The sequence below is a fragment of the Rhizobium sp. ZK1 genome, assembly GCF_047782645.1.
GTDB lineage: Bacteria > Pseudomonadota > Alphaproteobacteria > Rhizobiales > Rhizobiaceae > Rhizobium.
Window position 1 is genome coordinate 3692501 of the sequence record NZ_CP180586.1, and the last position, 111733, is coordinate 3804233.

The window sequence follows — 111733 nt, forward strand, 5'->3', positions numbered from 1 at the left end:
CCAAGGGCATCGTGCCAGGCGCCAAGGTGCGACAGGGCCAGGTCATCGGCTGGGTAGGAACGACAGGCGAATCCACAGGCCCGCACCTTCACTACGAACTGATCGTCAACGGCACCAAGGTCGACCCGCTGCGTATCCGGCTGCCCGGTGGCAAGTCGCTGCAGGGTGATGCGCTCGCCAAGTTCGAGGACGAGCGCAAGCGCATCGATACGCTGCTGAACAACCAGCCGGCCTCAGACCAGGTCGCAAGCAAATAATTCTCGCTTACTGCGGAACAAAAACGGCGGCCCGAGAGCCGCCATTTTCAATTCTCGTCCGTGCAGCCTTACGCTGCTTCACTGACCGGCTGTTTCGTCCGGAACAGCAACCGGTCCGAACCACTGGCGATCTTCACCAGTGATCCATCCGGCACCTGACCCGACAGGATCTGCTCGGCAAGCGGATCCTGGACGAATTTCTGGATCACCCGCTTCAGCGGACGGGCACCATAGACCGGATCATAGCCCTTGTTGGCCAGCCAGTTACGGGCATCCTCGTCGAGATCGAGCGTGATCTTGCGTTCGGACAGCAGCGACAACAGCCGCTTCAGCTGGATATCGACGATCGCACCCATTTCCTCACGCTTCAGGCGGTGGAAGAGGATGATCTCATCGATACGGTTCAGGAATTCCGGCCGGAAATGACCGCGAACGACATCCATCACCTGTTCGCGAACCGTCTCGCTGTCCTCGCCCTCGCGCAATTGCGTGAGGTATTCGGCACCAAGGTTCGACGTCATGATGATCATCGTGTTGCGGAAGTCGACCGTCCTGCCCTGGCCGTCGGTCAGGCGACCGTCATCCAGCACCTGCAACAGGATGTTGAAGACATCGGGATGCGCCTTCTCGATCTCGTCGAACAGCACGACCTGATAGGGTCGGCGGCGAACAGCCTCCGTCAGCGCACCACCTTCATCGTAACCGACATAGCCGGGAGGGGCACCGATCATCCGGGCCACGGAGTGCTTCTCCATGTACTCCGACATGTCCATGCGCACCATCGCCGTCTCGTCATCGAAGAGGAAGCGGGCGAGCGCCTTGGTGAGCTCCGTCTTGCCGACACCGGTCGGGCCGAGGAAGATGAACGAGCCGATCGGCCTGTTCGGATCCTGAAGACCGGCACGCGCGCGGCGCACGGCGCGGGAGACGGCCTGAACCGCATCGCCCTGGCCGATCACTGATTTCGCCAGCTCGTCTTCCATCCGGAGCAGCTTTTCGCGCTCTCCTTCCAGCATCTTGTCAACGGGAATGCCGGTCCAGCGGGAGACGACATGAGCGATATTGTCGGGTGTCACGACCTCCTGCACCATCGCATTGCGGCTGTTGTCTTCCTTGCTTTCGGCGTCGGCCAGCTGCTTTTCGAGACCCGGTATCACGCCATAGGCGAGTTCGCCGGCGCGCTGGAATTCACCCTTGCGCTGGGCAATCGCCAGTTCGTTGCGGGCGTCGTCGAGCTGCTTCTTGAGGTCAGCGGCAAGGCCGAGCTTCTGCTTTTCCGCCTGCCAGCGGGCCGTCAGCGCATCAGCCTCTTCCTCGAAAGAAGCGAGCTCACCTTCCAACCGCTTCAGCCGGTCGGCCGATGCCACGTCGGTTTCCTTCTTCAGTGCCTCGCGTTCGATCTTCAGCTGGATAATGCGGCGGTCGAGCTCGTCGAGCTCTTCAGGCTTCGAGTCCACCTGCATGCGCAGGCGGGCAGCGGCCTCATCCATCAGGTCGATTGCCTTATCCGGCAGGAAGCGGTCGGTGATGTAACGGTTCGAAAGCGTTGCAGCGGCAACCAGCGCGGCATCGGCGATGCGCACCTTGTGATGCTGCTCGTACTTTTCCTTCAGACCGCGCAGGATCGAAATCGTATCCTCGACCGTCGGTTCCTCGACCATGACCGGCTGGAAACGGCGGGCAAGGGCTGGATCCTTTTCGACATGTTTGCGATACTCGTCGAGCGTGGTCGCGCCGACGCAGTGCAGCTCGCCACGGGCAAGGGCAGGCTTCAGCAAGTTGGAGGCGTCCATCGCTCCATCCGCCTTGCCGGCACCGACCAGCGTATGCATTTCATCGATGAACAGGATGATCTCGCCATTTTCGGACTGAACTTCGTTCAGCACGGCCTTCAGGCGCTCTTCGAATTCGCCACGGAACTTCGCGCCGGCAATCAAGGCACCCATGTCGAGCGCCATCAGCTTCTTGTCCTTCAGGCTTTCCGGCACGTCGCCATTGACGATGCGCAGCGCCAGACCTTCGACGATCGCCGTCTTGCCCACACCCGGCTCACCGATCAGAACGGGATTGTTCTTGGTGCGGCGGGAGAGAACCTGGATCGTCCGGCGGATTTCGTCGTCGCGACCGATGACCGGATCGAGCTTGCCTTCGCGGGCGTCACTCGTCAGGTCGCGCGCATATTTCTTCAGGCTGTCGAAGCCCTGCTCGGCACTTGCCGTATCGGCCGTGCGACCCTTGCGGATGTCGTTGATGACCTGATTGAGCGCCTGCGCGGTCACACCGGCAGTCTTCAACGACTGATAGGTCGAGGCAGAAGTTTCGATCGCCAGCGCCTGCAACAGACGCTCGACCGTCACGAAACTATCGCCAGCCTTCTTTGCAGCCTCTTCGGCAGTGGAGAACACCTTGGCGAGCGGCTGGGCGAGATAGATGTTGCCGTTACCGCCGGAAATCTTCGGCAGCTTGGCAAGAGCGGCATCATTGGCAAGCCGCGCGGCTTTGGCGTCACCGCCGGCGCGCTCGATCAGCGACGCAGCCATGCCCTGATCGTCGTCGAGCAGGACCTTGAGAACATGTTCTGCGGTGAACTGCTGGTGCCCCTGCGCCAGCGCATAGGTCTGGGCAGTCTGAACGAAACCGCGCACCCGCTCGGAGTATTTTTCGATATTCATACGTTACCTCCATGAATCGCCCTGCCCTTCATAAGGCACAGACCGATGATTGAGATTGAGCTCCCTCAATAGGCAAGCCCTGTTTGTCGCCATTGAGATTTGCAGCAAACCAAACTGTGCAGGATATGGTGGAGAATCCCAGGAGTTTAAAGGGGTGAGACACACGAAAACTGTCGCCCGCGGCTCATCCTTCGCAGCCGCTATTTGCCCATCAACGCAAGGTCCGGCAGCACCCACTTCTTGTCGAAAAATCTTTGGTCGGGCCATAGGCGCGAAACATCAGCTCGAATTTCTGCTTGGGGTCCGTCGGCACCCGATTGGCCTCCTTGCCTCTGGGTGTTCTCGGTCCGAAATAGAGGTCGATGGAGCCGTCTCGCAGTCGGCCGACGGGACTTCACAAGCGAAAAAGGCCACCTTGTGAGGGCGGCCTTTCAAATTACGCATTCGAAGACGTACTTATTCGGAAGCGGCTTCTGCCAAAACCGGCGCTTCAGCGGAAGCACCGTCCTCACCGGCTGCCTCACCCTCAGCACCGCGACGCGGACGGCGCGGGCGACTGCCGGCGTTGCGGCGGCGGGGCTGACGCTCGCGCTGTGGCGCAGCTGAGCCTTCCTCTTCCATCACAACTTCAGCCGGAATGCCTTCGATTTCCGGCTGCGGGCCGGTTCCGTCAATTGCTTCCGCCTGCTGCACGGGCGCTGCCGGAGCGGCCTGCTGCTGTTCGCGCTGCTGCTGGCGAGGCGGCTGAACGATGACGACGTCGTCATTATCTGTCGTATCCAGTTCGTCACCATCGCGGTCGGCATTGTCACGATCATTGTAATCGCTGCGGTCATCGCGCTGGAAGCGTTCCTGCATCTGAGCCTGTGCGGCCGCAATGATGCGGTTGTAGTGTTCGGCGTGCTGCAGATAATTCTCAGCTATGACGCGGTCACCGGAGCTCTGTGCGTCACGGGCGAGCTGCGCATATTTTTCAGCTATGTGCTGAGCAGTACCGCGGATTTTTACATCGGGGCCGGAACTGTCGTAGGTCCGGGTCAGCGGGTTTCCACCCTTGCGGTTGAAATTGTTGTTATTGTTGTTTCCACCGCCGCCATTGTTATTGCCACGCCCTCGACCGCGCTTGTTCTGCTGTCCTGGCCTCATCGATCGTTCACCTGAATTCTTCTGTTTGTGATTGGATACATGGCACCAATCGCCAAGACCGGTTCATCCGGATCAGGGCCTTCGTGCCGCAAGCATAGTGCGCCTTCGCGCCGACCTGCCGCTTGTCTTCAAGTCAGTTTGACTGATTCACGCATTGGGTCGTGTTCAACCTTTGAAACTCTCGTCTAAAAGAGCAGACCCCCGAGGCTGAGCAAGTACCGAACGAATCTCGTTCATTCCTATGCGCCCAACGCGTAAGGGCAACCTATATTGCTTCCTCAGGAAATCCAAGCCTTTTCTTCGCAATAGCAATAATGTCCAGTTCGATGCTGCAATTTGTCGCCGGTCATGCCGGCGAGAACACGAGCACTCTGTCATTCTGACCATAATCTCTCACGGATTTGAGGCACTTGAAGCCTTGCGCTTCAAAGATCGCCGTCACATCGTTTCGCTGATCGTAGCCGATTTCCAGTCCGACGACTCCATTTGGCTGTACGAACCTCGCCGCATCCTTGGCTATGGCTTTGTAAGCGTCAAGCCCATCCGAGCCACCGTCCAGAGCTGCAGCCGGATCAAATTTCGTCACTTCGGGAGCGAGATCGTGAATGATACTGGAAGCAATATAGGGCGGATTTGAGACAATCGCATGAAACGTCCCGTGGATGTTCTCGAACCAGCTCGATCGAATGGTCGTGAATCGATCCTGCAATCCGTTTCTTTCTGCGTTTGATCTTGCCGTCTCAAGTGCATCGGTCGAAATGTCGCTGCCGATGCCTGATGCTTCCGGACATTCACTGAGGAGCGCAAGGCAAATCGCTCCGGTCCCGGTTCCTACATCGAGGATATGGAGATTGCTCTCCGTCTTTGCAAGATCGCGCAGATAAGGAATGATCGTATCGACGAGAATTTCCGTATCTGGCCGCGGCTCGAGCGTGCCGGCGGAAAGCCAAAGCGGCAGGCCGTAGAACTCCCGCTCTCCAAGAATGCGGTGCACCGGTTCGTGCTTCAATCGCCTTTCGATGGCCCGACAGATACTGCCTGCCTGCTCTTCTGACACCGGCTCATGGCCGGCTGTCAGCATCTCGGTCGGCGAAAGCTTCAGTAGTCCCGAAATCAGCAGCCGCGCATCGGTCTGCGGATCGTCGATGCCCGCTTCCGTGAAGCGGCGCCGGGCCTCGGCAAAGATCTCTGAAACCGTCCGCCCGGATACGATCATTGCTGTTCGCCAAGCTGCGCGAGCTGGCTCGCCTGATAGTCGGCAAGCAGTGCATCCACCACTTCGTCGATCTCGCCGACCATCATTCGGTCGAGCTTATAGAGTGTCAGGTTGATGCGGTGGTCGGTCACGCGCCCCTGTGGAAAGTTATAGGTGCGGATGCGCTCGGAGCGGTCGCCCGAGCCGACCTGGCTCTTGCGGTCGGCAGAACGTTCGCTATCGGCCCTCTGCCGCTCGGCATCGTAAAGTCGCGAACGCAGCACCTGCATGGCCTTGGCGCGGTTCTGGTGCTGCGACTTTTCCGAGCTGGTCACGACGATACCCGTCGGCAGGTGAGTGATGCGCACCGCCGAGTCCGTCGTATTGACGTGCTGGCCGCCCGCACCCGAGGAGCGCATCGTATCGATGCGGATATCCTCTGGCCGTATTTCGATATCGATCTCCTCGGCTTCCGGCAAAACGGCAACGGTCGCCGCCGAGGTATGGATACGTCCGCCCGCTTCCGTCTCCGGCACACGCTGCACGCGGTGCACGCCGGATTCGAACTTCAACTTGGCGAAGACGCCCTTGCCGGTGATCGTCGCGATGATTTCCTTGTAGCCTCCAGCTTCCCCATCACTCGCCGACAACACTTCGACCTTCCAGCCATGTGCGGCCGCGTAACGCTCATACATGCGGAAGAGATCGCCGGCGAAAAGGGCCGCCTCATTGCCGCCGGTGCCGGCGCGAATTTCCAGGATCGCACTTTTCTCGTCGGCCGCATCCTTCGGCAGCAGCAGGACCTGGATTTCATTTTCCAGCGCCTCGATCCGTTCTTTCACGTCAGGCAGTTCGAGTTCGGCAAGGTCGCGCATTTCGCGATCGACGGACTTGTCCTCGAACAGGATCTCCAGATCGGCAAGCTCGTCCACAGCCTTTTGATAGGCGCGAATCTTGGTCACCACCGGCTGCAGTTCGGAATATTCGGATGCGAGCTTTACATAGACATCGGCCGAGGGGCCGGCCGACATGCGGGCTTCGATCTCGCCGAAGCGGCGCTCAAGCTCGCGCATCTTTTCAATGGGAAGCTTCGCCACCCCTTGCTCCAGTTCTTCTAATATATGTCTAAAGGGGAATATTGTGGCTCTCGGCGAAGCGGGCAAGCACTTCGCGCATCGGCGTCGTTGCATGCCGGTCGTCCAGCGCCTCATTGACCGCCGCCGCCAGCGCCCCGACATCAAGCCCAAGAAGCATCGCCTTGACCGGTCCGATCGAGGCCGGCGACATAGAGATGGAGCGGAAACCGACGCCGAGCAACGCCATAGCCGAGAGCGGCTTGCCGGCCAGCTCACCGCATAGCGTCACCGGCGTCTTGTTGCGGTCCGCACCGCGCACGATGTCACGCAGGATGCGCAGGAACGGCCGCTCCAGCGGATCGAAGCGCTCGGAAACCCGCGCATTGCCGCGGTCGACCGCCATCGCGAACTGGAAGAGGTCGTTGGATCCGACAGAGACGAAGTCGACCGCATCCATCAGCTCGTCGAGCTGCCAGAGCAGGGCCGGCACTTCCAGCATCGCGCCGAATTGCAGCTTGCGCGGAAGGCCGTGGCCGAAGCGCGACAAATGCTGCACTTCCTTTTGCAGCAGTTCACGCACTTGCCGGAGTTCGGAAACCTCAGTCACCATCGGTACCATCAGCTTCAGCTCAGCGCCGGCAGCGGCCTTCAGCAAAGCGCGCAACTGCGTGCGCAAGAGGCCCGGCCGGTCGAGCGAAAGGCGGATCGCCCGCCAGCCGAGCGCCGGGTTTTCCTCCTCGTGACCGCGGAAATAAGGCACCACCTTGTCGCCGCCGATATCGAGCGTACGGAAAGTTACGACACGACCGCCGGCCTGCTTCAGCACATTGCGGTAGAACATTTCCTGCTCTTCCGCCTTCGGCATGGTGGAAGCGATCATGAACTGCAGCTCGGTGCGGAAAAGCCCGATGCCCTCGGCTCCCGATTCTGCCAGCTGCGGCAGGTCGACCAGCAGACCTGCATTCATCTGAAGCTGTATGCGTTGCCCGTCCCGGGTGACCGGTTCGACGGACCGCAAAGCCCGGAACTGCTCCTGCCGCCTTGCACGGAAGCGAACCTTTTCTTCGTAGGAGCGCTGATGCTCCGGCATCGGCCGGATATGCACATGGCCCTCGTCGCCATCGATGATGACGGCATCGCCGTTTTCCGCCAGCGCCACGACACCCGCTGCCTGGCCGATGACCGGAATGCCCATAGCGCGCGCGACGATCACCACATGGCTCGTCACCGCCCCCTCTTCCAGCACCAGACCGCGAACATTGGCACGCGGGTAGTCGAGGAGCTCTGCCGCACCCATGGCGCGCGCCAGGATGATTGCATCGTTCGGGAAGCCCTCGGCGGTCGTGCGGCCGGTATAGCCGGTCAGCACGCGCAGCAGCCGGTTCGCCAGATCCTCGAAATCATGCATCCGCTCGCGCAGATAAGGGTCCGTCAGGCGCATCATGCGCGCCTTGGTGTCACTCTGGACCTTCTCGACCGCCGCTTCCGCCGTCAGGCCGTTGCGGATCGCCTCTTCCAGCTTGCGCACCCAGCCCTGATCGTGGGCGAACATGCGGTAGGTTTCCAGCACCTCGCGATGTTCACCTTCCATGGAAACGTCACGTCGCGACAGCATGTCGTCGATGGAGATCCTGAGCGAACCCATGGCTTCCGCCAGCCGCCGGATTTCCTTCTCCGCATCCTCGTTCAGCAGATTGGTAACGACGATACGCGGCTCGTGCAGCACGACGTAGCCGAGGCCGATCCCGTCATTATAGGTATCGCCGTCGACCGTGACTGAACGGGTGAGGTCGAGTTCGAGGCCCGGCTTGGCGATCTTCTTGAGTTCGCCGGTGGCGATCATCTCGGCGAGAACCATCGCCGTCGTCTCGAGCGCTTCCAGCTCCTCCTCGCGATAATTGCGGCTCGCCTTGTTCTGCACGACGAGAACGCCGAGCGAGCGGCCCGTGCGCAGGATCGGCACGCCGAGGAAGGAATGATAGATCTCTTCGCCCGTTTCCGGCAGGTAACGGAAGGCTGGGTGCGACTGCGCATCGGAAAGATTGAGCGGCTGGGCCGATGCGGCGATCGTTCCGACGAGGCCCTGTCCCATCTTCAGCTGCGAGAGGTGGACGGCTTCCTTATTGAGACCTTCGGTAGCATAAAGCTCAAGAACGCCGTCGGCGCGCAGCACGTAAACGGAGCAGACCTCCGCCACCATGTTGCTGGCGATCTGGCGCACGATCCGGTCGAGTCGCTCCTGCGGCTCCAGCGGCTCCGCCATCAATTCGCGCAGCCGCTTGAGCAGCACGCGCGGACCGCCGGAAAGGTCTCTCATTGCGTCTCAAGCTCCCCGAAATAAACGCTTAATGCGGCCAGAAGGACCAGCCGCATCTTCAACCTGAAGGGGCAGACCGCCCGCTGGGAATCAATTCTTATCCAGACCGTAGCAGGAATGCAAAGTTCTGACAGCGAGTTCTGCATAAGGACCATCAATCAAGATTGAAATCTTGATCTCTGAGGTTGTAATTGCCTTGATGTTGATGCCTTTTTCGGCAAGTGCCCGGAAGGCAGTCGCTGCAACGCCCGCATGACTGCGCATGCCGATGCCGATGACGGAAACCTTCACCAGCCCCGATTCGCTCTGCGCGACATCATAGCCGATCTTCTCCTTATTATCGGAAAGAACCTTGATGGCTTTCTCGACATCACCAGAGGGAACGGTAAAGGTCATATCCGTCTTCGAACCATCCTCAGAGATGTTCTGGACGATCATGTCGACGTTGATATGGCTTTCAGCGAGCGGACCGAAGATCGCGGCGGAAACGCCCGGCCGGTCAGCAAGACGGCGAAGCGAGATCTGAGCCTCATCCTTGGCGTAGGCGATGCCGGTGACTACTTCCTGTTCCACGATTTCATCCTCGTCACAAATCAGCGTTCCGGGTGGGTTCAAGAGGTCGCCCATGCCCGGAGCATCGGGATCCTCGAAAGACGAACGCACGAAGGTGCGTACCTTGTGCACCATGGCAAGCTCGACGGAGCGCACCTGAAGAACCTTTGCGCCGAGCGACGCCATTTCCAGCATTTCTTCGAAAGCGATCTTCTTGAGGCGCCGTGCCTTGGGTTCGATACGCGGATCAGTCGTATAAACGCCGTCGACATCGGTATAGATATCGCAGCGATCAGCCTTCACAGCAGCCGCAATCGCCACGGCAGACGTATCAGACCCGCCGCGTCCGAGCGTCGAGATGCGGTTGTCAGGGCCGAGACCCTGGAAGCCGGCAACGACGGCGACCTGTCCCTCGCCCATACGCTTGATGATATCGACGCCATCGATTTCCATGATGCGGGCTGCGCCATGTGCATTGTCGGTGCGGATCGGGATCTGCCAGCCCTGCCATGAGCGGGCATTGATGCCCATGCTCTGCAGCGCGATCGCCAAAAGACCTGATGTAACCTGCTCGCCGGAGGCGACAATGGCATCATATTCGCGCGCATCGTAGAAAGGAGAGTTCGCGCCGATCACCTTCGGCGTGTTCTGAACCCAGCCAACCAGCTCGTTGGTCTTGCCGGACATAGCGGAAACGACGACCGCCACTTCATGGCCGGCATCGACTTCGCGTTTTACGTGGCGGGCAACGTTCTTGATGCGGCCCAGATCAGCGACGGAGGTCCCGCCGAATTTCATAACGATGCGTGCCATAAGCCTCTACCACGACCCGAGCGTGATTGCCGGAAAACGGGATTTGCTTCCCCGGCACGCCACGCGCCATTCACAAACCGCCGGGAGTCGCATTGCCGCCCTCCCGGGCATCAGAAAACCCCGGCTGTCAAATGGCCGAAGAGCCCGGAAATACTGGTTTCTGGAACGCCTCTAAAGCCCCGCCAACCAAGGACGAAAGTTGGCGCGTCTCTTAGCGAGTTTGACGGAGGGTGGCAAGGGTGGGGAAAGGGTGAAGTGGAGGCGGCAGGATTTCGTCAGAAGTGATCCCTGCGAGCTGCGGTTAAGCACCCGTTCTCCGTATCCGTCAAACCGGAACATGAAGGCGACTGAACTTAGTGGTCTCAAATGCGTTTAAATCGCATTGGATGCGTCAAGGAAGCTGGTGAACAGAATGAGAAGATTAGCGATAATTGCACTGTCGATAGCGACCGCATTCTCCGGAATGCCCGCCTGGGCAGGGCCAGCCTATACGGCAAACTCGATTCACACGGCAGTGCAGCGGCAGACCACAGGCGGCCAAGCCACCCCCCTTCTTCAGATTGGCTGCAACAACTTCACGAACTGCCCTCGTTATAACCAAGGTTGGGGCAGCAATTACCGCTATTCGAACCGTTATCGCTATGACCGCAGGTGGGACAGGGACCGCCGCTATTATGGCGACCGCCACTACCGCGACCGCTATTATCGCCGCCATGACAATACTGGCGCCATTATCGGTGGCCTGGCCGCCGGCGCGATCATCGGTGGCATCATAGCCTCGCAGCCGCGCGTGAGTGCAGGCAGTTCGCACGCCGAATACTGCTACAGCCGTTATCGCTCGTACCGCGCATATGATAACACATACCAGCCCACGTACGGCCCGCGCCGTCAGTGCCGCTAAATCGGCATCACCTAGGATCCGAAACCCCGCGAAGACGCGGGGTTTTTTACTGCCTTCAGACTTGCTCTTTTTATGGTCCTGCCAAGCCTCCGGTGCGACCTGAGCGCCCTTGACTTATCGCCTCGATCGTCCGACTTCACTGACAGGACATCAAGGAGCGGCAGATGAACGAACCGGCAAAGACTACCATCGACCAGAGCGAAGTCGATCGCTTTTCCGCCATGGCGGCCGAGTGGTGGAGCCCAACGGGCAAGTTTAAGCCGCTGCACAAATTCAATCCTGTTCGCCTGACCTATATCCGCGACAAGGCAGCGGAGAATTTTTCACGCAATCCGAAGACTGCCAAGCCACTTGAAGGCCTGCGTGTGCTCGATATCGGCTGCGGCGGCGGCCTCTTGTCGGAGCCGGTCGCCCGGATGGGCGCTGAAGTCGTCGGCGCCGATCCCTCGGAAAAGAACATCGGCATCGCCTCCACCCACGCCAAGGCATCGGGTGTTGCCGTCGACTATCGCGCCGTCACCGCCGAGCAGCTTGCCGAGGCAGGCGAGACCTTCGATATCGTGCTCAACATGGAAGTGGTGGAGCATGTGGCCGATGTCGAGCTTTTCATGAATACCTGCGCCAGCATGGTCCGACCAGGCGGCCTGATGTTCGTCGCCACGATCAACCGCACGATGAAGGCGGCCGCACTTGCCATTTTCGCTGCCGAAAACGTCCTGCGCTGGCTGCCGCGCGGCACGCATCAATATGAGAAGCTGGTACGCCCGGAAGAACTGGAAAAGCCGCTTGCGGCAAGCGGTCTCGAGATTGTCGACCGCACGGGCGTCTTCTTCAATCCGCTGGCAAACCAGTGGAACCTGTCAAACGATATGGATGTGAATTACATGCTGCTGGCAAAACGTCCAGCCTGATCGCGCCGCATGCAGGCAAAATTATAAAAGACCAGCCGGCCGCATATCAGTTCACGTCTTCGGGCAAGACGGGCAAGGCAGCGATATCAATGCCCTCATCCACCAGCGACTGCGCTTCATCGGGTGTCGCCTGGCCAATAATGCCGCGGGCTTCCGCCTCGCCGTAATGGATCTTGCGTGCCTCCTCGGGAAAGCGGGTTCCGACATCTTCGGAATTCGCCTTGATCGCGGCAACGGCTTCCTTCAGCTTCACAAAGGCTTCGCGGCGGGCCGTATCCATGGCGACGACCTGCATCTCATCCTTCTTGCGTGCGGTCGAAACGGAAGGCGCCATGAGCGACTTGGAGATGGAGCCGGAATTGCAGACAGGACAGGTCAGAAAACCACTCGCGACCTGGCGATCGAAATCGGCACTTTCGGAAAACCAGCCTTCGAACTCGTGGGCATTCTCACAAATAAGGGAATAGCGGATCAAGCTGCTACGCCTCCTGAAACATCCCCCGCAATCTTCTCGATGGAAAACTCCCGGCCGTTCTTAAGGTTCGGAATCTTGTCATGTGCAGCCTTCACAGCGGCCGGATCGATCTCCGTCAGAATGACCGCCTCGCCGAGCGGGCCGGCCGAAGCGAGCACCTTGCCCCAGGGATCGACGATCATCGAATGACCGAATGTCTCACGGCCATCCTCATGCAGGCCGGCCTGTGCTGCGGCGATGATGAAGACGCCGTTTTCGATGGCGCGCGCGCGCAGCAGAATTTCCCAATGTGCCTCGCCGGTCTGCTTCGTGAAAGCGGCCGGAACGGTCATCACTTCTGCGCCGGCAACCGCCTGCGCACGGAAAAGCTGCGGAAAACGCACGTCATAGCAGATGGTGAAACCCATCTCGGCGAAAGGCAGCGACAGCACGCGTGCCTCAGACCCCGGTCGGTAGGCGGCGCTTTCGCGCCAGCTTTCACCATTGTCGAGATCGACATCGAACATGTGGATCTTGTCGTAGCGGTTCCGGATCTTGCCGTCAGGTCCGAAGAGGAAACCGCGATTGGCCATCTTGCCGTCATCGAGTGCAATCGCCGTCGAGCCGACATGCATGTAAATGCCGAGTTCGGCAGCGAGCGCCGAACCGGTCCTGACGATGATGTCATTGCTCTCGTCGCGCAGCACTTCCTTTGCCGCTGCGCGGTTGCGCTGCAGCATGCCGGTCATTTCCGGCGTCTGCACGTAAATCGCACCCTTTGCGGCGGCTTCCCGGACGAGGCGCACCATCGAAGCGGCATTCCGCTCCGGATCGACACCTGAGCACATCTGGATGGCGGCGGCCGTGAAACTCATCGCTTTTCCTCAGGCGGCCAGCAGCGGATCGAGCTTGCCGGCACGATCGAGCGCGTAGAGATCGTCGCACCCCCCGACATGCGTGGCGCCGACGAAAATCTGCGGAAAGGTGGTGCGGCCATTCGACTTGCCGAGCATTTCCTGGCGAAGCTCAGGCGAGAAGGTCGCGTCATGCTCGACATAGTCCACGCCTTTCTCTTCAAGCAGAGATTTGGCGCGTGTACAAAAGCCGCAGAATTGCCGTGTATAGATGGTAACGGGTACCATGAATGGTCTCCAGACGGTGCTGTTTTCTCATTGTCATATAGTTTCTGCAAAGGCCCTTGCAAAGGTCAAAACCGTTATATCGGCAGCACCTGCCTTGCGCAGCACCCGCGTTGCCGCATCGACTGTAGCACCCGTCGTATAGACATCGTCGACGAGGACGATGCGCTTGCCGAAGACATCATTTTCTTTGTCCCTGGCAATCGCAAAGGCGCCTCGAACATTGTCTTCTCGCGCCCGCACACCAAGACCGACCTGCTGGTTGGTGCGCTTGACGCGCAGAAGGGTCGCTGGCAGCAGCGGCTTGTCCGCAAGCCGCGCCAGATGCCGGGCAAGCTCCGCCGCCTGGTTGAACTTGCGCGAGATCATACGCGTGCGATGCAAAGGGATCGGAACGACGGCGTCACAGCACTCGACCATGCCGTCCGAGGCACGCAGCATCCAGCCCGCCATCATCGGCGCGAGATCCGTGCGATCCCGGTATTTGAGGCCGTGCACGAGACTGCGCACGGCAGTGTCATGGACGGCTGCCGAACGCAGACGGTCGAAAGGCGGTGGATTGGCGATCGCCTCGGCGCTCAGGATGCCGGCGCCGAGATCATGTGAAAAGGGAATGCCGAGCACCTCACAATAAGGCCGCTCGATGAAGCGGACGTCGGACCAGCACTTTGGACAGAGCCCACGATGGCCGCCCGTCGAAATACCACAGGCCGCGCAGGCCGGCGGATAGACAAGATCGGCAAGCATGGAGAGAGGCCGCAGAAGCTGCGCCCATATCCGTCCCTTCGCTCTTTCCGTCTCGATCATCCCCATATGAGGGAGACTAGCGTGTCACGAGCCAAAGGAAAATCGCCTTGCCGCCTGTCGGACAGGGGAATATGGACATCGCCATGGATATCATCTTCGACAAGGCGCAGATCGCCGCAAATCGTCACCGCGCGCTCGCAAATAATGATCTGAAGGCAGGTTTCCTGCTCGATATCGCCGCCGAGGAACTGGCAGACCGCCTGGCCGTCGTCGAGCGCACCTTTGAACATGCGGTGGAACTGCATGGCGCAACGGGCGCAGCTGCCCGTGCGGCGATGGCGACCGGCAAGGTAGGCAGCCTCACCCGCGTGGAAAGTGACATCAGCTATGTCACTTCGGGCGAACTCTTTCTCGAAGCGCCGCTCGAAGACGTGCCGCTCGCCCCCCAATCGGCCAATCTGGTAATTGCACCGCTCAACCTGCACCTGACCAACGACACGCCCGGCGTCTTCATCCAGATCCGCCGCGCGTTGAAGCCGGACGGCCTGTTCCTGGCTGCCATTCCGGGCGCCGGTACGCTGCAGGAACTGCGCGAGGTGCTGCTGGCGACTGAGATCGAGATGACCGGCGGCGCAAGTCCGCGCGTCATCCCCTTCGCCGATGTCCGCGATGTCGGCGGTCTGCTTCAGCGCGCGGGCTTTGCCCTGCCCGTCATTGATGCAGAGAATTATATTGTCCGCTATGATTCAATTTTTCCGCTGATGCGTGATCTGAGGGCGATGGGCATGGCCAATCCCCTGGTAGCCCGCAGCCGCAAGCCGCTGACGCGCGCCTTCTTCCTGCGCGCCGCCGAAATGTACGCAGAGCGCTATTCGGACCCCGACGGCCGTATCCGCGCGACATTCTCGTTGATCTACGTGTCGGGCTGGGCACCGCACGAAAGCCAGCAGCAGCCGCTGAGGCCGGGATCGGCCAAGGCACGACTTGCTGACGCTCTCAAAGTGGAAGAGCAGAAGCTCAAGCAGTGAATCCAGTGGACTGCTCAGTTGATCGTCAGGTTATTCTCGACGGTGTTGAATACGCCTAGCAGGCCATTGGTGAACACGCCCAGCCCCCCAATGAGGGCAGCCGCCATCAGCGCTGCGATCAATCCATATTCGATCGCCGTTGCACCACGTCCGTCTGCCAGAAATTTCTTCAGCAAATTCATCAACCCAACCCTTCTGTGCGCAAGACGGCAATGAAATTCACGGCTCCCCGGGACGGGAGCTTCATTTCCTCAGCAGCCGGCGCCGACGCCGTAGCCCTGAACGACACAGACCGACCCAGGCGTATCCTGGAGGACGCTGCGGCGGATCGTATAGCGCTTGCCGTTCTCGCTTTTCGGGCCATTCTCGGTTTTCGGGATGGAGCCGGTGGTGATCGTGTCGAAATCAGCCGGCGCGCTGGCGAGCACGCTCTTCTTGGAAGAATCCGCCAGCATCGGCGTCAGGATGAGGGTGAGCGCCACCACGGCCGTGCCGAAGAGAAGGGCAATATTGAGCGCCCCCGTCCTGCGCGAAGCAGACGAAGAAGCGCGTTCCTTCTCGCGCACAGCTTTCCAGAAATCGTCGTCCATGACGTCAAGCCCTTAAATACACACGCCAGTTGCTTGAGTGAGGCCGATCATTGCCAGAAGGTGCTAAATGATCGATTAATATCCACAGGCGAAATCGACGTTTCGCATTAATAATCAGAAAAGCTAAAGTAAATCCTGCAGCACTGGGATGAGCGGCTCGTCGGCCGGCGGCATCGGGTAATCGCGCAGCGCCTGCGGGCGCACCCATTTGATCGCCTGTCCCTCACGACCGTGTGGAATGCCTTCATAACGGCGGCAGACGTAAAGTGGCATCAGCAGATGGAATGTGTCGTAGCTGTGACTGGCGAAGGTCAGCGGCGCAAGACATGGTACCTTGGTCGTGATGCCGAGCTCTTCGTTCAACTCGCGTACCAGCGTCTCCTCCGGTGTCTCGCCGGATTCCACCTTGCCGCCGGGAAACTCCCACAGGCCGGCAAGCGACTTGCCTTCCGGCCGCTGTGCCAGAAGAATACGCCCGTCCGTGTCGATCAGCGCGCAGGCGGCGACCAGAAGCAGCCTCTTTCCGGCTTCGCTCATTCGCAGCGCTCCTGCCAGTAGCAGTAATGATAGGCATCACGGAAACCAAGGCGCTCATAGAGTGCAATCGCCGGCGCGTTGGAAAGCTTCACCTGCAGCCAGGCAGTCCGGGCGCTGCGCATCCGCGCCCAGCGTAAGGCCGAAGTCAGGATTTCTACGCCGAGACCCCTGCGGCGATGCCCATCGGCAACCGAAAGCGACATGATGCCGGCAAGATCGTTGTCCTGCACGCAGAGAACCGTTGCCAGCGAGCCAAGGATGGCATCCTCGATCATGAAAAGGCCTGATGGCGGCTTGATTGCCGAGATGATCTCGGCAAGCGCCGGCTTCAGCGATACTGGCGCCTGATCGACCGCAAGATTGGCATCGACGAACCGGCCGACATCGTGGGTCGGGAGATGATCGAGCGTATCGGGCAGATCGGCCTGCGAGAGATCGCAGACCATGACCGCCGTCTCATCGAAACGCTCCCATCCCTGCTCCTTGAGCAGGCCGATCAGAACAGGCGAGGCAAGAGGCGTCTCGCGTACGATAGCGGGACGGCCATAGGCCTCGAACTTGCGGCTTGCCTTCTCCAGCCTGATCTCGACATCACGATGGTCGGAAGGATCGAGCGGCACGATGGAGTTCAGGCGGTTGGAAGGATGGCCCGCGGTCAGGCGGACCTGCCAGCTTCCGTCATATTGCACGGATGCAGCCGGCCAGGCACGAAAGCCCACGGCCTCCAGCCGCCGGACCAACGGCAGGTTCTGCTTCGGAAGAGATGCCTGCATCAACGAACGGTCAGCTCCGGTAGTCGCCATTGATCGCAACATATTCCTTGGTGAGGTCGCAGGTCCAGACCGTAGCCTTGCCCGAGCCAAGGCCAATGTCGACTTTGACAGGAATATCCTGCTTCTTCATCACCGCGGAGGCGGCATCTTCGGAGTAGGCAGGATCGCGCTCGCCGTTGACGGCGACGCGCACATCACCGAACCAGATGGCGAGCCGATCGCGGTCGGCCATTTCGCCGGCCTTGCCGACGGCCATGACGATACGGCCCCAATTGGCGTCTTCACCGGCAGCCGCAGTCTTGACCAACGGCGAATTGGCGATGGAGAGAGCGATCGTCTTGGCGGCGGCATCGCTCTCCGCACCGGTCACGGTGATCTCGAGCATCTTCGTGGCGCCCTCGCCGTCGCGGGCGACCTGGATCGCCAGATCCTTGAGGAGTTCGTTGAGGGCTGCGCGGAAAGCGCCGAGCTGCGGATCGTCCGCGCTCACGATGCGCGCCTGTCCGTCAGCTGCCGCTGCACCCGTCGCAAAAAGCATCAGCGTGTCCGAGGTCGAGGTGTCGCTGTCGACGGTCATCGAGTTGAAGCTCGGCTCGACGCCGGCAGACAGCAGCGACTGCAGGGCAGAGGAAGCGATATCGGCATCCGTGACGACGAAAGAAAGCATGGTCGCCATGTCGGGCGCGATCATGCCGGCACCCTTGGCAATGCCGTTGATCGTCACTTTGACGCCGTTGATTTCGGCAGTGCGGGTCGAAACCTTCGGATAGGTGTCGGTGGTCATGATGGCCTTGGCGGCCTCGAACCAGAAGTCACCGGCGGCATCGGCATGCATCTTGTCGAGCACGCCGGAAAATTTGGTGGCGTCGAGCGGTTCGCCGATGACGCCGGTCGACGCGAGAAAGATCTCATTTTCGCTGCAGCCGACGGCTGCAGCGGCCGACTTTGCCGTCAGCTCGGTCGCAGCGCGGCCCTTCATGCCTGTAAAGGCATTGGCATTGCCTGAATTGACGACGACGGCACGCGCCGTGCCATGCGGCAGGTTGGTCCGGCAGAAATCGACCGGTGCGGAGGGGCACTTCGACTTCGTGAAGACGCCGGCAACGGCAGCCGGAGCGTCGAAGACCATCATCAGCACGTCCGTCCGGTTCTTATACTTGATGCCGGCTGAAGCGGTCGCCATGCGCACACCGCGAAGTGCTGGCAGCGAGGCAAAGGTTTTCGGGGCAAGCGGAGAAACGGTAGCGGACATGGGATGTGACCTGCCAATGAGCATTTCCAAGTGAAATAAAACCGGTGCGCCATCCGGAAATGCGACAACAACAATGATAGTGAAGGGTCCGGAAGAACCGGACCCAAATCTAATGATTACTGCTGCGGTGCCGGTGCCGGCGCGGGTTCTGCACCCGGCTCAGGCTGCTTGTTTGCGTCTTCGTAACCCTTGCGGAGCGTTTCGTCCGTGATATCGACCTTGACCGAAGCTTTCGCCTGGTTCAGGAGCGCAAGATACTTGTCGCGCATGACGAGCTGACGAACCTGATCCTTTACCTGTTCGAACGGCGGCGGCGGAGCGTCGCGCTTATCTTCTACCTTGATGACATGGTAGCCGAAATCGGTCTTCACAGGGGTCTTGGAATAGGTGCCCTTCTCAAGCGCGAAGGCTGCGTCCTCGAATTCCTTGACCATGCGGCCGCGGCTGAAATAACCGAGGTCGCCGCCGTCATCCTTGTTCGGATCGGTGGACTTTTCCTTGGCGAGTTCGGCAAAATCCTTACCGGCGTCGAGCTGCTTGATGACGTCCTTGGCCTCATCCTCGGTCTTGACGAGGATGTGGCGGGCGTGAACTTCTTCCTGCTTCGGCAGCGCGGCGACTTCCTTGTCGTAGCGTGCCTTCACCTCGGCATCGGTCACGGTGTCGACGACATGCTTCTTGAAGTAGGCGTTGTGAAGTTCGCGGTCGGTAAGATACTGCATGCGCTTCTTGAAATCATCAGTCTGGTCGAGCTTCTCGGCAGTAGCGTCGGCAGCAAGCAGCTTCACGTCGATGGCGGCAGAGAGGGCGGCGACCTTCTTCTGGTCGTCGGGGAGCTGCGCGAGCTGCGGATCGAGATTGGCCACAGCCAGATCGAGTTCCGACTGGTGGATTTCCAGATTGCCGACCTTGGCGACGACGGCATCATCGGCATAGGCCGGAGCCTGGAAGGCGACGAAGGCCGTAAACGCCAGCGCAGCAAGTTTGTTGGTGCTCAACATCAAATAACCCTTCACAATTATACCCGCCGGCTTCAGCTTTCGTGAATCCAGCCCGAAAACAGCCTTCAACACCGGAATGTGGCCTTTCTATATCAGCCAAATCCGTTGACATCATTTGCCCCCCCTCTTATCTGTCACGCAACCTCGCGTCCAGAACAGTTTCCGGGCGTTTTCAAGCGTGCGCCTGTTTTTCGGCTGGGTAGCGAATAAGAAACGTCGGGGAAGAATATTCAGAAAGGACCAGTCATATGGTCAGCTTTGGCGGTATTGCCCGCAAGTTATTTGGCTCTGCCAACGATCGTCGCGTGCGGTCCTTCCAGCCGAACGTCGCCGCAATCAACTCTATCGAAGAGAAGACCAAGGCGCTGACGGATGAGCAGCTCGCCGCAAAGACGCTGGAGTTCCGCGCACTCCTCGCAGAAGGCAAGACCTTGGACGACATCCTGATCCCGGCCTTCGCGGTCGTGCGCGAGGCCTCCCGCCGCGTCCTTGGCCTGCGACCTTTTGACGTACAGCTCGTCGGTGGCATGATCCTGCATTCCAATGCCATTGCCGAAATGAAGACCGGCGAAGGCAAGACGCTGGTCGCCACCCTGCCGGTCTATCTGAACGCGCTTGCCGGCAAGGGCGTGCATGTCGTCACTGTCAACGACTACCTGGCTCAGCGTGACGCGGCGACCATGGGCCGTCTCTACGGCTTCCTCGGCCTGACCACCGGCGTCATCGTCCACGGCCTTTCCGATGAAGAACGCCGTGACGCTTACAACTGCGACATCACCTACGCGACAAACAACGAACTCGGCTTCGATTATCTGCGCGATAACATGAAGTACGAGACGAACCAGATGGTCCAGCGCGGCCACAATTTCGCGATCGTCGACGAAGTGGACTCGATCCTCGTCGATGAAGCCCGCACGCCGCTGATCATCTCCGGCCCGCTCGATGACCGTTCCGACCTCTACAACACCATCGACACCTTCATTCCGCTGCTGTCGCCGGAGGATTACGAAATCGATGAAAAGCAGCGCTCGGCGAACTTCTCCGAAGTCGGCACCGAGAAGCTGGAAAACCTGCTGAAGCAGGCCGGCCTCCTGAAGGGCGCTTCGCTCTATGACATCGAGAACGTCGCGATCGTCCATCACGTCAACAATGCGCTGAAGGCCCACAAGCTGTTCCAGCGCGACAAGGATTACATCGTCCGCAACGGCGAAATCGTCATCATCGACGAATTCACCGGCCGCATGATGCCGGGCCGTCGTTATTCGGAAGGCCAGCACCAGGCGCTCGAAGCCAAGGAAAAGGTGCAGATCCAGCCGGAAAACCAGACGCTGGCTTCGATCACTTTCCAGAACTATTTCCGCATGTACGACAAGCTTGCCGGCATGACCGGTACTGCTCAGACGGAAGCGGAAGAATTCGGCAACATCTACAATCTCGATGTTCTCGAGGTGCCGACCAACCTGCCGATCAAGCGCATTGATGAAGACGACGAGGTCTACCGGACCGTCGAAGAAAAATACAAGGCGATCATCGCCGAGATCCTGGACGCTCACAAGCGCGGCCAACCGGTGCTCGTCGGCACGACCTCGATCGAGAAATCGGAGTTTCTGGCAGAGCTGATGCGCAAGCAGGGCTTCTCGAACTTCCAGGTTCTGAATGCCCGCTACCACGAGCAGGAAGCCTATATCGTCGCCCAGGCCGGTGTGCCGGGTGCCGTGACGATCGCCACCAACATGGCCGGCCGCGGTACCGACATCCAGCTCGGCGGCAACCTCGACATGCGTATCGAGCATGAGCTTGGTGAGGTCGAACAGGGTCCCGAGCGCGACGCCAAGGTCGAGGCAATCCGCGAAGAGATCAAGCAGCTCAAGGAAAAGGCGCTTGCCGCCGGCGGTCTTTACGTCATCGCCACCGAGCGTCACGAAAGCCGCCGTATCGACAACCAGTTACGCGGCCGTTCCGGCCGTCAGGGCGACCCCGGCCGTTCCAAGTTCTACCTGTCGCTGCAGGACGACCTGATGCGCATCTTCGGCTCCGACCGTATGGATAGCATGCTGCAGAAGTTGGGCCTCAAGGAGGGCGAGGCGATCGTCCATCCCTGGATCAACAAGGCTCTGGAGCGTGCGCAGAAGAAGGTCGAGGCCCGCAACTTCGACATCCGCAAGAACCTTCTGAAGTACGACGACGTCCTGAACGACCAGCGCAAGGTCATCTTCGAGCAGCGCGTCGAGATGATGGAAGCTCCGAATATTTCCGAAACCGTTTCCGACATGCGTCGCGAAGTGGTCGACGACCTGGTCACGACCCATATCCCGGAACGCGCTTACGCCGAACAGTGGGATGCCGCCGGCCTGAAGACGCAGGCCGCCGACATCCTCAATCTCGACCTTCCGATCGAGGACTGGGTGAAGGAAGAAGGCATCGGCGAGGACGACATCCGCGAACGCCTGATGGAAGCCACGAACGCTGCCTTCAATGAGAAGGTCGAGCGTTTCGGTCCTGACATCATGCACTATGTCGAGCGCCAGGTCGTCATGCAGACGCTCGACCATCTGTGGCGAGAGCATATCGTCAATCTCGACCACCTGCGTTCCGTCATCGGTTTCCGTGGATATGCCCAGCGCGATCCGCTGCAGGAATACAAGTCGGAAGCCTTCGAGCTCTTCCAGTCGCTGCTCAACAATCTGCGCCAGGCCGTCACCGCGCAGCTGATGCGCGTCGAGTTGGTGCAGCAGGCTCCGCCGCAGCCAGAGCCGCCCGTCATGCAGGCGCATCATCTGGACCCGACGACCGGCGAGGACGAATTCACGAATACGACCTATCAGGCGCTTGAGGTCACGGTCCCGCCGGAAAACCGCAACCCCGACGATCCCGCGACCTGGGGCAAGGTCGGCCGCAACGAAGCCTGCCCCTGCGGCTCGGGCAAGAAATACAAGCACTGCCACGGTGCTTTCGAACAGGTCTGAGAATGGCGCCTTCGGGCGCCATTTTCTTTTGCCTTTCTCCCATTTTTGGACATCAGCCGCAGGTAGCCCGGTATCCCTGACAATACCGTTTCTTAACCCTGCTCTGGCAAGACTTGTCGGTGCGAATGCCCTGCCCTTAGAGTTTTGCGTGTTAAAATGGCGGTCATAGAAACAGCGGAAAAGATGCTGCCCGCAGGGCTGCGGCCGATCGCCGGCCGTGCGTTGCGCACGCTTGCCGCGGTGCTGACCGGACGGGGCGATAAGGCGACCGCGCAGCGCATGGCGTTGACCGCCTTCTCGATCCGCATCCTCAGCGCCGCACTCGCGTTCCTGTCGCAGATCGTGCTCGCCCGACTGATGGGTGAATATGAATACGGCATCTTCGTTTTCGTCTGGGTGCTGGTCGTCCTCTGCGGCGATCTTTCCTGCCTTGGTTTCCACACCGCGATCGTGCGCTTCCTACCGCAATATCGCGCGGCCGGCGCCTTTGCCGAAATCCGCGGCCTGACGGGCACTGCCCGCATCTTTTCAATGCTCTCGGGCACCACCGTTCTCATCGCCGGCATGCTCGGCCTGCATTTCTTCGGCGACAGGATCGAAAGCTATTACCTTGTGCCGATCCTCCTCGGCCTTATGGCCATGCCGATGATCGCGCTCGGCGATGTCCTCGAAGGTACGTCACGGGCCAACCATTGGCCGGTCATGGCGCTCAGCCCGGTCTATATTGTCAGGCCGGTCCTCATCATCCTCTTCATGCTGGCTGCCATCCTTTTCGGCGCGCCGCACACGGCGGTTACCGCCATGCAGGCAGCACTTGCGGCAACCTTCGTCACCGCTCTCGGCCAATACGCTGCCACGCTCTACCGGATGCGCAAGCATTATGATGCCGGCCCTCGCAAAGTGGATTTTCTGGAATGGCTCGGTGTCGCCTTCCCAATCTTCCTGATCGAAGGCGTGAGCTTTCTGCTGACCAATTCCGATGTCGTGATCGTTGGCATCTTCCTGGAACCGCATGACGTCGCGATCTATTTCGCGGCCGCCAAGACCATGGCGCTGGTGCATTTCATCAATTTCTCGGTGAAGGCTGCCTCCGGCCCCCGCTTCTCCTCCATCATCGCCGAAGGCAACCAGACCGATCTTGCGGTCGCCGCTGTCGATGCAGCCCGCTGGACGTTCTGGCCGGCTCTCGGCGTCGGTCTCGCGGTCTTGGCGGCCGGGCATCTGCTGCTGTCGCTTTTCGGCGGTGCCTTCACGGCTGGTTACATGCTGATGGCGATCCTGCTTGCCGGCATCCTCGCCAAGGCGCTGGTCGGTCCCGCCGAGACGCTTCTGATGATGGCGGGCAAACAGAACCTCTGTGTCGCTCTCTATGCCGGAGCGCTCGCCGCCAATGTCGGCCTCAATATCCTGCTGATCCCACACTACGGCATCGTCGGCACGGCGATCGCCACCGCCTCCGCCATGGCCGTAGAAGCGATCCTGCTGCATGTCTTCGTGCGCCGCGCGCTCGGCTTCACGCTTTTCGCCTTCGCAACCCCTTCCGCCGCAACGCCAGAAATGAGAGCCCGATAGATGGTACGCGTACCACCCATCACCGAGAGCACCGACAGCATCGCGAACCGCATGGTTCACGATCTTGCCGCGCTCAAGTTCGAAGCGCCACAGGCCGAAGCGCGGATCGAAATCGGCCGGCCGGGCCGTGAACTCTGCCTTTACCCCGGCAAGCTCGGCTACGATCTGCAGGAGGAGCTGGACTTCCTCTCCAACCGCGCAATGGAGCCGAACGTCTTCTTCAGCGGCCGTTTCCTGGCACCTGCCATGCCTCGTTTGGAAGACCGGCAGGTCAATTTCGCCATTATCAGAGATCAGAACGAACATCGCAGCCGCATGCGCCTGCTCATGCCCTTCTCGGTCGACAAGCCCGGCTTTGCCGTCGGCCCGTCGATCATCCGCGGCTGGGCAAACAGCTTTGGCCCGCTCGGCACCCCCTTGGTTGATGCCGAGGACGCGGCCGAGACGCTGGACAATCTCTTCGAAGGCCTGATCACGCCGGACCTCGGCCTGCCGGGCACGCTGGTGCTGCCGGACGTACGCCTGAACGGCATCTTCGTGCGCATGGCAAAGGCGGTGGCGCTCAGCCGCAACCTGCCATTGACCATCGCCAATCCGTATCAGCGGCCGATGCTGCAGAGCGATGACGACGCCATGGTCTATCTCGGCCGCACCGTATCCTCCTCTCATTTGCGCGAGATGCGCCGCCAGTGGCGGCTGCTCGAGGAACTCGGCACGGTCGTCCACACCGTTGCCCGCCAGCCGCGCGAGATCCACATGCGCTTCGAGGAATTCCTGGCGCTGGAGGCCGGCGGCTGGAAGGGTAAGCGCCGCAGTGCGCTGGTTACCGACCGCTATCATACCGCCTTCGCCCGCGAGGCCGTCTCCAACCTGGCGGAAGTCGACGCCGTGCGCATCCACACGATCGACCTCAAAGGCAAGGCGATTGCCTCGGTCGTCGTGCTGATGATGGGCGGCGAGGCCTATACCTGGAAGACAGCCTATGACGAAAGCTATTCCCGCTATTCCCCGGGCAAGCTGTTGATGAGCGAACTGACGGAATGGCATCTCGACGACGCCAACGTCGTGCGCTCGGATTCGTGCGCCGTCTCCGATCATCCGATCATGAGCCGCTTCTGGCAGGAGCGCGAGGAGATGGGCACGCTGGTGATCGGCCTGACGCAAAATGGCGACCGCGACATGCGCCAGGTCGCCGCCCAGCTTCACATGTACCGCAGCACCCGCAACATGGCGAAGATGCTGCGCGAGAAGATCATGTCGCTTGCCGGCCGCGGCTAAGTTTCAGCCTCCGCTGCAGCCTTTTCGCGCAACAGTCGACGGATCACCTTGCCCGTTGTCGTCAGCGGCAAAGCATCGACGAATTCGACCTCGCGCGGATATTCGTGCATTGAAAGCCGCGTTTTCACCCAATCTCGTATTTCCGCTGCCAATTCCACGCCGGGACTATAACCAGGTGAAAGCACGACGTAGGCCTTGACGATTTCGGTTCGCAGCGGATCAGGCTTGCCCACGGCAGCGGCAAGCTGCACGGCCGGATGGCCGATGAGACAGTCCTCGATCTCCGCCGGTCCGATGCGATACCCTGACGACGTGATCACATCGTCGTCGCGACCGGCGAAGGTGACATAACCTTCCTTGTCCTGCAGGCCGATATCGCCGGTCAGCAACCAACCTTTGGCATATTTCCTCTCCGTCGCGTCAGGATCGTTCCAGTAGCCGAGGAACATCACCGGGTCGGGACTGGCAATGGCGATCTGCCCCTGCTCGCCGACCGGCAACTCATCACCCTCATCGCTGACAACAGCCACTTTGTGGCCGGGTGAAGCGCGCCCGATCGCTCCGGCCTTCGTCACGCCGAAGGCAGCGCTCGAGGACAGCACGAAATTGCATTCCGTCTGCCCGTAAAATTCGTTGACGATGATGCCGAGCGTGCGCCGCGCCCATTCATAGGTTTCACGTCCCAAGGACTCGCCCGCCGAGCCGATGGTGCGCAGCACGAGATCATATTTCAAGCGCGGTTCCTCGACGGATTTCAGGAGGCGCAGCGCCGTCGGCGGAATGAAGGCGTTGCGCACCTTCATCTCGGCCATGATGCGATAGGCCATGTGGGCATCGAACTTCTGAGCCGGCGAGGAGACGACAGGCACGCCGAGCAGCAGGCTCGGCAACAGCGCATTGAGCAAGCCGCCGGCCCAGGCCCAGTCGGACGGCGTCCAGACCTTGTCTCCGGCCTGCGGGAAACCTTCATGGACGAATTGCATGCCGGGAATATGGCCGGCGAGAACCCGGTGACCGTGCAGCGCGCCCTTCGGCGGCCCAGTCGTCCCCGACGTGAAAATCATCAGCGCCGGCTCATCCGGTCCCGATTGCGCGATGTCGAAGACAGGCGGATAGGCCGAAACCAGATCGGCAAAGCCGAACGTACCAGCCGAGGCTCCCTCGATGCTGACGACATGTTGGATGTCAGGCAGACGATCGCGGATCTGGTTGATGCGTGTAAGCCCGAAGCCGTTGGTGACGACAGCTTTCGCACCCGCAGCCTTCAGCCGGTATTCCAGCGCCTCGACCCCAAAGAGCAGCGCAAGCGGCAACGCGATCGCGCCCATCTTGTAGATCGCCACATGCGAAATGACCGTCTCGAAGGATTGCGGCAGGAGCAGCGCCACACGATCTCGCCTGCCGATGCCAAGTGCTGCGAGCGCGTTGGCGAGGGACGAGGAGTGAGCGGCAAGTTCGCCGTAGGTCAACGACAGATGATAGCCGTCGGCACTGAAATGCTCGAGGCAGACGCGATACGGATCGTACGCGGCCCAGTCGTCGCTGACGGCGCGGCCGATATTGAAATCCTCTGATATCTGCCAGGAGAAATCGCGGTAGAGCGTGTCGTATCGATCGCCGGGCGGCAGTTTCATATGCATGATCCAGTAGAATGCTGCACCAGCTAACACCTCACTGCGCAGATGCGCAAGCGATGTAATCCGCAAGGATGAGACGACATTCCGCCGACTCATCACGTATTATTGCGCTAACTGCAGAACACCTTCTCCGCTGCGCTTGCAGAGACTTCGACGATTTCTGCTCTACATCATGCGTATGCGTCTGGGGCGTCGCTGAAGTTCACTACGGAGCACCTTTCATGGAATATGTAAAACTCGGGAAGACCGGTCTCGAAGTCTCGAAGATCTGCCTCGGCTGCATGACCTATGGCGATCCCAACCGTGGAAACCATGCCTGGAGCCTGCCGGAAGAAGAAAGCCGCGCATTGCTCAAGCAGGCGATCGATCTCGGCATCAATTTCCTCGATACGGCAAACACCTATTCCAACGGCTCCTCCGAGGAGATCGTCGGCCGCGCCATAAAGGATTTCTCCAAGCGCGAGGACATCGTGCTCGCCACCAAAGTGTTCAACCGCATGCGCCCCGGCCCGAATGGCGCCGGCCTGTCGCGCAAGGCGATCTTCAACGAAATCGACAACAGCCTGCGCCGCCTCGGCACAGACTATGTCGACCTCTACCAGATCCACCGCTGGGACTACACGACACCGATCGAGGAAACGCTGGAGGCCCTCCATGATGTCGTAAAGGCCGGTAAGGCACGTTATATCGGCGCCTCCTCCATGTATTCCTGGCAATTTGCCAAGGCGCTCTACACTTCCCGCCTCAACGGCTGGACGGAATTCGTCAGCATGCAGGACCACCTGAACCTGCTCTACCGCGAGGAAGAACGGGAAATGCTGCCCTTCTGCGAGGATCAGAAGATCGCCGTCATTCCCTGGAGTCCGCTTGCCCGCGGTCGTCTGACCCGTGACTGGGACGAGACGACCAACCGCAGCGAGACCGACGAATTCGGCAAGACGCTTTATAAGCAGGCCGAAGATGCCGACCGCAAGATTGTTGAGAAGGTCGCCGAGATCGCCAAGGCCCATGGCATTTCGCGCGCGCAGGTCGCCACAGCCTGGATCCTGCAGAAGAGCGCCGTTACAGCACCGATCATCGGCGCATCCAAGCCGAACCACCTGAGAGATGCCGTCGGTGCGCTGACGGTAAAACTGAGTGCTGAGGATATCGCCGCACTCGAAGCGCCCTACATTCCGCACAATGTCGCCGGCTTCAAATAAGCCGCCGTCCCGCCGCTTGAAGGATGGTTGAGGCACGCAGGCGGCGATCCGATCACACCCGCCAAACAACGGAGATCATAAGACAAGAAGTTTCAAGTCTGATAGATCGCACACGGTTCAAGGTTGCTGCTCCGGGTCGAGCTTGCGGCGCATCGTGACCAGAAACTGTTCAGCAAGTGCCCGGTCCTCGACCGCCCGGGCAAGGATAACGGCTCCCATCATCGAGGAAAGCGTTGTCGTCGCATTGGCGCGGCGCGCCTCCCTGGTTTCGCCAGGCATAATATCCTCCAGCACATCGACCAGCGTGGACAGTCCCTCGCTGAAAGTCGCGCGCACCGCGCCTTCGCTGCGGCTGACTTCCTGGATCAGCGAGGCGAACACGCAGCTTCCGCCGGGATCGTCGACCGTACGCCGGTGGATGTAGTGATCGAGCAGCGCCTGCAGTGGCCGGTCGGGGTGGTCGGCAATCTGCTCGCGCCAGCGCTCTTCCACGCGCTCGATCAGCTTGCGGCTGACCTCCAGCGCAAGGTCGTCCTTCGATTCGAAATGGCCGTAAAACCCGCCATGCGTCAGGCCCGCGGCCTTCATGATGTCGGCAACACCAACGCCGTCGAAACCGTTTTCGCGGAAGAGCACGCTGGCAGCCGTCAGGATCTTCTCGCGGTTTTCTGCAAATTTCTCGCGGCTGACCCGCATTTTTCGTCTCCGGAAATGGTCGCTTGACAATTTATATGATGTCCATCATCAATACGCAACAAATATGATGACCGTCATCTAAAACACTCTTGTATGGTCCCCACGTCACAAACGGAATTTGCCCATGGTCTCTGCAGTCCTTGCATCATCCCTTGCCCGACGAAACATTCACTATGGATGGGTCGTCGTCGCTGCCACGTTCCTGACCATGCTGGTAACCGCCGGCGCGATGGGCGCGCCGGGCGTGCTCATCAAGCCGCTGCAGGATGAATTCGGCTGGGAAACCTCGCAGATCTCGTCTGCCCTTGCCATCCGCCTCATCCTCTTCGGCCTGATGGGTCCGTTTGCGGCAGCCTTCATGAACTATTTCGGCGTCCGCAAGGTCATTGTCTTTGCGCTCGCGCTGATCGGTGCAGGCTTCATCGGCTCGTTGTTCATGACCGAGCTTTGGCATCTGCTGGCGCTCTGGGGCATCGTCGTCGGCTTCGGCACCGGGCTGACGGCCATGGTACTGGCGGCCACGGTTTCCACACGCTGGTTTGTCAAGCATCGCGGCCTCGTCGTCGGTATGCTCTCGGCAAGTTCGGCAACCGGCCAGCTCGTTTTCCTGCCGCTGATGGCAGAATTGACCGAACGCTATGGCTGGCGCGCCACGGTCTTCTTCGTCTGCGCCATGATCATGGTCGCCGCCCTTCTCGTACTGCTCTTCATGCGCGACCGCCCCTCGGACGTGAATCTGCCGTCGGTCGGCGAAACCGAGGTTGCGCCGGCCCCGGCCCGAGGCACGCTCGGCGCAGCACTTGCAACGCCGATAACGGTTCTCAGAGACATTTCGACGACCTCGACCTTCTGGATCCTATTCGCCACCTTTTTCATCTGCGGTCTCAGCACCAACGGCCTTATCCAAACGCATTTCGTCACACTCTGCGGCGATTTCGGTATCATGCCGGTCGCAGCCGCCAGCGTTCTCGCTGTCATGGGCATTTTCGATTTCTTCGGGACGATCGGTTCCGGCTGGCTCTCCGACCGCTTCGACAATCGCTGGCTGCTCTTCTGGTATTACGGCCTGCGCGGTCTCTCGCTGCTTTTCCTCCCCTTCAGCGATTTCAGCTTCTACGGCCTGTCGATCTTCGCCGTCTTCTATGGCCTCGACTGGATCGCCACCGTGCCGCCGACCGTCAAGATCGCTGCCGACCGTTTCGGCCGCGAAAAAGCCGGCCTCGTCTTCGGCTGGGTCTTTGCCGGCCACCAGCTCGGCGCTGCAACCGCCGCCTATGGCGCCGGGCTGTCGCGCACCGCCCTGGAAAGCTACCTGCCCGCTTTCTTCATCGCCGGCGCCTTCTGCCTGCTGGCCTCGGTCCTGGCGATCACGCTGAAGAAATCCGGCCTTACCGGACCGGGCGCAACGGTCGCCCACTAAATACCGAATTCGAAACAGCTAAACTTCGCCCGCCGTCTTGCACGCGCGGGCGAACGCATGTTAGACAGCCGCCTCGTATTTCGCTGCCCCATTGGCGGAATTGGTAGACGCGCTCGACTCAAAATCGAGTTTCGAAAGAAGTGCTGGTTCGACCCCGGCATGGGGCACCAAATATCTCTTAAATGGCTTTATGTTTCGCCCGCACCCCGAAGGGCGAGGGCATAAGCCTTGGTGATCGATGTTGAGCTCCCAGCGAAGTGGAACGCCGAGCCCTCAGTTCAGTCTTTAGTCACAACGGCGCACCGTTTTTGTGACAGTGCCTTCGTCGGTCTGACGGGTGATGCTACGCGTGTAACAGCGGTCACGGTCCCGATCGCGCCAGCGATCCCGTTCACGCACCGCGCCGAACGTAATGCCGCGATCGCTGATGGTAACGCCGGGACGAGCCCGGTCACGGTCATAATGGTCATATCCGTCATAGGAGCGCTCGCGGGTGACGGTCACGCTATCTGCCATTGCGGGCGCTGCAGCCGAGCCCAGGGCAAGGGCAGCGATTGCGCAGTTGATGATGATCTTTCGCATCTCTCTTCTCCTTGTCTTCATGTTAGAGGCAACGACACAGGACCTTAGTGGTTCCGACCAAAAGCCGGCCATTTAGGCCTAATCTATCCAAATCAACTCTTTAACTTTGACGGCGCTTCATCCTAAAGTGCCGGCCGCGGGCATTTTGAGAGGGCGGATGCATCAGGAAGCGGGACTCATTGCGACGGTAGCCATAAGCTTCGTCTTTGCGGCGGTTCTTGGCTATTGCGCCGACAGGCTGCGACTGCCGCCACTGGTCGGCTATCTCTTCGCCGGCATTCTCATGGGACCATTCACACCGGGCTTTGTCGCCGACACGGAGCTTGCGAGCCAGCTCGCCGAAATGGGTGTGATCCTGCTGATGTTCGGCGTCGGCCTGCACTTCTCCGCATCCGATCTTTTGGCCGTGCGCGGCATCGCCGTACCGGGCGCCATCGGCCAGATCCTGCTTGCCACCCTACTCGGCGTCGGCCTCGGCGAACTCTGGGGCTGGAGCCTCGGCGCCGGCATCGTCTTCGGCCTCAGCCTTTCGGTTGCCAGCACGGTCGTGCTCCTAAAAGCGCTGGAGGAGCGCAATCTCGTCAATACCGCCGGCGGGCGCGTGGCTGTCGGCTGGTTGATCGTCGAGGATCTCGCCATGGTACTGGCGCTCGTGCTGTTGCCGGCCCTCGCCGAACTTCTGGGCGGGCATGCGAGCGACGCCGCCTCGCATGGCCTTGACCTGCCGCTTTCTGCCACCATCGCACTCACCTTGCTGAAAGTCGCATCCTTTGCCGCCATGGCGATCTTCCTTGGGCCGCGCATCGTGCCCTGGCTTTTGACGCTGATTGCCCGTACCGGCTCGCGTGAACTCTTCACGCTCACCGTGCTCGCCATCGCGCTCGGCATTGCTTTCGGTTCGGCGGCAATCTTCGGCGTTTCCTTTGCACTCGGCGCCTTCTTCGCCGGCGTGGTCATGAGCGAATCCCATCTCAGCCATCGCGCCGCCGCCGATTCCCTGCCGCTGCAGAATGCCTTCTCGGTGCTGTTTTTCGTTTCCGTCGGCATGCTCTTCGATCCGTCGATCATTGTGCAGCACCCTCTGGCTGTGATCAGTGCTCTGGCACTGATCATCGTCGGCAAGGCAATCATCTCCTTCGGCATTGTAGCCCTGCTGCGCTATCCGATCGGCATGGGCCTGACGGCAGCCGGCGGCCTTGCCCAGATCGGCGAATTCTCCTTCATCCTCGCCGGCCTCGGCGTTTCGCTCGGGCTCCTGCCGCATGAAGGACAGGATCTGATCCTCGCCGCCGCGATTCTCTCCATCACACTGAACCCGATCGTCATCTTCGTAGCGGAGAAGCTGAACCGCAACATCAAGGTGAAGTGGCCACGTCTCTACGAAAGCTACGGGCGAAAGAACCAGGATGCCCTGGCGCGGGAACTGGAAAAGATCCGGGCGCTCGGCGAGGAGCGCGCGCGCCAGCATCATCTGCGGATCCAGCAGCTGGTCGAGACCTTCCCGCTCTTTTCCGAAGCCGGCGAGGATGCGCTTGAGGAGCTGCTCCTGCTGTTCAACCCCAAACTCGCCTCGCCCGGCGAACGCGTCATCCGCCGCGGGGATCGCGGCGACAGCATGTATTTCATCTCCTCCGGCGCGGTCGAAGTACGGCTGGCAAGCGGAGCAGTGCGGCTGGAGCCCGGCGCCTTCTTCGGCGAAATGGCGCTGCTCAGCGGCGGACGCCGCACGGCCGATGTCATCGCCGTGGATTTCTGCCAGTTCGAAGTGCTGGAGCGGCGTGACTTCAACATGTTCATGTCACGCCATCCGCATCTGCGTGCGATCGTCAGCGAAATGGCACAGAAGCGCACCGAAATGAACGTGATGCGCCAGCAGTGGGAAAAATCCATGGATCTGTCGTAAAAAGCGCCGCGGCACGCAGGCCGTAGCGCTCTCAAGCGGGTTTTATCAAGGTAGGATTACTTGTTGTCCGGGCGAGCGTCGCTCATCGGCCGCTGTTCCCGCATATCTCACGATCGGCAGGCAGACCTGATCACGCTGTCGCGATGTCGTCCATCTTCGGCCAGTAGAGATCCGAACGGTAATCAGCAGGGATCGGATCGAGCCTGGAAATCGCCTCGGCGGCAAAATCGATCTGCATGGCAAGATATTTGAGTACGGCCGGCATCGGCACGCCGGCGGCAAATTCCATGACCCGTGAGCGGCTATAGCCGCTGGCACCAAGGCGCCGCACCGCCTCGCGGCGAACATCCTCACGATCCGGCCTCCGGCTCTCGGCTTCACGATCCTGCTGTTCGGCCACGCCGAGCCCGCCCTCTATTACCCTCAATCGCATGGCATGCCACCCAATATTTCGACTCGCATAAGCTTGCCGCAGATTCGCCGGATTGCCATCTCGCGAAATCTTGGGAGACATGCCCACGGCAGATCACAAAAATTTTTCAACGAGAACGCCTCGAAGCCGCAGGCCGAGCATTTACAGCGTCATGATCGCCCCCTAATGCTTTGTGCGTCGCAACAAGGAAGGAAACGGATGCTCCGCAGACTTTACGACTGGACCATGTCTCTGGCCTCGAAAAAATCGGCCGAAGTCTGGCTCGCCGTCATCGCCTTCGTCGAAAGCTCCGTCTTTCTGGTCCCCGCTGACGTGCTCTTCCTGCCGATGGCGCTCGCCAAGCCCGAGCGCTCCTATCGCTACGCGATCGTCGCCACCATCGCCTCGGTACTCGGCGGTATCGCCGGTTGGGCACTCGGCTATTATGCCTATGAAACCGTGGCGAAGCCGGTTCTGGAATTCTACGGAAAGCTCGATCAGTTCGAGCAGATGAAATCCTACGTCACCTACGAGACCATCCTGCTGCTGCTCGTCACCTCGGGTCTGGCGCATTTGCCGCCGATCAAGATCGTGACGATCCTGTCCGGCGTCATCCATGTCAGCCTGCCGCTCTTCATCGTTTCGGCGATCATCGCCCGCGGCGCCCGCTTCCTGTTCCTTGCATGGCTGCTGCGCCGTTACGGTGAGCCGATCCGCCATTTCATCGAGAAGCGTCTCGGCCAAATCGTCGGCATCGGCGCGGCGGTCGTGATCGTGCTATATCTAGCGTACCGATACTTTGCCCACTGAGCCAACTTCGCGGAGTTCCGCCATGAATGCCCCCACCTCGTCGCTTGCCCGCCTGGGCTTCGCTCTCTCGCTGCTGCTTGCCATCGGCATGGCCGTGGTGGTCGGAACGGCCCTCGGCTTTCAGTATATCGGCGGTTACATTCCCTGCGCACTCTGCCTGCTGCAGCGTCAGCCGTATTACTACGGCATTCCGATCGCGATCGTCGGCGCAGTGGCCGCTCTCGTCGGTCTGCCCAACTGGATGACGCGCGCCATCATTCTTGCCGTCGGCATCCTGATGCTCGTCGGCGCGGGCATGGGCGTCTATCACGCCGGCGTGGAATGGCATTTCTGGCCCGGCCCCGCCACCTGCTCGACCACGGCCAGCAGCATGACCACCAATGCCGGCGATCTCCTAAGCGAGCTGAACACGATCAAAGGCCCGTCCTGCACGGATGCAGCACTGCGGGTTCTCGGCCTGTCCTTTGCGGGCTGGAATGTGATCGCGAGCCTGATCCTCGCAGCCTTCGCCTTCTGGAGCGTGAAGAAGACAGCGTAAGACGCTTAAAAGCAGGTCGCGCAAAAGTGCGCAGCGGCTTTGCGACAACGACTGCATAAACCAAGGACTTTGAATCAGGGCTGCAGCTCGGTATCCCAGTAGAGGTAGTCGAGCCAGCTATCATGCAGATAGTTCGGCGGGAAGAGCCGGCCGTTATTGTGCAGGTCCTGCACAGTCGGCTGGTACGGCTTTTGCGCCGGGAACATGCCTGCCTGCTTCGGAAGCTTGCTGCCCTTGCGCAGATTGCAGGGCGAACAGGCCGCCACGACATTCTCCCAGGTCGTCTCGCCACCATGAGCGCGCGGGGTGACGTGGTCGAAAGTCAGATCGTCATGAGCGCCGCAATACTGGCACTCGAACCTGTCGCGCAGGAAAACGTTGAAGCGGGTGAAGGCGGGATTGCGGGATGGCTGAACGTAAGTCTTGAGGCACACCACACTCGGCAGCCGCATCGAAAAGCTCGGTGAGGAAACCTCGTGCTCATATTCCGCGATGATATTCACACGGTCGAGAAATACCGCCTTGATCGCGTCCTGCCAGGACCAGAGCGACAAGGGATAATAACTCAGCGGCCGGTAGTCAGCGTTCAGGACGAGCGCCGGCAGGGCCTGTGGGGAGACTGCAATCGTCAAGGAGCCCTCCTGGATCGATTCGGCATCTGCACCTGTATATTAGGCCGGTTGTTACAGGATTGTGAAGTCCAATAAATTCAGGGAATAAAGGCGAATCGAGGGACGGTGCCGTTAGAGCCTTTCCTGGTTAGATTGCAGCATTCTGCCGGAGCAGGTTTTCGTCAGGGCAAAGGCGATTGGCGACGGGCATACCCCAAGGTACGTCCGAGCCGATCGCCTTTGATCCTGGCGCAAAGATGCCCGGCCCTAGCTGGTTTGCAGGCAAACCAGCGGGTTGGCTGAAACGGGCCGTCTGATCGACCGGCCCGCTTGGCCGTAGATCTGGCTACGACGCGCGCCGGCCGGTCAACCATCCGACTCCGTTTGAGCCAACAGAATGCTGCAATCTAACCAGGAAAGGCTCTAACCGATCGGCAGCACGTCGCGATGCATTTTTGCGGCGTAATAAGCCCAGAAAAGCCGGGCTGCGACGGAGCGCCAGGGCGACCAGATTTCTGCAAGCCCTGCAAGCACTTTGGCCTGCGGGCGCTCCGCGAGACCGAATGCCGCAGCAACCGCTGCCTGGAGAGCCACATCGCCCGCCGGAAACACATCCACATGGCCGCCGCAGAACATCAAATAGACCTCTGCGGTCCATGGCCCGATTCCCTTCTGCGCCGTCAGTTCCGCGAGCGCCTCGGCGGGCGGTTTTTGGACCAGGGCTTGCAGATTGATTCGCCCGGAAGCGACGGCTTGCGCAATCCGGGTCAGCGTGTCGGCCTTGGCACGGGAAAGCCCGAATTCGCGCCAGGCTTCGGGATGAAGCAGTATGTATGTCTCCGCGCTCAGCGATCCGCTCTCGGGCTTCATCCGCCGCCAGATCGCCTCCGCGCTGGCACGCGAGACCATCTGCGAAACGATGATATGGGCGAGGCCGGCAAAACCCGGCTCGCGCAGCCTGAGCGGCACAGGCCCCGCTTCCTTGGCAACCGAAACGAGCCGTGGGTCGAGAACAAGAAGAGCGGCGAGCCCCTCCTCGATATCCTTTTCGTTGCTGATGACCTGCACCTTGCCTCGCGATCGCTTCAAATCCGTGTCAGAAGAAAGCATGATCACGACTCCGCGTCAAAAACCCGTCTTCCGTTTCGCGCCGAGCCCCAATGGGCCTTTGCATCTCGGTCACGCGCTGTCAGCTTTCCTCAACGACGACATGGCAAGAGCGATAGAAGGCCGGCTGCTGCTGCGCATCGAAGACATCGATCTGACGCGCTGTACACCCGAATTCGAAGCCGGCATCTACGCCGATCTCCAATGGCTTGAGATCGAATGGGAGCAGCCGGTGCGCCGCCAGTCGGAACATTTTTCCGAATATCAGGCAGCCCTTCATTCGCTGATCGAACGCGGATTGGTCTACCCTTCCTTCCTGACGCGCGGAGAGGTCAAAACCCGCGTTGCGGCTTACGAGGGGGTAAACCGCCCCTGGCCACGCGATCCCGACGGCACGCCGCATTATCCGGCTGATGACCGCGACCGCAGCGAGGACGAGCGCAGCACAATGCTGGCCTCCGGCTTGAAACATGCTTGGCGTCTGGACATGCACCGGGCAATGAATCTGGTCGGCGAACCGCTGTTCTGGACGGAAACCGGCGACGAAAGAAAAGGTGAAATCCTGGCCGAGCCCGCCGCCTGGGGCGATGTCGTTCTCTCGCGCTCGGATGCGCCCTCCAGCTACCATCTGTCTGTTGTCGTCGATGATGCGCTGCAGGGCGTGACCCATGTCGTGCGCGGGCTCGACCTTTTCCACGCCACCTCGGTGCACAGGCTGCTGCAGAGGTTGCTCGACCTGCCGCAACCGGCCTATCACCATCATCGCCTCGTCGTGGACGCAGATGGCCGGAAGCTTTCCAAAAGCCAGGGCGATACTGGCGTTGCGGAGCTGCGTGCGAAGGGGCTGTCAGTTGCCGGTATTCGCCGCCTTGTCGGACTTTGAATCGGCAGCGCGGTCACGCCCGACCACCGAGAAGGTTCGCGAGAAATTGCGCAGCACCCGGAACTTCATCAGCGCTGCATTGATCTCCGCGCCGACGATGAAGATGACGCCCACCATGTAGAGGAAGATGAGTGCGATCATGACGGACGCCAGACCGGCATAGGTGGCAGTGTAATTGGCGAAGGTCGCCAGATAATAGGCGAAGATCAGCGCGCCGACGAGCCAGGACAGCAAGGTCAGAAACACGCCGGGAATGACATCGAAGACACGGCGCTTGCCGGCGGGCAGCCAGAGATGGACGACGAGCAGGGCGATGGTGAGCATGACGAGCGTGCCATAGATGCGCCAGCCGAAAACGATTTCGAGTGTGTCGACGATGACGGGCAGCCATTGACGGATCGTCGCAGGAAGCCATTCGAGACTGTCGTTATGCAGCAGCCAGTCACGCGCATAATCGAGGCCGACAGGAACCGCCACGAGCAGAATGCTGATGGCCGCGACAATAATGACTGCGACAAGGACATACCCGAGGCTGAAAAGGCGTGTCAGGTACCATGGCCTGGTTTCCTGTACTCGATAAGCACGGTTGAGCGAGATGCGTAGCGCCTCAACGCCGTTCGAAGCAAAATAGGCGGCCGCCAGCACAGAGATCGTGAGAAGCCCTCCGCGCGGGATTGTCAGAACTTCGACGAGTTGATCCGAAAGCGGTTTGGCGATGGCCGCTGGCCAAGTGTCGAAGATGAAATGGATCGCGTAATTCGAAAACTGGTCCGCACCAAGAAAATTGGCAAGCGCCGTCCCGAAGATCAGAAAGGGGAAAACCGCAAGCAGGCTGGAAAGCGCCACATGACTTGCCATGGCAAAGCCGTCATCGTCGATGAGGTGGCAGATGGCATCGTAGACCACGTCATAGAGCGTGCGCAGGGCTTTCGGCATTCGGCTTCCCAATTGTATCCTTCGGGCGAATATGGGAAATGAGTCCCATTTTGTACAGGAATCATTGAATGGCCGACCAGCGCACCATCGTCGTGACCGGATGCTCTTCCGGCATCGGCGCTTATTGCGCGCGCGCCCTGAAGACGGATGGCTGGCGGGTCTTTGCGACCGTGCGCAAGACCGATGACCTGGCAGCGCTGGAAGCCGACGGCGTCGAAGCCTTTCTGATGGACTACACGCAGCCCAACACAATCTCGGCTCTGGTGGACGCCGTGGCTGAACGCAGCAACGGCCGGATCGATGCGCTGTTCAACAACGGTGCCTATGGGCAGCCGGGCGCGGTCGAGGATCTCTCGACGCAGGCGCTACGCGACCAATTCGAAACCAACGTCTTCGGCTGGCACGAACTGGCCAGGCAGGTCATTCCTTTCATGCGCCGGCGCGGCCAGGGCCGTATCGTGCAGTGTTCCTCGATCCTCGGCCTTGTGCCCTATCGCTATCGCGGCGCCTACACAGCCTCGAAATTCGCGATCGAAGGCCTGAGCATCACCCTGCGCATGGAACTCCAGGGAAGCGGCATTCACGTCAGCCTGATCGAACCGGGGCCGATCACCAGCCGCTTCACGGCAAACGCGTTGGCGAAGATCAAAGAGCATATAGACCTGGAAAAATCGCCCCATGCCGTCGAGTACGGCCGGCAGCTTGCCCGCCTCGAAGGCTCAGGTCCGGTCAACCGCCACAAACTTGGCCCCGAGGCGGTCTATGCAGTATTGACGCGTGCATTGAACTCGAAAAATCCGAAGCCACATTATCCCGTAACGACTCCGGCCAAGCAGGGCATATTGCTGAAGAGGCTGCTTCCGGCCGATCTCTTCTACCGCCTGATGCGCTGGACGGACTGAAAAAGAAAAGAGATTGCCATGTCCACGGTCACCTACGTCATCGCGATCATCGTCATGGGCCTCGTTGCCCTGGTGCTGATCCGCGGCCTGTTCAACATGATGAAGGGTGGCGATGCGAACCTTTCCAACAAGCTGATGCAGCTTCGCGTGCTGCTGCAGGCGATTGCCGTCATCCTGATCATGCTGACGCTCTGGCTGACCGGCGGCGGACGCCCGAGCTGATCCGAGAACAGGCAATGGTCAAGCTCAACAAGATCTACACCAGAACCGGCGATGACGGCACGACCGCGCTGGTCTCCGGCCCACGCCGCACCAAGCACGATCTTCGTGTCGAAGCCTACGGCACGATAGACGAAACCAATTCGGCGATCGGCGTCGCGAGATTGCATACGACGGAGCTAGCCGAACTCGACGCCATGCTCGCGCTGATCCAGAATGATCTCTTCGATCTCGGCGCAGATCTGGCCACGCCTGAAACGGGTGAGCCGCCAGCCTACGAGGCGCTGCGTATCGTAGAAAGCCAGGTCACCCGCCTGGAGCAGGATATCGACAAGCTGAACGCCGATCTTGAACCGCTGAAATCCTTCGTTCTTCCGGGCGGCAGCGCCGCGGCTGCCCATCTGCACCTTGCCCGCACGATTGCGCGCCGCGCCGAACGGCTGATGGTGGCACTTGCCCGCAGCGAAGGAGAAACGGTCAGTGCCGCAGCGCTGAAATATGCCAACCGCCTCTCCGATTTCCTGTTCGTTGCCGCCCGTCATGTAAATGATGGCGGGAAGGCGGATGTGCTTTGGGTTCCCGGAAAAAACAGGTAGGTTCGCAGCCATCAGGATCGCCCGGGGGCAGGCTTTCATGTTCATACCGTTGCACGATGCCAATACGCTGAAGCACATCAGGGTTCAGTGGGTCACACTCGGCCTGATGGCGGCAAATATCGCCGCCTGGATCTTCACCACTGTTGAAAGCGAGCAAGTTGCGCAGGCCGCGACCATCGGTCTCGGTTATATCCCGGCCATCGTCTTTGGCCATGCGTCGCTGGCGCCGGGTCTGGAAATAGTGCCGGAAACGGCCACCTACATCACCTACTCCTTCATCCATACGAGCTTCTGGCATCTTGCCGGCAACATGATCTTCCTCTGGGTCTTCGGCGACAATGTCGAGGATGCGATGGGGCATCTGCGCTTCCTCGTCTTCTACCTCGCCTGCGCTGCGGCCGGCGCCCTCTGCCATGGCCTGCTGATGACGACGTCGGAAGCACCGCTCGTCGGCGCATCGGGTGCGATTTCAGGCGTGGTCGCTGCCTATCTCATGCTGCATCCGCGCGTGCGGGTCTGGGTCCTCGTCTTCTTCCGTGTGCCGTTGCCGCTGCCGGCCTTCATTCCGCTCCTGCTCTGGGTCGGCCAGCAGTTCTTCATGCTGCTGATCGATCCCAACGGCAACGTCTCCTGGGGTGCGCATGTCGGCGGCATCATCGCCGGCGCCCTGCTCGTGCTTGTGCTGCGCCGGCCCGGCGTTCCGCTATTCGACCGTCAGATCGTCACGCCACGTGCCGTCCGCGACCAGCCGATCCCTGTCCGCGTCACCGCCTCAGGCATGCCCGTGCCGCCGCGCCTGCCTTGGGGGCGGGACAAGCTTTAATATTGACGTGAACGTAAACGTTAATATATTGCCATTCAAATCGACCGGCCGCGTCACGGAAGCGTTGTATTTGGAGGAAAAACGCGTATCCATGTCGCCATTCGACAATCGGAGCGGCGTCCAAGCGCGCATTTTCCCAGACGTCTCTGTTGAAGGCCCATCTCTGTTCGAAGGAAGGACCCCATGAAAATTCTCGTCCCAGTCAAGCGCGTTGTCGATTACAACGTGAAGATCCGCGTCAAGCCGGATGGATCGGGCGTCGACCTTGCCAACGTCAAGATGTCAATGAACCCGTTCGACGAGATTTCCGTCGAGGAGGCCCTTCGCCTGAAGGAAGCTGGCAAGGCCGAGGAAGTGATCGTCGTCTCGATCGGCCCCGCCAAGGCAGAAGAAACCCTGCGTACTGCGCTCGCCATGGGCGCCGATCGCGCCATCCTCGTCGAGACCGATGACGCCGTCGAGCCGCTCGCAGTAGCAAAGATCCTCAAGGGTGTTGCAGACGCTGAAAAGCCGGGCCTGATCATCGTCGGCAAGCAGGCGATCGACGATGATTCCAACCAGACCGGCCAGATGCTCGCGGCCCTCCTCGGCTCCGCCCAGGCGACTTTTGCATCCAAGGTCGAAATTGATGGCGACAGCGCCACCGTCACCCGCGAAATCGACGGCGGCCTGCAGACGATTAAGGTCAAGCTTCCGGCCGTCGTAACGACCGACCTGCGTTTGAACGAGCCGCGCTACGCAACGCTGCCGAATATCATGAAGGCGAAGAAGAAGCCGCTGGACAAGAAAAGCCCGGCCGATTTCGATGTTTCCACCGCGCCGCGCCTCAAGGTTTTGAAGACGGAAGAGCCCTCCGGCCGCAAGGCAGGCGTGAAGGTGAAGTCGGTCGCCGAGCTTGTCGACAAGCTCAAGAATGAAGCCGGCGTCCTCTAAGGTTCGAGAAAGGAATACGACTATGGCCATTCTTCTTCTGGCTGACCACGACAACAACAGCCTTTCCGACCAGACCGCCAAGGCCCTCGCGGCCGCAACGCAGATTGGTGGCGATGTGCACATTCTCGTCGCCGGCAAAGGCGCGAAGGCAGCGGCCGATGCGGCTGCGAAGCTCTCCGGCGTCTCCAAGGTGCTGCTCGCCGAAAGCGACGAGCTTGCCAATAACCTTGCCGAACCACTTGGCGACCTGATCATCTCGCTGGCCGGCAGCTATGACACGATCGTCGCAGCTGCCACCTCCACCGGCAAGAATGTCATGCCGCGTGTTGCGGCTCTGCTCGATATCGCCCAGGTCTCCGAAATCATCGAAGTGGTTTCGCCCGACACCTTCAAGCGCCCGATCTATGCCGGCAATGCCATCCAGACGGTGCAGGCGACCGACGCCAAGAAGGTCATCACCGTGCGCACTGCCTCTTTCGCCTCTGTTGGCGAGGGCGGCTCGGCTGCCGTCGACGCAATCCCGGCCGTCTCTGACCCGGGCCTTTCGAACTTCGTGTCCGACGCGCTGTCGGCCTCCGAGCGTCCGGAACTGACCTCCGCCAAGATCATCATTTCCGGCGGTCGTGCGCTCGGTTCGGCGGAAAAGTTCAAGGAAGTCATTCTGCCGGTCGCCGACAAGCTCGGTGCAGCCGTCGGCGCCTCGCGCGCCGCAGTCGACGCCGGTTACGCCCCGAACGACTGGCAGGTCGGCCAGACCGGCAAGGTCGTCGCCCCGCAGCTCTACATCGCCTGCGGCATCTCCGGCGCCATCCAGCATCTGGCCGGCATGAAGGACTCGAAAGTCATCGTCGCCATCAACAAGGACGAGGAAGCCCCGATCTTCCAGATTGCCGACTATGGACTTGTGGCCGATCTCTTCGACGTCCTGCCGGAGCTCGAAAAAGCCCTCTGATCGGGCACATTGCCTTCTTTTCGCACTTGCGAATGACTGGAAAATTGTCTTCTATCGGTCTACTACTTTTGCCGGGCGATCTTTCGTCCGGCAATTTCATATAAAAATACCGGCAGCGCAGGGGTGGTGCCGGGCGGGGGTTGGAGATGAGTGCGGTGTTGAAGAATATTGGTATCATCGGTGCGGGTCAGATGGGCTGCGGCATCGCGCATGTTTCGGCCGCCGCAGGATATAAGGTTCACATCTACGATCTCTCTCAGGACCGCATTGAATCCGGCCTTGCCACCATCAACGGCAATTTTGCGCGCCAGGTGACGAATGGAAAGATGACCGATGAAGAGCGCAGTGCAGCGCTTTCGCGCATCACCGGCTCCGCGGATGTCAACGACCTCGCCCCCTCCGATCTCGTCATCGAAGCGGCGACCGAGGATGAAAGCGTCAAGCGCAAGATCTACACGCAGGTCTGTCCGGTGCTGAAGCCGGAAGCGATCCTAGCCACCAACACCTCTTCACTGTCGATCACCCGGCTCGCGGCGGCGACCGATCGCCCCGAGCGCTTCATGGGCATCCATTTCATGAACCCGGTGCCGGTCATGAAGCTGGTGGAACTGGTGCGCGGCATTGCAACGGAAGAGACGACTTTCTCCACCGCCCGGGAATTCGTCGCATCGCTGGAAAAGACCGTCACGGTCGCCGAGGATTTCCCGGCCTTTATCGTCAATCGTATCCTGCTGCCGATGATCAATGAAGCGATCTATACGCTTTACGAGGGCGTCGGCACTGTCGATGCTATCGATACCGCCATGAAGCTCGGGGCCAACCATCCGATGGGTCCGCTGCAGCTTGCCGATTTCATCGGCCTCGATACCTGCCTGTCAATCATGCAGGTGCTGCATGATGGCCTCGCCGACAGCAAGTATCGCCCCTGCCCCCTACTGGTGAAGTATGTCGAGGCTGGCTGGCTCGGCCGCAAGTCCGGCCGCGGCTTCTACGATTATCGTGGCGAAACGCCGGTTCCAACCCGCTGACCGGATCATCGCCTGAAAAGGCGAATGGAACAAACGTGCGAGACATGCTTTCCTTGCTACGAACGGAAGGAAAATGACATGTCGAGCGAATTGCCGATGTTCCTGCTGCAATGCTGCGTCCTGATCGGACTTGCAGGTGTCTTCCTCATTCGCGGCGCCGGCGACTCCTGACCAGCATTCTTACGACCCTACGGCACCCTTGATCAGCGCCTTGGCGTCCTCGCTGTCCCAGGCAGCTGGGCCGTTCATAGCCGAGATCAGGCAACCCTTGTCATCAAGCAGTAGCGTGACCGGAAGACCGAAGGCAAGCCCTTCTTTTTTCAGGCTATTGAAGACGCCGATCGTATTGTCACGGTAGAGCTGTAGGGCATCCACACCTATTTCGCTGAGAAATGCCTTCGGCTTCTCATCGTCGCCAATATCGATATTGATAGGCACGACCTGGAACTTGTCACTGCCCATCTCCTTTTCCAGCGCATTCAGCGCCGGCATCTCCTCGCGGCAGGGCACGCACCATGTAGCCCAGAGATTGAGAAGCACCGTCTTGCCGGCGAAATGATCGAGCGTCATTGTCTTGCCGTCGGGACCGTTGAAGGCGACGGTCTCAAGCTTCTTCGGCTGGTTGGCAGCGACCATCGCGGCGACCTGACCCTTCATGAGCGACGTCAGGTTGGCAGCGCGCTCTTTCGTCAGCGGGCATTCGGCCGAAGCCGTATCACCGATACCATTGCCAATGCCCGTCTCCTTCACGTATACCGCTGCCGCACCGGCAACAACGCCTGCAACGGCGGCGATTGCGATCAGTTTCACGGACGGCAGGCCGAAGGGTTTTTTCGTCGTCATTACATTCTCCAGGACGGGCATCTTCCATGGCCGAGGACAACACGGACACCAAATCCTCCAACCAGATGTGGGGCGGACGTTTCGCCTCCGGCCCCGATGCGATCATGGAGGAGATAAATGCCTCGATCGGTTTCGACAAGAAGCTGTTTGCCCAGGATATCCGCGGATCGATCGCCCACGCCACGATGCTCGCCCATCAGGGCATCATTTCATCAGACGATAAGGACAAGATCGTTCACGGGCTAAACACGATCCTGTCAGAGATCGAAAGCGGCAATTTCGAATTCTCCCGCCAACTCGAAGACATTCACATGAACGTCGAGGCCCGGCTTGCGACCCTCATCGGCCCGGCCGCCGGCCGCCTGCACACGGCCCGCTCGCGCAACGACCAGGTGGCGCTCGATTTCCGTCTCTGGGTGAAGGAAGAACTGCAGAAGACGGAGGCCATGCTGACGAACCTGATCGCAGCCTTCCTCGATCGTGCCGAGGAACATGCAGACAGCGTCATGCCCGGCTTCACCCATCTCCAGACCGCTCAGCCGGTCACCTTCGGCCATCACTGCATGGCCTATGTGGAAATGTTCGGCCGTGATCGTTCACGCGTGCGCCATGCGATTGAACACCTCGATGAAAGTCCGATCGGCGCGGCAGCGCTTGCCGGCACTGGCTATCCGATCGACCGCCACATGACGGCCAAGACTCTCGGCTTCCGCGAGCCGACCCGCAACTCGATCGACACTGTCTCCGATCGTGACTTCGCCATCGAATTCCTCGCGATTGCCGCGATCTGCGCCGTGCATCTCTCGCGCCTCGCCGAAGAGATCGTCATCTGGTCGACGCCGCAATTCGGTTTCGTGCGCCTCTCCGACGCCTTCTCGACCGGTTCCTCCATCATGCCGCAGAAGAAAAACCCGGATGCGGCCGAGCTCGTGCGCGCCAAGACCGGCCGCATCAACGGTTCGCTGATCGCCCTGCTGACGATCATGAAGGGCCTGCCGCTCGCCTATTCCAAGGACATGCAGGAAGACAAGGAACAGGTCTTCGACGCCGCCGAAAGCCTGGAGCTGGCGATTGCCGCCATGGCCGGCATGGTGCGCGACATGACGATCAACACGATCAGAATGAAGGCGGCAGCCGGCTCCGGTTACTCGACGGCGACCGACCTCGCCGACTGGCTGGTGCGCGAGGCAGGCCTTCCGTTCCGCGACGCCCATCATGTCACCGGCCGCGCCGTGGCGCTCGCCGAAAGCAAGAGCTGCGATCTCTCGGAACTTCCGCTCGCCGATTTGCAGGCGATCAATCCCGCCATCACCGACAAGGTCTATGACGTTCTGACGGTCGAAGCTTCGGTCGCCAGCCGCAAGAGCTTCGGCGGCACAGCACCTTCGGAAGTCAGGAAGCAGATCGCCTATTGGCGCGACCGCAACTGACGCATATCCCGGCGGACCGGAAACTGCCTCATCGTTCGGAAATGCGCACAGGACGAAGCTTCAATAATCAGGGTGCACAAGGCAGATAAACTTCGCTATGAAGGTGCCAGCCAGTGCCCGATATGAGGATATCCATGCAGACGAGCTTGCCGCATTTCATCCGCCTTACGGTGGTTCTTGCCGTCATCGGCCTTGCCGTTGCCGGATGCGGCCGCAAGGGCGACCTCGATCCGCCGAGCGCCAATGCAACGAAGGGCGGCGATATCTCCAAGCCGACGAGACAACCAGGCTCCGTCGACAAGCCCTTTATTCTCGATCCCCTTCTCTAAGGTCCTGCTAACGTGAACCATTTCGAGTATCGCGACGGCATTCTCTACGCCGAGAACGTTTCCGTTCCTGAGATCGCCAAGGCGGTCGGCACGCCTTTCTACGTCTATTCAACGGCAACGCTCGAGCGCCATTACCGGGTCTTCACTGAGGCCTTCGGCGATGTCGATTCCATGGTCTGTTATGCGATGAAGGCCAATTCGAACCAGGCCGTGCTGAAAACGCTCGGCCGGCTCGGCGCCGGTATCGACGTCGTGTCCGAAGGCGAATTGCGCCGCGCACTGGCCGCCGGCATTCCCGCCGACCGCATCATGTTCTCCGGCGTCGGCAAGACACCGAACGAGATGGATTACGCACTCGAAGCCGGCATCTACTGCTTCAATGTCGAATCCGAACCGGAACTCGAAGTCCTCAACCAGCGTGCCACGCGTGCCGGCAAGAAAGCCCCTGTTTCCTTCCGCATCAATCCCGATGTCGATGCCCGTACCCATGCCAAGATTTCGACCGGCAAGAAAGAAAACAAGTTCGGCATATCCTGGGAGCGCGCCCGGACGATCTATGCCCGCGCCGCCAGCCTGCCCGGCATCGAAGTGACCGGCATCGACATGCATATCGGCAGCCAGATCACCGAGCTGCGGCCCTTCGACGATGCCTTCAAGCTGCTGCATGATCTGGTCAACACGCTGCGTGCCGATGGTCATGACATCCACCATGTCGATATCGGCGGCGGTCTCGGCATTCCCTACAAGGACGACAACAATCCGCCTCCCCTGCCGGACGCCTATGCCTCTGTTGTCAAGAACCAGCTTCGCGCCCTGAACTGCAAGATCGTTACCGAGCCCGGCCGTCTGATCGTCGGCAATGCCGGCATCCTCGTCACTGAAGTTATCTATGTGAAGGACGGCGGCGAAAAGACCTTCGTGATCGTCGATGGCGCGATGAACGACCTCATCCGCCCAACCCTCTACGAGGCCTATCACGAGATCAAGCCGGTGGTGATTTCGGCTGCCAACGCTCCGCGCATCCGTGCAGATGTCGTCGGCCCCGTCTGCGAAACTGGCGACTACCTCGCGCTCGACCGCGAGATGGCGACCCCGAAACCGGGCGACCTCTTGGCCGTCGGCACGGCTGGCGCCTATGGCGCGGTCCAGGCCGGCACCTATAACAGCCGCCTCCTCGTGCCTGAAGTGCTGGTCAAGGGCGACGAATTCCATGTGATTCGCCCGCGCCGCACCTATCCGGAACTGATCGGTCTCGATTCCGTTCCAGCCTGGCTGGACTAAAAGTCGCAATCACTTTTTGGCGACCGCATACGAAAAACCGGCATTCACAGGCCATCGCCCTCGCCTTCGCCATAAAGAGTGTTATCCTTTTCCTTCGCGAGCGTATTGCCCAGCAATCGCCGGAAGCGCCCTCTGTTTCCTGAACGCCAGATCGCGGAGACCGGATTGATGACAAGCCCCGCAAGGCAGAAGAAGAAAGGCGCATTCGCGCTTCAACCCTCTCTGGCGCGGCTGGTGGCGGCAAAACGTTTCCTGGCCAGGATCGTGCTTTTCGCCGAGCAGGTCCTTCCGCTGCTGATGCCGGCTGTCTGCGTCATCGCGATCTATCTCTCCGTCTCCTGGTTCGGCTTTTTCCGCATTGTGCCGGACTGGCTGCGCATCCTTCTCCTGACTGCTTCTGCTGCTGGTTTCCTCGCTTCGCTGCTGCCGTTGCGTTTTCTTCGCTGGCCACGGGTGAGCGAGGCCGACCGCATGCTGGAAGAGCGCAACGGCCTGCCGCATCAGCCCGTCATGGTGCAGGAGGATGAGCCGGCTTTCGATACACCCTTCTCACGCGCCTTGTGGCGCGAACACCAGACACGCATGGCGCGGAAGATCGCAACGCTGGACGCCGGCCTGCCGCGGCCCGATATCGCCCGGTACGACCGCTTTGCGCTGCGTGCCATTCCGGCGTTACTCGTCGTCACGGCCTTCGGCTACTCGCTGTCGATCAACGGCGGCTCCGTAGCCGACGCATTTCAGCCTGCGCCCGCGCAGGTAACGAGCAACCCGGCCGTGCGTATCGACGCGTGGGTGACCCCGCCCGCCTATACCGGCCGACCGCCGATCTATCTGACAGCAGATGGCAGCGAGCAGGCGCCGATCGGCATTCCGCAGTTTTCCAACCTGACGGTGCGTGTCAGCGGCGGCCAGTCGACCGAGAAGGTCATCTTTAGGAAGGCCAACGGCGAAAGCCAGGAAATCGCCGTTCAGGAAGACACCCGGCCACAGCAGCCGACTGGGCGCGTCAATGCAGAACAGGCTTCAGGTGCAGCCACAGCACCCCAGCAGATGGCGCAGACGCATATCATGAAGCTTGAGGAGAATGGCGCGCTGCAGGCGAACGGCCGCACCTGGAGTTTCGACGTGCTGCCCGACAAGGCGCCGGAAATCGCCTTTGACGGCATGCCACGCCGCGCCGTCAACGGTGCGCTGGAAATCGGCTTCACGGTGAAGGACGATTACGGCGTGCAGGAAGCCCGTGCCGAGATCGTGCCGGTCGAATCCGATCCGGCCGCAACGCTACTCTATCCGCTGCCGGAATTCCGGCTGGACATTCCCCGCCGCAATGCGCGGGACGGCAAAGGCCTGACAAGCAAGAACCTGACCGAACATCCGCTCGCCGGCAAACGCGTGCGTATCACCCTCGTCGCCAAGGATGCCGCCGGGCAGACGGGTCGCAGCCCGCCCTATGAGATGGTCATGCCCTCGCGGCCCTTCAGCGAGCCGCTCGCTGCCGCCGTTGCCGAAGAACGCCAGACCTTTGCCCTCGACACCCGCAAGATGCCGGAAGCGATCGCGTTGAACGAAGCTCTGACGATCCGGCCCGAGGAGACAATCCCGAACACGACCCACTATCTGCTGATCGAATCAGCACTTGCGCGCATGAAGCTCGCCAAGGGTGACGAGCAGCTCAAGGATACGGCCCAGTATCTCTGGGACATCGCGCTGGGCATCGAGGAAGGTGACCTTTCGCTTGCCGAACGGCGGCTGCGCGACGCCCAGCAGAACCTCGCCGATGCACTGAACCGCAATGCGCCTGACGCGGAGATCAAGAAGCTGATGGACGAGCTCCGCAAGGCGATGCAGGACTATATGAATGAGCTCGCCGAGCGTCTGCAGAACATGCCGATGCAGCCCAACCAGAATGCCCAGAATTTCCTGCGCCAGCAGGATCTGCAGCGCATGATGGACCAGATCGAAAACCTGGCCCGGTCAGGCAATCGAGATGCTGCCCAGCAGATGCTCTCCGACCTGCAGCGACTGATGAACAACCTGCAGACGGCCCGCCCGCAGCGCGGCCAGCAGCAAGAAAACAGCCAGCTGACGCAGCAGATGGACAAACTCGGCCAGATCCTGCGCGACCAGCAGAAGCTGATGGAGCAAACTTTTCGCCTCGACCAGCAGCTCCGCGACCGCATGCAGCGTGGCGATCCCAACATGGACGACATGATACCGGGCGAGGAAGACCAGCAGCAGGGCCAACAGGGCCAACAGGAACAGCAGCCCGGCGACCAGATGACGGCGGAGCAACTGCGCGAAGCGTTAAAGCAGCTCCGCGCACAGCAGGATGCGCTCGGTAAACGGTTGCAGGAACTGCAGAAGAGCCTTGGCGATATGGGCATGAAGCCGGGCGAAGGTTTCGGTCAGGCACAGCGCGAGATGGAAGGTGCCGGCCGCGACCTCGGCCAGGGCAATGGCAGCAGCGCCCTGGAAGGGCAGGGCCGGGCTCTCGAAGCCTTGCGCAAGGGCGCTCGTGACATGATGAGCCAGATGATGCAGGCACAACAGGGCCAGCAAGGACAGCAGGGTCCGAACGGTCAGCTCGGCCAGGGCAACCAGAACGGCCGCGATCCGCTTGGCCGCCCACGTCAAACCGATCTTGGGCCGGATATGAACAATGATGTGAAGATACCCGATGAGATCGATGTTCAGCGCGCCCGTGAGATTCTGGACGCTATCCGCGAAAAACTCGGCAACAATCCAACCCAGGCGATCGAGCGACAGTATCTCGAGCGGTTGCTGGATATTCAGTGATGTTGGGAAAATGCGTGGCTATTGGCGTGCCCTAAGGCACGCCCGCGTCACAAAATGTCAGGCCACAAGCGCCCGCGCCACGGCCTTGCGGATGTCCGGCAGGGCGAAGGGTTTCGGCACGACATCGATGATCTTTTCGGCGAGGTCGTCGGCCCGTTCACGCTGTTCGGCATAGCCGGTCATCAGCAGGATTTTCAATGCCGGAAAGGCGTCCTTCGCCTGATGCGCAAGTTCGATGCCGTCCATGACCGGCATACGGATGTCGGAGAGCAGCAAGTCGTAGCTGCCGCCCCTCAGCTTTTCCAGCCCTTCCGCCCCATCGGCGGCTTCATCGGTCTCATGACCGTCAAGGCGTAGTGCCCGGGCTACGAAAGTACGAAGGGAATCCTCGTCTTCCGTGATCAGAATTTTTGCCATCTGTGCATTGCTCCGTCGTCATGCCCCGCGACGGAGATCGCATGCGGTTCCCTAGCGATCGGTAAACACGCCGGGCCGATCTGCGGAATGGTTAACAACCCGTCTTGAAGCAGGACGCCTTAAGCGTCACCGGTAACCACGCCGACGAAGGGCAGTTCGCGGAAGGCGTAGGCGACATCCATGCCGTAGCCGACGACGAAATAGTCGGGGCACTCGAAGCCCACATAATCTGCCTCCAACTCCTCCTTGCGCTTGACCCGCTTGTCGAGCAGTACGGCGATGGTGACGTTGCGTGCCCCGCGCTCGTAGAGCAGTTCCTTAGCAAACCGCAGCGTGCGGCCGGATTCGAGGATGTCGTCGATGAGCAGGACGTCGCGGTCCTTAACGTCGCTGTCGATGTCCTTGACGATACGCACGCCCTGCGAAACCGTACCCGCACCGTAGCTTGAGAGCGTGATGAATTCGACCTCGGGAGCAAGGCCCGTATCGTGCAGGGCACGCAGCAGATCGGCCGCGAAGATGAACGAGCCCTTGAGTACAGCGATGACCAGGAGGTCCTTCGTCGGGCCGGCGGCGATATCCTGCGCCATGGAATGATTGCGCTCGGCGATCTGCTCGGCGGTGAAGAGCGGCTCGATGTTTTTTCCGCGCACGACAGGCATAAAGGCTTGCTCCACAAAAAAGAAGGGTAAGCCGTTAGCACATTAATTCCGGCGAAACACCCCGGAAGGACATGTTTTCCCGCCTGCCAATCCAAAAACGCCTCTCGGCGCTCAAGGCATGAAGGAAAGCCGGACCTCAGGCACCTTGCCCCCGGCATGCTGCACGCGAGCGGAAAAGCCGCGGCTTTGGCCGGCATAGATGGCATCCGTCGGCGGCGTAATGACGATACTCGCCGTCAGCCGCTCGTCGGCGACGAGATCGGCGCGGATCGGCTGCACCGATTGCGTGACGCCGCTGTCATTCTCGATGATGCCGTTGATGAGCAGGATGCGCATACCATTGGCATCGCGCGGCGTGATCGTGACATGCGAGAAATGAAGAGCGGTGGCGGCGGAAGCCTCGTCCCGCGAAAGGCCGGAGAACCCGCCGGCAAGACCGAATACCAGAACGAAGAGTGCAATCACCAGCGCCGCAAAACCGCGCGCCGACGCGCGCTGCAGCCAGATCTCCATCCCACGCAGGATCGCGGCGGCAGTAGCAAGCAGGACTGGCGGTTCGGTGTTGAGCGGAGCGCTGCGACGGCGATTGTCGTTACGGGTCGTATCGCGGGCACCGGCAGACGCGCCTTGCGGCTGTGCCTTACCGACGACAACGAATTCGGCATCGGCAACGTCATCCCTGCGCGGCATGCGGCGGGGCCGCCGGATAGCCGGTTCCGGCGGCAGAAAATCATAGGCTCGGCCGGCGGCCTGTCGTGTGAAGGAGGATGCTTCCATGGTGGCGACCTCTCGGATGTCCACATGGTTTCACTGCCCAAGACAATCTTGGCATTGAAACGAATCCAGCCCAGTCGTAAATTTCAATGGTTAATGCTTCGCAAAGATCGCCATCAAACGGGCGTCTTTCCGGCAAAATTTACCCGCTGTTAACAGTGTTGGTTAACAAGTCATGCGGTGAAACCACGAAAGACTGAGCTGCCCGTTGATCCACTTCGAGAATGTCGGTTTGCGATATGGTATGGGACCGGAAATCCTCCGGGACCTGACCTTCGACATCCCGAAAAAGTCCTTCCAGTTTCTGACCGGCCCGTCCGGTGCCGGCAAGACCACGCTGCTGCGCCTGCTCTTCATGTCGCTGCAGCCGACCCGCGGCCTGATCCGCATGTTCGGGCGCAACATATCCGAGATTCCCCGCCCGGAGCTGCCGCTGCTGCGCCGCCGTGTCGGCATCGTCTTTCAGGATTTTCGTCTTCTCGACCATCTGACGACCTATGAGAACGTCGCCCTGCCGCTACGCGTGCGCGGCAAGGATGAAAGCACCTACAAGACCGACGTGCTGGAACTTTTGAAATGGGTCGGGCTCGGCGAACGCATCAATGTACTGCCGCCCGTACTCTCAGGCGGCGAGAAGCAGCGCGCTGCAATCGCCCGCGCATTAATGGACCGGCCGGAAGTGCTGCTTGCCGACGAGCCAACCGGCAATGTCGATCCGCCGATGGCCAAGCGCCTGCTGAACCTCTTCATGGAACTCAACCGCCTGGGTACCGCTGTGGTTATCGCCACCCACGATCTCTCGCTGATGGACCAGGTGGAAGCCCGCCGCATGATCCTTTCGGAAGGGCATCTCGACATTTATGACTAAGACGCCCACCAGGACCCGCGCAAAGACGCCCGCCGCTGCCCCCGTCCAGCCCAAGCGGCCGGAGATGCGCGTGCGCCCGACAGCACCGATCCTGCCTCCGTCAAACATTCAGGGCAATGCGCTGACGGTGGTGATCGCCATCATGGCCTTCCTCGCCTGCCTGACGCTCGGCGGAGTCAGCATGGTCCGCTCGACCGCGGCAAGCTGGGAAAGCCAGATCTCCAGGGAGATCACCATCCAGATCAAACCTGACGACAACCTGGACATGGAAAAGGCTCTTGTTCAGGCCCGCGATATCGCGCTGACCTTCGTCGGCACTAAGAGCGGCCAGATCGTTGACGAGGCCGCCACCGCACGCCTTCTCGAGCCCTGGCTCGGCAGCGGGCTGGATATCAAGGAACTACCCGTACCGCGCCTCGTCATCATCACCATCGACGAGAGCCATCCGCCGGATTTCGCGGCAATGCGCGACCTGCTGAAAGAGAGCATTCCGCAGGCTTTTCTCGACGACCACCGCACCTGGGTCGACAGGTTGGTTGCGATGGCCCGCACCACGGTCATGATCGGTACCGGCGTCCTGCTGCTGGTTTTCACCGCCATGGTACTGACTGTGGTCTTCGCCACGCGCGGCGTACTCTCGGGCAACCGTCACATCGTCGAAGTGCTGCATTTCGTCGGCGCCGAGAGCTCGTTCGTCGCGACGGAATTCCAGAAACATTTTCTGAAGATCAGCCTCAAGGGCTCGGCGATCGGCAGCGCCCTGGCCGCCCTCTTTTTCGCAGGCGCCGGCGTCCTGCAGAGCAGGACGATCGCCACACCCGAGACAGATCAGGCAACGGCCCTTTTCGGTACCTTTTCGGTCGGGGCGCTCGGCTATCTCGGCATCTTCGCGACGATGATCGTGATCGCACTGCTGACAACCGTGACCGCACGGCTCACCGTCATGCGCACGATCTATGAAATCGATACATTGCGCTCCGACCCGACGCGCGCGGACGGTATAGCGAATTAGTGTCGCCATGCCGTTTTGCCACGAAAGCGTCTGTTCCGCGCCGCAATCAGCGTATAATCACGACTCATGACGATGGGCCATACGACACGCAATCCGATTCGCCCGGACCCGGAGCTTGAAGGCCCCGCAAGTGTCCCGCCACGGCGTGGCCCAATCCGCCGCATCTTGCGCTGGATGGGCTTTTCCTGCGTGTTGATTGCTGCGCTGATCTTCGGCGGCTTTTTGCGCTTTGCAGATTCGGTGACGACCCTGAAGCCACCTGCCGAGCCGCGGGCGGACGCGATCATCGTGCTGACCGGCGGCTACCAGCGCATCGATCAGGCCGTCGAACTCCTGCAGAAGGGCGCCGGCAAGCGGCTGCTGATATCGGGCGCGCATCCTTCCACCACGCCAACGCAGATCCGCAGGATGACTCAAGGCTCTGCTGATCTCTTCTCCTGCTGCGTCGATATCGGTTACGACGCGCTCGATACGATCGGCAATGCCGAGGAGGCATCGAACTGGATTCACGCCAAGGGCTACAGGAGAATTTTGGTCGTCACCAATAACTACCACATGCCGCGCAGCCTCGCCGAGCTCTCCTATGTCGATCCCGACATCCAATTCATCCCCTATCCTGTCGTCAATTCCGATCTGAAGACGCGCGATTGGTTCACCGATCCGAACGCCTTGCGCGTCATGCTGGCCGAATACGCCAAACTACTGCTGGCCGGCACGCGCAACATCGTCGGCCTGCGCCATACCGGCCTGCGTTCCGCCAACTTGACCGGCCAGAGCTGAGGCTTTTATGCGCGACAGCATCGGCCTGAAAATCGGAATCGATTTTCAGAAAGCCTGATGCGTGAATTCAAAGAGTTAGAGCGTCCTTTGTGCGTCCTAGAGCGGGATGATTTTAAGTCCGTTCATATCCGGCTTCCTTGAAGTAGTTTTGGCATTCCTGTGGTGAAACTGTCTTGAGGATGGCTGCGATGGCCTCGTCGATCGCGTGGCGAGTTCTGGCCTGTGCCTCGCGTAGCCAATGCTTGATCTTGGCAAAGAGCTTTTCGATGGGATTGAGGTCAGGGGAGTATTTGGGCAGGAAGAACAGTTTGGCCCCAGCCTTGCGGATCGCGGTGCGGATTGCTTTTGCCTTGTGTGAGCCCAGATTGTCCATCACGACGATATCGTCTGGCTTGAGTTCGGGGACCAGCACCTTTTCCACATAGATCAGGAACCGCTCGCCATTGATCGGGCCGTCGATGATCCATGGCGCGCTGACGCGGTCGGCGCGCAGGGCGGCAATGAACGTCATGGTGTTCCAATGGCCGAAGGGCGCCTGACCGGGCAACCGTTCGCCGCGCGGCGCCCAGCCCCGGAGCGGCGCCATATTCGTCTTCGTCCAGGTTTCATCGATGAAGACGAGGCGGGCCGGATCGACGTGATAGCGATGCTTCAGCCAGCGGTTCCGTCGGGCGGCGACATCGGGCCGCTCGCGCTCGTCGGCGACCATTGTCTTTTTTTATAACTCAACCCTTCATCATGCACGAAGGTCCACACGGAGCGGTAATCGACCTTCAGGCCACGCTCGCCCAGTTCCGCGACCAGCCCGCGCAGGGTAAAAGCCCGTGTGCGGCAGCGCTCGAGCAGCCACTCCCGATGCGTATCGCAAATCGCCCGTGGCTTGTGCCCGCCCATCTGACCGGGGGCTGCGCTGCCCGTCTGGCGAAAGCGCCGCACCCAATCGATCGCGGTGCTGATGCCAATCCCGAAGCGCTTCGCCGCTGCCCGGCAGGACAATCCTTCGCGCGTCACCGCGCCGACAACGCGTTCCCGCAAATCATCGGAAAAAGGTTTTGCCATAAAGACCGGCCTCCTTTACCGGTCTCAATGGTGAATCTGATTTGCGGGAAAAAGGGAATCCCCTTTTCGATTCCATCTAAAATCATCCCGCTCTAGTGGACGCACGGCGCTCTAACGGCAATCAGACGCTTTTTATGACGGACAATATCGTGTAGGCCGGTCGGCGTGACCGTGCCTCGGGAAAATTTCATGATCGCCCTGCGTTCCGTTCTGTTCAACACGATCTTCTACGCCAACCTCATCATCAGGATGATCGTGCTCTCCCCCTTCTACTTCATCGCGCCGCGCAAGCTCGCCTACAGCGTTCCCAAAAACTGGGCGCGCTCGAACCACTGGCTGATGCGGGTGATCGTCGGCACTACCTTCGAGATCGAGGGTTTGGAGAACCTGCCTGACGGCAGCTACATCATTTCCCCGAAGCATCAGTCCTTTTGGGACACTTATGCCCTGCTGCCCAACCTCGAGGACCCGGTCTATATTCTCAAGCGCGAACTGATGTGGATCCCGCTTTTCGGCTGGTACGCCAAGAGGCAGCGCATGATCCCGGTGGACCGCGGTGCGCGCGGCAAGGTGATGGTGGAGGTGCTGAAGCGCACCAAGCTGGAGCTCGCCACCGGCCGCCAGCTCATCATCTATCCCGAGGGCACACGCCGCCCACCGGGTGCTGAGCCAGTCTACAAATACGGCATCGCCCGCATGTATCGCGACCTGCAGCTCCCGGTCGTGCCCATCGTCATGCATCCAGGCCTGTTCTGGCCGCGCCGCAGTGCCATGCGTTATCCCGGTCATTTCAAAGTGCGGATTCTACCACCCATCATGCCCGGCATGGACCCCGACGCCTTCTTTGCCCATCTGATCGACGTAACGGAAAGCGCCAGCGATCAGCTTCTGATCGACACGGTGGAGCGCAATCCGCATGTTCCACTGCCGCCGACCGCCGTGAAGCGGCTGGCTGAACTGCGCAAAGAGGAAGCCGCGACTGCCTAAGCTGTCGCGCGTAGTCGTGTGATTTCCTCGACCACTTGCTCCAGCCACCGGTCGCGAATACCCATCTCCTTCAGATGGGAAAGCGTATTGAAGACATAGACATCGTTCGGGCCGGACTGGCCGACCGAGACATCGACGACCCGCGCGGCAGCAAGCGCATCCAGTGCACCGGCATATTGCTCGTGGGCGCGGTCGACCACATAGGCGACCGCCCGTGCGCTGCGACCATCCGAAAGCTGCAGCGGCAGATGCCGTTCCAGATAGACATTGGTGACGAGTTCGCGGGCTCGCAGATAGTCAATGACCTCGTCCCACTTGTCCGGTGCGACACGGAAAGCCATGCCTCGACAGGCGCCGCCCCTGTCGAGGCCGAGGACGAGACCGGGATTTTCACGATTGCCGCGATGAACGAAGGAACGGACGCAGAGCGAGCGCCGGTAGCCATGAATCATGGCCTGCGACCGCTCGACGAATTCGAAGCCCGGATTCCACATCAACGAGCCGTAGCCAAATACCCAAAATTCGTCCATATCGCACGCCAGATCAAAATCAGATTTCGCTCTCACCATTGGAGAACATCATGGCAGCGTCAAGCCAATCCGGCAGCGGCCACTATAGCAGCGGCAGGAAATTCTGGTTACTGGGCGGCGCCATTCTTCTGGTGATCGCTCTCTATACGGGCGGCTGGTTCTACGCAGCTTCCGCGCTGAAAAAGACAGTGCTGACCGCCATCGCTCCCCGCGCCGATACCGGCGTCAGCGGCGAATGCTCCGATATCGAATTCCGTGGTTTCCCCTTTCGCATCGGGCTCTTCTGCTCGAAGGTGGATGTCGATGACAATGTCAACGGCATCTCCGCCACCTTCGGTGCGCTCCGCTCCGCCGCCCAGGTCTACGCCCCCGGCCACATCGTCTGGGAACTTGACGCACCGGCTGAAATCCGCACCGCGCAGGGCCTGACGGTCAATGCCCAATGGGACAATCTGCAATCGAGCCTCGCCACCAAGGCGCAGGGCATCGACCGCACCTCGACCGTCATTGACGGGCTGAAGGCCGTGGCCATTTCCTCCTTCACCGGGCAGACCGTCAATTTCGATGCCGCCCGCACCGAGATCCACCTGCGGCAGAACGGAGCGGATCTCGACGGCGCGATCTCGGTCGAAAACGCCAATGCTGTGGTCAAGGACTGGCCGCAGGTCTTCCCGAAATTCTCCGCGAGCGCCGACCTCACGCTGACGGGCAAGGCCGGGATGATCGATGGCACCGACAAACAAGGTATTCACGGTTCTCAGGGCGAGCTTCGCCGTATCGTCGCCGATCTCGGCGACGGCAAGGTGATGACCATCTCCGGCCCCTTCGCCTTCGACGAAAACGGCTTCCTTTCCGGCAAGTTCAAGCTGGAGATTGAACAGCTCGGCCCCTGGGGTGAAAGCATCAAGCAAACCTTCCCCGACATGGCCTCGACCGTCGATACGGCGACGAAGCTCCTGAAGGCGCTTGCCGGTGGTGGCGACAAAGTTTCCGTCGATCTGGTCGTCGATCACGGCAATGCAACTGTGAGCGGCTTCATTCCGCTCGGCAAGATCCCGCCGGTTTAGTCGAGCTTCTTGAGAAAGAAGACTTCCGGCACCGTCTGGATGCCGGGCAGTTCGATCGATCCGGTTTCAGAAAAACCGTTGCGGCGATGCCAGTCCTGCGGACGGCTTTCATCGCACTCGCTCGAGGTCATCAAAAGACGTGCACCGCTCTCGCGCATATCCTTTTCCCAGGCGAGAAACAGCGCCGTGCCGACACCGGACCGGCGATGACGAGCCACCACCCGGATCATTTCCATATAGGGGATCCTGCCCCAGAAGCGGGAGAAGCGCAGGAAGCCGACAATCTCACCTTGCTCGCGGGCGATCAGATATTCGCCGAGATCGATGCAACGCGAAATCCAGGCCTCGCCGACATGGCTGTCTTCGCGAAGCAGCCATTCCTTGTCCGTCTGGCCAGGCTTCGCAATCTCCACCATCACTATTTCTTCTCCAGCGGGTGCGGGCGGCCAAAGTCCGGCGCATCCACGTCCTGGCCGGCCTGGACGATCGAACGGCGGATGGCACGGGTGCGGGTGAAGAGTTCGAAAATCTTGTCGCCCTCGCCCCAGCGGATCGCCCGCTGCAGATAGGCGAGATCTTCCGAAAAACGCGCCAGCATTTCCAGGATCGCATCACGATTATGCAGGCAGACATCGCGCCACATGGTCGGGTCGGAGGCGGCCAGACGCGTGAAATCGCGGAAACCGGAGGCGGAATATTTGATAACTTCCGATTCCGTCACGGTCTCCAGATCGTCGGCCGTGCCGACAATATTGTAGGCTATGAGATGGGGCAGGTGAGAAACGATCGCGAGCACCTTGTCGTGATGCTGGGCGTCCATTTCGTCGACTCGGGAGCCGAGCGCTTCCCAGAAACTGCGCAGCGTCTTCAGCGCGGTCGGATCGGTTCCTTCGAGCGGCGTCAGGATGCACCAACGCCCCTGGAACAGGCCGGGGAAGCCCGCATCCGGGCCAGACTTTTCCGTACCCGCAATTGGATGGCCGGCAATGAAATGCACATGGCTGGGCATGTGCGGCTGCATCTGAGCAATCACGGAAGCCTTGGTCGAACCGACGTCGGTGACGATCGCACCCGGCTTCAGATTGCCGGCGATCTCTTTCGCCACACTTTCGGAAGCGCCGACCGGCACCGATACGATGACGAGATCGGCATCCTTAACCGCTTCTTCCGAGGAGGTCGTATAGCGATCGCCAAGCTCCAGTTCTTCGGCACGCTTCAGCGTCTCGGCGCTGCGCGTCGCGATGACCACCTCATTGGCTAGGCCCAATCGCTTGATGTCATGAGCAAGCGAAGAGCCGATCAGGCCGATTCCGATCAGGGTGATGCGATTGAACTGCACTGTCATGCCTTGCGTCCCATGAATTCGCCAAGCGCCTCGATGACGCCGCGATTGGCTTCTTCCGGACCGATGCTCATGCGCAGCGAGTTCGGAAAACCATAGCCGCGAACCGCACGCAGGATGTAGCCGCGGCTCGTAAGGAATTCATCGGCATCCGTTGCCCGCTTGCCGTCGACGTCGGGGAAATGGATGAGAACGAAGTTGGCGACCGACGGCGTGACCACCAGGCCGATCGCCTCGAATGCGCTCGTCAGCTTCTCGATCCACATCTGGTTGAAGGAAACGGCCTCCTGGACAAAGGACTGGTCGCGGATCGCCACAGCACCCGCAGCGATTGCCGGCGCATTCATGTTGAAAGGCCCGCGCACACGGTTCAGCGCATCGATAATCTCGGCCGGCGCATACATCCAGCCGACACGCAGCGCCGCAAGGCCATAAACTTTCGAGAAGGTGCGCGTCATGACGACATTGGCGTTTGACGAGACGACTTCGATGCCGGCTTCGTAGTCATTGCGGCGAACATATTCCGCATAGGCTGCATCGAGCACGAGGATGACATGCTTCGGCAGGCCGGCCTGCAGGCGGCGGATCTCGCTGACGGGAATATAGGTGCCCGTCGGATTGCCGGGATTGGCTATGAAGACGATCTTCGTCTTGCCCGTCACCGCAGCAAGGATCGCATCGACATCGACCGTATGGTCCTTTTCCTTGGCCACGACAGGTGTGGCGCCGGCACCCATGATCTGGATCTTGTAGACGAGAAAGCCATGCTCGGTAATGATGCCTTCGTCCCCGGGACCGAGATAGACATGGCATAGCAGGCCGAGCAGCTCGTCGGAACCGTTGCCGCACAGGATGTTTGCCGGATTGAGGCCGTGCACCGAAGCGATCGCCTCGCGCAGCTCGTACGCCTGACCGTCGGGGTAACGTTCGAGATTGCCTGCGGAAGCCTTGAATGCTTCAATCGCCTTGGGGCTGGCGCCGAGCGGCGTCTCGTTGGAGGAGAGCTTGTGGACGCGGACGACACCCGGCGCGTGCTCCTTGCCCGGCACATAGGCAGCGATATCCAAAATACCGGGACGCGGAACGGGCTTGCTCATCTCAACGCTCATGGATCGACCTTGGAAATTGCCGGAAAGCCGGCGAAAGACTTGAGTGCAATTAAAGCGGAATGGCGATTTTGTCGAGGGCTGCAGGGCCTGGAGCGTTTCCTGGTCAGATTGCAGCATTCTGACCAGGAAATGCTCTAGCGGCTGCGCGTGGTCGGCACGCCATGCGGCGCAAGGACCGGCACAAAAACGCGGCGTGAAGCACGCGCGGCAACAGGAAGGCCCTGATAGAGCCGCTTCTGCGCCTCGACGATGATGACGCCCGAAAAAGCTGGCCACAGCGTGCGGCCGATCCGCTCGAAACCGCGGCGCAGGCGCAGCACCGCGCGCAGTTTCGATGGCGGGAAGAACAGCGCCTCGGCTGTGGCGCCTGGCGTGAAATTGGTCTCGCGCAGCAGATGGGTCAGCTGACCGCGCGAATAAGGCCGGCCCGAACCGAAAGGCGTATGCTCCATGCGCGCCCAGACACCACGGCGGTTCGGCACGACGATGATGAGCCGTCCACCCGGCGCCAGCACCCGCCAGAGTTCCTTCAGCGTCTCGCGCGGGCTTTCGGCAAATTCCAGTGAATGCACCATCAGCACCCGGTCGATGGAAGAATCCGGCAGCGGCAATTCCTCGTCGAAGATCAATGCGGTGGAGGAAAGCGAGCCGACAGGCCAGTTCACTGCCCCTTGCCCCGCCGGCATGAAAGCAAACGTGCGTTCCGTATCCGCCTGGAACCGGTCGAGGAAGGGTACGGAATAACCAATGCCCACAAGCCTCTCCTGCGGCAGGCGCACCCAGAGCGACGACAGCGCCATGGCAATCGACTGCTCGGCCATGTGTCCAAGCTCGGAATGATAGAATTGGCGAAGGTCGACGATATCGGCGTGCATTATCCCAAATGTTATCAGTGACCGGTTGGACTTCAAGGCCGGAACCTCTACATTCCCGGTCAGTTCAAGGGATAAGGGATTATTTGAGCAATGAAACCTTTGGAATTAGAAGTTTTTCTCTGCCGCAGCGACAATTTCGGCGTTCTCGTCCATGACCCGGAAACCGGGCAGGCCGCTTCGATCGACGCGCCTGATGCGGCAGCCGTGGAAGCCGCAGCCGTGCGCCGCGGCTGGAACATCACCCATATCTTCACGACCCATCACCATATCGACCATGTGGAAGGCAATCTGGCGCTGAAGGAACAATACGACCTGGAGATCATCGGGCCGGTCAACGAAGCGGTGGCGATCCCCGGCCTGGACAAGACGATGGGTGATGGGGACAGCTTCCTCTTCGGCGACCACACGGTCAACGTCATCGAAACGCCCGGCCACACGGCGGGCCATATCTGCTACCACTTTGTCGACGACAAGCTGCTCTTTGCTGCCGATACGCTTTTTGCGCTCGGCTGTGGCCGCCTGTTCGAACGCCCCGCCGCCGACATGTGGCATTCGCTGCAGAAGCTTGCCGTTCTTCCGGATGAGACCGCCGTCTATTTCGGCCACGAATATACGCTCTCCAACGCCCGTTTCGCGGTCACCATCGATCCGGACAACGAGCGCCTGAAAAGCCGCGCAGCGGAAATCGAGGCATTGCGCGCCGAAGGCAAATTCACCATTCCGACGACGCTGGCGTTCGAAAAAGAAACCAATCCCTTCCTGCGCGCGGCCGATCCGGCCATCCGTCGCAACCTGCTGATGGAAGGCAAGACCAATGAAGAGGTCTTCGCCGAGATCCGCAAGCGCAAGGACAATTTCTAGAGCATGGCCGGCAAAGACCTTACCCCTGAGATCATCATCCGCGAGCTCGGGATGCAACCCCATCCCGAAGGCGGTTGGTATGTGCAGACCTTTCGCGACAAGAATGGCGGCGAGCGCGGCCATTCGACGGCAATCTATTATCTGCTGGCGAAGGGCCAGCGCTCGCACTGGCACCGCGTGCATGACGCCGCAGAAGCCTGGCACTATTATGCCGGTGCGCCGTTGGCGCTGCATCGTTCCGAAGACGGCAGCCACAGCGAGACGCTGAAGCTCGGCACCGATATTGCCGGCGGCGAGCGGCCGCAGGCAATCATCCCCGCCAACTGGTGGCAATCGGCCGAGACGCTCGGCGACTATACGCTGGTCGGCTGTACGGTGGCGCCCGGCTTCGAATTCTCGAAATTCGAGATGGCGCCGCCTGACTGGAAACCCGGCGCTTAAGCTTGTTCCGCCACCGGCTGCATCTGCGGCTTGCGGCGAACCATTTCTTGCGCTGCCAGCACCGCGCCGCCGGTGATCAGCAGGCAGGCAAGCACAATACGCCAACTGGGCTCGGCAATGCCGAAGACGGCCAGGATCAGCGTTGAAAGCAGTGGCGCGGCATAACTTGCGGCGCCAAGGATCTGAATATCGCCGTTCTTGACCCCGTAATCCCATGCATAAAAGGCTGCGCCGACGGGGAAAAGGCCAAGGCCGACGACGGCAATCCATTCAAAGCCCGCCTCCGGCCAGACGGTTGTCTCAAGACCCAAATGGCAGATCAGCGAAAGCGCCGACGTCGCAAGGCAGAAGCCGGTGACGACATCAGTCGAAACGGCATCGAAACGCCGCGTCAGCAGCGAATAACCGGACCATGTCAAGGCGCAGAGAAATGCCGCGCCATAGCCGACGGCATAGGCGCCGTTGAAATCGATGCCGTTACGCCCGACGATCAGGAAGGTGCCGCAAAGACCTGCCAGAGCGCCGACGATGTGATACCAGCGCAACCTCTCGCCCGGCAGCAGCGCCGAACCGACCACTATCAGCAGCGGCCAGAGATAGGCAATCAATCCTGCCTCGACGGCCGGCGCATTCCTGAGCGCCGTGAAATAGAGGAAGTGATAGCCGAACAGACCGGCAATGCCCGTGATCCAGACCTTTGCCGGCTGCCTCAGAAGGGCGATGCGCGACGGGTTGAGGATAAGCATGAGAATGCCGGGAATGCTGCCGATGGCAAAGCAGATGGCCGAAAGCTGGAACGGCGGCATCTTGCCGGAAGCGGCCGTAAAGAGGGCCAGGAACGACCACATGAGAATGGCCGCAAAACCGATCAACGTCGCTCGAAGCTTCACCCATCCCCCTCGCGGAGACTTATGAAAGCTCCGTCAGCTGTTCACGCGGCCGTACTTCACAGCCGTGATCGTCACCGTCCCGTATTCCGTGGGAATGCGGACGTAGACCGGAGCATATACATTTGCCGCCTGCGCCTTGGCAAACCAGATTTCCATGCGGTTGCTCTTGCTGAGGTAGACGAGATCCTTACGTCCCTTCTTGTAGCCGGAGCGCGGAATGAAGCGCACGCCGCAGACGGTCGCCTTGCCCTTGAACCCATCGGTCGAGAAATCTTCATCGCCCTTCGGCGAAAGCACAAGGTCCATGCGCGTCTCACCGTCGAATATCGGCAGCTTCTGTGAACAGACATCGGTATCGCCGGTGAAGATGAGGCCCGAGATCGGGTCGAGCACGGCGCGCATATCCCCCTGCGTTACCGGAATCCATTCCTTCGGCCGGCGCGGCTCCGGTGTAGTGGTGGCCGAAACGATATTGCCGTTGCGGTAGCTGACCTCGTAGGTGCGAACCTTTTTGCCGGTCTTGTAATAGAGGACATATTTTGCCGCCTGCAGCCGGTCATTGCGTACCATCCCGGTAACGCTGGTCTTGGCCAGGATATCGGTGACGAGATCGGCAAGCCCGGCCGATTTGATGTCGCCGTCGATTTTGTAGCTGTGATCGTCTTCGATCTTGGTGAGAAAGGCCGCCCGCGCGATCGTCAGGCCGGCAAGGGCTACCCTGTACTCCGTACGGTGCTGTACTTCGCTCGCACCGGCCGGCAGGGCCAGAAGCGCCGTAAATGCCGAAACTAAAATCCGTCTGCCCAGATGAGCCATGGTGAGAGCCTTGTCCTGCCGGGCCGCTTGCGCCCTTGCACTACGGTCTATACTCCTGCCGCATTGCTAAGAAAACAGCAGCTTTTTGACAGAATTGCGGGAAAGGCCAAGGTTTGGCTTGACGCGCGCGACCGGTCTGACTATAGAACCGCAACTTTCCAATCATGGCCTGTTGGATTGCGCAGTCGGTTGTTGCCGGATTGTCCTTCAATGGCCCGAGAAAAACAAGAATAGGTGTTCCATGTCCCGCATGTGCGAATTGACCGGCAAGGCAGTCCTGACTGGTAACAATGTCAGCCATGCCAACAACAAGACCAAGCGCCGGTTCCTCCCGAACCTGTGCCAGGTTACGCTGATCTCCGACGCGCTCGGCCAGCGTTACCGTCTTCGCGTTTCGGCTGCTGCTCTTCGTTCCGTCGAGCATCGTGGCGGCCTAGATGCCTTCCTTTTGAAAGCAAACGAAGGCGAACTTTCGATGCGCGCTCGCCTGCTGCGTCGCCAGATCGTCAAGAAGACTGCTGAAGTGGCTGCTGCCTAAGCTTCGGCCAACGCCCTTCTAAAGCTTTGAAAGGCTTGCACGGATAATACCCGGACAAGCCTTTTGCTTTGCCAGGCTGGCCATAGGTCCAGCCTGAGATTTTTACTCGAACTGGTGGCATCACCCAGGATAAAAAAATGCTGACGACCCGCTATACCCTTATCTATGTCGCGCTGATGACGCTCGTCGTCGTCGCCTCCAACTTCCTCGTTCAGTTTCCACTGAACGCGACGGTCGCCGGCATCAATCTCGCCGACATTCTCACCTGGGGCGCCTTTTCCTATCCGATGGCCTTCCTGATCACCGACCTGACGAACCGCCAGTTCGGCCCGCAGGCTGCGCGCAAGGTGGTCTTCGCCGGCTTTGTCGTTGGTGTCGCGCTTTCTTTCTTCACCGCGGTGCCGCGTATCGCGATCGCCTCCGGCTCGGCCTATCTCGCCGGCCAGCTTCTCGATATCGCCGTCTTCAACCACCTGCGCCGTCAGGCTTGGTGGCGCGCGCCGCTCGTCGGCTCGCTGATCGGCTCGGCGCTGGATACCGTGATGTTCTTTTCGCTGTCCTTCGCCGCCTTCTTCGCCTTCCTCGGCCCGAACGAGCCCTTCGCGCTGGAAAATGCGCCGATCTTCGGCATTCTCTCGACGGAAGCTCCGCGCTGGATCTCCTGGGCACTCGGCGATTTCGCGGTAAAGATGCTTGTCGGCCTGGTGATGTTGCTGCCCTATGGCGCGCTCATGAACGTGCTGCGCCCAATGCAATCCGCTCCGGCGCGGTAAACACCGTCCGCATCCGGCCTCGGATCGGAATCTTCGCATTCCCCACCTTGCTTCTCGCCTTGGATGGAGATCATTTCTGGTCGAGCGACCCAGGAAAACGCTCAGACCATGAATGTTGGGCGGGCTGGCTGCAGACCTTGCTGCAGCCAGCCCGCCCAACCAATGGCAACGCCAACCGCAGGTCTCACGACGACTACAGCATCGGCCCGAAAATCGGAATCGATTTTCGGAAAGCCTGATGCGTAGTTTCAAAGAGTTAGGGCGTCCTTTGTTCGTCCGAATGGACGCACAAAGGACGCCCTGCAATGATCGCCGGGTGGCTCAGCACCTCCGCAACGAGCTCTCCGACAGGCCGTGATGAATCGAGCCGCAAGATCGGCCTTGTCAGCGTTTTCAGCCACTCCTCATGCCCGACGAGACTTCGACGTTCCGGTCCCGCCGTATCGTAGCTCTCTGCCCATTCCATGAATTCGCGACTTTTCGCCGCCATGTCACCACCAGGCCTGATCCTGTCGCCGTAACGCTCCTCCTCGCGCTTACGGATGCGCTTCATACGCGTCGTGGGATCGATCCTCAGAAAGACCACCAGATCGTAAAGCGGCTCGAATTCCGCGCCCCATTTCATTGCCGAGCCGGAAAGCACCCAGCCGACATGAGGCAACGCTTCTTGCCTGAGCATCGCGATACGCGCCCCAACCTCGCGCGGCGTCGTAAAGGGCGGATCGGTCGGCATCCAGAAGAAATCGTCGGTATCGAGATGACGGATGCCAAGCGTTTCAGCCAGCGCCAGGCCGAGCGTGGACGTGCCAGAGCCCGAGGCTCCCGTGATATGGATGTGCATGATACGCTCTCTTAAAGGGTGATATCGCGAAGGGACGGACCGGATAGCGCAGAGTTATGACAGCCGTTCGACGGCCATTCAATCGACCAGCCGGAACTCCAGCATCAGATTGCGCTGCAGGATGGAGTGATTGTCGTCCGACACTAGAACGACATGCGTCGTGCCATCGGCTGCCTGGAAGGCATCGAACCCTTCCATATTATCGATATTGTAATTGAAATTGCCCTCGACGAGCAACTCGCCGTTCACGATGGCGCCCGGCTTGATGTCCGCACCCTTGATGCGGCGAATGCGCATGCCGATGCCTTCGGCCATGTTGAAGCGCCGCTCCAGAAGAAGCAGGTCGCCACCCGGCAGGAAGGCACCATCAGTTACATCGAAGCTGCCATCCTTCTCGACCGTGAACTGCCCCTTCAGTGGCCCGTCCAGAATAGCCGCAAGCCGGTTGCCGTCTTCGTCGAGACTGCGCTCCGCCACGATTACGGGCGCGCCTTTCAGCGGACTCGAGGCAGGGGCCACGACAACAGTTTCAATGCCGCGGTTTGCCCGCATCTCGTCGCGGGGAATGAGGATCCCGACCGTCGACAGGGATCGCGAGTCGAGAAAACCGGGGTCCGGATAGACGTCGACGCGATGGTCCTGCTCGAAGGAGACGAGAATCCGGTCGCCATCCAACGCGAGGCCTTCCGCATCCATGTGGCCCTTGCCCTCATAGGTCCGGCCGACGCGATCCCGCATCGGCGTGATCTCGACGCCCGTAAGGCCCGACAGCCTGCCCTTGGCGTCGCGTTCGATGCTGCCGGTCAGCCAGTGCCCGGTATCGAGAACGCCGACGAAACCCTTGCCGTCAGGCCGCATGCGGATGGAGGAAAGCGAGCCGAAGAGCGAATTGCTCGACACCATCTCCAGCCCGCCGATAAATTCCAAGGGGCCGAAGCGGATTTCGTTACGGCCGATATGGAAATCCGAAATCTGCCGGCTGATGATCTTTGCGGGCTCGCCCGCATAAGCGCCAGACGACCCTGTCGCGAGGCCAAGGACGACCAAGGCCGCACGAGACAGATTTCCAAACGCCATGCGGAAGTTTCCCCGAGACTGTATCAGCCCGCGCGGCGCAGGCGACCACCGCGCGGCTGTGCGGCATGATCCTCGAACAGTTCGGCAAGCTGTTCGGTCATGGCGCCGGCAAGCTCGTCCGCATCGACGATCGTCACAGCGCGGCGATAGTAACGCGTCACGTCATGACCGATGCCGATTGCCAAAAGCTCGACCGGAGAACGAGTCTCGATCTGCTCGATCACAGCGCGCAGATGCCGTTCCAGATAATTGCCCGGATTGACCGAAAGCGTGGAATCATCGACAGGCGCACCATCGGAAATCATCATCAGGATACGACGCTGCTCACGGCGGGCAAGCAGGCGGTTATGCGCCCAGATCAGTGCCTCGCCGTCGATATTTTCCTTGAGCAGGCCTTCGCGCATCATCAGGCCAAGATTGGGCCGTACACGCCGCCACGGGGCATCGGCCGACTTGTAGATGATGTGACGCAGGTCGTTGAGCCGACCCGGCGTCTGCGGCTTGCCATTCGCAAGCCAGTTTTCGCGTGCCTGACCACCCTTCCACGCCTTGGTCGTGAAGCCGAGGATCTCGACCTTGACGCCGCAGCGCTCCAGCGTGCGCGCCAGGATATCGGCACAGGTGGCGGCAACCGTGATCGGTCGGCCGCGCATGGAGCCGGAATTGTCGATCAGCAGGGTCACGACCGTATCGCGGAACTGCGTATCGCGCTCCATCTTGAAGGAGAGCGGTTGCGTCGGATCGATGATGATTCGCTGCAGGCGGGCCGTATCGAGATAGCCTTCCTCGAGATCGAAATCCCAGGAACGGTTCTGCTGCGCCATCAGCTTACGCTGCAGGCGGTTGGCGAGACGACCGACAGCACCCTGAAGATGCGCCAGCTGCTTGTCGAGGAAAGCGCGCAGGCGTTCCAGTTCGGCGGCATCGCACAGCTCTTCGGCGGTAATGATCTCGTCGAATTCCTCTGTATAGATGTGGTAATCGACCTTTTCGTTGAAATCGGCAAACGGCGTGTTCGGACGGCGGGTCTCGCCCGGTGTCTCGGAATCGTCGTCGCCTTCTTCCATCATGTCGTCGTCGGAGATTTCGGCGCCTTCGGTCTCGCCGTCCTCCATTTGCTCGTCGGCGACTTCGCTGTCCTCGACAGGGGCCGCATCGCTGCCGGCATCCTCGTCGATCTCGTCCTCGTTCTGCTCGTCGCCCGTCGGCTGATCATCCTCGTTGGACTGATCGTCGGAGTCCGGATCGCTGTCGTCATCCCCGTATTCCTCGGCCATTTCCATGGCCGAGAGCATATTGCGGATGACCTTCGAGAAGGCCTGCTGGTCGTTGATGACGCCGGAGAGATTGTCGAGTTCGCTGCCGGCCTTTTCCTGGATAAAAGAACGCCAGAGATCGAGCACCTTGCCGGCGGAAGCGGGCGGCTTCTGGCCGGTGAGCTTCTCGCGCACCATCATCGCCACAGCCTCACCGATCGGCGCGTCTTCCTGCCGCTCGATGCCGGTGAAATTCGCCTTGGCGTATTTCTCCTCGGTCATGGAGCGCAGGTTCGCGGCCATGCCCTCCATGCGCAACGCGCCGATCGATTCCACGCGTGCCTGCTCGACGGCGTCGAAGATCACGCGGGCATCCGAGCCCTGTGGCGCCATGGTTGAATGTACCTTCTCGTCATGGCAGGCGATGCGGAGCGCCATGGAATCGCCAAGGCCGCGCGTAACCGCCAGCTCATGAGCCGTCGGACGCTTGGAAAGCTCCGGCAGGCGAATTCGCTCACCCGTCATGCCCGGACGCTCGTTGGCGAAGGTGACCTCCACCTCGGCATCACCAGCGATAGCGCGTACGGAACCGGTTATTGCCCGGCGCAACGGTTCGACATCAACGGGCGCACCGGGCTTTGCTTTCGAATTGTCTCCGCGAGCTGCCATGATCGACTGGCCTCAAGCTCCCAGCACGATGTTGGCAGCGCTTTCCTTCAGCTCCACGCCGAAGGCGCGCTGATAGTGCTCGGCCACCAGCGGACGCTCCAGTTCGTCGCACTTGTTAAGGAAAGTGACGCGGAAGGCGAAGGCGATATCGCCGAAGATCTCCGCATTCTCGGCCCAGGTGATGACGGTACGCGGGCTCATGACGGTCGAGAGATCACCGTTCATGAACGAAGCGCGCGTCAGATCGGCAACGCGGACCATCTTGGAAACCGTATCGCGGCCTTCCTTGTCCTTGCCGAAGCTCTTCACCTTGGCGGCAATGATATTCACTTCGTGATCATGCGGCAGATAATTCAGCGTCGAGACGATCGACCAGCGGTCCATCTGCGCCTGGTTGATCTGCTGCGTGCCGTGATAAAGGCCGGTCGTATCGCCGAGGCCGATCGTGTTGGCGGTCGCAAACAGTCGGAAGGCCGGGTGAGGACGGATGACGCGGCTCTGGTCGAGCAGCGTCAGGCGGCCGGAAGATTCCAGCACGCGCTGGATGACGAACATAACATCCGGGCGGCCGGCGTCGTATTCGTCGAAGACCAGCGCGACGTTGTGCTGGTAGGCCCAAGGCAGAATGCCGTCCTTGAATTCGGTGACCTGCAGCCCGTCCTTGACGACGATCGCGTCCTTGCCGACGAGATCGATACGGCTGACATGGCTGTCGAGGTTGATGCGCACGCACGGCCAGTTGAGGCGGGCGGCGACCTGCTCGATATGCGAAGACTTGCCCGTGCCATGGTAGCCGGAGATCATCACGCGTCGGTTATGGGCGAAACCAGCGAGGATCGCGAGCGTCGTCTCGCGGTCGAAGAGATAATCGGTGTCGAGATCCGGAACATAGGCGTCGCCCTTGCTGTAGGCGGGAACGCGGATGTCGGAATCGATGCCGAAGACCTCCCGGACCGAAACGGTGGTGTCGGGCAGTTCGGAAATATCAAGGTCAATCTTGCTCATCATGTCTCCAAGGCGGGTGACGGCCACCCGGCCACACTATCTCAGCCATTGCGCAACCATGGTGCCGCAGTCTTTGGTCCGCGTTCTTCCAGGGTCGGAACGTCGGCGATACTTCTCCGGGACTGAAACGAAACCTCGGCGGGATAATGACCGCTGGCGAGCATTCTTGAAAGAGTCCCAGACAAGAAACGCCGCGTCCGGAAGGTCGGCAGAGGCAATGTCGGGAAAACACGCAAATATATGCCGCGGTTGCCTGCGGCCTCAGCCGATGTGGACCATACCCGATTGAAGTTTAAGAGCAAGGACGGGAATTAACAAAAACCGTTCTGCTTCAATAATTGATAGGCCTGGATGACGGCGCGGAAACGCTCTTCCGAGCCGCGGTCGCCGCCATTCGCATCGGGGTGATGCTTCTTGACCAGTTCCTTGTACTTGCTCTTGATCTCCGCAGAGGTAGCGTTCGCGGCAAGTCCCATCGTATCGAAAGCCTTGGCCTCCAGCGATTTCAGCTTGCGGGCCTGCGGGAAACGCGGGCCACTGCCTTTGCCGCCACCTTCCTTCACGAAACCGAATGGGTCACGCACGCGCGAATAAGCGCCGGAGCGAACTTCGGCATGCAGCGGGCTGTTCTTGGCATCCTTGTTGACGCCGACCGTCCAGGTAGGGCGATGACCTGTTATCGCCTCCTTCTGATAGCGCGCGATCTCACCGTCCGACAGGCCGGAGAAATAGTTGTATCCCTTATTGTAGTCCTTGACGTGTTCGAAACAGAACAAAAAGAACTGGCCTTCCGCATTGCGTCCCACAGGAGCGCGATGCGTACCTTTTTTGTCGCAGCCGTCCCACTGGCAAGTTGGAGGCGCCTGCTCGGGCTCCTGCTCTCGCCTGCGGCGCGTTCGGATGCGATCGAAATATTTGGAATCAAGTCTCATGGCGGCGCTAATTATGGGGCTGCTGACCGATGACAACAAGAATTGACAAACGGGAATGTTGCTGGCTTGGTGGGAACCTTTTTCGTGAACGCAGAAGACCTGATGATGACACTCCAAACCCGCATCGAAGAGAAGCTCAAGGAAGCCTTTGCGCCCGAACGCCTCGCGGTCATCAACGAGAGTCATCTGCATGCCGGCCATCAGCCTGACATGACGGGCACGGGTGAGACGCATATGCGCGTCCGCATCGTTTCGGAGAAGTTCACCGGCATGCCGCGACTACAACGCCATCGGGCAATTACCGACCTGCTGAAGCCCGAACTCGATGCCGGACTCCACGCTCTGGCTGTAGAGCCGGCCGCGCCCGGCGAGCCGACCCGTTGGTAGTTCTTAGCGGATGACGAGTGCCGTGGCGTAGAGCCCGAAACCGAAGACCGTGTGCGCAAGCAGATTGAGCACGCGGACCTTCATCGGGTTCGGCGTCTTTGAAGCCGCCCAGCCAAGGCCGAGGCCCGGCTGCATCAGGAACCAGCCGGCACCGACGGTGACGATACCGAGAATCCAGGCAGGCAAGAAGCTCGGAGCGGCAAACCAGGCCGGGCCGACGAAGATCGCCAGCAGGATGCCGTAGAGAATACCGACCGCATAGTGACCGATCCATCCGAGCGCCAGCTCGTTGGCATAGGGCACGGCATCAGCGATATTATCGTGAAAGATCTTGCCCTTGCCGAGGTGCCAGAACCAGCGGCCTGCCGGCGCCCAGTTCGGCGACGGCGTGACGCCGAGCTTTGCGAGCAGCATTGCCCAGATATCCATAAGGACGGTCGCCCCGATGCCGATGGCGACGGATCGCCAGAGAATGTCGAACATGTCAGATCCTGTGGAATGAGCCGGCGTCTGGAGATTGCCATGCCGCCGGCGATGGAAATCATCGTCAGGCGGGTTTCGTCTCGTCTTCCTCGGCGGGGCGGATGCGCAATTTCGTGATGCGGTTCTTCTCCCGCTTCATGACGACGAAGCGCTTGCCGTAGAAGGTGAAGGCCTGGCGCTCTTCGGGAATGGTCATTGATTCATGAATGACGAGGCCAGCGATCGTCGTCGCTTCCTCATCCGGGAGGTTCCAGTCGAGCGCACGGTTGAGATCACGAATCGGTACGCCGCCATCGACGACGATGGAACCGTCCGCCTCCTGGCGCACGCCCTGCATGTCGATATCATGCTCGTCGGAGATATCGCCGACGATCTCTTCCAGAATATCCTCCAGCGTCACGATGCCCTGCACCTCGCCATATTCGTCGACGACGACGGCGAAATGCTGCTTGCGGCGCAGGAAAGCATTGAGCTGATCTTCGAGATTGGTGCTGTCAGGCACGAACCAGGGCTTCTGGGCGATCTTCACGATATCGAGTTGCTGCGGCTCCATGTTCGGCTCGGCGAGCGCCCGCAACAGATCCTTGGCATGCACAACGCCGATGATATTATCGATCGTACCGCGCCAGAGCGGCATGCGCGTATAAGGGCTTTCGAGGATTGCCCGGACGACCGATTCCGGCGGATCGTCCGCATTGATCGCCCGCATCGCCGTACGGTGGACCATGATGTCGGAAAGCTCAAGCTCGCCAAGATCGAGCACGCCGCCGAGACGATCACGGTCGGCCTTTACAACCGAGCCTTCGCGATGCAGCAGATCGACGGCGCCCCGCAATTCGTCATGAGCCGACAGCATCGAGACTTCGCGGGACAAATTGATCCCGAAGAAGCCGAGGATCCGGCGCACGATCGCATTGACGAACGAAGAGAGCGGACCGACGACGGCGACGAAGAGCCGCGTAGGTATTGCAACATTGAGCGCAAAACGCTCCGGCGTGGAAATCGCCCAGCTCTTCGGCAGAACCTCCGCGAAGATGACAAGGATGATGGTCATGGCAAGCGTTGCCAGCGCCACACCGGAATTGCCGAAGATCCCCAGAAATACGCTTGTCGCCAGCGACGACGACAGGATGTTGGCGAGATTGTTGCCGATCAGCAGCGCACCGATCAGCCGGTCACGACGCTCGATGAGGGTCCTGACGAGACCGGCGCGCTCATCACCATTGGCTTCCAGCGTGTGGATCCGGCTTCTCGAAACGGCAGTCAACGCGGTCTCGGATCCCGAAAAGAACGCAGACATCAACACCAGGGCCACGATCGAAATGATCTCCGGCCAGTAGACCGATAAAAATGCCAGGGTACCCTCGACTGACATCAGGGATGTTTTTCCTTGAGAAAACTGATCACTTCGGAAGCCGGCACGTCATCGGCGACGAAGGATTGGCCGATGCCGCGCGTGAGAATGAAGGTGAGCTTGCCGCCCTTGACCTTCTTGTCCTGTGCGATCGCGTCCATCAGCACCTCCGCCGGCGGCAGGGCGCCTGGAATTTCCGACACGCGGGTCGGCAGGCCGACAGCCTTCAGATGCGCCTCGACGCGGCTGGCATCATCAGGGCTCGCAAGGTTCATGCGTGCTGAAAATTCATGCGCCAGCACCATGCCGATCGAAACGCCTTCACCATGAACCAGCCGGCTGCTGTCATAGGCGGTCGCGGCCTCCAGCGCATGGCCGAACGTATGGCCGAGATTGAGCAGAGCCCGCTGGCCGTTTTCCCGCTCGTCGGCAACCACGACATTCGCCTTGGCCTGGCAGCTCACCGCGATCGCCTCGATACGCGCCGAACCGCCGGCAAAGACCGCCTGCCAATTGTTCTCCAGCCAGGCAAAGAAATCCGGCTTGTCGATGAGGCCATATTTGGCGACCTCCGCATAACCGGCGCGGAATTCGCGCTTACTCAGGGAGTTCAGGACATCCGTATCGGCGAGCACGAGATCCGGCTGATGGAAGACACCGATGAGGTTCTTGCCATGGCGACTATTGATGCCGGTCTTGCCACCGACCGACGAATCCACTTGGGCGAGCAGCGAGGTCGGCACCTGTACGAAGCGCACGCCGCGCCTGACGATGCCGGCCGCAAAACCCGAGAGGTCGCCGATGACGCCGCCGCCAAGCGCGATGACATAATCATTGCGCTCGATGCGGGCTTCCAGAACCTTGTCGCAGACATTGACCAGATGCTCGAAGCTCTTGGTCTTCTCGCCGGCCGGCAGCACGACATCAGCCGAGGCGATGCCGGCAGCATCGAGACTCGCGTTCAAGGCATCGAGATAAAGCGGCGCCACATGCTCATCAGTGATAATGGCCGCCTTGCGGCCCTTGAGCCGCGAAGCGATCTCGCCGCCGGCACTAGCGATCAGCCCTGGCCCGATCATGATATCATAGGCTCGATCGCCAAGCGGCACATGCACCTTACGGACGGCGGAAGCGGGGGTGATCGCGTTCATGATACTGCACTTTCCTTCTGGGTCTCGACCACGGCTCTCAGCACTTCATCGGCCATGACTTCCTTGCGTACGTCGCGCGAAAGCACCGTGAGATCGGCCTCGGCATAAATGGGGTATCGGGCGTTCATCAGATTTTCGAGCGTCTGCTTCGGGTTCTCGGTCTTCAGCAGCGGACGTGTGTCGCGCTTGTTGACCCGTTCCCAGAGCACATCGAGATCGGCCTTCAGCCAGACCGACAGGCCACCCTTCTTGATATGCCTGCGCGTACGAGCGTTGATGAAGGCGCCGCCGCCGGTGGACACGACGCGCGGACCGCCCTTCAGCAGACGCTTCATCACCCGTGCCTCGAGCGCCCGGAACTCTTCCTCTCCGTAAGCCGCGAAAAGCTCCGTGATCGTCATGCGCGAAACGCGCTCGATCTCGATATCGCTGTCGATGAAGGGAACGCCGAGTTGTTGCGCGACAAGACGCCCGACCGAGGATTTTCCGGCCCCCATAAGGCCAACCAGAACAAGATTGCGTGAACCGAGCGCGGCGCGAGCTCTGACTTTCAAACTGTCTGCAACGGAAACTGGCGGCTCACTCATCGGTCCATTCACACTTTGTTTGCAAACGGTATCGACAAATGCGGGTGTAGCGTCAAGTCGCGGGCAAGGGAATCACGGTCTCACTACCGCTTCTTGCACTTGCAAACATGCTTCTTATAACAGAAGCAGAGTTCTAAGGAGTAGCCGGATGCCGAGCCTGATCCGTTTCCTGTCCGTCCTGGCCGTCATCGCTGGACTGATCTATGGAGCGATGTGGGCGCTCGTCACCTTCGTCGAGCCTCAGGAGCGGGACGTCACGATCCGCATTCCTTCCGAGCGAGTGAATCCGCCCTCGACCGGCACGATCAACACCACGAAGAAGTGACGCGATGAAGGATCTCGGCCGCGTCCATGTGGAATCATTCCTTGAAATGATGAGTGCCGAGCGCGGCGCCGCGGTCAATACGTTGCAGTCCTACGAGCGCGATCTGGACGACCTTCGTTCTTTCCTGCACGGCCGCAGCATCCGCCTGACGGAGGCGGCATCGGGCGATCTCGGTGCCTATCTGGCCTCGCTATCCGCGCAGGGCTTCAAGCCCTCCTCGCAGGCCCGCCGGCTTGCCGCCATGCGACAGTTCTACAAATTCCTCTACGCCGAGGGCCTGCGCACCGACGACCCGACCGGCATTCTCGACGCGCCGAAGAAAGGCCGGGCACTTCCGAAGACGATGGGCGTCGAGGAAGTAACGAAGCTGCTGTCCCAAGCGGAGACGGAAGCTGCTGACACCGCACCCGGCCAGCTTCATCGCCTGCGCATGCTGGCGCTGTTGGAATTGCTGTACGCGACCGGCATGCGCGTCAGCGAACTCGTCTCGCTTCCCGCCCGCGTTCTCGACCAGGAAGGCCGCTTCCTGATGATCCGGGGCAAGGGAAACAAAGAGCGCCTTGTTCCACTCTCGCAATCGGCAATCGCCGCACTGAAGTCCTACGGCCGGATGCTGGCACTGGAAAACGCAGCGTCGAAAGAACCTCGGGACAGCCCCTGGCTCTTTCCGGCCGCCTCTAAGGAAGGTTACTTGCCGCGACAGGTCTTCGCGCGCGATCTCAAGAATCTGGCAATTCGAGCCGGCCTCGCACCGTCGATGATTTCGCCGCACGTCATGCGTCACGCTTTCGCCAGCCATCTTCTGGCCAATGGGGCCGATCTGCGCGTAGTGCAGGAACTCCTCGGCCATCAGGACATTTCAACGACACAAATCTATACGCATGTTCTGGAAGAACGGCTCCAACAACTGGTCCATACGCACCACCCCCTTGCAAAACAGGCGAAAAAGCACGAATAGGACCGGCGACAAGGGGCGGAACCAGGAAACTGTCCCGCGCACAAGGAACGGAAACGCACCTCATGCACAACTATCTCGACTTCGAAAAGCCGATCTCCGACCTCGAAGGTAAGATCATCGAGCTTAAGAAGCTGGCGACGGAAGACGAAAGCATCGACACCTCCGACGAAGTCGGCAGGCTCGAAGTCCGCGTCCGCGAGGCGATCGTCGAGATCTATTCGAAGCTCAACGCCTGGCAGAAGACGCAGGTCGCGCGCCACCCGCAGCGCCCGCATTTCGTCGATTATGCCAAGACGCTCTTCCAGGAATTCACGCCGCTCGCCGGTGACCGCAAGTTTTCCGAGGATGCCGCCATCCAGGCTGGTCTTGCCCGCTTTCGCGGCCAGCCGGTCGCCGTCATCGGCCAGGAAAAGGGCAACGACACCAAGAGCCGCCTGAAGCACAATTTCGGCAGTGCCCGTCCTGAAGGTTACCGCAAGGCGATCCGCATCCTCGAAATGGCGGATCGTTTCCAGCTTCCGGTCATCACCCTCGTCGATACCGCAGGCGCCTATCCGGGCGTCGGCGCTGAAGAGCGCGGTCAGGCAGAAGCCATCGCCCGTTCGACGGAGATGTGCCTCGGCGTCAAGGTGCCGCTGATCTCGATCGTCATCGGTGAAGGCGGCTCGGGCGGCGCGATTGCGATTGCCACCGGCAACCGCGTCTACATGCTCGAACATTCGATCTATAGCGTCATTTCGCCGGAAGGTGCCGCCTCGATCCTCTGGCGCGATTCCACCCGTGCCAAGGAAGCTGCGACCAACATGAAGATCACGGCCGAGGACCTGAAGGCGCTCGGCATCATCGACGGCATCATCCCCGAACCGCTTGGCGGCGCCCACCGCGATCCCGACAGCGTCATCGCCGCCACCGGCGATATAATCTCCAATGCACTTGCCGAAATGGCCTCCCGTTCCGGCGAACAACTGCGCAACGACCGCCGCCAGAAGTTCCTCGCCATGGGCCGCAATCTGTAAAATCCACAGGCTGGCTCAATCGATTGAGACCAAATCTTGGCCACAATAATGTTATCTGTAACATCAGCGCTTGCAGGAGACCTCCGCGCAAGTCATAGGCTGGTAAGGATTTATCAAGTATAAGCCGCCTATGATTCCGCGCTACGCCCGGTTTCCTTAAGCGGGTTGGGTCGCATTATTGATGGGCTGATTGAATGCGCATACATCATTTTGCCTATGTTTCGCTCATGGCGCTGGCTCTGACCGGCTGCAACGACGCATTGGAATCGGCTCAGGGCATCGACCTCTCGACCGTCAAGAACAAGGTGGAGCAGCCGCTTCCCGCCCATATCCTTGCCGACATGTCGGCCAAGGGCATGGATCGCAACTCGCCGATCATGATCCGCATCTTCAAGGAAGAAGGTGCGCTGGAAGTCTGGAAGGCGAAGACGGACAACCGGTTTGAGAAGATCGCCGGCTACAAGATCTGCGCCTGGTCCGGCAAGCTCGGCCCGAAGGTCAAGACCGGCGACCGGCAGGCGCCGGAAGGCTTCTATAATCTGAGCCGCGCCAACCTGAATCCCAATTCCAAATATTATCTGGCGATCAACACCGGTTTTCCGAACCGCTATGATGCCGTCAACGGCCGCACCGGTAGCGACCTGATGATCCACGGCGCCTGCTCGTCGTCCGGTTGCTATTCCATGACCGACCAGCAGGTCCTGGAAATCTATGCCTTCGCTCGCGACGCGTTCAAGGGCGGCCAGGAAAGCGTCCAGCTTCAAGCCTTCCCCTTCCGCATGACGGCCGAGAACATGGTCAAGCACCGCCTCGACCCGAACTATGATTTCTGGAAGATGCTGAAGGTTGGCTACGACAATTTCGAAGTCACCAAACGCCCGCCGGAAGTGAATGTCTGCGAGAAGAAGTATGTCTTCAACCAGCAGGTCACGAACGGTGGCAGCTTCAATCCGGCCGGCGCCTGCCCGGCCATGTCGACGCCGCCGGCGCTGGCGGCAGCGCTTGCCTCCTACGGCAAGACCTATGATGCCGAATACCAGACGGCGCTGAAGAAATACGACGGGCTTGCCTGGTACGACCCGACGGAAGCAGAACGTAAGGCTGTCGTCGCCAAGCTGCGCAAGGGCCGTGAACTCGCCTATGCTCCAACCGGCACGTCGCTTGAGGCCGGCCGTATGGTCAAGGTTGCCGAACTCGAAGACATGATGGCCAATCAGGCCGCGAAGAGCGTTGCTGCCAAGACCGCAGCGACTGCGACGCCGACGACGCAGGCTCAAGCCACAACCGTCGCTGCAGCGCTGCCGGCCAATATTCCGGTGCCGATGCAGAACCCGCTGGCCTATGCCGCGCCCGAGCCCGCGCCGCAGGAAACCGCCGACGCCACCAAGAAGCCGTTCTGGAAGTTCTGGGCCAGGAACTGATCGACTTGGACGCCGTTCTCTACGATCTGCGCGGGCTGAAATGCCCGCTGCCCGTCATAAAGACGCGCAAGAAGCTGACGGCCATGCCGAGCGGTGCAATGATCCTCGTCGACACCAGCGATCCGCTTGCCGCCATCGACATCCCGCATTTCTGCAATGAAGATGGCCACGAGCTTGTCAGCACGGAAAAGACCGAGCGCGGCCACCGTTTCCTGATCCGCAAGGGATAGAGCCTTTTCTGATTAGATCCGCATGCCTGGGATAGCGAGCGGATTGTTGCTGAGCGCAGCCCGATCGGGCGTATCGATCCGTGGCTTGCCGAGGAAGGCCTCGAAGAGATCTTTCACGAACGCCTCCTGTAGATCCTTGGTGATCAGCACCATGCGCGTGCGCCGGTCCTCAGGATCCGGCCAGGCGGCAAGCCGCACCGGCGGGTGGAAGATGCTCTGAACGCCATGCAGCACCAGCGGGCGTTCCGGCCGGTCTGAAGTGGCAATGATCGCCTTCATGCGCAGAAGCTTTTCCCCATGCGCCGAACGCAGGAGATCGATGAACATCTCAAGCGCCATCGGATCGATCGCCTTCTCCTCGATGATCGAGAAGGAACGGATCGACGCATCGTGACGATTGACGTCGTGCGGGTCCTGATGCCCGTGGCCATGATGGTGGTGGTGATGACCGTGATCATGGTCATGGGGATGATGATGTCCCTCATGCTCATGCTCATCCTCATCATGCAGCCAGCGGCGGACGTCGGCGATCTTCGTCGCGGGATCGTAAAGCCCGTTGATGAGCACATGTGCCGTGCCAGCTTCCTCGCTGCCAGCATCCATGAGGGATGCGCGCGGATTGAGGCCGCGCAAACGCGCCATCAGCGCATCCGTATCGCCTGCTATGCTCTTCTTTGAGACAATCAACCGGTCGGCGACAGCCGCCTGCTTGCGTGCCTCCTCGTAATTGTCGAGCGTCTGCAGGCCGTTCACGGCATCGATGACGGTCACGACGCCGTCGAGCTCGAAATTCTGCGCGATGATTGGATTACCCATGATCGCCTGCATGACGGGAGCCGGATCGGCAAGGCCGGTCGTTTCGATGACCACGCGCCTGACAGGCTTCACACGGCCCGTCTGAACAGCATCCATGAGGTTCGCCAGCGTATCGACCAGTTCCCCGCGCACGGTGCAACAGAGGCAGCCGTCGGAGAGTTCGATGATGGAGTCGCCGGAGCTTTCGACCAGCAGATGATCGATGCCGACATCGCCGAATTCATTGATGATGACGGCCGCATCCTTCATGGCAGGATCTTTGAGGATGCGGTTCAGGAGCGTCGATTTACCGGCACCGAGGAAGCCGGTCAGGATAGTGACCGGGATCTTGTCGCTGAACGTGCTCATGATGTTTCCTCAGAAGGATTTCGGCCGCGGGAGCGGAACCGGTACATTGGCGAGCACTTCGACCGCATCGCCCTTGGCAGACTTGTCGTTCTGGGCGACCGGCTGCGGATCCTGGCCCGGAATGAGGCCGGCAAACACGAATTGCGGCTCGTGATCCATCTCGTGGATATAGGGCGACTGCACCTTCATGCGGCCAACCTCGTCGCGCGTTTCGCTGCGTATCTTGGCGCCCTTGGCGCTGCAGATATCGGCTGTGATGTCGTTCACCTGGTCCTGCCCAGGACCGTAAGGCTTCAGCGAGCCCAGCGTATCATTTGCTGCAAACTGCGTGGTGAAGCCCTTCTGCAGCAGGTTGGCGGTAGCATCGGCGCGGGCCGCCAGGCTATCGGTGCCGAGAACGACGGAAACCAGCGTCCGGCCGTTGCGTGTCGCCGAGCCGATCTGGTTGAAGCCCGAAGCGCAGATAAACCCGGTCTTCATGCCATCGGCACCAGCAAAACGGCCGATCAGCATGTTGATGTTCGGAACGTTCTGCTTGCCGGTCGTAAAACCTTCCAGCGAGAAATAGCCTGCATATTGAGGGAAGTCGCGGCGCAGCGCCACCGTCAGGATCGCAAGGTCGCGAGCCGTCGTATACTGCCCCTTGCCTGGCAGGCCATTCGGATTGACGAAATGCGAATCCGACATGCCGAGCTTCGCCGCTTCGGCATTCATGCGCACGACGAAAGCCTCCTGCGTGCCGCTGACAGCCTCGGCGACGGCGACCGCGATATCGTTCGCCGACTTCACCATCAGGATCTTGAGGGCGCTGTCGAGCGTGAATTTCTGGCCCGGCTTGAAGCCCATCTTGGCCGGCGGCGCGGACGCGGCCCGCTTGCTCATGACGACGGGTGTGTCGAGGCTGATCTGGCCGGAGCGGATCGCATCGAACACCGTATAGACGGTCATCAGCTTGGTCAGCGAAGCCGGATACCACTTGCGGAAGGCTTCCTCATGCTCCAGCACGCGTCCGGTCTGCACGTCGACGAGAATATGCGGGCTGGCCTCGGCAAGTGTAACGGACGAGACAAGAACCGCTGTTGCAGTCGCTATAAAAGAAAAGGGCCGCAAAGCGGCGAACAAACGATCGTGGCGCGTCGACAAGTGCTCGTCCTTCAGGGAATTATCTCGAAACCTTCCCCTATTTACCCTATATGGCTATGACATGGCAAAGGTCATTGACTAAGTTATTTCCAAGGCATCACGCCCTTGTGATGCTTCAGACAGGCCCCAAGCATTTCATTTACAGGAAGCCAAGAATGCCGATTCTGAATAGAGCCGCCGAACTTCAGGATGAAGTCGCAGAGTGGCGCCGCCACATCCATGCCCGGCCGGAACTTCTCTTCGCAGTCGAAACCACGGCCGCTTTCGTTGCTGAAAAGCTTAAGGAATTCGGCGTCGACGAAATCGTCACCGGCATCGGCCGCACCGGCGTCGTCGGCCTCATCAAGGGCAAGGGGGAGGGCAATCGTACCGTAGGCCTGCGCGCCGATATGGACGCCCTGCCGCTTACCGAGATCACCGGCAAGCCCTGGGCCTCGAAAACGCCAGGAAAAATGCATGCCTGCGGCCATGACGGCCATACCGCCATGCTGCTCGGCGCTGCGAAATACCTCGCCGAGACCCGCAACTTCAATGGCAACGTCGCCGTGATCTTCCAGCCGGCAGAAGAAGGCGGCGGTGGCGGCAACCTGATGGTCAAGGACGGCATGATGGAGCGCTTCGGCATCGAAGAGGTCTACGGCATGCACAATCTGCCGGGCCTGCCCGTCGGCCAGTTCGCCACCCGCAAAGGCCCCATCATGGCGGCAACCGACGAGTTCACCGTCACCATCAAGGGCCGCGGTGGCCATGCCGCGCAGCCGCACCGCACGATCGACCCGATCGCGACGGGCGCGCAGATCGTCACGAACCTGCAGATGATCGCCTCACGCAGCGTCGACCCGCTTCGCTCGGTCGTGGTCTCCGTCACCAAGTTCAATGCCGGTTTCGCCCATAACGTCATCCCCAATGACGCAACCATTGCCGGCACGATCCGCACGCTGGATGAAGACGTGCGCGCCCAGGCCGAAGCACGCCTGCGCCAGGTCGTCGAAGGCATCTGCGCTGCCCATGGTGCCGAAGCCGACATCAATTTCCACCGCAACTACCCCGTCACCTTCAACCATGCCGACGAGACGGAACATGCCGTTGCTATCGCCAGCGACATTGCCGGCGAAGCCAACGTCAATCCCGAAGTCGACCCGATGATGGGCGGCGAGGATTTCTCCTATATGTTGAACGCCCGCCCCGGCGCCTTCATCTTCATCGGCAACGGCGATACCGCCGGCCTGCACAACCCCGCCTACGACTTCAACGATGAGGCAATCGCCCACGGCATTTCCTATTGGGTCCGCCTCGCCGAACAACGTCTCGGCGCCTGAGACGAAACGACATTGGATATACCGAAAAGGCTTGGCTTCGCGCCAAGCCTTTTGTATGCATGGCATCCGAGTGGTCCCGTAGCTCAGCAGGATAGAGCATCAGATTCCTAATCTGGGGGTCGCGCGTTCGAATCGCGCCGGGATCACCATTCTCTCACGAAATTCAGGTCGCATCGCATGGCGCGTTTTGCGCCAGCGCCGAAAACGCCGCCACGATCCATACACCGATGAGGCCGATTGCCGCCCATACGAGACCGCGGCGAGGCGACTCGAGTGATGCGCGTTCACAGCCACGGCCCTGTCGCGCTCAAGAAAGCCAGATTCTGCTGCTGAAGACTGGCCGGGTCTTTCCTTTTCTCAAGCATGCGGAACTTCAGGAATCTCTTCGCGTTAAGCGACAAAACGGGAGTATCCGCCATGCGTATTCGAATAACTCTGCTTGCGATCGGTTTCATCGTCAGCGGCCTGCTGCTGGCAATCGCCCATCAGCCGCAAGGGCCCGTTCCTGCACCGAAGACCGATCGGCTTGTCGGCGAGAAAGCCCCCGCCGGTTTTCTGCCGGAACGCTTTGCCGGCTGAAGCTGAGCGACTGCGCGCTACGACGTGGAAATACTCTTCGTCAGCCACAATCTCGCCCCCAAGTGGGCGACCTTCAATGAGAAGAGCAGCGGTTCGGCGACAAAACCACTTTCAGAAAGCTGCAGACGCAGTTGGCCAGGCGTCGTGGCATAAACCATGATGCCGAAATCATGGGCTCGATGCAGCAAGATCGCATGTTCGCGCGAACGAACTTACGAGAGGTTGATGTTCGGCTAATGGTTAATGCCGAACGTCAACCGTCGAGCCAGTGAGCAAAATGCGGTTTCGCACTGTATGAACGCCTTCAACTGTTCTTGCGATGACTGTTGCCCGTTCGATTTGGTCGACCGTACTAACGCTGCCGCTCAGAACGATCTCGTCGCCTTCGGCCGTCACCTCGACATCGGCTGCGTCAATGCCGCCGGCAACCGCCAGCGCATTGGCGACTGCGGCTTCCAGTGTTGCGCGATTGGCATATTCAGCCTCCGCTTCGGGCTGACGACCGTGAAATGTCTGTTCCTTGAAGACCATCGTTCCGTCCTCCTTGGTGTTGAAGAAGAACAAACGCGGTCGACAGGGCTTTGGTTTCGCCTACCAGCGAAGCTGATAGTTCAAATTGACATTTCCCGTCCGCCCCGCCGAAAGCGGATCGGACACAGACGCGCTCAATCCGAGGTTGGGCAAGATGTTCTGACTGACGGCGACAGTACTGGAAAAGTCGCCATTGACATTACCGATGCTGCTGCCGGCGGAAATCGATGTGCCGGTCCACGGATAGATCAGCTTGACCGCCTGGGAAGCCGACACTGTTGTCTGCTGCGCATCGACGGCGTTGTAACCGAGGCTGACCGCGCGTGTCGTCTGCATGTCAAGCGAATCCGAGAGGATCCAACTGCGTGAGCGGCTGAGCATCAACGCGCCGCTGCCACGCAAAGTATCGACCTTCAGCGTCACATCCTGCTGCGCACGGCTGGCCGGCGTAACGCTCACCTTCTGCAGCTTGCCCCAAAGCATCGCCTGGCCGGAAGCCGGCAGCGGTGCCCCGCTCTTGTTGGAGGCAAGCGCGAAATCCGCACCGGCGCTCGTTTCCCATTCCATCGGCAGGCGGAACCCGACCGTCGTTTTGTAGGAACGGGCAGACACCTTCACCGGCGACCAGATTACCAGATCATCCGCAGATACCGGATTGGCCAGCGGCAGAAGCGCAAAAACAAAGCATGCAATCTTTATTTTCGTCATAATATCGCATCGTTTTGAACTGGTACGCCGATCGCGCACCGATAGGCGTAAAGCGGACCTGGAGCGCTCGCGTCGAACGCAATGAAGGACGGCGCATACACGCAATCCCGGTTCAGTCTTCGATTTTTGTTTGGCCCCGCGGCCAGTGGCATAAATTGCCAGTTGCTCGTCGGACGCATCAGCGCCCAGCGGATTTGCCTTTTCGACCGTAACCGGCCGCAGCAAATAATCATCCCCGTAAGGAATGCCATCAGGATCCCATCATGGCGGGTCCATGTAAACCCCTCTGGAGTTGAAATTTGCTGCACCGCACACTTGCTGCCTCCCACGATCCCCTGTAGAGCCGATGCCGAATATGCAATTTCTTGCGAAATCGACGATGATGACGAGCAAAATCGCGCCTCGGCGCCTCAGTATCTTCGGTTCGACAGGCTCGATCGGCCAAAATACGCTTGATGTCATCGATCATCTGGGCGGCCGGGACAATTTCGAAATTTCCGTCCTGACCGGCAACGGCAATGTGGAATTGCTGGCGCAACAAGCGAAATCGTCAGGCGCGCATCTGGCCGTCATTGCCAATGACCAGCACTACGAATCGCTGAAGAGTGAGCTTTCCGGCAGCGGCATTGCGGTCGCCGCCGGCACATCCGGGCTGATGGAGGCCGCAGACCGCGAGGCGGACTGGGTGATGGCAGCCATCATCGGCACGGCCGGCCTTGCACCCACACTTGCCGCAGCACGCCGCGGCGCCGATATCGCGCTCGCCAACAAGGAATGTCTTGTTTCGGCAGGCGATTTGTTCGTCGAATCGGTGAAAAACGGCGGCGGCAAGCTGTTGCCAGTCGACAGCGAACATAATGCGATCTTCCAGGTGCTGGAGGAAAATCAGCGCCATGCCGTGGAACGTGTCATCCTGACGGCATCAGGCGGTCCCTTCCGCACCTCCTCGCTGGAGGAGATGGCCAACGTCACGGTGGAAACCGCACGCGCCCATCCGAGATGGTCTATGGGCCTGAAGATCTCCATCGACAGTGCGTCGCTATTCAACAAGGCGCTGGAGATGATCGAGGCGAAGCACCTTTTCGGCCTGCGCCCCGAGCAGGTGGAGGTGATCGTCCATCCGCAGTCGGTCATCCATTCGATGGTCGGCTATACGGATGGCTCGGTGCTGGCACAGCTGGGTGCGCCGGATATGCGCACCGCAATCGGCTATGCCCTTTCCCATCCGCGCCGGGCGAACCTGCCGATCGAGCGGCTGGATTTCGCCAAGCTCGCGCGGCTGGACTTCGAACCTCCGGATGAAAAACGTTTCCCTGCCCTGCGGCTTGCCCGACTGGCAATGACGCGCGGCGGCGTCCAGGGCGCGGTGCTGAACGGCGCAAAGGAAGTCGCACTCGAAGCCTTCATCGAAGGCCGCCTGCCCTTCCTCGCCATGGCCGAGATCACCGAAAAAGTCATGGACGATCTCATCGATCTGCCCGCAGCCGCGACGATGGACGATGTCTTCGCTGCAGACAAAGAAGCCCGGCAGCGGGCTGCCGGGCTCATCCGATAAAGAAATTTTCCTGAAAAATCAGGCGACGTGACATCAAGCGACGTGACGGGCCAGCGCGCAGCGCGACCAGAGCGAATGCAAGGCCCCGACGAGATGCTCGATATCGGCATCCGAATGCAGCGGCGTCGGCGTGATGCGCAGGCGCTCGGTCTTCTTCGGCACCGTCGGATAGTTGATCGGCTGCACATAGACGCCAAAATTGTCGAGCAGCAGATCCGAGATCCACTTGCACTTGGCGGCATCGCCAACCATAACGGGGACGATATGGCTGGGGTTCGGCATGTGCGGAATGCCCTGTTGGTCAAGCAGCATGCGCAGCTTTCGCACGCGGTCCTGATGGCGCGCGCGCTCGAAGGGGCTTGCCTTGAGATGCCGGATCGACGCGACCGAGCCGGCAGCGAGAGCCGGCGGCAGCGACGTCGTGAAGATGAAGCCCGACGCAAACGAGCGGATGAAATCGCAAAGCGCGGTGGAAGCCGCGATATAACCGCCCATGACGCCGAACGCCTTAGCAAGCGTGCCTTCGATGACGGTGATGCGATCCATCAAGCCTTCGCGCTCGGCAATGCCGCCACCGCGCGGACCGTACATACCGACGGCATGCACTTCATCGAGATAAGTCATCGCGCCATACTTGTCGGCGAGATCGCAGATTTCCTTGATCGGCGCGATATCGCCATCCATCGAATAGACGGATTCGAAGGCGATGAGCTTCGGTGCCTTGGGATCGGCAGCAGCCAGCTTGGCTTCGAGGTCGGCGACGTCATTGTGCTTCCAGATGACCTTCTCGCACTTGGCGTAGCGGATGCCCTCGATCATCGAGGCATGGTTGAAAGCATCGGAAAAGATGATGAGGCCGGGGATTTTGGCGCCGAGCGTGCCGAGCGCTGCCCAGTTGGAAACGTAGCCGGATGTGAAGGTCAGCGCGGCTTCCTTGCCATGCAGATCGGCGAGTTCCTGCTCGAGCAGAACATGGTGGTGGTTGGTGCCAGAGATATTCCGGGTGCCTCCCGCACCCGCGCCACAGTGATCGATGGCGTCTTTCATCGCCTCGATCACCTTGGGGTGTTGGCCCATGCCGAGATAATCGTTGGAGCACCAGACGGTCACTTCCTGTTCGCCATCAGCCGTGTGGCGGGTCGCACGCGGAAAGTTACCGCGATGGCGCTCCAGGTCGGCAAAAACGCGGTAACGGCCCTCCGTGTGAAGCCCGTCCAGCTCGCTTTTGAAAAACGCTTCGAAATCCATCATATGCTCCAGTTCGTACGGCTGTTTTCTTGCTGAGACGGCAACCGTACGTCAACCCTTGGTCCCTGCTTTACCATCAACTGCGGCAAAAGGCGCAGACTTTTGAATGATTCCAGATAAAAAATATGCGAGCCGTGGTCAGCGAATTTGATCGACGTCAATTCCGGTAAAAAATTCTCGAAACTCCTGCTTTTAATCGTGGAAAGAAACCCGCGCCTTACGAAAAAAGGTTCGGCGATGGTGGACAAGCCCTTCTTGCGACATAATTTCCGGGCTAGCCTGAGAAAAAACAGGTTAGGGACGACGTCCGCCCGCTGGGGCGCCAAAAACCTCGGAGAGAAGAGATGAAAAGAGTCCTCGTATTCGCATTGATCGGCCTTTCGATCGCAAGCTGTACACCCACACAGCAAGGCGCCGGCATCGGCGCAGCGTCGGGTGCCGTTATCGGCGGCGTGGTCACCGGCGACGTGCGCGGCGCGGCAGTCGGCGCAGCGATTGGCGGCGTTTCGGGCGCGTTGATCGGCAGGGTCGCAGAGCAACCTGGCCAATGCTATTATCGGGACCGGTATGGTCGCCGCTACATTGATGATTGCCGCTGAGATCTGCAATCAGAATGGGAAAAACGGAAATCCCGGACCCTCGTCCGGGATTTTTTTGTACTAAATTAGTGCGTCAGCAGTTTAAATTGGTACACGTGACGGGATTTTGCCGCTAAGCTTATTGTCGGCTGGGCAACGCAGAGCTTCATTTTAATGTAACCCAAAAGCGGCGGATGCGGATTAGAGGGACGGGCCTGAGAACTGGTATTGCGTATCGAGCAGGCGCCATTTTGGTGGTCGCAGCGGCGACTGCATTTTCACCCATCCTCGTGGGCAAAGCTTACGCATTCAAGCTTTTTGGCATCACCATATTCGGCAAGGATGAGGATGAGAACCTGCAGGTGCCCGATCCCGTGCGCTATGACGTCGACCTCGAAGCCGGGACAGCCGATAGCGACCTGAAGGAGTCGCTGGAGAACAGCTCTCGCCTTATCGGCGATAAGAATCGTCCGGTTTCAGGCGATCTGGGTGTCGTCGTGAAAGCCCGCGACGACCGCGACAGGCTGATCGCCACACTCTACGAAAAGGCGCGCTATGGTGGCGTGGTGACGATCACCATCGGCGGTCGCAACATTGACGACCTGCCGCCGAATCCGACCTTCGACCGCTCCAAACCCGTCCCGGTCAAGGTGGACATCGCGCCCGGCCCTGTATTTACCGTGAATGAGGTTCAGTTCGGTGGCGATGCCGCGCACCGCAATCCCGCCGACTACGATCTCGCTCCGGGTGAGCAGGCAGGTTCGCTCGCGATCATCAAGGCCGGAGATACGATCGTCGACCAATTGAAGAGCGAGGGCAGACCCTTCGCCAAACTGACCGAGCGCCGCGTGGTCGCCGACCACAGCAACAATACCGTCGATATCGTTCTCGCTGCCGAAGGCGGCCCGGTTGCCCCGATCGGCGATGTCGGCGTCACAGGCGAAAAGATGGTCAAGCCGGAATTCATCCAGCGTTATTCGCGCCTGCAGAAGGGCGAAGCCTATTCGCCGGAGGCGCTGAGGAAAGCAGGTGAACGCCTGCGCGCGCTTGGCGTCTTCTCAAGCGTCACGATCCACGAGGGCGACGCACTTGCTGCCGATGGTACTTTGCCCATGACGATCGAGGTTTCCGAAGGCAAGCGGCGCTACCTCGGCATTGGCGCGCAATATTCGACGATCGACGGTTTCGGCGTCAACGGCTACTGGGGTCATCGCAATCTGTTCGGCGGGGCCGAATCGCTGCGCATCGAAGGCGCCGTCTCACGCCTCGGCGAAGCATCCGACCTCGGCGATCTCGATTATTCCGCCGGTATCCTCTTCACGAAGCCGGGCTTCATCCATCCATCCGCTACGCTGAAGGCCGGCATCGTCGCCAAGACCGAAAATCCTGATGCTTATAATGCGAAGCTCATTACCGCCTCGCTTGGCCTCTCCTATGAATTGACGGATCAGGACACCATCTCCGCTGCCGGCGAGGTGAGCTTCGAGAATGATGACGACGCCTTCGGCAACAACAACTATCTGACCTTCACACTGCCGATCACCTACGACCGCGACGACCGCGACGACAAATACAATCCGACGGCGGGCTACCACGCCACGCTGTCGGCAAAGCCGGGCTATGAGTTCATGAATGGCACGGTCTATTCGGCCTTCGAGGGCTCGATATCAGGTTATCTCGGCCTCGGCACCGAAAACGGCATCGTCCTTGCCGCCAAGCTCGCGGCCGGTACGCTGATCGGCGGCGACGGCGTTCAGGATATTCCCGCTACCCAGCGTTTCTTCGCCGGCGGCGGCGGTTCGGTGCGCGGCTACGGATACCAGGAAATCTCACCCTATAACGAAAACGGCGATGAGACCGGCGGCCGCTCTTATGTGACCGCCTCCTTCGAGGCGCGCGTCAAGATCACCGATACGATCGGCATCGTACCCTTCATCGATGTCGGTACGGTTTCGGACAGCATCGCGCCCGATTTCTCCGATATCAGGGCCGGTGCGGGAGCCGGTATCCGTTATGCAACACCTTTCGGCCCTCTTCGGCTTGATTTCGCCGTACCTTTGAACAAGTACGACGGTGGGACGGATTATGGAATTTATGCCGGCATAGGCCAGTCGTTCTAAAGCATGTCGCGCAAAAGTGTACAGCGGTTTTGCGACAACGACATGCGTAAAAATAAAGACCTAAAGCGCGGCAAGCGGATCTAAAAGATCGCGACGCGCTTTAGGCCATTCATCACAGGAAGGCCGATTTCACAGTGTTCCAACCTGTGAGCTGTCATGAAAACGGGATAGTGTCCGCGCTTATGAAAATGTTGGCGAAAATCATGAACTGGATGATACGGCTGCTTGGCTATGGCCTCGGTGCGGCGATCATCCTCGCGGTCATTGCGCTGGCGATCTTCGGCTTCACCTCCTTCGGCGCACGTGTCATCACCGAAAATGTCGCCGCCACGCTTTCCAATCGCGACATGACGATCACAGTGCGCGAACCGGAGGGGCTGCTGACCGGCGGCTTACGCGCAGCCGAGATTACCTTGTCTGACACACGCGGCACCTTCGCGGAAATTCGCGGCATTGCCATCGACTGGAACCCCCTGGCGCTGCTAACCGGCACCTTCCACGCCAAACAGGTCTCGGTCGCCTCCATCGACATGCGCCGCCCGCCGGTGCGAACCCTGCCGTCCAAACCGGTGGCCCCGGGCGAAGAAAGCAGCGGCGGTTTCCGCCTGCCGCTGAGGATCGATATCGAACATATCGCCTTGCCCAATATCTCTCTTGCCGCGCCGCTGACCGGCCGCGCCTTCTCGCTTGCCGCGACGGGCAACCTCCAGGCCGATGGCGATGGCGGCGAAGCGCTTGTTAACGTCAACCGCCATCAGGTTCCCGACGCAAAACTCTCCGCCGCTGTCGCCTTCACCCCGGCAAACGGTCACCTGCGGCTGAACGCCCAGCTTGCCGAACCGCAGGGGGGCCTGCTCGCCGGTTTCCTCGGCCTGCCCGGCAGCCCGGCCGTCAATATCGCGCTGAACGGCGAAGGGCCGATTTCCGATTGGAACGGCAAGCTGCAGGCTGCCCTCGATGGCCAGCAACGAGCTTCGCTGGAGGGCAAGCACGCGATCACCCCCGACGGCTTGCATCATCTCGACCTCAAGGGCGGTGGCGATGTCAGCTCGCTGCTTCCCATGACATTCAGGCCGCTTTTTGCTGGCCAGACGAATATCGATGTCTCCGCTACCTTCGACAATCACGGCAAGATCGATATCCAGACCGGCAATCTCGCGACCGGCAGCGTCGTCATGGCCGCATCCGGCACGCTCGATCCCGCCGGCAACAATAGCCTGAACGCCAATGTCCTCGGCACCTCCGGTCCAGTCGATTTCCGCTGGCCGCTCGCCGATGGCGAAGCACGTTTCATGATTTCAGGTCTCAATCTGGCGATGACCGGACAGGCCCAGGCGGTGCGCATCAACGCCAGCGGATCGCTGGATTCCGCCACGATGCCGCAGGCCGATATCGGCAACGTCAAACTGACGGCCAAGAGCGATGCCTTCAATCTCGCCAATGGCGCCGGCGATATCCAGTTGCGCCTCGTTGCCGGAGACGCGACCTTCACCGAGCCCAATCTCAACCGCGCGGTTCGAGGACCTGTCACGCTCGTCGCTCCGCTTCAGATTTCGCGTAACGGTATCGGTTTCAACGGCACGACCATCGAAAGCGCCAATATCGGCGCCGATCTTAACGGCTCCTATCGCCTGGCTGACAGCATGCTGACCGGCAATGCGAAATTTACCGTGCAGCCCGCCGCCCTGCCGCCGGCTGTAGCTGGAAAGTTCGATGCGCCGATCGATCTCGAAACCCAGATTGCCGGAACGATCCCGTCCAAGGTGACGCTTTCGAACATCGTTTTGAAATCGCCGTCCATCGAGGCGGCCGGCAATGTCGCGCTCGACGACGACATACTGACGGCCGATCTCACCGGCAAACTTCCCGATATCGGCAGGCTGCTGTCAGGCACGAGCGGCGGGGCCGATTACAGCATCAAGGCGAGTGGCACCCTTCCCGCTCTTGCTCTGACCGCAAACGTGAAAGCCGCCAGCCTGCAGATGGCCGATCGTACGCTCGGCGATCTGAATATCGACCTGACCGGCACCGCCGATCCTGCCGCTCCACAGGGGAAGATTGCCGCCACCGGCACGATCGACGGGCAGCCGATCGGCATCAATGGCGATGTCAGGTCCGAAAACGGAACGATCTCCATCCCCGCGCTGACGGCCGATGTCGGCGGCAATCGCCTGTCGGGCAAACTCACGCTTTCGCCAGGCATGACGCCGGCGGGCGCACTGACATTCGACTTTCCGGATATCAGTCTGCTTGCCGCCCTCGGCGGCCAGAAGGCGGAAGGTGACCTCAAGGGGTCCATCGACATTACCGGCGACGATGGCAAGATCGCACTCAAGGTCGCCGCCAATGGCAGCGGCATCCGCCGCAACACGCTGACGATCCTCAAGCCGACAGTGGATGTTACCGTCAGCGACCTCATGGCCTTTGCGGCTAATGGCACTGTGCGTGCAGACGAGTTCGGCTTCGGGACCAACAAACTCACCGGCATCGCCCTCGACTTCGCACAGGAGCAGACCCGCACAGATTTCAATCTGGACGCGGGCTACGACGGCAATCCGCTGCAGGCGGCCGGCAACGTGCAGTCGGCAGGCGGCATGATCGACCTCAGCCTCGATCGCTTCATTGCAAAGCCGCGCAACATCCCGGTCGAACTCGCCTCACCCGCAAAGGTCAACGTCACAAACGGTGTTGCCAGCCTGACCGGCCTGACCGTCAAGACCGGCAATGGCTCGGTCGCGGTCACGGGCTCGGCCGGCGAGACACTGAAGCTCGATGCCGTCATCACCGACTTGCCCGCAAGCCTCGCCAACAGCTTCGTCCCCAATCTTGCCGCCGACGGCACGATTTCCGGAACGGTCAATGTGACCGGGACGCCGGCCGCCCCCACCGTCAATTTCAAGCTTGACTGGAAGAATGCGGCCACCAGCCATACAAAGGGCGCCAGCATCGCGCCTCTCGGCATCACGACGTCAGGCACCTTCGCCGACAAAAAGCTGAATTTCGATGGCGGCATCAGCGGCGCCGACGGCCTTTCCCTGAAGGCGGCGGGCGACGTCGGCCTCGCCGATCCGAACGGCCCGACACTCAATATCGACGCCGATATCGTCAGTCTGCCTGCAAAGATCGCCAATGGCTTCGTCCCCGATCTCGCCGCCGAAGGCACCGTTTCGGGAACGGTCAAGGCAACGGGTACGCCCGCGGCACCGGCTGCCGATTTCAAGCTGAACTGGAAAGGCGCCGCGACAAGCCAGACAAAGAACGCCGGACTTGGCGGCCTTTCGCTCAATGCATCCGGCCGGTTTGCGGATAACAAGCTCGATTTCGATACCGCACTCGCCGGCAAGGGTGGGCTATCACTGAAAGCGCGCGGCAATGTCGCCGTTACCGGAAACACAATCGACAACGTCAAGATTGACGCCGAACTTGCGAATCTTCCCGCCAATATCGCCAATAGTTTCGTGAAAGATCTCGACGCCGGTGGGATCATCTCTGGCACTGCGTCGGCATCCGGGACGCTGGCCGCACCGGCTGCGGATTTCAAACTCACCTGGCAGGACGCCGCGACGCGGCACACCAAAACCACGGGTCTGACCGGTTTGGACCTTGCGGCAACCGGGCATTTCGCCGACCATAAACTCGATTTCGATGCCAGCCTCAGCGGACCGAAAGCCCTGTCGCTAAAGGCGAAAGGCAATGTCGAACTTGCGGGAACGACGGTTCGCAATCTCAAGGTCGATGCCGATCTCGCTAATCTTCCGGCCGGCCTTTCGAACGGTTTCGTTCCCGATCTCGGCGCTGAAGGCACGATTTCCGGCAAGGCATCCGCCTCCGGCTCGCTGCCGGCGCCTGCTGTCACCTTCGATCTTGCCTGGGCGAATGCGGCAACGCGCCAAACAAAAAGCAACGGCCTTAGAGATCTGTCCGCCAGGGCCACCGGCAAATATGAAAACAACAGGGTCGATTTCGATGCCAATCTCGGTAGCGGTAATGGCGCACTTTTGAAGGCGACCGGTGGCGTCACGATCGACGGCACTGCCATTCGCGATCTCGCCGTCAACGCCGATATTGTCGGCCTGCCCGCAAACCTCGCCAACGGCTTTGTGCCCGGCCTCGGGGCCGAAGGCACGATCTCCGGTACCGCTGTCACCTCGGGCACGCCGACAGAACCGGTGGTCGATTTCAAGGTCGACTGGACGAATGCGGCAACGCGCCACACCAAGACCGCTGGTCTTTCCGGGCTGGCGATTGCCGCTTCGGGCAAATATGTCAGCAACCGCCTGGATTTCGACGCCAATCTGAATGGCAAAGGCGGCGTCTCACTGAAGGCCGCCGGCAATCTCGCCCTCGCCGGCACGACGATCCAAGGTATTGATGCGAAGGCCGATATCACCAATCTGCCGGCTGCCGTCGCCAATGGGTTCGTTCCGGATATTGGAGCCGGAGGCATCATTACTGCGACGGCCACGGCTTCCGGTTCGCTCGCCACGCCATCGGCCGAGTTCAACATCGACTGGAAAAACGCCGAAACGAAACAGACTAGGACCGCTGGTCTGTCTGGCCTAACGCTCGCCGCTTCCGGCAAGCTCAGCAAGAACCGGCTGGATTTCGACGCCAATCTCAATGGCAACGGCGGTGTTTCGCTGAAGGCCGTGGGCAATCTCGATATTTCAGGCATGACCATAAAGGGCGTCAACGCTAAGGCCGATGTCACCAATCTGCCGGCTGCCGTCGCCAACGGGTTCGTTCCGAACCTTGGGGCCGAAGGCGCTATCACGGCGACAGCCACGGCCTCGGGATCGCTTCCCCTTCCCTCGGTCGATTTTAAGGTCGACTGGAAGAATGCCGAAACGAGCCAGACGAAGAGCGCAGGCCTTGCCCCGCTCACCCTCGGCGCAAGCGGCAAGCTTGCCGACAACAGGCTGACGGTCGACACCAGTCTTGCCGGCGACGGCGGATTATCGCTGAAAGGCGGCGGTACTCTCGCAATGACGGGCAACCACGCCATGTCGATGCGCTTCAACGGCAGCCTTCCCTTCGCAGTTCTCGGCGCACAACTCGCTCAGCAGGGTCTCGTCGCCGAAGGCGTCGCCAATGTGAATCTCGAGGTCGGCGGCACGACGGCGGCACCCGTCATCACCGGAACGGTCACGACGGATGGCGCAAAGCTGATCGACGTGCGCCGCAACCTCGCCCTCGAGGGCCTTGGCGCGACCATTACCTTCAACGGCCAGCAGGCCGTCATTTCTCGGCTGAACGGTAGGCTTGCAAGCGGCGGTTCGATCTCGGCGAGCGGCTCGGTCGGCATCAGCGGCAGTTTCCCCGCCGATCTTTCCATCCGCCTGGACCGCACGGTCTATGTCGACGGCACGCTGGTTGTCGCAACGGTCGACGGTACGCTTGGCCTGAGGGGACCGCTGCTTTCCAATCCTACGCTTGATGGCAAGCTTCACATCGACAAGGCTTCGATCACCGTGCCGGAGAGGCTGCCGACATCGCTGCGTGAAATCGATATCCGCCATATCCACGCGCCCCCCGCCGTGCTTGCCCAACTCAGAGACAATGCTCAGCAGCAGCCGCGGGAAAAATCTTCGACCATCATGCTCGATATCCAGCTCGATGCGCCCTCGCAGATCTTCGTGCGCGGCCGCGGCATCGATGCAGAGGTCGGCGGCAACATTACGATCCGCGGCTCGGCTGCGGCGCCTGAAGTTGTCGGCGCCTTCACCATGCGCCGCGGCCGTCTGACGATCCTCAACCGCCGCCTCGATTTCTCCGATCGCAGCCGTATCACCTTTGCCGGTGACCTGACACCTGCCCTCGACATGGAGGCCACCTCGACCTCGGGCTCCACGACGCTCACGGTGGATGTCGCGGGGCTTGCGACCGATCCGGCTATTACCTTCTCCTCCTCGCCTGCGCTGCCGCAGGACGAGGTGCTCGCCCAGTTGATCTTCGGGCAGTCCATGTCCCGACTGTCGCCGGTGCAGATCGCCCAGCTAGCCGATGCCGTCAGCCAGCTCGCCGGCAATCGCTCCACTTCACTCTTTGAAGGGCTACGCAACCAGCTTGGTGTCGATGACCTTGACATCAGTACCGACGAGAAGGGCAGGACCAGCGTCAGCGTCGGCCGTTACCTCAACGAACGCACCTATTTCGAGCTGCAGCAGGGCGGAGAGGCCGGCGCCAAGGCAATCATCAATCTTGATGTCGGCCGCGGCGTGAAACTGCGCGGCGCCGCCGGTGGTAATGGCGCGGGTGAAGCCGGCATCGTCTACGAGCGTGAATATTGAGGGCTTGGAAGATTGCGGGCGGCCTAGAAGCTCGCCTTGCTGGTCTTCAATAGAATATTGGTTTCGGTCGTGTTGATGCCGTCGAACAGGCGTATCCTGCGTAGTGTTTCATCGAAGGAGACGAGATCGCGGTCCTCGAGCTCAGCGACGAAATCCCATTTGCCGTTAGTGCTGTGAAGCGCGCGCACTTGCGGCAGACCGCGGAGCTGAGTGGCGACCTTATCGGCAAGCTTGCCATGGACTTCGATCATGACGATCGCCCGAACACCGGCGGACCGCGTCTCGTGACCAGTGCGGATGGTGAAGCCGGCAATGGTACCGTTTTCGACCATCCGGTCGATCCGCGAGGCAACCGTCGCCCGTGATGCGCCTGTCATCGCTGCAAGCGAGGACACGGAGATTCGCGCATTGTGCCGAAGTGCGCTCAAAAGCTCGTTGTCGAGATCGTCCATGGTTTCATTTTGTCAAATTAGCCTTACCAATCTGCGCAATCATAATCCATTTCTGACACTTTTCTATCTATTTGCTGTCGCCGCTTTATCCCACTATCGGTCGAAACAGGCCTCACAACGGAGCCCTAGGAATGGAAGCACAATCACGATCTGTCACCCTCATCGGCGTTCCGCTTGAGGAAGGTTCCGGCCGCAGGGGCGCGGGCATGGGACCGACAGCATTGCGCATTGCGGGCGTCGACAAGGCGCTGATCGATCTTGGACATGACGTCGTTGACGTGGGCGACCTCAATGTCGTACCGGCAAGGGATCTTCCCAATCATGCTAAGGCGCACAATCTTCGCACTGTCGGTGCCTATACCCGCGCGCTTGAGGCGGCGACTTACGATGCCGCCAAGTCCGGCCGCTTCCCGCTGATCCTCGGCGGCGACCACAGCCTGTCCATGGGCAGCGTTTCCGGGATGGCACGATATGCCGCCGAAAAAGGCCGTCCGCTCTTCGTTCTCTGGCTCGATGCCCATTCGGACTTCAATTCACCCGAGACCTCGCCATCGGGCAATATTCACGGCATGCCAGTCGCCTTCTTCTGTGGTCTGGCGGAATTTGCCGAAATCCTGCCCAAGGATCGTCCGTTCGTCGATCCGAAGAAAGTCTTCCAGGTCGGCATTCGCTCAGTCGATGCCTCGGAACGCCAGGAAATTCGCAAGCACGGCGTCAATGTCTTCGACATGCGCTCACTCGATGAACAAGGCGTGGCTGTGATCCTCCGCCAGATCCTGGAAACGATCGAGAAGGCGAACGGCCTGCTGCATGTCAGCTTTGATGTCGATTTCCTCGATCCCGATTTTGCGCCCGGCGTCGGAACCACCGTTCCCGGCGGCGCCACGTTCCGCGAGGCACATCTCATCATGGAGATGCTGTCCGACAGCGGCCTTGTCTCCTCGCTCGATCTCGTCGAGCTCAACCCTTTCCTTGATGACCGCGGCAAGAGCGCCCGCATCATGGTGGAGATGACGGCAAGCCTGTTCGGCCGCCGCATCTTCGATCGTCCCACACGCGCCGCATAAGGGAGCATCGGCCATGAATACCTCGTCGAACCTCATCGCTACGGAACAGCGCCTTGGTGCCCATAACTATAAGCCGCTGGATGTGGTGTTGACGCGGGGGCAAGGTGTTCATGTCTGGGATACGGATGGCAAGCGCTACCTCGATTGCCTCTCGGCCTATTCCGCCGTCAACCAGGGCCATTGCCATCCGAAGATCCTTGCCGCCATGGTCGAGCAGGCAAGCCGCCTGACGCTCACTTCTCGTGCCTTTCGCAACGACCAACTCGCCTATCTCTACGAGGAACTGGCGGCGCTCACCGGCTCCCACAAGATCCTGCCGATGAATTCGGGCGCGGAAGCCGTCGAGACAGCCATCAAGGCGGTTCGCAAGTGGGGTTACGAGGTGAAGGGAGTGCCGGAAGGCAAGGCGGAGATCATCGTCTGCGCCAACAATTTTCACGGTCGCACGCTGAGCATCATCAGCTTCTCGACCGATCCCGACGCTCGCACCGGCTTCGGACCCTACACGCCCGGTTTTCGCATTATTCCCTTTGGCGACGCCGAAGCCTTTGCGGCCGCCATCAATGCCAACACCGTTGCAGCACTGATCGAGCCGATCCAGGGTGAAGCCGGTGTCATCATTCCACCGACCGGTTATTTCACCCGGGTACGCGGACTCTGCACAGCAAACAACGTCACGCTCATCCTCGATGAGATCCAGACCGGCCTCGGCCGCACCGGCAAGCTGCTTGCCGAAGAGCATGAAGGCATCGAAGCCGACGTCACGCTGATCGGCAAGGCGCTTTCCGGCGGCTTCTACCCGGTCTCCGCCGTGCTTTCGAATTCGGAAGTCCTGGGCGTGCTCAAGCCCGGCCAGCACGGCTCGACCTTCGGCGGCAATCCGCTCGCCTGTGCGGTTGCCCGCACGGCCCTAAAAGTGTTGACCGAAGAAGGAATGATTGAGAACGCCGAGATGATGGGCGACTATTTCCTCGAAGGTCTGCGCTCCATCCGCTCCAATATCGTCAAGGACGTGCGCGGCCGCGGCCTTATGCTGGCGGTCGAACTGGAGCCGGAGGCCGGCGGCGCCCGACAATATTGTTACGCCCTGAAGGATCGCGGTCTGCTCGCCAAGGATACGCACGACCACACGATTCGCTTCGCGCCGCCGCTGGTCATCACCAGGGAACAGGTGGATTGGGCGGTAGAGCAGATCGAAAAAACCCTCACCTGAAGTAAAGTAAAACGGCGATCGTCGAATCCCCGCTCGAACAATCGACCGGGCTCGCGGAAATCAACAAGGCCGTCAACATCATGGATCAGGGCACGCAGCAGAATGCCACCATGGTGGAAGAGACGACGGCAGCAAGCGCCCGACTTTCGTCCGAGACTGAAAACCTTCGCAATCTCGTCTCACAGTTTAGATTTGGGCAACACTCTTCCGCTAATGTCGTCGGTAACCCTAACGATGCTTCGCCAAGTGCAAAGTCATCGCGTGGTGTGAAGGCAAAGCTCGTCCGCGCCAATGGTGGCGCATCCGCTTCTGCCCTGGCTTATGACAGTTGGGAAGAATTCTAATGGCCACGATCAACTCTACTAGCTTCAGCGGCGACACGCTCGAAATCATTGCCTTCCGCCTCCACGATCAGGAATTCTGCGTGAAGACCACGACTATCCGCGAAATCCGCGGCTGGGCGCCGTCGACGCCCATCCCGCACTCCCCGGCAGACGTCATCGGTGTCATGAACCTGCGCGGTTCGGTCATCCCGATCATCGACCTCGCCTACAAGCTCGGCATGAAGGGCACTGTTGCCAACGAGCGCAGCGCCATTGTCGTCGCCGAGGTGCACAATATGGTCATCGGCATGCTGGTCGACCGCGTTTCCGACATCCTGACGATTTCTTCCAGCCAGGTGCAGCCTGTTCCGGAAGTGACGGCGTCCTTCGACCGAGCCTTCTGTGAAGGGATCATCGCTTCCGAAAACGGCATGATCTGTTTCCTGAACCTCGCAAAGATGTTCAAGGAAAACGAGACGGACGAGCTGGCGGCCTGATCGCCTCACGACACGACACGAACGAGGAACCGCCTCCACAAGGGCGGTTTTTTGTTGTTCAAGCTCAGGCGGCCCCTGAGCCGGCGTGAACCCAGCTTCGTCGAGCTTTGTAGGATGGTTCCTGCAGTGAATTTACCCTCCAAAAACCGGGCGGCAAGCACGCTTCCGCCCGGTCTCCGATCACTCCAGTCTCTCCACAACTCCCGCGAGGGAGCTTCTTTTTTAGCCGAACAATGCCAAGGTCGCCCTCAGCGTCACCCAGACGCCCCAGAGCAGCGGAATGCCAACCACCGCCCAGGCAAGCGCCGCCTTAACATCGAGACCGCCTGTACCGATGCCAAACGAACCGGTCGGCCCGGCATTGGCAGCGGCAGTCTTTGCTTGAAGGGCGGCGACCTCATTGTCTGACATGAACCATTTGTCGGCGAGCGGCCGCACAAACGCATTGGCGATCAGGCCGAGCGCCAGCATGCAGGCGAGGATATACATCGTGCCCGTATAGAGCGCCGGTCCAGGCGCCACGCCGGCAGCGATCTGCGCTTCACGGATATAGTTGACGACCACGGGACCGACGATGCCGGCAGTCGCCCATGCCGTCAGCAGACGGCCGTGAATAGCGCCGACGAACTGCGTGCCGAAGATGTCAGCTAGATAAGCGGGGATGGTCGCAAAGCCACCGCCATACATCGACAGGATGATGCCGAAGGCAAGCACGAAGAGTGCCTTGTTGCCCATATCCGCCAGTGTCGGAGCCGCGGCGTAGAGCACGATTCCCAGGATGAAGAAAGTATAGTAGGTGTTCTTACGGCCGATCTTGTCTGACAGAGAGGCCCAGAAGAACCGTCCGCCAATGTTGAAGAGCGACAGCAGACCGGCAAAGCCGGCAGCAATCGTCGCGATCGACGCCTTCTGACCGGCATCAAGCTGCGCGAAACCGACATCCGGCAGGCCGATCAGCGAACCGGCGAAGATTTCCTGGAGCATCGGCGAAGCCATGCCGAGAACGCCGATACCCGCCGAGACGTTGAGGCAGAGCACCGCCCAGATCAGCCAGAACTGCTTTGTCTTATGCGCGTCGCGCAAGTGAACATGTCTGGTGGTGATCATCGTGCTTTTGGCGGCAGGCGGCGTCCAGCCTTCCGGACGCCAGCCGGCCGGCGGAATACGGTAGCCGAATGCGCCGCCGATCATGAAAACGAAATAGATGGCCGCCATGACGATGAAGGTCTGCCAGACGCCGACGGACGTATCCGTCTTGAAGGTGTTCATCAGGAGGTTGGCCAGCGGAGCACCGATCATCGCGCCACCGCCGAAACCCATGATCGCCATGCCGGTCGCCATGCCGCGCCGGTCAGGGAACCATTTGATCAGCGTCGAAACCGGCGAGATATAACCGAGACCGAGGCCGATGCCGCCGATCACGCCCGCACCAACCCACATCATCCAGAGCTGATGCGTGATGACGCCGAAAGCGGCGATGATAATGCCGCCGCACCAGCAGCAGGCCGAGACGACACCCGCCTTGCGCGGGCCGACACGCTCCAGCCAGCCGCCCCAGATGGCGGCGGACGAACCGAGCAGCACGAAGAACAGCGTATAGATCCAGCCAAGGTCGGCAACGCGCCAATCGCAGCTGGTGGTAAAGAGTGCCGACGCCAGCGTCAGCTCCGGGCAGACGGTCGATGCCGTAACGCCGAGAGATTTCGACAGTGGCAGCCAGAAGACGCTGAAACCATAGGCCATGCCGATGCAAAGATGGATGGCGAGCGCCGCCGGCGGCACGAGCCACCGATTGAAGCCTGGCCTTGCGATGATCCTTTCGCGATCCAGCAGGCCCACACCTGCCAGAACATCGCCTGCACTTGTATCCGCTGCAGTCATGAACGACTCCTCCTTAATTCAGACCTTGCTGTCACAGGTGCATGTGCAGGCGGGTTGATCCCCGTCTCCCCTCTTTCACGCACCGATGTTCGTTTAACGAAGCGACTGTTCTGCCGGCTCCGGTTTGTGGATCAAGGGAACGGCCTGCAGCACGAGCGCATCTAGGCCGTTGTCCTCCTTCTCCAGAATTTCGAAGAGTTGCCGCCGCATGCGCGGTTCCCAGAATTTGTTGATATGGGTCGCGACCCCCTGCGCAGCCTCACTCTCGGGCTGGGTCTTGAAGAAGGTTGCGATCTGGTTTGCCATGTAGACAAGTTTGGTCTTGGTATCATGCGACATCGGCAATGCTTCCGGGCGACAGGCGGTGCGGGTGGGTGAAAATCTCGAAATCCTCGCCGCGCACGAGGGCGACAAGCGTCATGCCGGCTTCCTCGGCAGTGCGGATGGCAAGTGCCGTCGGCGCGGAAATGGCGATCAGTACGGGCGCACCAAGGATCGCCGTCTTCTGGACCATTTCGACGGAGAGGCGGCTGGTAACGGCGACGGCGCCTGACGCGCCCATAGTGCCGGCTCTGATGACGGCTCCGCAGAGCTTGTCGAGTGCATTGTGCCGGCCGACATCCTCACGCACGGCGATCAACCCCTTGCCGGGAACATAGAAGCCAGCCCCATGAACTGCCCGCGTCTCGCGATGCAGTGGCTGGGAATCGTTGAGCAGTGCGATCGCCTGCACGATATCGGCATGCGACAGCGACAGCCCCGCCTTGGAAACGTCGGGCACCTTGCGAACTGCCTGCTCGATCGATTCGATACCGCAGAGGCCGCAGCCGACAGGTCCCGCCATGCTGCGTCGACGCCTCCTCAGCGTATCCTCGACATCATCGAGAAGCGTCACCTGGACATCGATGCCCTTCTCATCCTCGATGAGCTCGATCCCGGCGACCTGGCTGCGGTCGGTGATGATGCCTTCCGTCAGGCTGAAACCGACAGCAAAATCCTCGAGATCGGCAGGCGTGCCCATCATGACCGCATGCGAACTGCCGCCATAGGAAAAGGCGATCGGTACCTCCTCGGGCACGATACGCTCGCCCCGCGTCATGATGCCGCCCTTCCGGGCGACCTCCGTCACGGCCGTGCGGGTCGACCTTTCCGTCATTATTCGGCGGCCTCCATCTTGCCGACGACACGGCGAGACTGGCGAGCCTGTTCATCATACTCGATCTGCCAGTCGGACGGCCCGTTGGATGGCGAGACCTGCACCGCCGTCACCTTGTATTCCGGGCAGTTCGTCGCCCAGTCGGAGAAGTCGGTTGTGATGACGTTTGCCTGCGTATCCGGATGATGGAAGGTTGTATAGACGACGCCGGGCGCCACGCGATCGGTGATCAACGCGCGAAGCGTCGTATCGCCCGAGCGGCTGCCGAGCTTTACCCAGTCGCCATCGCGGATGCCGCGCTGCTCGGCATCATGCGGGTGGATCTCCAGCCTGTCTTCGGAATGCCAGACGACATTGTCGGTGCGGCGCGTCTGCGCCCCGACATTGTACTGGCTGAGAATACGCCCGGTCGTGAGAAGCAGCGGGAAGCGCGGACCGGTGCGCTCGTCGGTCGCCACATATTCCGTACGGATGAACTTGCCCTTGCCGCGTACGAACCCGTCCACATGCATGATCGGCGAGCCGAGCGGATGCGCCTCGTTGCAGGGCCACTGAACCGAGCCCATCTTTTCGAGATAGTCGTAAGAAACCGAAGCAAAGCTCGGCGTCGTCGCGGCAATCTCGTCCATGATTTCGGACGGATGCGTATAATGCCAGTCTAGGCCCATGGCCCGGGCGAGCGTCTGCGTCACTTCCCAATCCGCATAGCCATTGCGCGGCGTCATGACCTTGCGCACACGGTTAATGCGGCGCTCGGCATTGGTGAACGTACCGTCCTTTTCCAGGAAGGTGGAACCCGGCAGGAAGACATGGGCATAATTCGCCGTTTCGTTCAGGAAGAGATCCTGCACGACGACGCATTCCATAGCGGCAAGGCCGGCGGCCACATGCTTGGTATCCGGATCGGACTGCAGAATGTCTTCACCCTGAATGTAGATCCCCTTGAAGGAACCATCGACGGCGGCATCCAGCATGTTCGGGATGCGCAAACCCGGCTCGTTGTTGATCGTCACGCCCCAGAGCTTTTCGAAGATATCGCGCGTTGCATCGTCGGAGATATGACGATAGCCCGGAAGTTCGTGTGGGAAGGAACCCATGTCGCACGAACCCTGCACATTGTTCTGGCCGCGCAGCGGGTTCACGCCGACACCCGGACGACCGATGTTGCCGGTCGCCATGGCGAGGTTGGCGATCGCCATGACGGTCGTCGAACCCTGACTGTGTTCGGTCACGCCGAGGCCGTAATAGATGGCGCCGTTCCCGCCGGTCGCATAAAGCCGCGCAGCACCACGCACGTCTTCCGGCTTGACACCGGTGAATTTCTCGACGGCTTCAGGGCTATGCTGCGGCTCGGCCACGAAAGCTGCCCAGTCTTCGAATTCCGACCAGTCGCAACGCTCGCGGATGAATTTCTCGTCGTACAGGCCTTCGGTCACGATCACATGCGCCAGCGCCGTCATAACAGCGACATTGGTGCCGGGTTTCAGCGGCAGGTGGAAGGATGCTTCGACATGCGGCGAGCGGACGATATCGATGCGGCGCGGATCGATGACAACAAGTTTGGCGCCCTGTCGCAGGCGCTTCTTCAGGCGCGAAGCGAAGACGGGGTGCCCATCGGTCGGATTGGCGCCGATTATGACGACCACATCGGACTGCTCGACGCTGTCAAAATTCTGCGTGCCGGCAGAGGTCCCGAAAGCCTGGCCGAGACCATAACCTGTCGGCGAATGGCAGACGCGGGCGCAGGTATCGACATTATTGTTGCCGAAGCCGGCGCGAACCAGCTTCTGGACAAGATAAGTTTCTTCATTGGTGCAGCGGGACGATGTGATACCGCCGATCGCTTCGCGGCCATATTGATACTGGATGCGGCGGAACTCGGAAGCGACATGTGCATAGGCCTCGTCCCACGTGACCTCACGCCAGGGATCCGTCACTTTTTCACGGATCATCGGATTGAGGATACGGTCCTTGTGCGTCGAGTAGCCGTAGGCGAAGCGCCCTTTGACGCAGGAGTGACCGCGATTGGCCTGCCCGTCCTTCCACGGCACCATGCGCACCAACTCCTCGCCGCGCATTTCCGCCTTGAAGGAACAGCCGACGCCGCAATAGGCGCAGGTGGTAACAACAGAATGTTCCGGCTGGCCGATGCGGATGACCGATTTTTCCGTCAGCGTCGCGGTCGGACAGGCCTGTACGCAGGCGCCGCAGGATACGCATTCGGAATCAACGAAATGCTCATGCATGCCTGGTGAAACGCTCGAACTGAAACCGCGCCCTTCGATCGTCAGCGCAAAGGTGCCCTGCACCTCCTCGCAGGCGCGCACACAGCGGGAGCAGACGATGCACTTCGACGGATCAAAGGTGAAGTACGGATTGGACTCGTCCTTCGGCATCCATTTCAGATTGATCTCATCATTGTTGCGAGCCTTGACGTGGTTGTCGCCCTCATAGCCGTAACGCACGTCGCGAAGACCAACGGCGCCCGCCATATCCTGTAGTTCGCAGTCACCGTTGGCAGCGCAGGTCAGACAGTCGAGCGGATGGTCGGAGATATAGAGCTCCATGACGCCGCGGCGGATATTCTTCAGGCGCTCGGTCTGCGTATGGACGACGATGCCGGAGGCCACCGGCGTGGTGCAGGAGGCAGGCGTTCCGTTGCGTCCGTCGATCTCGATGAGACAGAGGCGGCAGGAACCGAAGGCATCGATCATATCGGTTGCGCAGAGTTTCGGCACCTCGATGCCGGCCTCCATGGAGGCGCGCATGATCGACGTTCCCTCGGGGACAGTCACCTGCCGGCCGTCGATGGTCAGCGTCACCATCGTTTCGGATTTCGAGGCCGGCGTTCCGTAATCGATTTCGTGAACAAGAGACATGGTCTATTCCGCCGCTTCTGTGAGAGGGACCGGAGCAAAATCTTCGGGAAAGTGTGTCATGGCGCTCATGACTGGATAGGGAGTGAAGCCGCCGAGCGCGCAGAGCGAACCGAATTTCATCGTATTGCAGAGATCGGCGAGCAGCTCGCGGTTCTTTTCCGGCTCGATCCCCTTCGCGATCTTGTCGGCCGTTTCGACGCCGCGTGTCGAGCCGATGCGGCAGGGCGTGCACTTGCCGCAGCTTTCCACCGCGCAGAACTCCATCGCAAAGCGAGCTTGCTTCAACATATCGGCCGTATCGTCGAAGACGACGAGGCCGGCATGGCCGATCAGCCCGTCCTTGGCAGCAAAGGCTTCATAGTCGAAAGCTGTATCGAAGAGCGCCCGCGGGAAATAGGCACCAAGCGGGCCGCCCACCTGTACCGCCTTTACCGGCAGGCCGGATGCGGTGCCGCCGCCGATATCATCGACGATATCGCCGAGCGACAGGCCGAAGGCGGTTTCATAGAGACCGCGATATTTCACATTGCCGGCGATCTGCAGCGGAATGGTGCCATGTGACCGGCCCATGCCGAAATCGCGATAGAAGGCGGCACCCTTGTCCATGATCACAGGCACAGAAGCTAGCGAGATCACGTTATTGATGACCGTCGGACAGTCAAACAGGCCCTTATGCGCCGGCAGCGGCGGCTTCGCGCGGACGACACCCCGCTTGCCTTCAAGGCTGTTCAGCAGCGCCGTCTCCTCGCCGCAGACATAGGCGCCCGCACCCGTGCGGATCTCCATGTCGAATGCCTTGCCGGAACCGAGCACCGAGGTGCCGAGAATGCCGGCCCTGCGGGCGACCCCCACCGCCTCTGTCATCGTGGCGATGGCGTGCGGGTATTCCGAGCGCGTATAGACGAAGCCCTTCGTGGCGCCGGTCGCAAGGCCTGATATCACCATGCCTTCGATGAGCACGAAGGGATCGCCTTCCATAATCATCCGGTCGGCGAAGGTACCGCTGTCGCCCTCATCTGCATTGCAGACGATATATTTGCGAGAACCCGCCGCATCGAGCACCGTTTTCCACTTGATGCCGGTCGGAAAGCCGGCACCGCCACGACCGCGAAGGCCGGAATCGGTAACTTCTTTGACGACATCGGCAGGCTGCATCGACACCGCGCGGCGAAGACCCGCAAGCCCGCCATGGGCTTCGTAATCCTCAAGCGAAAGCGGATCGGTAATGCCGCAGCGGGCAAAGGTGAGACGGGTCTGGCCTTTCAGGAACGGGAGGTCATCGACCTCCCCGAGACAGAGCGCATGCGCGCCGCCGCCTATCAATCCCGCATCGAACAGACCGGCGACATCCTTCTCCTTGACCGGCCCATAGCCGATCCGCTTACCGGAAAGCTCGACCTCGACCAGCGGTTCCAGCCAGAACATTCCGCGCGAGCCGTTGCGCACGATAGTCGCATCGAGGCCGCGGGCAGCGATCTCCTGGGTAATCGCCTTTGCCACCTTTTCAGCCCCGAGCGAGAGCGCTGCAGCATCGCGCGGAACATAAATCTTCACAGTCATCGGCGCGCCTCCTCGATGAGTTCGGTCGCCAATTCGTCATCGACCCGGCCGTACACCTCGCCATCGAACATGGCGGCCGGCGCGCAGGCACAGAGACCGAGACAGTAGACCGGCTCCAGGGTCACGCTGCCATCGAGAGTCGTCTGGTGGAAATCGATGCCGAGCAGGGTCTTGATACGTTCGGCCAATGCATCGCCACCCATCGACTGGCAGGCTTCGGCGCGACAGAGTCTCAGCACGTGCCGACCGGCAGGATGATTTCGATAATCATGGTAGAAGGTTACGACCCCGTGAACCTCGGCGCGGGAAAGATTGAGCTCGTCGGCGATGACCGGTAGGGCCTCCTGCGGCACGTAACCGAACTGGTCCTGGACCTCGTGCAGAATGGGGAGCAGTGGGCCTTCGAGGGATCGAAGATCAGCGACGATCGAACGGATACGCCCGGCTATATCGCCCTCGGCGATACGTATATTCATCAGCAGCCTCCCTTCGGCTTACGCATTCCCTGAAAACCGCAAAACTCCCCATGTCATTGCGATTTCCACAGAACTGTCTCAGGGAAGCAGGGTGCAATCAATAAAGCAGTCTCGTTGCTCGATAGTTTTTTCCTATCAAAGTTCTGCGTCTTCAACGAGTGTTCTTGCTTCATGCAACAAAGCGGAGACAAGCGGCGTAAAGGGTTCACGATAGGGAGCAACCAGGCCAACGAGATGGTGCGCCTCCGGCTCGACGATTGGGATCATTCGGATCTCCACAGGAAAGCCAAATGATTTCGCGACGTTACGTGGCATGATGCTCGCCCAGCGGCCGGTCCGTACATGCGAAAAAAGCACAATCATCGAGTTGGATTCAAGCGTCGGATGCACTGTCGCACCGGCTTCGGTCAAATGTCGGTTGATGATACGCCGATTCTGCATGTCGGCCGTCAATAGGCAAAGCCGAAGATCGCCTACCTCACGCCATGTCACACTCTCGCGATCCGAGAGCGGGCTGCCGGCGGCGGTGATCAGATTGTAGCGCTCCGCATAAAGCGGGACCGAGGTGACGCGCCCAAGCGGCTCGTTTTCCAGATAGGTGATGCCGGCATCGATCTCGAGGTTTTCGAGCATGCTCAGCACCTGCAGCGAATTGCGCGAGACGATGGAGAAGGTGACGTCGGGATGCCGCTCCTGGAAGGGCGTTGTGATTCGCGACAACATGGCGAGCGCGGTCGGAATGGAAGCCAGACGCAGATGGCCCGAGAGACCTTTGCGGGCGGCGCGCATTTCCTCGCGCATGGTGCGTGTGTCGCCGACGATACGCCGCGCCCATTCGAGCACGCGCTGCCCTTCCGGCGTCAATCCTTGAAAGCGAGAGCCGCGCTGCACCAGCATGACGCCGAGTTGATCCTCGAGCTGGCGAATGGCGGCCGAAAGCGTTGGTTGGGAGACGCCACATTCCTCTGCCGCACGGCCGAAATGTTTTTCGTTGGCGAGCGCAATGAAGAATTCCAGCTTGTCGATCATCCGGCCTCCCTGCCGAATTCGAGACGAGGCCTATTTTTGCGGCTTGTCCACCGCTTCGCAAGAGCCGTGGGCTCTAACTTTTCTCGGCAACAGGAAAGAGACTGAAAAGTGATTCGAGGAAAGCCAGAACGCTTTCGTTACCTGTGCTGTAATAGACGAGCCGTCCTTCGCGCCGCGTATTGACGAGACCTTCGAGCCTCAACCGGGCAAGCTGCTGGGACACCATAGCCTGCTGTATACCCAGGATATCCTCGATTTCGCCGACCGTCTTTTCCCCTTCCGACAGGATGCAAAGGATGAGCAACCGGGTCTGATGGGCTAGCGCCTTCAGGAGATCACTCGCCTCGTGGGCTTTGTTAGCAAGCTTCTGCAAGTCCTGGCCAGTCATGCCCGGCTTCGGTTTAGGCAATGGCATTTGCTTCTCGGAAGGAGGTAATAAGGTAGATCAGTACACTATCATATTCGCAGAAGCGAATTGGTCAATTGTCATGAAGTACCAAAAAAAGTCCAACCAAATCAGCAAATAAGCTGACCACCGTTGATCTCCAGGACTTGACCTGTGATGTAGCCGGAGAGTGAAGGGGCCGCCAGGAAGAGATAGGCAGGCGCGCAATCCTCCGCTGTTCCAAGCCGCTGCAGCGGGATAGACTTACGAGTCTGCTCCAGTTTTTCGCGAGATGAATAGCGTGCATGGAAATCGGTATCGATCGTTCCGGGCGAGACGCAATTGACCCTTATACCGTCAGGCGCGAGCTCCCGGGCAAGCGCCTTCGAATAGGTCGCAACGAAAGCCTTCGATGCGGAATAGATCGCCGAACCAGGGCTTCCGCCGGTCAGCGCCGAAATCGAAACCGTGTTGACGATGGCAGCACCTTGCGCCGCCCGCAGCGCCGGAAGCACAGCGCGCGTCAACTCCACCACCGACGTTTGGTTGAGACGCACGATGGTCTCGTACTCGGCATCAGTGAGCTCTCCGGCCAGAAAGCGGCCATGCATGGTACCGGCATTGTTGACCAGCACATGCACCGCATCGAAGAATTCAAGCGCCTCCTCCGCAAACTTTGTCGCCCCGCCCGGATGCAGGAAATCTGCCGGCAGCAGCAGCGCCCGCCGCTCCGATTCGGCTGTCAGCAGAAAATCCGGCAGTTCGCGCTCCCCATCACGCCCGATATGAACGAGTACGCGCGCCCCGCAATCCAGAAACTGTCGGGCAATTTCCAGGCCGATACCGCGGCCGCCCCCCGTGACGACGACATTGCGGTTCTCGAACAGTTTGGGATGAAACACGAAGCTCTCCTCCTTGCGAGCGGCCGGTCCCGCTGCTTGCACTACCAGGGCCTAACATATGCGGCCATCAGCCAAAAGAAAGCCCGAAGGTCTAAGCACCCGGGTCCAGAAGCCGCGCACCGGCGCCTTGCCTGCCGAGAACGTCGAAGGGATTGCGCAATGGACAGGCGTCGATGGAGAGGCAGCCACAGCCAATACAGCTCGTCAGATGGTCGCGCAGCAGGCTCAGCCGCTTGATGCGGGCATCGAGATCATCTTTCCAGAGCGCCGACAGCCTCTGCCAATCCTCGACTGTCGGCGTACGGCTCTGCGGCAGGGTTTCGAACGCAGTCTGGATTTCGGCAAGCGGGATGCCGACGCGTTGCGCCACCTTGATGATGCCGAGACGCCGTAGTACGTCGCGGCCGTAGCGGCGCTGGTTGCCGCGGGTGCGGATGCTGGAGATCAGCCCCTTCGTCTCATAGAAATGAAGGGCAGAAACAGCAAGCCCGCTTCGCTCTGCCACCTCGCCCACCGTCAGGAGCTTGCTCAACGAGAATGTCGAATTCTGCTGCATGGCCTATTGACCTCAATGTTAGTTGAGGTTTTATAGACTGCGCTCCCGAGGCCGTAAAGCCGATACGAGAAGGAGCAATGCATGCAGAAACCCATGAGGCTTGCCGTCATCTATGGCAGCACGCGTGAGGGCCGCATCTGCGACAGGGTGGTGAAATGGCTCGAAAGAGAGCTGGCCCGCTTTCCGCAATTCAAGATCGACATCATCGATCCGCTGGCATTTTCGTTGCCGCGAGAGCATGCGCCGCATCATCCGGAGGCAAGACGGCTCACGGACAGGCTTCACCAGGCCGATGGCTTCATCCTCGTCACCCCGGAATATAACCACAGTTTCACCGCCTCACTGAAGTTCCTCATCGACCTCTTCATCGAGCCCTGGCACGGCAAGCCGATTGCCTTTGTCTGCTATGGCGGTGTCTCCGCCGGATTACGGGCAGTTGAACAGCTCCGCCTCGTCTTCGCCGAACTCCATGCCGTCACGATCTGCGACGCCGTGAGCTTCAACTCCCCCTGGCGTCGTTTCGACAATGAAGGCTGGCTGCAGGATCCGCAGGATGCGTTGCGCCGGCTCTCGCGAATGATGG

The 111733-nt window shown here is 60.3% G+C and carries 110 protein-coding genes, 2 tRNA genes and 2 pseudogenes (2 of these 114 cut by a window edge); 52 read left to right on the top strand and 62 right to left on the bottom strand.

Going from position 1 to position 111733, the window contains the following annotated elements:
- Nucleotides 1-257, top strand: the 3' portion of a protein-coding gene (locus ACK9YZ_RS18705) for a M23 family metallopeptidase (protein WP_416064791.1). 1687 nt of this gene lie to the left of the window's left edge; the window shows 257 of its 1944 coding nt (coding positions 1688-1944); its start codon lies off the left edge, out of view; it ends in the stop codon at nucleotides 255-257.
- A gap of 68 nt (nucleotides 258-325) precedes the next feature.
- Here ACK9YZ_RS18705 and clpB read toward each other — a convergent pair whose 3' ends face one another.
- The 7 genes and pseudogenes from clpB to ACK9YZ_RS18740 form a co-directional block, all read right to left on the bottom strand.
- Nucleotides 326-2929 carry an ATP-dependent chaperone ClpB gene (clpB, locus tag ACK9YZ_RS18710; RefSeq protein ID WP_416064792.1) on the bottom strand — a complete coding sequence of 868 codons (2604 nt, stop codon included), beginning with the start codon at nucleotides 2927-2929 and terminating at the stop codon, nucleotides 326-328.
- 200 nt (nucleotides 2930-3129) lie between these two features.
- Nucleotides 3130-3302, bottom strand: a pseudogene (locus ACK9YZ_RS18715) (DUF1214 domain-containing protein); the annotation flags it as partial.
- 83 nt (nucleotides 3303-3385) lie between these two features.
- A complete protein-coding gene (locus tag ACK9YZ_RS18720; RefSeq protein WP_416064793.1) occupies nucleotides 3386-4075 on the bottom strand; it encodes a DUF4167 domain-containing protein in 690 nt (229 codons plus the stop codon).
- Nucleotides 4076-4421: 346 nt separating this feature from the next.
- Nucleotides 4422-5291 (bottom strand): peptide chain release factor N(5)-glutamine methyltransferase, encoded by an 870-nt coding sequence (gene prmC, locus ACK9YZ_RS18725; RefSeq protein WP_416064794.1) that lies wholly within the window; start codon nucleotides 5289-5291, stop codon nucleotides 4422-4424.
- A complete protein-coding gene (prfA, locus tag ACK9YZ_RS18730; RefSeq protein WP_416064795.1) occupies nucleotides 5288-6367 on the bottom strand; it encodes a peptide chain release factor 1 in 1080 nt (359 codons plus the stop codon). Before prfA ends, prmC begins: the two co-directional genes overlap by 4 nt.
- 28 nt (nucleotides 6368-6395) lie before the next feature.
- Nucleotides 6396-8663, bottom strand: coding sequence for a phosphoenolpyruvate--protein phosphotransferase (gene ptsP, locus ACK9YZ_RS18735; RefSeq protein WP_216756064.1), 2268 nt, complete (start codon nucleotides 8661-8663; stop codon nucleotides 6396-6398).
- A 90-nt stretch (nucleotides 8664-8753) separates the two neighbouring features.
- Nucleotides 8754-10028, bottom strand: coding sequence for an aspartate kinase (locus ACK9YZ_RS18740; protein WP_416064796.1), 1275 nt, complete (start codon nucleotides 10026-10028; stop codon nucleotides 8754-8756).
- Nucleotides 10029-10440: 412 nt separating this feature from the next.
- Here ACK9YZ_RS18740 and ACK9YZ_RS18745 point away from each other — a divergent pair, with 412 nt between their 5' ends.
- Nucleotides 10441-10929 (top strand): BA14K family protein, encoded by a 489-nt coding sequence (locus ACK9YZ_RS18745; RefSeq protein WP_216756066.1) that lies wholly within the window; start codon nucleotides 10441-10443, stop codon nucleotides 10927-10929.
- A 164-nt stretch (nucleotides 10930-11093) separates the two neighbouring features.
- Complete coding sequence (gene ubiG, locus ACK9YZ_RS18750) at nucleotides 11094-11840, top strand: bifunctional 2-polyprenyl-6-hydroxyphenol methylase/3-demethylubiquinol 3-O-methyltransferase UbiG (RefSeq protein ID WP_216756067.1); 747 nt, start codon at nucleotides 11094-11096, stop codon at nucleotides 11838-11840.
- A 46-nt stretch (nucleotides 11841-11886) separates the two neighbouring features.
- Here the strand turns inward: ubiG and ACK9YZ_RS18755 are convergent, their stop codons facing one another.
- The 4 genes from ACK9YZ_RS18755 to ACK9YZ_RS18770 are packed head-to-tail and all read right to left on the bottom strand — an operon-like array spanning nucleotide 11887 to nucleotide 14246.
- Nucleotides 11887-12315 carry a DUF1178 family protein gene (locus tag ACK9YZ_RS18755; protein ID WP_216756068.1) on the bottom strand — a complete coding sequence of 143 codons (429 nt, stop codon included), beginning with the start codon at nucleotides 12313-12315 and terminating at the stop codon, nucleotides 11887-11889.
- Nucleotides 12312-13169 carry a carbon-nitrogen hydrolase family protein gene (locus tag ACK9YZ_RS18760; protein WP_216756069.1) on the bottom strand — a complete coding sequence of 286 codons (858 nt, stop codon included), beginning with the start codon at nucleotides 13167-13169 and terminating at the stop codon, nucleotides 12312-12314. The genes ACK9YZ_RS18755 and ACK9YZ_RS18760 overlap by 4 nt, the downstream gene beginning before the upstream one ends.
- A 9-nt stretch (nucleotides 13170-13178) precedes the next feature.
- The gene (grxC, locus tag ACK9YZ_RS18765) at nucleotides 13179-13436 is read right to left on the bottom strand and encodes a glutaredoxin 3 (RefSeq protein ID WP_216756070.1); all 258 of its coding nucleotides are present in this window, start codon (nucleotides 13434-13436) and stop codon (nucleotides 13179-13181) included.
- Nucleotides 13437-13469: 33 nt separating this feature from the next.
- Nucleotides 13470-14246: a ComF family protein gene (locus ACK9YZ_RS18770; protein ID WP_416064797.1), complete on the bottom strand. Its 777-nt coding sequence runs from the start codon at nucleotides 14244-14246 to the stop codon at nucleotides 13470-13472.
- A gap of 77 nt (nucleotides 14247-14323) precedes the next feature.
- On the opposite strand from ACK9YZ_RS18770, the gene ACK9YZ_RS18775 reads away from it, so the two are divergent.
- The gene (locus tag ACK9YZ_RS18775; protein WP_416066773.1) at nucleotides 14324-15208 is read left to right on the top strand and encodes a methyltransferase domain-containing protein; all 885 of its coding nucleotides are present in this window, start codon (nucleotides 14324-14326) and stop codon (nucleotides 15206-15208) included.
- A 14-nt stretch (nucleotides 15209-15222) separates the two neighbouring features.
- Here the strand turns inward: ACK9YZ_RS18775 and ACK9YZ_RS18780 are convergent, their stop codons facing one another.
- From ACK9YZ_RS18780 to ACK9YZ_RS18805, 6 genes are all read right to left on the bottom strand, one after another.
- Nucleotides 15223-15390: a Flp family type IVb pilin gene (locus tag ACK9YZ_RS18780; protein WP_183734245.1), complete on the bottom strand. Its 168-nt coding sequence runs from the start codon at nucleotides 15388-15390 to the stop codon at nucleotides 15223-15225.
- A 69-nt stretch (nucleotides 15391-15459) separates the two neighbouring features.
- Nucleotides 15460-15798, bottom strand: a complete 339-nt coding sequence (locus ACK9YZ_RS18785; RefSeq protein WP_007825505.1) for a hypothetical protein — start codon at nucleotides 15796-15798, stop codon at nucleotides 15460-15462.
- A gap of 123 nt (nucleotides 15799-15921) precedes the next feature.
- Complete coding sequence (gene mutT, locus ACK9YZ_RS18790) at nucleotides 15922-16335, bottom strand: 8-oxo-dGTP diphosphatase MutT (protein WP_183805984.1); 414 nt, start codon at nucleotides 16333-16335, stop codon at nucleotides 15922-15924.
- Entirely contained in the window at nucleotides 16332-17138 is an 807-nt protein-coding gene (locus ACK9YZ_RS18795; protein WP_183734250.1) for a GNAT family N-acetyltransferase, read from the bottom strand. Before ACK9YZ_RS18795 ends, mutT begins: the two co-directional genes overlap by 4 nt.
- Nucleotides 17119-18360, bottom strand: a complete 1242-nt coding sequence (argJ, locus tag ACK9YZ_RS18800; RefSeq protein ID WP_416064798.1) for a bifunctional glutamate N-acetyltransferase/amino-acid acetyltransferase ArgJ — start codon at nucleotides 18358-18360, stop codon at nucleotides 17119-17121. Before argJ ends, ACK9YZ_RS18795 begins: the two co-directional genes overlap by 20 nt.
- A gap of 116 nt (nucleotides 18361-18476) precedes the next feature.
- Nucleotides 18477-19361, bottom strand: a complete 885-nt coding sequence (locus ACK9YZ_RS18805) for a peptidylprolyl isomerase (protein WP_416064799.1) — start codon at nucleotides 19359-19361, stop codon at nucleotides 18477-18479.
- Between the two features lie 248 nt (nucleotides 19362-19609).
- Here ACK9YZ_RS18805 and secA point away from each other — a divergent pair, with 248 nt between their 5' ends.
- The 3 genes from secA (at nucleotide 19610) to ACK9YZ_RS18820 (ending at nucleotide 25177) form a co-directional block, all read left to right on the top strand.
- Nucleotides 19610-22327 carry a preprotein translocase subunit SecA gene (gene secA / locus ACK9YZ_RS18810; RefSeq protein WP_416064800.1) on the top strand — a complete coding sequence of 906 codons (2718 nt, stop codon included), beginning with the start codon at nucleotides 19610-19612 and terminating at the stop codon, nucleotides 22325-22327.
- A gap of 156 nt (nucleotides 22328-22483) precedes the next feature.
- A complete protein-coding gene (locus ACK9YZ_RS18815; protein ID WP_416064801.1) occupies nucleotides 22484-23899 on the top strand; it encodes an oligosaccharide flippase family protein in 1416 nt (471 codons plus the stop codon).
- A complete protein-coding gene (locus tag ACK9YZ_RS18820) occupies nucleotides 23900-25177 on the top strand; it encodes a GNAT family N-acetyltransferase (RefSeq protein WP_216756076.1) in 1278 nt (425 codons plus the stop codon).
- On the opposite strand, the gene ACK9YZ_RS18825 is transcribed toward ACK9YZ_RS18820, so the two are convergent.
- Nucleotides 25174-26811 carry an AMP-binding protein gene (locus ACK9YZ_RS18825; protein WP_416064802.1) on the bottom strand — a complete coding sequence of 546 codons (1638 nt, stop codon included), beginning with the start codon at nucleotides 26809-26811 and terminating at the stop codon, nucleotides 25174-25176. The genes ACK9YZ_RS18820 and ACK9YZ_RS18825 overlap by 4 nt on opposite strands.
- A gap of 224 nt (nucleotides 26812-27035) precedes the next feature.
- On the opposite strand from ACK9YZ_RS18825, the gene ACK9YZ_RS18830 reads away from it, so the two are divergent.
- Nucleotides 27036-28016, top strand: coding sequence for an aldo/keto reductase (locus tag ACK9YZ_RS18830; protein ID WP_216756078.1), 981 nt, complete (start codon nucleotides 27036-27038; stop codon nucleotides 28014-28016).
- Between the two features lie 117 nt (nucleotides 28017-28133).
- Here the strand turns inward: ACK9YZ_RS18830 and ACK9YZ_RS18835 are convergent, their stop codons facing one another.
- Nucleotides 28134-28712: a TetR/AcrR family transcriptional regulator gene (locus tag ACK9YZ_RS18835; protein ID WP_416064803.1), complete on the bottom strand. Its 579-nt coding sequence runs from the start codon at nucleotides 28710-28712 to the stop codon at nucleotides 28134-28136.
- Nucleotides 28713-28836: 124 nt separating this feature from the next.
- On the opposite strand from ACK9YZ_RS18835, the gene ACK9YZ_RS18840 reads away from it, so the two are divergent.
- Both ACK9YZ_RS18840 and ACK9YZ_RS18845 read left to right on the top strand, forming a co-directional pair.
- Nucleotides 28837-30132: an MFS transporter gene (locus ACK9YZ_RS18840; protein WP_216756080.1), complete on the top strand. Its 1296-nt coding sequence runs from the start codon at nucleotides 28837-28839 to the stop codon at nucleotides 30130-30132.
- An 85-nt stretch (nucleotides 30133-30217) separates the two neighbouring features.
- Nucleotides 30218-30302, top strand: a tRNA-Leu gene (locus ACK9YZ_RS18845).
- Nucleotides 30303-30417: 115 nt separating this feature from the next.
- On the opposite strand, the gene ACK9YZ_RS18850 is transcribed toward ACK9YZ_RS18845, so the two are convergent.
- Nucleotides 30418-30714, bottom strand: coding sequence for a hypothetical protein (locus ACK9YZ_RS18850; protein WP_216756081.1), 297 nt, complete (start codon nucleotides 30712-30714; stop codon nucleotides 30418-30420).
- A 157-nt stretch (nucleotides 30715-30871) separates the two neighbouring features.
- Between ACK9YZ_RS18850 and ACK9YZ_RS18855 the strand changes: the two genes are divergently transcribed.
- Entirely contained in the window at nucleotides 30872-32617 is a 1746-nt protein-coding gene (locus ACK9YZ_RS18855; RefSeq protein ID WP_216756082.1) for a cation:proton antiporter, read from the top strand.
- Between the two features lie 130 nt (nucleotides 32618-32747).
- On the opposite strand, the gene ACK9YZ_RS18860 is transcribed toward ACK9YZ_RS18855, so the two are convergent.
- Complete coding sequence (locus ACK9YZ_RS18860; RefSeq protein WP_416064804.1) at nucleotides 32748-33050, bottom strand: hypothetical protein; 303 nt, start codon at nucleotides 33048-33050, stop codon at nucleotides 32748-32750.
- Between the two features lie 198 nt (nucleotides 33051-33248).
- Between ACK9YZ_RS18860 and ACK9YZ_RS18865 the strand changes: the two genes are divergently transcribed.
- Together ACK9YZ_RS18865 and ACK9YZ_RS18870 are read left to right on the top strand one after the other, a co-directional pair.
- Complete coding sequence (locus ACK9YZ_RS18865) at nucleotides 33249-33839, top strand: YqaA family protein (protein WP_216756084.1); 591 nt, start codon at nucleotides 33249-33251, stop codon at nucleotides 33837-33839.
- A gap of 22 nt (nucleotides 33840-33861) precedes the next feature.
- Nucleotides 33862-34377: a disulfide bond formation protein B gene (locus ACK9YZ_RS18870; RefSeq protein WP_416064805.1), complete on the top strand. Its 516-nt coding sequence runs from the start codon at nucleotides 33862-33864 to the stop codon at nucleotides 34375-34377.
- A 74-nt stretch (nucleotides 34378-34451) separates the two neighbouring features.
- On the opposite strand, the gene ACK9YZ_RS18875 is transcribed toward ACK9YZ_RS18870, so the two are convergent.
- The 3 genes and pseudogenes from ACK9YZ_RS18875 to ACK9YZ_RS18885 form a co-directional block, all read right to left on the bottom strand.
- Nucleotides 34452-35009, bottom strand: a complete 558-nt coding sequence (locus tag ACK9YZ_RS18875; protein WP_113299070.1) for an HNH endonuclease — start codon at nucleotides 35007-35009, stop codon at nucleotides 34452-34454.
- Nucleotides 35010-35136: 127 nt separating this feature from the next.
- A pseudogene (locus tag ACK9YZ_RS18880) lies at nucleotides 35137-35362 on the bottom strand (hypothetical protein).
- Between the two features lie 49 nt (nucleotides 35363-35411).
- Nucleotides 35412-36098: a DNA-3-methyladenine glycosylase family protein gene (locus ACK9YZ_RS18885; RefSeq protein WP_416064806.1), complete on the bottom strand. Its 687-nt coding sequence runs from the start codon at nucleotides 36096-36098 to the stop codon at nucleotides 35412-35414.
- Between ACK9YZ_RS18885 and gluQRS the strand changes: the two genes are divergently transcribed.
- Nucleotides 36097-36978 carry a tRNA glutamyl-Q(34) synthetase GluQRS gene (gene gluQRS / locus ACK9YZ_RS18890; protein WP_416064807.1) on the top strand — a complete coding sequence of 294 codons (882 nt, stop codon included), beginning with the start codon at nucleotides 36097-36099 and terminating at the stop codon, nucleotides 36976-36978. The genes ACK9YZ_RS18885 and gluQRS overlap by 2 nt on opposite strands.
- Here gluQRS and ACK9YZ_RS18895 read toward each other — a convergent pair.
- Complete coding sequence (locus ACK9YZ_RS18895) at nucleotides 36943-37914, bottom strand: YihY/virulence factor BrkB family protein (protein ID WP_183734277.1); 972 nt, start codon at nucleotides 37912-37914, stop codon at nucleotides 36943-36945. The genes gluQRS and ACK9YZ_RS18895 overlap by 36 nt on opposite strands.
- Before the next feature lie 68 nt (nucleotides 37915-37982).
- Between ACK9YZ_RS18895 and ACK9YZ_RS18900 the strand changes: the two genes are divergently transcribed.
- From ACK9YZ_RS18900 to ACK9YZ_RS18930, 7 genes are all read left to right on the top strand, one after another.
- Nucleotides 37983-38816: an SDR family oxidoreductase gene (locus ACK9YZ_RS18900; protein ID WP_416064808.1), complete on the top strand. Its 834-nt coding sequence runs from the start codon at nucleotides 37983-37985 to the stop codon at nucleotides 38814-38816.
- 18 nt (nucleotides 38817-38834) lie between these two features.
- Nucleotides 38835-39038: a twin transmembrane helix small protein gene (locus tag ACK9YZ_RS18905; protein WP_007825545.1), complete on the top strand. Its 204-nt coding sequence runs from the start codon at nucleotides 38835-38837 to the stop codon at nucleotides 39036-39038.
- 14 nt (nucleotides 39039-39052) lie between these two features.
- Complete coding sequence (locus tag ACK9YZ_RS18910) at nucleotides 39053-39631, top strand: cob(I)yrinic acid a,c-diamide adenosyltransferase (protein WP_416064809.1); 579 nt, start codon at nucleotides 39053-39055, stop codon at nucleotides 39629-39631.
- A 37-nt stretch (nucleotides 39632-39668) separates the two neighbouring features.
- Nucleotides 39669-40454 (top strand): rhomboid family intramembrane serine protease, encoded by a 786-nt coding sequence (locus ACK9YZ_RS18915; RefSeq protein ID WP_416064810.1) that lies wholly within the window; start codon nucleotides 39669-39671, stop codon nucleotides 40452-40454.
- Between the two features lie 183 nt (nucleotides 40455-40637).
- A complete protein-coding gene (locus tag ACK9YZ_RS18920) occupies nucleotides 40638-41387 on the top strand; it encodes an electron transfer flavoprotein subunit beta/FixA family protein (protein WP_216756093.1) in 750 nt (249 codons plus the stop codon).
- A 22-nt stretch (nucleotides 41388-41409) separates the two neighbouring features.
- Nucleotides 41410-42339: an electron transfer flavoprotein subunit alpha/FixB family protein gene (locus ACK9YZ_RS18925; RefSeq protein WP_416064811.1), complete on the top strand. Its 930-nt coding sequence runs from the start codon at nucleotides 41410-41412 to the stop codon at nucleotides 42337-42339.
- A gap of 146 nt (nucleotides 42340-42485) precedes the next feature.
- Nucleotides 42486-43367 (top strand): 3-hydroxybutyryl-CoA dehydrogenase, encoded by an 882-nt coding sequence (locus ACK9YZ_RS18930; protein WP_416064812.1) that lies wholly within the window; start codon nucleotides 42486-42488, stop codon nucleotides 43365-43367.
- Between the two features lie 180 nt (nucleotides 43368-43547).
- Here ACK9YZ_RS18930 and tlpA read toward each other — a convergent pair whose 3' ends face one another.
- Nucleotides 43548-44210 carry a thiol:disulfide interchange protein TlpA gene (gene tlpA / locus ACK9YZ_RS18935; RefSeq protein WP_416064813.1) on the bottom strand — a complete coding sequence of 221 codons (663 nt, stop codon included), beginning with the start codon at nucleotides 44208-44210 and terminating at the stop codon, nucleotides 43548-43550.
- A gap of 26 nt (nucleotides 44211-44236) precedes the next feature.
- Here tlpA and argH point away from each other — a divergent pair, with 26 nt between their 5' ends.
- The 4 genes from argH to ACK9YZ_RS18955 all read left to right on the top strand — a co-directional run bounded on the left by argH (nucleotide 44237) and on the right by ACK9YZ_RS18955 (nucleotide 50046).
- Nucleotides 44237-45640: an argininosuccinate lyase gene (gene argH / locus ACK9YZ_RS18940; RefSeq protein WP_416064814.1), complete on the top strand. Its 1404-nt coding sequence runs from the start codon at nucleotides 44237-44239 to the stop codon at nucleotides 45638-45640.
- Nucleotides 45641-45774: 134 nt separating this feature from the next.
- Nucleotides 45775-45969, top strand: a complete 195-nt coding sequence (gene lptM, locus ACK9YZ_RS18945) for an LPS translocon maturation chaperone LptM (RefSeq protein ID WP_416064815.1) — start codon at nucleotides 45775-45777, stop codon at nucleotides 45967-45969.
- Nucleotides 45970-45981: 12 nt separating this feature from the next.
- Nucleotides 45982-47250, top strand: a complete 1269-nt coding sequence (lysA, locus tag ACK9YZ_RS18950) for a diaminopimelate decarboxylase (protein WP_416064816.1) — start codon at nucleotides 45982-45984, stop codon at nucleotides 47248-47250.
- Between the two features lie 168 nt (nucleotides 47251-47418).
- Nucleotides 47419-50046, top strand: a complete 2628-nt coding sequence (locus ACK9YZ_RS18955; protein ID WP_416064817.1) for a TIGR02302 family protein — start codon at nucleotides 47419-47421, stop codon at nucleotides 50044-50046.
- Nucleotides 50047-50103: 57 nt separating this feature from the next.
- On the opposite strand, the gene ACK9YZ_RS18960 is transcribed toward ACK9YZ_RS18955, so the two are convergent.
- From ACK9YZ_RS18960 to ACK9YZ_RS18970, 3 genes are all read right to left on the bottom strand, one after another.
- Nucleotides 50104-50463, bottom strand: coding sequence for a response regulator (locus tag ACK9YZ_RS18960; protein ID WP_216756101.1), 360 nt, complete (start codon nucleotides 50461-50463; stop codon nucleotides 50104-50106).
- A 119-nt stretch (nucleotides 50464-50582) separates the two neighbouring features.
- The gene (gene hpt, locus ACK9YZ_RS18965) at nucleotides 50583-51125 is read right to left on the bottom strand and encodes a hypoxanthine phosphoribosyltransferase (protein ID WP_007825075.1); all 543 of its coding nucleotides are present in this window, start codon (nucleotides 51123-51125) and stop codon (nucleotides 50583-50585) included.
- Nucleotides 51126-51236: 111 nt separating this feature from the next.
- The gene (locus ACK9YZ_RS18970; RefSeq protein WP_416064818.1) at nucleotides 51237-51902 is read right to left on the bottom strand and encodes a hypothetical protein; all 666 of its coding nucleotides are present in this window, start codon (nucleotides 51900-51902) and stop codon (nucleotides 51237-51239) included.
- A gap of 205 nt (nucleotides 51903-52107) precedes the next feature.
- Between ACK9YZ_RS18970 and ftsE the strand changes: the two genes are divergently transcribed.
- The 3 genes from ftsE (at nucleotide 52108) to ACK9YZ_RS18985 (ending at nucleotide 54559) form a co-directional block, all read left to right on the top strand.
- Nucleotides 52108-52767, top strand: a complete 660-nt coding sequence (gene ftsE, locus ACK9YZ_RS18975) for a cell division ATP-binding protein FtsE (RefSeq protein ID WP_416064819.1) — start codon at nucleotides 52108-52110, stop codon at nucleotides 52765-52767.
- 64 nt (nucleotides 52768-52831) lie between these two features.
- Entirely contained in the window at nucleotides 52832-53779 is a 948-nt protein-coding gene (locus ACK9YZ_RS18980; protein WP_416066774.1) for a cell division protein FtsX, read from the top strand.
- Between the two features lie 66 nt (nucleotides 53780-53845).
- The gene (locus ACK9YZ_RS18985) at nucleotides 53846-54559 is read left to right on the top strand and encodes a YdcF family protein (protein WP_416064820.1); all 714 of its coding nucleotides are present in this window, start codon (nucleotides 53846-53848) and stop codon (nucleotides 54557-54559) included.
- A gap of 112 nt (nucleotides 54560-54671) precedes the next feature.
- Here ACK9YZ_RS18985 and ACK9YZ_RS18990 read toward each other — a convergent pair.
- A protein-coding gene (locus tag ACK9YZ_RS18990; RefSeq protein WP_416064054.1) for an IS630 family transposase occupies nucleotides 54672-55618 on the bottom strand; the annotation gives its coding sequence in 2 pieces (ribosomal slippage) (nucleotides 54672-55277 and nucleotides 55280-55618; 945 coding nt in all).
- Between the two features lie 189 nt (nucleotides 55619-55807).
- Between ACK9YZ_RS18990 and ACK9YZ_RS18995 the strand changes: the two genes are divergently transcribed.
- Nucleotides 55808-56605 (top strand): lysophospholipid acyltransferase family protein, encoded by a 798-nt coding sequence (locus ACK9YZ_RS18995; RefSeq protein ID WP_416064821.1) that lies wholly within the window; start codon nucleotides 55808-55810, stop codon nucleotides 56603-56605.
- On the opposite strand, the gene ACK9YZ_RS19000 is transcribed toward ACK9YZ_RS18995, so the two are convergent.
- On the bottom strand, nucleotides 56602-57135 hold the full coding sequence (locus ACK9YZ_RS19000; protein WP_416064822.1) for a gamma-glutamylcyclotransferase: 534 nt from the start codon (nucleotides 57133-57135) through the stop codon (nucleotides 56602-56604). The two genes, ACK9YZ_RS18995 and ACK9YZ_RS19000, sit on opposite strands and share 4 nt — an antisense overlap.
- 50 nt (nucleotides 57136-57185) lie before the next feature.
- On the opposite strand from ACK9YZ_RS19000, the gene ACK9YZ_RS19005 reads away from it, so the two are divergent.
- Nucleotides 57186-58202 carry a DUF2125 domain-containing protein gene (locus tag ACK9YZ_RS19005; protein WP_416064823.1) on the top strand — a complete coding sequence of 339 codons (1017 nt, stop codon included), beginning with the start codon at nucleotides 57186-57188 and terminating at the stop codon, nucleotides 58200-58202.
- On the opposite strand, the gene ACK9YZ_RS19010 is transcribed toward ACK9YZ_RS19005, so the two are convergent.
- The 4 genes from ACK9YZ_RS19010 to ACK9YZ_RS19025 all read right to left on the bottom strand — a co-directional run bounded on the left by ACK9YZ_RS19010 (nucleotide 58199) and on the right by ACK9YZ_RS19025 (nucleotide 61564).
- On the bottom strand, nucleotides 58199-58618 hold the full coding sequence (locus ACK9YZ_RS19010) for a GNAT family N-acetyltransferase (RefSeq protein ID WP_216756108.1): 420 nt from the start codon (nucleotides 58616-58618) through the stop codon (nucleotides 58199-58201). The genes ACK9YZ_RS19005 and ACK9YZ_RS19010 overlap by 4 nt on opposite strands.
- A gap of 2 nt (nucleotides 58619-58620) precedes the next feature.
- Complete coding sequence (locus ACK9YZ_RS19015) at nucleotides 58621-59565, bottom strand: prephenate/arogenate dehydrogenase family protein (protein WP_253958332.1); 945 nt, start codon at nucleotides 59563-59565, stop codon at nucleotides 58621-58623.
- Complete coding sequence (gene hisC, locus ACK9YZ_RS19020; protein ID WP_416064824.1) at nucleotides 59544-60653, bottom strand: histidinol-phosphate transaminase; 1110 nt, start codon at nucleotides 60651-60653, stop codon at nucleotides 59544-59546. Before hisC ends, ACK9YZ_RS19015 begins: the two co-directional genes overlap by 22 nt.
- A 134-nt stretch (nucleotides 60654-60787) precedes the next feature.
- Entirely contained in the window at nucleotides 60788-61564 is a 777-nt protein-coding gene (locus ACK9YZ_RS19025; protein WP_216756111.1) for a class I SAM-dependent methyltransferase, read from the bottom strand.
- 54 nt (nucleotides 61565-61618) lie between these two features.
- Here ACK9YZ_RS19025 and gloB point away from each other — a divergent pair, with 54 nt between their 5' ends.
- Both gloB and ACK9YZ_RS19035 read left to right on the top strand, forming a co-directional pair.
- On the top strand, nucleotides 61619-62389 hold the full coding sequence (gene gloB / locus ACK9YZ_RS19030) for a hydroxyacylglutathione hydrolase (protein ID WP_416064825.1): 771 nt from the start codon (nucleotides 61619-61621) through the stop codon (nucleotides 62387-62389).
- 3 nt (nucleotides 62390-62392) lie between these two features.
- Nucleotides 62393-62830, top strand: a complete 438-nt coding sequence (locus tag ACK9YZ_RS19035) for a cupin domain-containing protein (protein ID WP_216756113.1) — start codon at nucleotides 62393-62395, stop codon at nucleotides 62828-62830.
- Here the strand turns inward: ACK9YZ_RS19035 and ACK9YZ_RS19040 are convergent.
- Together ACK9YZ_RS19040 and ACK9YZ_RS19045 are read right to left on the bottom strand one after the other, a co-directional pair.
- Nucleotides 62827-63720 carry a DMT family transporter gene (locus ACK9YZ_RS19040; RefSeq protein ID WP_416064826.1) on the bottom strand — a complete coding sequence of 298 codons (894 nt, stop codon included), beginning with the start codon at nucleotides 63718-63720 and terminating at the stop codon, nucleotides 62827-62829. The two genes, ACK9YZ_RS19035 and ACK9YZ_RS19040, sit on opposite strands and share 4 nt — an antisense overlap.
- A gap of 33 nt (nucleotides 63721-63753) precedes the next feature.
- On the bottom strand, nucleotides 63754-64536 hold the full coding sequence (locus ACK9YZ_RS19045) for a DUF3108 domain-containing protein (RefSeq protein ID WP_416064827.1): 783 nt from the start codon (nucleotides 64534-64536) through the stop codon (nucleotides 63754-63756).
- A 241-nt stretch (nucleotides 64537-64777) separates the two neighbouring features.
- Here ACK9YZ_RS19045 and rpmB point away from each other — a divergent pair, with 241 nt between their 5' ends.
- A complete protein-coding gene (gene rpmB, locus ACK9YZ_RS19050; RefSeq protein WP_183734303.1) occupies nucleotides 64778-65074 on the top strand; it encodes a 50S ribosomal protein L28 in 297 nt (98 codons plus the stop codon).
- A gap of 137 nt (nucleotides 65075-65211) precedes the next feature.
- Nucleotides 65212-65847 (top strand): VUT family protein, encoded by a 636-nt coding sequence (locus ACK9YZ_RS19055; protein WP_416064828.1) that lies wholly within the window; start codon nucleotides 65212-65214, stop codon nucleotides 65845-65847.
- Between the two features lie 256 nt (nucleotides 65848-66103).
- Here ACK9YZ_RS19055 and ACK9YZ_RS19060 read toward each other — a convergent pair whose 3' ends face one another.
- The 5 genes from ACK9YZ_RS19060 to ACK9YZ_RS19080 form a co-directional block, all read right to left on the bottom strand.
- Nucleotides 66104-66691 carry an AAA family ATPase gene (locus ACK9YZ_RS19060; protein WP_416066775.1) on the bottom strand — a complete coding sequence of 196 codons (588 nt, stop codon included), beginning with the start codon at nucleotides 66689-66691 and terminating at the stop codon, nucleotides 66104-66106.
- Nucleotides 66692-66766: 75 nt separating this feature from the next.
- Nucleotides 66767-67765, bottom strand: a complete 999-nt coding sequence (locus ACK9YZ_RS19065) for an esterase-like activity of phytase family protein (RefSeq protein ID WP_416064829.1) — start codon at nucleotides 67763-67765, stop codon at nucleotides 66767-66769.
- A 23-nt stretch (nucleotides 67766-67788) separates the two neighbouring features.
- Nucleotides 67789-69690: a cobaltochelatase subunit CobT gene (gene cobT / locus ACK9YZ_RS19070; RefSeq protein WP_183734307.1), complete on the bottom strand. Its 1902-nt coding sequence runs from the start codon at nucleotides 69688-69690 to the stop codon at nucleotides 67789-67791.
- A gap of 12 nt (nucleotides 69691-69702) precedes the next feature.
- Nucleotides 69703-70695, bottom strand: a complete 993-nt coding sequence (gene cobS / locus ACK9YZ_RS19075) for a cobaltochelatase subunit CobS (RefSeq protein WP_183806022.1) — start codon at nucleotides 70693-70695, stop codon at nucleotides 69703-69705.
- Nucleotides 70696-71006: 311 nt separating this feature from the next.
- Complete coding sequence (locus ACK9YZ_RS19080) at nucleotides 71007-71627, bottom strand: J domain-containing protein (RefSeq protein ID WP_216756118.1); 621 nt, start codon at nucleotides 71625-71627, stop codon at nucleotides 71007-71009.
- A gap of 102 nt (nucleotides 71628-71729) precedes the next feature.
- Between ACK9YZ_RS19080 and ACK9YZ_RS19085 the strand changes: the two genes are divergently transcribed.
- Nucleotides 71730-72014 (top strand): BolA family protein, encoded by a 285-nt coding sequence (locus ACK9YZ_RS19085; RefSeq protein WP_216756119.1) that lies wholly within the window; start codon nucleotides 71730-71732, stop codon nucleotides 72012-72014.
- A gap of 3 nt (nucleotides 72015-72017) precedes the next feature.
- Here ACK9YZ_RS19085 and ACK9YZ_RS19090 read toward each other — a convergent pair whose 3' ends face one another.
- From ACK9YZ_RS19090 to ACK9YZ_RS19105, 4 genes are all read right to left on the bottom strand, one after another.
- A complete protein-coding gene (locus tag ACK9YZ_RS19090; RefSeq protein ID WP_416064830.1) occupies nucleotides 72018-72497 on the bottom strand; it encodes a DUF2938 domain-containing protein in 480 nt (159 codons plus the stop codon).
- 64 nt (nucleotides 72498-72561) lie between these two features.
- Nucleotides 72562-73872, bottom strand: a complete 1311-nt coding sequence (locus ACK9YZ_RS19095) for an HlyC/CorC family transporter (protein ID WP_416064831.1) — start codon at nucleotides 73870-73872, stop codon at nucleotides 72562-72564.
- Entirely contained in the window at nucleotides 73872-75002 is a 1131-nt protein-coding gene (aroB, locus tag ACK9YZ_RS19100) for a 3-dehydroquinate synthase (protein WP_416064832.1), read from the bottom strand. Before aroB ends, ACK9YZ_RS19095 begins: the two co-directional genes overlap by 1 nt.
- Complete coding sequence (locus ACK9YZ_RS19105; protein WP_216756123.1) at nucleotides 74999-75589, bottom strand: shikimate kinase; 591 nt, start codon at nucleotides 75587-75589, stop codon at nucleotides 74999-75001. The genes aroB and ACK9YZ_RS19105 overlap by 4 nt, the downstream gene beginning before the upstream one ends.
- A 148-nt stretch (nucleotides 75590-75737) precedes the next feature.
- Between ACK9YZ_RS19105 and ACK9YZ_RS19110 the strand changes: the two genes are divergently transcribed.
- The 5 genes from ACK9YZ_RS19110 (at nucleotide 75738) to ACK9YZ_RS19130 (ending at nucleotide 79539) form a co-directional block, all read left to right on the top strand.
- The gene (locus ACK9YZ_RS19110) at nucleotides 75738-75914 is read left to right on the top strand and encodes a hypothetical protein (protein WP_007822234.1); all 177 of its coding nucleotides are present in this window, start codon (nucleotides 75738-75740) and stop codon (nucleotides 75912-75914) included.
- A gap of 4 nt (nucleotides 75915-75918) precedes the next feature.
- The gene (gene xerD / locus ACK9YZ_RS19115; protein ID WP_216756124.1) at nucleotides 75919-76872 is read left to right on the top strand and encodes a site-specific tyrosine recombinase XerD; all 954 of its coding nucleotides are present in this window, start codon (nucleotides 75919-75921) and stop codon (nucleotides 76870-76872) included.
- A 62-nt stretch (nucleotides 76873-76934) separates the two neighbouring features.
- Nucleotides 76935-77888, top strand: a complete 954-nt coding sequence (locus ACK9YZ_RS19120) for an acetyl-CoA carboxylase carboxyltransferase subunit alpha (protein WP_216756125.1) — start codon at nucleotides 76935-76937, stop codon at nucleotides 77886-77888.
- Nucleotides 77889-78082: 194 nt separating this feature from the next.
- Entirely contained in the window at nucleotides 78083-79309 is a 1227-nt protein-coding gene (locus ACK9YZ_RS19125; RefSeq protein WP_416064833.1) for a L,D-transpeptidase family protein, read from the top strand.
- A gap of 5 nt (nucleotides 79310-79314) precedes the next feature.
- Nucleotides 79315-79539 (top strand): sulfurtransferase TusA family protein, encoded by a 225-nt coding sequence (locus tag ACK9YZ_RS19130; RefSeq protein ID WP_416064834.1) that lies wholly within the window; start codon nucleotides 79315-79317, stop codon nucleotides 79537-79539.
- 12 nt (nucleotides 79540-79551) lie between these two features.
- Here ACK9YZ_RS19130 and ACK9YZ_RS19135 read toward each other — a convergent pair whose 3' ends face one another.
- Both ACK9YZ_RS19135 and ACK9YZ_RS19140 read right to left on the bottom strand, forming a co-directional pair.
- Nucleotides 79552-80703, bottom strand: coding sequence for a CobW family GTP-binding protein (locus ACK9YZ_RS19135; RefSeq protein WP_416064835.1), 1152 nt, complete (start codon nucleotides 80701-80703; stop codon nucleotides 79552-79554).
- Between the two features lie 9 nt (nucleotides 80704-80712).
- Nucleotides 80713-81846: a D-alanyl-D-alanine carboxypeptidase family protein gene (locus tag ACK9YZ_RS19140; protein ID WP_216756129.1), complete on the bottom strand. Its 1134-nt coding sequence runs from the start codon at nucleotides 81844-81846 to the stop codon at nucleotides 80713-80715.
- A 155-nt stretch (nucleotides 81847-82001) separates the two neighbouring features.
- On the opposite strand from ACK9YZ_RS19140, the gene ACK9YZ_RS19145 reads away from it, so the two are divergent.
- From ACK9YZ_RS19145 to ACK9YZ_RS19155, 3 genes are all read left to right on the top strand, one after another.
- Nucleotides 82002-83165: a M20 aminoacylase family protein gene (locus tag ACK9YZ_RS19145; protein WP_216756130.1), complete on the top strand. Its 1164-nt coding sequence runs from the start codon at nucleotides 82002-82004 to the stop codon at nucleotides 83163-83165.
- A gap of 72 nt (nucleotides 83166-83237) precedes the next feature.
- Nucleotides 83238-83314: transfer RNA gene (locus ACK9YZ_RS19150), tRNA-Arg, on the top strand.
- Nucleotides 83315-83582: 268 nt separating this feature from the next.
- A complete protein-coding gene (locus ACK9YZ_RS19155) occupies nucleotides 83583-83744 on the top strand; it encodes a hypothetical protein (RefSeq protein WP_216756131.1) in 162 nt (53 codons plus the stop codon).
- A 240-nt stretch (nucleotides 83745-83984) separates the two neighbouring features.
- Here ACK9YZ_RS19155 and ACK9YZ_RS19160 read toward each other — a convergent pair whose 3' ends face one another.
- On the bottom strand, nucleotides 83985-84275 hold the full coding sequence (locus ACK9YZ_RS19160; protein WP_216756132.1) for a BON domain-containing protein: 291 nt from the start codon (nucleotides 84273-84275) through the stop codon (nucleotides 83985-83987).
- Nucleotides 84276-84335: 60 nt separating this feature from the next.
- Complete coding sequence (locus ACK9YZ_RS19165; RefSeq protein WP_216756133.1) at nucleotides 84336-84983, bottom strand: hypothetical protein; 648 nt, start codon at nucleotides 84981-84983, stop codon at nucleotides 84336-84338.
- Between the two features lie 379 nt (nucleotides 84984-85362).
- Here ACK9YZ_RS19165 and dxr point away from each other — a divergent pair, with 379 nt between their 5' ends.
- Nucleotides 85363-86538, top strand: coding sequence for a 1-deoxy-D-xylulose-5-phosphate reductoisomerase (dxr, locus tag ACK9YZ_RS19170; protein ID WP_216756134.1), 1176 nt, complete (start codon nucleotides 85363-85365; stop codon nucleotides 86536-86538).
- A gap of 33 nt (nucleotides 86539-86571) precedes the next feature.
- Here dxr and hemA read toward each other — a convergent pair whose 3' ends face one another.
- Complete coding sequence (gene hemA, locus ACK9YZ_RS19175; protein ID WP_216756135.1) at nucleotides 86572-87786, bottom strand: 5-aminolevulinate synthase; 1215 nt, start codon at nucleotides 87784-87786, stop codon at nucleotides 86572-86574.
- Between the two features lie 344 nt (nucleotides 87787-88130).
- Between hemA and ACK9YZ_RS19180 the strand changes: the two genes are divergently transcribed.
- The 3 genes from ACK9YZ_RS19180 (at nucleotide 88131) to ACK9YZ_RS19190 (ending at nucleotide 96774) form a co-directional block, all read left to right on the top strand.
- Nucleotides 88131-88385 carry a YMGG-like glycine zipper-containing protein gene (locus ACK9YZ_RS19180; RefSeq protein ID WP_183734325.1) on the top strand — a complete coding sequence of 85 codons (255 nt, stop codon included), beginning with the start codon at nucleotides 88131-88133 and terminating at the stop codon, nucleotides 88383-88385.
- A 173-nt stretch (nucleotides 88386-88558) separates the two neighbouring features.
- The gene (locus tag ACK9YZ_RS19185) at nucleotides 88559-90484 is read left to right on the top strand and encodes an autotransporter assembly complex protein TamA (protein WP_416064836.1); all 1926 of its coding nucleotides are present in this window, start codon (nucleotides 88559-88561) and stop codon (nucleotides 90482-90484) included.
- Nucleotides 90485-90666: 182 nt separating this feature from the next.
- A complete protein-coding gene (locus ACK9YZ_RS19190) occupies nucleotides 90667-96774 on the top strand; it encodes a translocation/assembly module TamB domain-containing protein (protein WP_416064837.1) in 6108 nt (2035 codons plus the stop codon).
- 23 nt (nucleotides 96775-96797) lie between these two features.
- On the opposite strand, the gene ACK9YZ_RS19195 is transcribed toward ACK9YZ_RS19190, so the two are convergent.
- Nucleotides 96798-97226, bottom strand: a complete 429-nt coding sequence (locus ACK9YZ_RS19195) for an Lrp/AsnC family transcriptional regulator (RefSeq protein WP_183734327.1) — start codon at nucleotides 97224-97226, stop codon at nucleotides 96798-96800.
- A 131-nt stretch (nucleotides 97227-97357) separates the two neighbouring features.
- Here ACK9YZ_RS19195 and rocF point away from each other — a divergent pair, with 131 nt between their 5' ends.
- The 4 genes from rocF to ACK9YZ_RS19215 all read left to right on the top strand — a co-directional run bounded on the left by rocF (nucleotide 97358) and on the right by ACK9YZ_RS19215 (nucleotide 100326).
- Nucleotides 97358-98293, top strand: coding sequence for an arginase (gene rocF / locus ACK9YZ_RS19200; protein ID WP_416064838.1), 936 nt, complete (start codon nucleotides 97358-97360; stop codon nucleotides 98291-98293).
- 13 nt (nucleotides 98294-98306) lie between these two features.
- Nucleotides 98307-99506, top strand: a complete 1200-nt coding sequence (gene rocD, locus ACK9YZ_RS19205) for an ornithine--oxo-acid transaminase (RefSeq protein ID WP_416064839.1) — start codon at nucleotides 98307-98309, stop codon at nucleotides 99504-99506.
- An 80-nt stretch (nucleotides 99507-99586) separates the two neighbouring features.
- Complete coding sequence (locus ACK9YZ_RS19210; protein ID WP_216756140.1) at nucleotides 99587-99850, top strand: hypothetical protein; 264 nt, start codon at nucleotides 99587-99589, stop codon at nucleotides 99848-99850.
- Entirely contained in the window at nucleotides 99850-100326 is a 477-nt protein-coding gene (locus ACK9YZ_RS19215; protein WP_183734330.1) for a chemotaxis protein CheW, read from the top strand. Before ACK9YZ_RS19210 ends, ACK9YZ_RS19215 begins: the two co-directional genes overlap by 1 nt.
- A 222-nt stretch (nucleotides 100327-100548) precedes the next feature.
- Here ACK9YZ_RS19215 and ACK9YZ_RS19220 read toward each other — a convergent pair whose 3' ends face one another.
- From ACK9YZ_RS19220 to soxR, 10 genes are all read right to left on the bottom strand, one after another.
- Nucleotides 100549-102207: an OFA family MFS transporter gene (locus tag ACK9YZ_RS19220; protein ID WP_416064840.1), complete on the bottom strand. Its 1659-nt coding sequence runs from the start codon at nucleotides 102205-102207 to the stop codon at nucleotides 100549-100551.
- Between the two features lie 93 nt (nucleotides 102208-102300).
- Entirely contained in the window at nucleotides 102301-102546 is a 246-nt protein-coding gene (locus tag ACK9YZ_RS19225; RefSeq protein WP_216756142.1) for a formate dehydrogenase subunit delta, read from the bottom strand.
- Entirely contained in the window at nucleotides 102536-103363 is an 828-nt protein-coding gene (fdhD, locus tag ACK9YZ_RS19230; protein WP_216756143.1) for a formate dehydrogenase accessory sulfurtransferase FdhD, read from the bottom strand. Before fdhD ends, ACK9YZ_RS19225 begins: the two co-directional genes overlap by 11 nt.
- Entirely contained in the window at nucleotides 103363-106242 is a 2880-nt protein-coding gene (fdhF, locus tag ACK9YZ_RS19235; RefSeq protein ID WP_416064841.1) for a formate dehydrogenase subunit alpha, read from the bottom strand. The genes fdhD and fdhF overlap by 1 nt, the downstream gene beginning before the upstream one ends.
- Before the next feature lie 3 nt (nucleotides 106243-106245).
- A complete protein-coding gene (locus tag ACK9YZ_RS19240; RefSeq protein ID WP_416064842.1) occupies nucleotides 106246-107802 on the bottom strand; it encodes a formate dehydrogenase beta subunit in 1557 nt (518 codons plus the stop codon).
- Nucleotides 107799-108278: a formate dehydrogenase subunit gamma gene (locus ACK9YZ_RS19245; RefSeq protein ID WP_416064843.1), complete on the bottom strand. Its 480-nt coding sequence runs from the start codon at nucleotides 108276-108278 to the stop codon at nucleotides 107799-107801. The genes ACK9YZ_RS19240 and ACK9YZ_RS19245 overlap by 4 nt, the downstream gene beginning before the upstream one ends.
- Before the next feature lie 135 nt (nucleotides 108279-108413).
- Nucleotides 108414-109307 carry a LysR family transcriptional regulator gene (locus ACK9YZ_RS19250; protein ID WP_183734337.1) on the bottom strand — a complete coding sequence of 298 codons (894 nt, stop codon included), beginning with the start codon at nucleotides 109305-109307 and terminating at the stop codon, nucleotides 108414-108416.
- A 73-nt stretch (nucleotides 109308-109380) separates the two neighbouring features.
- A complete protein-coding gene (locus ACK9YZ_RS19255) occupies nucleotides 109381-109722 on the bottom strand; it encodes an ArsR/SmtB family transcription factor (RefSeq protein ID WP_216756147.1) in 342 nt (113 codons plus the stop codon).
- 101 nt (nucleotides 109723-109823) lie between these two features.
- Complete coding sequence (locus tag ACK9YZ_RS19260; RefSeq protein ID WP_416064844.1) at nucleotides 109824-110594, bottom strand: SDR family NAD(P)-dependent oxidoreductase; 771 nt, start codon at nucleotides 110592-110594, stop codon at nucleotides 109824-109826.
- A gap of 91 nt (nucleotides 110595-110685) precedes the next feature.
- Nucleotides 110686-111150 (bottom strand): redox-sensitive transcriptional activator SoxR, encoded by a 465-nt coding sequence (soxR, locus tag ACK9YZ_RS19265; RefSeq protein WP_183734340.1) that lies wholly within the window; start codon nucleotides 111148-111150, stop codon nucleotides 110686-110688.
- Nucleotides 111151-111231: 81 nt separating this feature from the next.
- Between soxR and ACK9YZ_RS19270 the strand changes: the two genes are divergently transcribed.
- Nucleotides 111232-111733: the 5' portion of an NADPH-dependent FMN reductase gene (locus ACK9YZ_RS19270; RefSeq protein ID WP_216756149.1), read on the top strand. Its footprint extends 74 nt past the window's final position; 502 of the gene's 576 nt are visible here — the first part of the coding sequence; its start codon is at nucleotides 111232-111234; its stop codon lies beyond the right edge, outside the window.

Bases quoted from the DNA above. Each gene is read 5' to 3' on its own strand.
- clpB (WP_416064792.1), bottom strand. From the start codon at position 2,929: ATGAATATCGAAAAATACTCCGAGCGGGTGCGCGGTTTCGTTCAGACT.
- ACK9YZ_RS18720 (WP_416064793.1), bottom strand. From the start codon at position 4,075: ATGAGGCCAGGACAGCAGAACAAGCGCGGTCGAGGGCGTGGCAATAAC.
- prmC (WP_416064794.1), bottom strand. From the start codon at position 5,291: ATGATCGTATCCGGGCGGACGGTTTCAGAGATCTTTGCCGAGGCCCGG.
- ptsP (WP_216756064.1), bottom strand. From the start codon at position 8,663: ATGAGAGACCTTTCCGGCGGTCCGCGCGTGCTGCTCAAGCGGCTGCGC.
- ACK9YZ_RS18740 (WP_416064796.1), bottom strand. From the start codon at position 10,028: ATGGCACGCATCGTTATGAAATTCGGCGGGACCTCCGTCGCTGATCTG.
- ACK9YZ_RS18745 (WP_216756066.1), top strand. From the start codon at position 10,441: ATGAGAAGATTAGCGATAATTGCACTGTCGATAGCGACCGCATTCTCC.
- ubiG (WP_216756067.1), top strand. From the start codon at position 11,094: ATGAACGAACCGGCAAAGACTACCATCGACCAGAGCGAAGTCGATCGC.
- ACK9YZ_RS18760 (WP_216756069.1), bottom strand. From the start codon at position 13,169: ATGAGTTTCACGGCCGCCGCCATCCAGATGTGCTCAGGTGTCGATCCG.
- grxC (WP_216756070.1), bottom strand. From the start codon at position 13,436: ATGGTACCCGTTACCATCTATACACGGCAATTCTGCGGCTTTTGTACA.
- ACK9YZ_RS18770 (WP_416064797.1), bottom strand. From the start codon at position 14,246: ATGGGGATGATCGAGACGGAAAGAGCGAAGGGACGGATATGGGCGCAG.
- ACK9YZ_RS18775 (WP_416066773.1), top strand. From the start codon at position 14,324: ATGGATATCATCTTCGACAAGGCGCAGATCGCCGCAAATCGTCACCGC.
- ACK9YZ_RS18780 (WP_183734245.1), bottom strand. From the start codon at position 15,390: ATGAATTTGCTGAAGAAATTTCTGGCAGACGGACGTGGTGCAACGGCG.
- ACK9YZ_RS18785 (WP_007825505.1), bottom strand. From the start codon at position 15,798: ATGGACGACGATTTCTGGAAAGCTGTGCGCGAGAAGGAACGCGCTTCT.
- mutT (WP_183805984.1), bottom strand. From the start codon at position 16,335: ATGAGCGAAGCCGGAAAGAGGCTGCTTCTGGTCGCCGCCTGCGCGCTG.
- ACK9YZ_RS18795 (WP_183734250.1), bottom strand. From the start codon at position 17,138: ATGGCGACTACCGGAGCTGACCGTTCGTTGATGCAGGCATCTCTTCCG.
- argJ (WP_416064798.1), bottom strand. From the start codon at position 18,360: ATGTCCGCTACCGTTTCTCCGCTTGCCCCGAAAACCTTTGCCTCGCTG.
- ACK9YZ_RS18805 (WP_416064799.1), bottom strand. From the start codon at position 19,361: ATGTTGAGCACCAACAAACTTGCTGCGCTGGCGTTTACGGCCTTCGTC.
- secA (WP_416064800.1), top strand. From the start codon at position 19,610: ATGGTCAGCTTTGGCGGTATTGCCCGCAAGTTATTTGGCTCTGCCAAC.
- ACK9YZ_RS18815 (WP_416064801.1), top strand. From the start codon at position 22,484: ATGGCGGTCATAGAAACAGCGGAAAAGATGCTGCCCGCAGGGCTGCGG.
- ACK9YZ_RS18820 (WP_216756076.1), top strand. From the start codon at position 23,900: ATGGTACGCGTACCACCCATCACCGAGAGCACCGACAGCATCGCGAAC.
- ACK9YZ_RS18825 (WP_416064802.1), bottom strand. From the start codon at position 26,811: ATGAAACTGCCGCCCGGCGATCGATACGACACGCTCTACCGCGATTTC.
- ACK9YZ_RS18830 (WP_216756078.1), top strand. From the start codon at position 27,036: ATGGAATATGTAAAACTCGGGAAGACCGGTCTCGAAGTCTCGAAGATC.
- ACK9YZ_RS18835 (WP_416064803.1), bottom strand. From the start codon at position 28,712: ATGCGGGTCAGCCGCGAGAAATTTGCAGAAAACCGCGAGAAGATCCTG.
- ACK9YZ_RS18840 (WP_216756080.1), top strand. From the start codon at position 28,837: ATGGTCTCTGCAGTCCTTGCATCATCCCTTGCCCGACGAAACATTCAC.
- ACK9YZ_RS18850 (WP_216756081.1), bottom strand. From the start codon at position 30,714: ATGCGAAAGATCATCATCAACTGCGCAATCGCTGCCCTTGCCCTGGGC.
- ACK9YZ_RS18855 (WP_216756082.1), top strand. From the start codon at position 30,872: ATGCATCAGGAAGCGGGACTCATTGCGACGGTAGCCATAAGCTTCGTC.
- ACK9YZ_RS18860 (WP_416064804.1), bottom strand. From the start codon at position 33,050: ATGCGATTGAGGGTAATAGAGGGCGGGCTCGGCGTGGCCGAACAGCAG.
- ACK9YZ_RS18865 (WP_216756084.1), top strand. From the start codon at position 33,249: ATGCTCCGCAGACTTTACGACTGGACCATGTCTCTGGCCTCGAAAAAA.
- ACK9YZ_RS18870 (WP_416064805.1), top strand. From the start codon at position 33,862: ATGAATGCCCCCACCTCGTCGCTTGCCCGCCTGGGCTTCGCTCTCTCG.
- gluQRS (WP_416064807.1), top strand. From the start codon at position 36,097: ATGATCACGACTCCGCGTCAAAAACCCGTCTTCCGTTTCGCGCCGAGC.
- ACK9YZ_RS18885 (WP_416064806.1), bottom strand. From the start codon at position 36,098: ATGCTTTCTTCTGACACGGATTTGAAGCGATCGCGAGGCAAGGTGCAG.
- ACK9YZ_RS18895 (WP_183734277.1), bottom strand. From the start codon at position 37,914: ATGCCGAAAGCCCTGCGCACGCTCTATGACGTGGTCTACGATGCCATC.
- ACK9YZ_RS18900 (WP_416064808.1), top strand. From the start codon at position 37,983: ATGGCCGACCAGCGCACCATCGTCGTGACCGGATGCTCTTCCGGCATC.
- ACK9YZ_RS18905 (WP_007825545.1), top strand. From the start codon at position 38,835: ATGTCCACGGTCACCTACGTCATCGCGATCATCGTCATGGGCCTCGTT.
- ACK9YZ_RS18910 (WP_416064809.1), top strand. From the start codon at position 39,053: ATGGTCAAGCTCAACAAGATCTACACCAGAACCGGCGATGACGGCACG.
- ACK9YZ_RS18915 (WP_416064810.1), top strand. From the start codon at position 39,669: ATGTTCATACCGTTGCACGATGCCAATACGCTGAAGCACATCAGGGTT.
- ACK9YZ_RS18920 (WP_216756093.1), top strand. From the start codon at position 40,638: ATGAAAATTCTCGTCCCAGTCAAGCGCGTTGTCGATTACAACGTGAAG.
- ACK9YZ_RS18925 (WP_416064811.1), top strand. From the start codon at position 41,410: ATGGCCATTCTTCTTCTGGCTGACCACGACAACAACAGCCTTTCCGAC.
- ACK9YZ_RS18930 (WP_416064812.1), top strand. From the start codon at position 42,486: ATGAGTGCGGTGTTGAAGAATATTGGTATCATCGGTGCGGGTCAGATG.
- tlpA (WP_416064813.1), bottom strand. From the start codon at position 44,210: ATGACGACGAAAAAACCCTTCGGCCTGCCGTCCGTGAAACTGATCGCA.
- argH (WP_416064814.1), top strand. From the start codon at position 44,237: ATGGCCGAGGACAACACGGACACCAAATCCTCCAACCAGATGTGGGGC.
- lptM (WP_416064815.1), top strand. From the start codon at position 45,775: ATGCAGACGAGCTTGCCGCATTTCATCCGCCTTACGGTGGTTCTTGCC.
- ACK9YZ_RS18955 (WP_416064817.1), top strand. From the start codon at position 47,419: ATGACAAGCCCCGCAAGGCAGAAGAAGAAAGGCGCATTCGCGCTTCAA.
- ACK9YZ_RS18960 (WP_216756101.1), bottom strand. From the start codon at position 50,463: ATGGCAAAAATTCTGATCACGGAAGACGAGGATTCCCTTCGTACTTTC.
- hpt (WP_007825075.1), bottom strand. From the start codon at position 51,125: ATGCCTGTCGTGCGCGGAAAAAACATCGAGCCGCTCTTCACCGCCGAG.
- ACK9YZ_RS18970 (WP_416064818.1), bottom strand. From the start codon at position 51,902: ATGGAAGCATCCTCCTTCACACGACAGGCCGCCGGCCGAGCCTATGAT.
- ACK9YZ_RS18980 (WP_416066774.1), top strand. From the start codon at position 52,832: ATGCGCGTGCGCCCGACAGCACCGATCCTGCCTCCGTCAAACATTCAG.
- ACK9YZ_RS18985 (WP_416064820.1), top strand. From the start codon at position 53,846: ATGACGATGGGCCATACGACACGCAATCCGATTCGCCCGGACCCGGAG.
- ACK9YZ_RS18995 (WP_416064821.1), top strand. From the start codon at position 55,808: ATGATCGCCCTGCGTTCCGTTCTGTTCAACACGATCTTCTACGCCAAC.
- ACK9YZ_RS19000 (WP_416064822.1), bottom strand. From the start codon at position 57,135: ATGGACGAATTTTGGGTATTTGGCTACGGCTCGTTGATGTGGAATCCG.
- ACK9YZ_RS19005 (WP_416064823.1), top strand. From the start codon at position 57,186: ATGGCAGCGTCAAGCCAATCCGGCAGCGGCCACTATAGCAGCGGCAGG.
- ACK9YZ_RS19010 (WP_216756108.1), bottom strand. From the start codon at position 58,618: ATGGTGGAGATTGCGAAGCCTGGCCAGACGGACAAGGAATGGCTGCTT.
- hisC (WP_416064824.1), bottom strand. From the start codon at position 60,653: ATGAGCGTTGAGATGAGCAAGCCCGTTCCGCGTCCCGGTATTTTGGAT.
- gloB (WP_416064825.1), top strand. From the start codon at position 61,619: ATGAAACCTTTGGAATTAGAAGTTTTTCTCTGCCGCAGCGACAATTTC.
- ACK9YZ_RS19035 (WP_216756113.1), top strand. From the start codon at position 62,393: ATGGCCGGCAAAGACCTTACCCCTGAGATCATCATCCGCGAGCTCGGG.
- ACK9YZ_RS19045 (WP_416064827.1), bottom strand. From the start codon at position 64,536: ATGGCTCATCTGGGCAGACGGATTTTAGTTTCGGCATTTACGGCGCTT.
- rpmB (WP_183734303.1), top strand. From the start codon at position 64,778: ATGTCCCGCATGTGCGAATTGACCGGCAAGGCAGTCCTGACTGGTAAC.
- ACK9YZ_RS19055 (WP_416064828.1), top strand. From the start codon at position 65,212: ATGCTGACGACCCGCTATACCCTTATCTATGTCGCGCTGATGACGCTC.
- ACK9YZ_RS19065 (WP_416064829.1), bottom strand. From the start codon at position 67,765: ATGGCGTTTGGAAATCTGTCTCGTGCGGCCTTGGTCGTCCTTGGCCTC.
- cobT (WP_183734307.1), bottom strand. From the start codon at position 69,690: ATGGCAGCTCGCGGAGACAATTCGAAAGCAAAGCCCGGTGCGCCCGTT.
- cobS (WP_183806022.1), bottom strand. From the start codon at position 70,695: ATGAGCAAGATTGACCTTGATATTTCCGAACTGCCCGACACCACCGTT.
- ACK9YZ_RS19080 (WP_216756118.1), bottom strand. From the start codon at position 71,627: ATGAGACTTGATTCCAAATATTTCGATCGCATCCGAACGCGCCGCAGG.
- ACK9YZ_RS19085 (WP_216756119.1), top strand. From the start codon at position 71,730: ATGATGACACTCCAAACCCGCATCGAAGAGAAGCTCAAGGAAGCCTTT.
- ACK9YZ_RS19090 (WP_416064830.1), bottom strand. From the start codon at position 72,497: ATGTTCGACATTCTCTGGCGATCCGTCGCCATCGGCATCGGGGCGACC.
- ACK9YZ_RS19095 (WP_416064831.1), bottom strand. From the start codon at position 73,872: ATGTCAGTCGAGGGTACCCTGGCATTTTTATCGGTCTACTGGCCGGAG.
- aroB (WP_416064832.1), bottom strand. From the start codon at position 75,002: ATGAACGCGATCACCCCCGCTTCCGCCGTCCGTAAGGTGCATGTGCCG.
- ACK9YZ_RS19105 (WP_216756123.1), bottom strand. From the start codon at position 75,589: ATGAGTGAGCCGCCAGTTTCCGTTGCAGACAGTTTGAAAGTCAGAGCT.
- ACK9YZ_RS19110 (WP_007822234.1), top strand. From the start codon at position 75,738: ATGCCGAGCCTGATCCGTTTCCTGTCCGTCCTGGCCGTCATCGCTGGA.
- xerD (WP_216756124.1), top strand. From the start codon at position 75,919: ATGAAGGATCTCGGCCGCGTCCATGTGGAATCATTCCTTGAAATGATG.
- ACK9YZ_RS19120 (WP_216756125.1), top strand. From the start codon at position 76,935: ATGCACAACTATCTCGACTTCGAAAAGCCGATCTCCGACCTCGAAGGT.
- ACK9YZ_RS19125 (WP_416064833.1), top strand. From the start codon at position 78,083: ATGCGCATACATCATTTTGCCTATGTTTCGCTCATGGCGCTGGCTCTG.
- ACK9YZ_RS19135 (WP_416064835.1), bottom strand. From the start codon at position 80,703: ATGAGCACGTTCAGCGACAAGATCCCGGTCACTATCCTGACCGGCTTC.
- ACK9YZ_RS19145 (WP_216756130.1), top strand. From the start codon at position 82,002: ATGCCGATTCTGAATAGAGCCGCCGAACTTCAGGATGAAGTCGCAGAG.
- ACK9YZ_RS19155 (WP_216756131.1), top strand. From the start codon at position 83,583: ATGCGTATTCGAATAACTCTGCTTGCGATCGGTTTCATCGTCAGCGGC.
- ACK9YZ_RS19160 (WP_216756132.1), bottom strand. From the start codon at position 84,275: ATGGTCTTCAAGGAACAGACATTTCACGGTCGTCAGCCCGAAGCGGAG.
- ACK9YZ_RS19165 (WP_216756133.1), bottom strand. From the start codon at position 84,983: ATGACGAAAATAAAGATTGCATGCTTTGTTTTTGCGCTTCTGCCGCTG.
- dxr (WP_216756134.1), top strand. From the start codon at position 85,363: ATGATGACGAGCAAAATCGCGCCTCGGCGCCTCAGTATCTTCGGTTCG.
- hemA (WP_216756135.1), bottom strand. From the start codon at position 87,786: ATGGATTTCGAAGCGTTTTTCAAAAGCGAGCTGGACGGGCTTCACACG.
- ACK9YZ_RS19180 (WP_183734325.1), top strand. From the start codon at position 88,131: ATGAAAAGAGTCCTCGTATTCGCATTGATCGGCCTTTCGATCGCAAGC.
- ACK9YZ_RS19185 (WP_416064836.1), top strand. From the start codon at position 88,559: ATGCGGATTAGAGGGACGGGCCTGAGAACTGGTATTGCGTATCGAGCA.
- ACK9YZ_RS19190 (WP_416064837.1), top strand. From the start codon at position 90,667: ATGAAAATGTTGGCGAAAATCATGAACTGGATGATACGGCTGCTTGGC.
- ACK9YZ_RS19195 (WP_183734327.1), bottom strand. From the start codon at position 97,226: ATGGACGATCTCGACAACGAGCTTTTGAGCGCACTTCGGCACAATGCG.
- rocF (WP_416064838.1), top strand. From the start codon at position 97,358: ATGGAAGCACAATCACGATCTGTCACCCTCATCGGCGTTCCGCTTGAG.
- rocD (WP_416064839.1), top strand. From the start codon at position 98,307: ATGAATACCTCGTCGAACCTCATCGCTACGGAACAGCGCCTTGGTGCC.
- ACK9YZ_RS19210 (WP_216756140.1), top strand. From the start codon at position 99,587: ATGGATCAGGGCACGCAGCAGAATGCCACCATGGTGGAAGAGACGACG.
- ACK9YZ_RS19215 (WP_183734330.1), top strand. From the start codon at position 99,850: ATGGCCACGATCAACTCTACTAGCTTCAGCGGCGACACGCTCGAAATC.
- ACK9YZ_RS19220 (WP_416064840.1), bottom strand. From the start codon at position 102,207: ATGACTGCAGCGGATACAAGTGCAGGCGATGTTCTGGCAGGTGTGGGC.
- ACK9YZ_RS19225 (WP_216756142.1), bottom strand. From the start codon at position 102,546: ATGTCGCATGATACCAAGACCAAACTTGTCTACATGGCAAACCAGATC.
- fdhD (WP_216756143.1), bottom strand. From the start codon at position 103,363: ATGACGGAAAGGTCGACCCGCACGGCCGTGACGGAGGTCGCCCGGAAG.
- fdhF (WP_416064841.1), bottom strand. From the start codon at position 106,242: ATGTCTCTTGTTCACGAAATCGATTACGGAACGCCGGCCTCGAAATCC.
- ACK9YZ_RS19240 (WP_416064842.1), bottom strand. From the start codon at position 107,802: ATGACTGTGAAGATTTATGTTCCGCGCGATGCTGCAGCGCTCTCGCTC.
- ACK9YZ_RS19245 (WP_416064843.1), bottom strand. From the start codon at position 108,278: ATGAATATACGTATCGCCGAGGGCGATATAGCCGGGCGTATCCGTTCG.
- ACK9YZ_RS19250 (WP_183734337.1), bottom strand. From the start codon at position 109,307: ATGATCGACAAGCTGGAATTCTTCATTGCGCTCGCCAACGAAAAACAT.
- ACK9YZ_RS19255 (WP_216756147.1), bottom strand. From the start codon at position 109,722: ATGCCATTGCCTAAACCGAAGCCGGGCATGACTGGCCAGGACTTGCAG.
- soxR (WP_183734340.1), bottom strand. From the start codon at position 111,150: ATGCAGCAGAATTCGACATTCTCGTTGAGCAAGCTCCTGACGGTGGGC.